The sequence below is a fragment of the Bradyrhizobium arachidis genome, assembly GCF_015291705.1.
Classification (GTDB): Bacteria; Pseudomonadota; Alphaproteobacteria; order Rhizobiales; family Xanthobacteraceae; genus Bradyrhizobium; species Bradyrhizobium arachidis.
The window spans coordinates 1,122,707-1,235,014 of sequence record NZ_CP030050.1 but is presented as its reverse complement, the minus strand read 5'-3'; the positions used below and the strand labels follow the sequence as shown (position 1 = coordinate 1,235,014).

The window sequence follows — 112,308 nt, the reverse complement described above, 5'->3', positions numbered from 1 at the left end:
TCACAACGTCGATGGACAGCTTGCTGCAATCAAACAGCGCTGGGATCTGGCTGCAGACGTAGGTCTTGAATGTCGCCTGCGAACAGGGCGTGCTCACGCCGGATACCGCGCAGGCCGTCACCGTACCGGATTGCGCCTGCCCAGTCAGCAACACGCGGGCGGAACTCTGCGTGACGGTTTCGAGCACCTGGCTTGCGAAGAACATGATTGCCACCTCGATGATGGCGAACAGCAGCGCGAAGAAGACCGGTGCGACCAATGCAAACTCGACGGCTGCGGAGCCGCGGCGGTTGCGGCGAAACCGGCGCAGCGCGGCAAGCAGCGTGAACCTCGTAGGCGCAGGCGATGGCATCGCGTCAAATTCCCCAGCAGCGGACGATCATCTGCCGCCTTCAATAGCGGAAACTGATTGTTTAAGTGTTTCAGGCGATCCGCACCCGCCGGACCGCACCGTTAACGGCGCGTTAACCAAGAGCGGTTCGTGGGGACGAGGCTTGCCACAAGCAACGTTGCGGGCAGGACCAGCGATCCTGCCCGGGTAAATCGTGCCAGTTCGTCTTGCTAGTTGGTCTTGCTAGTTGGTCTTGGCGGGGCCGCCGCCACCACCGCCGGCATTGCCGCTGGCAGTGCTGGCGAGCGAACCGGCCTGGCTCATGGTGTTGTTGAAATAGGCGTCGCTGTCGCCCAGCGTCACGCGGCGCTGGCAAAGCGGCATGCAGCTGTAGGACTCGCGCTCGATCCCACGATAGACGGTGACGAGGCGGTCGCTCGGGCCTTCGACCTGGATTTGGCGGTCGACCAGGATCTCGCCGCCGCGGTCGAGCGCGATGAAATTGGTGGCGCCATAACCCTTCCCGGTCACGACGATCATGCCGCCGGGCTGGAGCGTGACGTCCGCGATCAAGGGATTGCCGACCACGATGGTCGCTACCTTGCCCGGAAGCCGGACCAGCTTGGCCTGGTCGACATTGACCGCGATGGTATCGGCGGTCGGCTCGGCAAGGCCGGCAGAAGGCGATGCCAGCACCGCGGCCGCAACCAGAAGACAGACGCGCGCATGACGGCGCAGCAACTCTTTACGCATGCTCTTACCCCCGGGACGTCACAAACCGGCAGAAGCGAACAGATAACAGCGGAGCCGGTGCCCGACCCCGCTAACCTGCCCTTAATTCGTGAACGTTCCGCAAATTCGCCGACTATTGTTTGAATGGACGGGCATTTTGCGGCGCTCGAAGGCGCCGGCCCCCGCCTCTAACGCCGGAACGGATAGGCGAGCTGGCCGGCGATCTCCTTCGGCATGGTCGCTTCGTCCTTGCCGTAGTCCTTCGGCAGCTCACCCTTCGGCATGCGGAAGGTCCCGAACAGCACGTCCCAGATCGGGAAGGTGCCGGCGAAATTGGTGTCGCCGCCTTCCTCGAGCGACGTGTGGTGCCAGCGGTGGAACACCGGCGTCGCCAGCACGTATCTGAACGGCCCGAAGGTCCAGTTCAGGTTGGCGTGCACGAAGGCCGAATGGAAGGTGGTGAACGGGCCGACCCAGATCATCACGTTCGGCGAGATGCCGGCCATCAGCAGCACGACGTCGACGCCGATCGTGCCGAGCACCAGGTTGACCGGATGAAAGCGCGCCGCCGAGATCCAGCTGATCTCCTCGGAGGAGTGATGGATGGCGTGGTACTTCCAGAACTCGCCACCATGAAACAGCCGGTGCAGCCAGTACAGCATGAAGTCGGCGAGCACCAGGAACAGCACGCCCTGGACCCAGAGCGGCAGTTGCGAGAGCGGGCCGTGACCGTTGTCGTAGAAGGCGATCAGCTCGTCGGCGTCGTGGATGTTGAAGACGATGCCGGCGGTGACGATCAGCAGCCCGATCCGCATGGTGCGGGCGAACACCGGAACGAAGAACCAGTAGCAGATGTCGGTGACGATCTCCCGCTTGCGCCACCACGACGGACCGGGATTGCAGGCCCAGAAATGTTCGAGCACCGTGAAAACCACCGCGAGCGCGAAGGTGACGGGGATCACCTTCTCGATGGTCTCGCCAAGCATCAGGGCGACTTGCATGGGCAGGCTCGACATCGTCGCCTCTCTTCTGAACTCTGGTCCTGCCTAGGCCTACTCCGCGAAATTTAAGGGACGGTGAAGCCGATGCTGCGCTTGCGGCGGGTCCGGAACCGAGGCGAATTGCAGCTTGCGCCTTAAGGCGACATTCACTCTGGCCAAAAGCGCCGTGCAGGACGCGTGTTTACGCGATCGAATTAACTCTACCGAAAGAGCTCGGCTCTCATGTTCGGCGCGTCAACGACAGCGCCGAACGAGGCGAACACACACACCAGATGGAGTTACGTTCATGAAGAATCTGATTGCGCGTTTCGCGAAGGACGAATCCGGCGCCACCGCCATCGAATACGGCCTGATCGCCGCCGGTATCGCGCTGGCCATCATCACTGTCGTCAACAACCTCGGCAGCACGATGAACACCAAGTTCGGCTCGATCAGCTCCTCGCTGAAGTAAGCCCCGCGACACGACGGCAAAAGCCCCGGACCTCCGGGGCCTTTGTTTTTTCGAAGACGGCGAGTTCCAGTGGCGTTGCGCAAGTACACAACCGATGCCGCGGTCGCGGCGAGTGAGGCGGAGGCGGCACAGACCGGCTCGCCGGCCTATTGGGTCTGCCTTGCGCTGCTGCTTGCGACGGTCGCGCTCGCCGCGCGCATTGCCAGCTTCTGGTGAACGCGCTTTCGGCGGGCTTATGCCCTCAGGGCCGCCGCCGTTGTCGGTTTGTTTAGCACTGCCGGCTAGCATCGCGCGACGCCCGATCCCGCGACGAACCCAGGCTCAAGAACAGGCCTCAAGACGCCCATGATCCTCGACCTTGCGCGCCTTCTGCTCTTTCCGGCCCTGATGGCCTTCGCCGCCGCGAGCGATCTCTTCACGATGACGATCTCGAACCGCGTGTCGCTGGCGCTGGTGGCGGGGTTCTTCGTGCTCGCTTTCGCAGGTGGCATGGCACCTTACGAGATGCTCAGCCATGTCGGCGCCGGCGCGCTGCTGCTGGCCGTGGCCTTCACCTGCTTTGCGATGGGCTGGATGGGCGGCGGCGACGCCAAGGTCGCAGCTTCCGTCGCGCTGTGGTTCGGCTTCGCGCCGCTGATGGACTTCCTGCTCTACGCCTCGCTGTTCGGCGGCGCGCTGACGCTGCTTCTGCTCCAGTTCCGGCAATGGCCGCTGCCCTTTGGCCTCGCCGGCCAGGCCTGGCTTGCGCGGCTGCACGACAAGGAAACCGGCATTCCGTACGGCATTGCGCTCACGCTTGGCGCGCTGATGGTCTATCCGGAGACCGAGTGGGTGAAGGCGATCGACCTTACTCACTTCGCACTGCGCTGAACACGCCGGGTAAACCAGGCGTTAAGGCGATTTAGATACGCCTCATTAACCATGCTTTGACGAATAGCTGGTCAACTGCCGATTACGGCGGCGGCAGCGTCGCGGCGTTCTGTTGGAAAGTGAAGCGTATGAATAGGGCACGCATTGTCGTCCTGACGGTTGCCATCTGCGCCGGCGGTGTCGCCGCGTATCTGGCGAGCGGCTCGGACAATTCTGCGCCGACCCAAGTGGCGCAAGCTCCGCAGCTTCCGACTGTCGACGTCCTGGTCGCCAAGAACGACATCGGCCTCGGCCAGACCGTGAAGCCGGACGATGTGCAATGGCAGACCTGGCCGGCCGCGACTGCCAGCTCCACTTTCATTCGCCGCAACGAGCGTCCCGAGGGCGCTTCCCAGGTGACCGGCTCGATCGCGCGCGCGCCTTTCATCCAGGGTGAGCCGATCCGCGACCAGAAGCTGGTCAAGGCCGAGGGCTCCGGCTTCATGGCGGCCATCCTGCCCAGCGGCATGCGGGCGATCTCGACCGAGATCTCGCCGGAGACCGGCGCGGGCGGCTTCATCCTGCCCAACGATCGCGTCGACGTGCTTCTGACCCGCCGCCTGAAGAACCCCGACCAGAGCAGCGGCGCGCCCGATATCGTCACCTCCGAGATCATCCTGTCCAACGTCCGCGTCCTGGCCATCGACCAGGCTCCGAAGGAGAAGGACGGCCAGAACACGGTGGTCGGCAAGACCGTCACGCTCGAGCTCAATCCGGCACAGACCCAGGCGCTGTCCTCGGCCCGTCAGGCCGGAACGCTGTCGCTGGCGCTGCGCAGCATCGCCGACGTCAAGATGAGCGAGATCACGCTCGACGATTCCTTGCAGAAGCGCGATGGCGTTTCGATCATTCGCTACGGTATCCCGAGCTCGACCGCGAAGGCACGATGAGGACTGTCGATATGAAATGCAGGGCAGATTTGGCGACGATGCGAACCTCACTGGTCCGCGCCCTGTCGTTCTCGGCCGCTCTTGCGCTGACGCTGAACCCGGTGCTCACCCCCGTGGTCGCCGCCGACTATCGCCCCGTGACGCCGGTCGCGGCCGACGGCCAGATGAACGCGCGCTTCCTCTCGCTCGGCGTCGGCAAGTCCATCGTGATCGACCTGCCGCGCGACATCAAGGACGTGCTGGTCGCCGACCCCAAGATCGCCAATGCGGTGGTCCGCTCGGCGCAGCGCGCCTACATCATCGGCGCCTCGGTCGGCCAGACCAACATCGTGTTCTTCGATTCCGCCGGCCAGCAGATCGCGGCCTATGACATCGCGGTCAAGCGCGATCTCAATGGCGTGCGCGCCGCGCTGAAGCAGGTCCTGCCGAACGCCGACATCCAGATCGACGGGCTCGGCGACGGTGTCGTGCTGAGCGGCTCGGCGGCGAATCCGCTCGAAGCGCAGCAGGCCAACGATCTCGCCGCGCGCCTCGCCGGCGGCGCCGACAAGGTGGTGAACTCGATCGTGATCCGCGGCCGCGACCAGGTCATGCTGAAGGTGACGGTGGCCGAGGTCCAGCGCAGCATCGTCAAGCAGCTCGGCATCGACCTGACTGCGAACCTGAACTACGGCACCTCGGTGGTGAGCTTCACCAACACCAACCCGTTCACGGCTCTCGGCCACAACCTCGTCGACGGCAACAATCTGACCGCGAAATTCGGCGGGGCCCCGTCGGTGCAGGCCACCCTTCGCGCGATGGAAACCGCGGGCGTGATCCGCACGCTGGCCGAGCCGAACCTCACCGCGATCTCCGGCGAGTCCGCGACCTTCATCGCCGGCGGCGAATTCCCGGTGCCGGCAGGCTATGCGTGCGATCCCACCACGCATGTCTGTACCACCCAGATCAGCTTCAAGAAGTTCGGCATCTCGCTCAACTTCACTCCGGTCGTTCTGAGCGAGGGCAAGATCAGCCTGCGGGTGATGACCGAGGTCTCGGAGCTTTCGAACGAAAATGCGATCACGTTGTCCCAGGCTGTGACCTCGACCTCGGTGAACTCGCTGACGGTGCCCTCGATCAGGACCCGCCGCGCCGAGACCTCGCTGGAAATTCCCTCCGGCGGCGCGATGGCGATGGCCGGCCTGATCCAGCAGCAAACCAGGCAGGCGGTCAGCGGATTGCCGGGCCTGATGCAGCTCCCGATCCTCGGCACGCTGTTCCGCAGCCGCGACTTCGTCAACAACGCGACCGAGCTGGTCGTGATCGTGACGCCCTACGTCGTTCGCGCAACGGCACCAAAGGACCTGTCGCGGCCGGATGACGGCTTCGCAGCGCCCGCCGATCCGCAGGCTGAGCTGATCGGCAACATCAACCGCATCTACGGCGTGCCCGGCCGGACCGAACCGGCCAAGAACTACCGCGGCACCTACGGCTTCATTACCGACTGAGCGGAACGGGGACTTCACGATGATGACTAGACCACCCCAGCTTCGCAAACGCGCCATCCGCCTCGGTGGCGCGCTCGTCGGCATGGCGCTCGCGCTCGGCGGCTGCCAGCACGACGAGGTCACGACCGCCTCGATTCCCGACGACTACAGGCAGCGCCATCCGATCGCGATCGAGGAGCAGAACCGCTCGATCGTCGTCTTCGTCGGCCATGCCCGCGGCGGATTGACCGCCGCCCAGCGCGCCGACGTGATGGGCGTCGCGTCGGCCTGGCTGCATGAAGGCACCGGTGCGATCCGCATCGACGTGCCGTCCGGCACGCCCAATGCGCGCCCGGTCGCGGAGACGATGCGTGAGATCCAGGCCATGCTGGCGGGAGCCGGCATCCCCCCGCGCGGCATCAACGTTCGTCCCTACCAGCCGGACGACAGGCGCTTCCTGCCGCCGATCCGGCTCACTTATTCCAGGATCGCCGCGGTCGCGGGTCCCTGCGGCCTGTGGCCGGAGGACATCGGACCGTCGATGAAGAACAAGAGCTGGTTCGAGAACAAGGACTATTACAACTACGGCTGCGCCTATCAGCGCAATCTGGCGGCGATGGTCGACAATCCGTCGGATCTCGAGCAGCCGCGGCCTGAAACTCCGCCCTACACGGCGCGTCGCATCACGGCCTTCGAGAAATATCGCAAGGGAACGACGACGGCGACGACCTATCCCGAATCCGACAGGGCCAAACTCAGCGACACCGGCAAATGATCAGCTACGCTCGCCAGACCCAAGAAGAGCAGCCGGAGGCCCCGCCGCCGGTCGAGGAGCATATTGCGCCTGCGCCGCGTGTTTCGGTCCAGGCCTTCTGCGAGACCGTGGAGACCGCTGCCGCGGTGCAGTCGGCCGGCGAGGATCGCCGTCTCGGCAAGGCTCATCTGAAGATCCAGATGGGCGGCATGGCGGCCGCGATCGAGGCCTACCGCTCGGCACCGACGCCGAACGTGATCGTGCTCGAGAGCGACGGCCGCAACGACCTCCTGGGCGGGCTCGACCAGCTCGCCACCGTCTGCGACGCCGGCACCCGCGTGGTCGTGATCGGCCGCATCAACGACGTCATGCTCTATCGCGAGCTGGTGCGCCGCGGCGTCAGCGATTACGTGCTCGCGCCGGTCGGCCCGATCGACGTCGTCCGCTCGATCTGCAACCTGTTCTCGGCGCCGGAAGCCAAGGCGGTCGGCCGCATCATCGCCGTGGTCGGCGCCAAGGGCGGCGTCGGAGCCTCCACCATCTCCCACAACGTCGCCTGGGCGATCGCGCGCGACCTCGCGATGGACGCGGTGGTCGCCGATCTCGACCTCGCCTTCGGCACCGCCGGGCTCGACTACAACCAGGACCCGCCGCAGGGCATTGCCGACGCCGTGTTCTCGCCTGATCGCGTCGACACCGCCTTCATCGACCGCCTGCTGTCGAAATGCACCGACCATCTCAGCCTGCTGGCTGCGCCGGCGACGCTCGACCGGGTCTATGATTTCGGCACCGACGCCTTCGATGCCGTGTTCGACACGCTGCGCTCCACCATGCCCTGCATCGTGCTCGACATCCCCCACCAATGGTCGGGCTGGACCAAGCGCGCCTTGATCGGGGCCGACGACATCCTGATCGTCGCGGCGCCCGACCTCGCCAACTTGCGCAACACCAAGAACCTGTTCGACCTGCTGAAGGCCTCGCGCCCCAACGACCGGCCGCCGCTGTACTGCCTTAACCAGGTCGGCGTCCCCAAACGGCCCGAAATCGCCGCGGCGGAGTTCGCCAAGGCGATCGAGAGCCAGCCGGTGGTCTCGATCCCGTTCGAGCCTCAGATCTTCGGCTCGGCGGCCAACAACGGCCAGATGATCGCGGAGATCTCCGCCAACCACAAGTCGATCGAGATGTTCCTTCAGATCGCCCAGCGCCTGACCGGCCGCAGCGAGACGAAGAAACAAAAGTCGTCCCTGCTTTCACCGCTGATTGAGAAGTTGCGGGGAAAATAGGCCGCCGCATGGAGTCGTTAAGTGTTCGGTAAGCGTAGCGGAACAGACACCGACCTTCGGGCCCCCAAGCCCGGTGCCGTGTCGCCAGAGCCGACCCCGGCTCCGGCGCCGACGGTGTCGCGCGCGCCACCTCCGCCGGCGGTCGCCTCGCCGCCGCTCGCCCCGATCAAGGCCCCGCCGCCGCCTCCGATGGAGAGCCGCCGCTCGGACAATTATTACGAGGTCAAGGCCACCATCTTCGGCGCGCTGATCGAGGCCATCGACCTGGCCCAGCTCGCCAAGCTCGATTCCGAATCCGCGCGCGAGGAAATCCGCGACATCGTCAACGAGATCATCGCGATCAAGAACATCGTGATGTCGATCGCCGAGCAGGAAGAGCTGCTCGACGACATCTGCAACGACGTGCTCGGCTACGGCCCGCTCGAGCCCCTGCTGTCGCGCGACGACATCGCCGACATCATGGTGAACGGCGCCAACACCGTCTACATCGAGGTCGGCGGCAAGATCCAGCGCACCGGCATCCGCTTCCGCGACAACCAGCAGCTGCTCAACATCTGCCAGCGCATCGTCAGCCAGGTCGGCCGGCGCGTCGACGAATCCTCGCCGATCTGCGACGCGCGTCTCGCCGACGGCTCCCGCGTCAACGCCATCGTGCCGCCGCTGTCGATCGACGGGCCCGCACTCACCATCCGCAAGTTCAAGAAAGACAAGCTGACGCTGGATCAGCTCGTCAAGTTCGGCGCGATCTCGCCGGAGGGCGCCGAGATCCTCCAGATCATCGGCCGCGTCCGCTGCAACGTGCTGATCTCTGGCGGTACCGGCTCGGGCAAGACTACGCTGCTCAACTGCCTCACCAACTACATCGAGCACGACGAGCGCGTCATCACCTGCGAGGACGCCGCCGAGCTCCAGCTCCAGCAGCCCCATGTGGTGCGGCTGGAAACCCGCCCGCCCAACATCGAGGGCGAGGGCCAGGTCACCATGCGCGAACTGGTGCGTAACTGCCTGCGTATGCGCCCCGAACGCATCATCGTCGGCGAGGTCCGCGGACCCGAGGCGTTCGACCTGCTCCAGGCCATGAACACCGGCCATGACGGCTCGATGGGCACGCTGCACGCCAACAACCCGCGCGAGGCGCTGTCGCGCTGCGAATCCATGATCACGATGGGCGGCTTCTCCCTCCCTTCGCGAACCATTCGCGAGATGATCTGCGCCTCGATCGACGTTATCATCCAGGCCGCGCGTCTTCGCGACGGCTCGCGCCGCATCACCCACATCACCGAGGTGATGGGCATGGAAGGCGACACCATCATCACCCAGGACATCTTCCTCTACGACATGGTCGGCGAGGACGCCAACGGCAAGATCATCGGCCGGCACCGCTCGACCGGCATCGGCCGCCCGAAGTTCTGGGAGCGAGCCCGCTACTATGGCGACGAGAAGCGCCTTGCCGCCGCGCTTGACGCTGCGGAAGTGGCGCCGAAGACGTAAGCAGGTCAGCGCGCCATGAACATGCAGGTCCTCGCCCTCGCCTTCCTCGCCACCGCCGCCGTCGGCGGCATCGCCTGGGTCTTCCTCTATCCGCTGCTGTCGGGGGAACGAAAGGCCGAAAGCCGCCGTGCCTCGATCGCGCGCGCCGAGGCGCCGACCGCGCGCCAGGCCGAGAAAACGCAACGCTCGCGCCGCGAGCAGGTGGAGTCCACGCTCAAGGATCTCGAGGCCCGGCGCCTTCAGGAGAAGAGCGCCTCGCTCAGCGTCCGCCTGTCGCAGGCGGGGCTAGACTGGACACCGCAGAAATTCTGGATCGTCTCCGGCATCGTGGCGGCCGTGTGCTTCGCCGCCGTTATGTTCGGCGGCGGCGGTCTGCTCGGCGCCAGCGGCCTCGCCTTTGCCGCCGGCCTCGGCCTGCCACGCTGGGCGCTTGGCTTCCTGAAGAAGCGCCGCGAAACCAAGTTTCTGCAGGCGTTGCCCGATGCGGTCGACGTCATCGTACGCGGCATCAAGGCGGGCCTGCCGCTATTCGAATCGATCAAGGTCGTCGCCGCCGACTCGCCGGAGCCGCTGCGCAGCGAGTTCCTCGCCATCATCGAGACGCAGGCGATCGGCATGCCGCTTGGCGAGGCCTGCTCGCGGCTCTACGAGCGCATGCCGCTGCCGGAAGCCAATTTCTTCGGCATCGTGGTATCGATCCAGCAGAAGTCGGGCGGCAACCTCTCCGAAGCGCTCGGCAACCTCTCCAAGGTGCTGCGCGACCGCAAGAAGATGAAGGAGAAGATTCAGGCGATGTCGATGGAAGCCAAGGCCTCCGCCGGCATCATCGGCTCGCTGCCGCCGATCGTGATGTTCCTCGTCTATCTCACGACGCCGCAATACATCTCCCTGCTTTGGACCCATCCGACCGGCCAGTTCATGCTGGTCTGCTGCGTCATCTGGATGTCGATCGGCATCATGGTGATGAAGAAGATGATCAATTTCGACTTCTGACGGTGCCCCATGGTCGACTTCCTCATTACGAAACTGCATGACGCGCACTTCATGACCATGCTGCTGGCGGCCATCGCCGCCAGCGCCACCGTGTACACGCTGGTGATGCCGCTGTTCGCCGGCGAGGGCCTCTCCAAGCGCATGAAGGCGGTGGCGAGCGAGCGCGAACGCATCCGGCAGCGCGAGCGCGACCGCCTCAACAAGAACGAAAAGGTCTCGCTGCGCCAGACCCCGAAGCAGATCGTCTCCAAGGTCGTCGAAGACTTCAACCTCACCAAATGGCTCGCGCAGGAAGCCGCGCGCGACAAGCTCATCATGGCGGGCTATCGCGGCCAGGCCCCCTACATCACCTTCCTGTTCGCGCGCATGGTCGCCCCGATCGTGCTGTTCGTCGGCTCGGTGATCTATGTCTTCGTGATCGCGCACATGGAGCAGGCGATGCCGATCAAGATCGGCATCTGCATCGGCGCGGCCTATCTCGGCCTCCAGGCCCCAATGCTGTTTCTCAGGAATGCGATCTCCAAGCGCCAGCTCTCGATCAAGCGCGCCTTTCCCGACGCCCTCGACCTGCTGCTGATCTGCATCGAAGCCGGCATGTCGGTCGAAATGGCGTTCCGCAAGGTCGCCACCGAGATCGTCGGCCAGTCGATCGCGTTGTCGGAGGAGTTCACGCTGACCACGGCCGAGCTGTCCTATTTGCAGGATCGCAAGGCCGCCTATGAGAACCTGGCGCGGCGCACCGGGCTCGAGGGCGTCAAGTCGGTCTGTCTCGCGCTTCAGCAGGCGGAGCGCTACGGCACCCCGCTCGGCCATTCCCTGCGCGTCATGGCGCAGGAAAACCGCGACATGCGCATGAACGAGGCCGAGAAGAAGGCCGCCGCGCTGCCGCCGAAACTGACGGTGCCGATGATCCTGTTCTTCCTGCCGGTGTTGTTCGTGGTCATTCTCGGACCGACCGGCATCAAGATCTCCGAGCTGCACTACTAAATATGTGGGCCGCGCGCGGCCCGCATATCGGCTTCAAATCGCAAAATCGGGTTTGATCAGTCGGCCTGGCTGAGCGAAGCGACCGGCGTGCGCTTCGGTGCGCCGCGCGGCGTATCGCTACGGCTCAGCATGTCCTTCAGATAAGCGACGTTGGCCGCGGCCTGATCCGGCGGCAGGTCCGCCTTCACGATGGTCTCGGCCTCAGTGAAACGGCCTTGAAGACCGACGACAAGGCCGAGGTTCTGCCGCACGCGGCTGCTGGCGCGCGGCGAGGCATAGGCCTGCCGCAGCGCCTCCTCGGCCTTGGGCAAATCCTTCGATAGCATGTAGGACAGGCCGAGATTGGAGAGCACGCCGGGATCGCCCGGAGCGATCTTCAACGCGCTCGCGTAGTAGGAGCGCGCCTCCTCGTGACGGCCCATCTGATCGAGCGCGGTGCCCTGCACCGAGAGCAGGCGCCAGTCCGGATTGTCGGGCGAGTGCGCCTTCGACAGCACGTCGAAGGCCTGCTGGAAATTACCGTTGTCGGCGAGCGCGCGGCCGTACTGGGCGAGCAGCGCCTTGTTGCCGGGATTGGCGATGGTCGCCTGTTCCAGCACGGCAGCGGCCTGGGCGCGTTGGCCGTTGGTGCGCAAGGCCTGACCATAGGCGAGCGCCGCGTCGGGATCCTTGGGATTGGCGCGGTAGCGCTCGCCATAGACCTCGACGGCACGTACGGGATCTGCGGGCGGCGCGGCTTCCGCCTTCGACCCGATCGAGCCGGTGACGTCGGAGAGCTTTGACATTGCCGTGCAGCCGCCGAGGCCGGTCGCCACCATCGCGATGAGCGAGGCAGACGCGAGAAGCCGGGCAGGACTGAACCGTTGACGCATGACGCTTTGACTCTCGAGCCAATTGATCGAGCCGAACGCGTCAGCAATAGACTGTTAACCCTAACGGCCGGTTAACGTCAGCCTCCCTGCCCCTCATGGCGGCGTCTGCGGTGGCGCCTCGCCGCCGAGGTCCAGATCGAGACCAAGATCCAGACCAAGCCGCTTCACTTGTTCGTTCAGGTCCCGCAGGGATTGAACCCTCTGCCGTGCCTCCGCCGCGACATCGATGTCCGTGCCCGGCATCCCCGGCAATTCGCGCTGAAGATCGTCGCGATGGACCAGACGCCTGGCGCGGAGCTCATCGAGCTGATCGTCGTCGATGCCGAGCACGGCGGCGGATTGCGCGATCAGCCGTCGCAGCAGCAGCGTCACCGCTGCCAGCGCATCGACCTCATGCTTACGCCCCGACCTCGCGAATTTGCTCGCGAGGTCGGCCCAGGCATGGGAGGTGACGAGATAGACATAGAGCGCGCTCGCCCACGACGCCTCGCCATCGGCGTAGAAGGCGCGGCGCATCAACAGCCGGCGGACCAGTGCTGCGACCTGGTCCCGCGTCAGCGTCCTGTATGCGCCGATCTCGATCATCGCCTGGACGGCAGGGTCGCGCGAAAAATCCCGCCCTGGCGGCAACCTGATGACGCCATCAGGCAGGTTGGAGTCGAGCGTCCCGAACGCGCCGTCGTTGCGCGGCCGCGAATAGCGGGCGATCGCGAAGCGATACGCCGTCTGGCCCGCATCGGACGACGGGCCGAAATGGACGATGTTGAAGCCGGCATCGTCGCCCGCCTGGCCGGTCGAAGACGGACAGGAGAGCACGTAGATCGTGCGCCAGAGCGCCTCGCCGCTGTCGCTCCGCGTGGCGCGCGGATCGAGGATTGAATACCGCGTCAGTCCCTCGACATGGCGGTGGCCATGCAGAACCAGATTGACGTTGAGCGAGGTCGCAGCTTCAAGGAAGGTCGCGGGCGCAGCCAGATACATCAGCGGCTCGTCGGGTGCCCCGAGAAACCGCTTTCCTTCGCCGGTCGCCTGCGGCAGCGGATGGTGATGCAGCGCCAGCACGCGCACCAGGTTCTCCGCCGGCTCGGCATAATCGGCGCGTCCCCCAGAGCCCATGCTGCCGGCGAGCTCGACGCTCAGCCGGGCTGAATCGGCGACCAGCGCGTGGTAGGCGTTCTCGTCGATATTGCCGCTCGCCAGCTTCGAGAGGCTGGCGCGGTTGGAATCCAGCAGCACCAGATCGAGTCCAGCCTGGCGGTAGTAGACGCTCTTCGATGTCCGCGGCAGATGCAGGTAGTCGTAGACGTCGTGACGACCCGCACGCTGGCTCGGGCGCTTGACGTCGTGATTGCCGGCAACGGCCTGGATGTCCGTGAACAGCCCGGTCTGGCGGAACGAGGCGATGACGGCGAGCGCTTCATCGAGCGCACGCGGCGTCGGATCCTCGACGAGATCGCCAGTGATCAGCAGGATGCGGTCGGGAACGTCAGCGACATCGGCCATCGCTTCGCGAATTGCGGCACTGAGCGTCTCGATCGTCGCCAACAGCCGGCCGGACCCGTCCAGATGCAGGTCGGAGATGTGCGCAATAACGAATGATCTATCCATTTTGCGCCGCTCATTCGCGAATGCTGCGCCGCCTAAATGATCGGAAGAATGCCTTGGACGAAGAGCTCAGGACGAACAGATCAGACCGGGATCGGGCCCGGCAGGGGTGACCCGGGCAGATAACGCGTGCCGCTGCCAGCTTACTCTCAATACGTGCAGAAACATACGGCACAATCTAAAATACTAGTCAATAATGCCACAACCGCGGCGCTAGTAAAGCCCTGCGGCTGCGCCGTCGTGAACGGCAGTTCTCAACACGAGATACGAGAGCTGCCCGACGAACGTTTCGTCGGTCCCGATCAATATTCGATGGCCAGGCGCTTGCGGATTTCGTCGATGCGCTTGTCGAGCGCATCGAACCGCGCGTGGACGGAGCGGTCGTGGAGATAGAAGACGTAACCGCCGGCAAGGAATGCGAAGATCCAGTGATGATGCTCGACATAGCCAAAGATCGCTTCGACGGCCTGGCCGATGAATGTGACCACGCTCCACACAAATTCCATCGCACGTCCTCCCGGCAGGCTTCGTCGTCGGCCGCTGGCGATCCCGGCAGAGCTGGCGGCCGCTCTCCGGAACCTAGCATGGCCCCCTCGCGGCGAGTAGCGGCTCGCTGAACGGTGACAGCAAAGCCGATTGCGGCCACGGCAAAACTCTGCGAAGTCTCGTGCCTTCGCATGACCTGTCGATCTGACGATCCGGACCCGCCAATGCCTTCTGTCTTCGAGACATCGTCCACCGCCATCCCGATCACCTTCGTCACCAAGTCGAGCTGGGATGCGGTGCGCGAAAGCTTGCCGCCGGCACAACGCCAGTTCGCCACTGCCAGCGCTTATGCCGCCAAGCCCGGCGGTTATCTGGCGCTGCCGACGCCCGACGGCGCAATCGCGGAGGTGCTGTTCGGCCTCGATGACGACGGCGCAAGATCGCGCGACCTATTCCGGCCTGGCGCCCTGCCCGGCCTGCTGCCGCCGGGCACCTATCGCTTCGCCAATGCACCGCACGACGCACGGCTGGCGGCGCTCGCTTTCGCGCTGGGATGCTACCGCTTCGCGCGCTACCGCAAGGCCGATCGCCCCGACGTCCGGCTGGTGCCGCCCGATGGTGTCGATGCCGCCGAGATCACCCGCATCGCGGATGCCGCGATGCTGGCGCGCGACCTCATCAACACGCCGTCCAACGACATGGGGCCCGCGGAGCTCGCTGCGGCCGCGCAAGACCTCGCCGCTGAGTTCGGTGCAAGCTTTGCCTGCACCCTCGGCGAGGATCTGGAGAAGGGTTTTCCGCTGATCCACGCCGTCGGCATGGCCTCCAGCCGCGCGCCGCGGCTGATCGACATCGGCTGGGGCGATCCCTCGCATCCCAAAGTGACGCTGGTCGGCAAGGGCGTCTGCTTCGACACCGGCGGGCTCGATCTCAAGCCGTCGAGCGGCATGCTGATCATGAAGAAGGACATGGGCGGCGCCGCCAACGTGCTGGCGCTTGCGCGCATGGTGATGGATGCCAAGCTGAAGGTGCGGCTGCGCGTGCTGATCCCGGCGGTGGAGAACGCGGTCGCCGGCAATGCCTTCCGCCCGCTCGACATCTTCACCTCGCGCAAGGGTATCACGGTCGAGATCGGCAACACCGACGCGGAAGGCCGGCTCGTGCTCGCCGACGCGCTGGCGCTGGCCGACGAGGAGAAGCCGGACCTGCTGATCGACCTGGGCACGCTGACCGGCGCGGCGCGCGTCGCGCTGGGACCGGATTTACCGCCCTTTTACACCAATGATGAGACGCTCGCCGCCGACGTCGCGCGTTGCGCGGTGAAGGAGAACGATCCGTTGTGGCGGATGCCGCTGTGGCCGCCTTACGATGCGTGGCTGGATTCGAAGACCGCCACCATCACCAACGCCCCAGCCGGCGGCTTTGCCGGTTCGATCACCTGCGCGCTGTTCCTGCAACGCTTCGTCGAGCACGCCAAGAGCTGGCTGCATGTCGATATCTACGGCTGGACCCCGTCGGCAAAGCCCGCGCGCCCCGAGGGCGGCGAATGCCAGGCCGCGCGCGCCATCTACAAAGTGCTGAGCGAGCGCTATGCATGATCCGCGATTGACGCCGGCGCGGGGCGACCTCGCCGCGAAATATCTCGAAGGCAAGGTCGAGGCGAAGCGCTTCGTCGCCGGCGAGGAATTCGAGGTGGTCGATCCGATAGCGCCGGTGCGCGAGCAACCGTCATCCGGCGCAATGCTTATGACCGAAGCGCTGCGCGGCGAGCGGGTCACGGTCTACGATCGCAACGGCGAAGGCTGGGCCTGGGGCCAGCTCAATGGCGATGGCTATGTCGGCTGGCTGCCCGATGCGGCGCTGGGCAAGCCATCGGCCGCCCCGACCCATGTGGTCAACGCGCTGCGAACGCTGGCTTTCCCCGGCCCCTCCATCAAGCTGCCGCCATCAGCCACGCTCGTGCTGGGATCGAAGCTCGCAATTGCGCGCGAGGATGGCAGCTTTGCCGTGGCGCATGACGGGACCTTCTTGCCGAAGGCGCATCTCGTCCCGCTCGATCATCGCGAGCCGGATTTCGTCGCAGTCGCGGAACGCTTCGTCGGCACGCCCTATCTCTGGGGCGGCAAGAGCAGTCTTGGCATCGATTGCTCGGGCCTCGTCCAGGTCTCGCTGACATCTGCCGGCATCGGCTGCCCGCGCGACAGCGACATGCAGCAGGCAAGCCTCGGCCGCGCGCTCGAGCCGCACGAGCGGAGCAGCCTGCTGCGCGGTGACCTGATCTTCTGGAAGGGGCATGTCGCGATCGTGCGCGACGGCACTACCATGGTCCACGCCAACGCGTATCACATGGCGACAGTGATCGAGCCGATCGCGCCGGCGCTCGCGCGGATCAGGCAAGCCGGCAGCGACGTCGTCGCGATCAAGCGGCTGTAGGGCCTTTATTCATAGTTCGCCGTGTCCGCTTTACTCGCCGAAGGCGACGTTGAAACCGATACGGCCGCATGTCGGTCTTGAGCCCGAAGCGGATCCGCATCTGATCGATATCAGACATCGCCACGCTGCTTGGGCACATCGCCGGCGCTGGTCTTCGGCTTGGAAATCGGAGGGATGCAGCTGCCGAAACGTGGATCGAGCGGATCGTAACGCGACCTCGTTCTCGCGACGATATACAGCACCGCCAGTGCGAAGGAACCAAGCAGCAGCAATAGCCACGGGGGTGGCCGACTTGCGATCAAAATCACCGTTGCTCCAATCAGGAGCAAGGCAGCAACAGTGCCCGAAGACAGCTTTGAGGCCATCACCGTCTCCGCGCCAAGCTCTCGGGCCGGATGTTACCGCGGATAGCGATATATTCGAGCGAAGCCGACTGCGACACTCCAGCACAGAGGACCGCAAATCTCGTGCGTTCCCCAGGTTCATTTTTCAGGGAACTCATGCAGAATCATTCGAGCAAGTCGGCAATCGAAAGGCATCCCGCCCCCACCTCGCAGCGCAGCTACGGAACAACGTTACAATTGAGAGGTTTGCGGAACGAAACGCGTCGTCAGTCTTTCTCTGGCTTTGGGAGGTGCCCATGAGTTCACAAGCCAGGGAAGGCGCGTGTGCGTTCGCTTGGCGAAACTACTTGCTGATCCATAGCGGTATCAGCGAGAACGACAACAGGCGTTCCGCACTCTACAGCTACATCACCAATCTTCGCGACACCGGCGAAGATGACTTCGATCTCTTGCAAATAGCCGCAGTTGCCTACCTGAAGAAGCTGGATGAATTGCACGACGACCGAGGTGCGCGGCTCGCGGCAGATCAGGTTTTGGCCGAGTGTTTGGAAGCACGCAGTTCACAACCCGGGAGGTGACTTCAGGTCATAACACCAGAGCAAAGGAGCGAACAGCATGGCCGACAAGACCGCTACTGAAGACCGTTTCGCCAACGACCCGCAACGGCGCATCGCCGCAGCGACTGCAATCGGCATGCATGCATTGAAACCGATGATCAACCTTCAGGTCTCAATGTTGAGGATGTGGGCCGACAGTATCGAGAGGTTCGCGGGCAATTACGAAAAGGGTTTGGAAAAAACAGCGAGCACGGTCGAGGAACAATCAGACAAGCAACGCGCCGCGTAGATTAGCGCGATCTGATAGGTGCGGCCCACTTTGGCCGCAGGCAGAAGCGTTCCCTGGGTTCGCGCTAGCGCGCATCCCGGGGATGCGCTACCGCGCACCCCGGGATGACTGGGATCAGGTCGCGACCGACCCGTTCCCCGCCGTTTCCAGCCGGAACGCCGCCGCGAACAGCGCGCGCGTGTAATCGGTCTTCGGATTCTTGAACAGTTCCGCGGCCTGCCCCTCCTCGACCACCTTGCCGCCACGCATCACGATGAGGTGGCTCGCGAGCGAAGCGACGACGCGCAGATCGTGCGAGATGAACATGTAGGTGAGCTCGCGCCTGCGCTGGAGCTCGCGCAACAGATCGACCATCTGCGCTTGGATCAGCATGTCGAGCGCGCTGGTTGGCTCGTCGAGCACGACGAAATCCGGCTCCAGCACCACCGCGCGCGCGATGCTGATGCGCTGACGCTGGCCGCCGGAGAATTCGTGTGGATAGCGGTAGCGCATCTCCGGCTTCAGCCCGACATCCTCCAGCGCCTTGACGACGCGCGCCTCGCGTTCCTCGCGCGACAGCTTCGGCTGATGCACGGAGAGGCCTTCGGCAATGATGTCGGCGACCGACATGCGCGGGCTGAGCGAGCCGAACGGATCCTGGAACACGATCTGCATGTCACGCCGGAACGGGCGCATCTCCTTGAAACGCAGGCCCTGGATGTCCTTGCCGAGGAAGACGATACGGCCGTTCGAGGAGATCAGCCGCAGCAGTGCAAGCCCGAGCGTGGTCTTGCCCGAGCCGGATTCGCCGACGACGCCGAGCGTCTCGCCCTTGCGCACGGCAACGCTGACGCCGTCGACCGCCTTGATGTGACCGACCGTCTTGCGCATCAGGCCGCGCTTGATCGGAAACCAGACCCTGAGATCGTCGGCCGACATCACCACGGGCGCAGCCGGCTGCGGCGGCGCCGGATCGGGCTTCGGCTCGGCCGCGAGCAGGTCACGGGTATAGGGATGCTTCGGGGTCTTGAAGACCTGCTCGACCGGCCCCTGCTCGACGATCAAGCCGCCCTTCATGACGCAGACGGTGTCGGCGATACGGCGCACGATGCCGAGATCGTGTGTGATGAACAGCAGGCTCATGCCGAGCCGCGCGCGGATCTCGGCGAGCAGCGCCAGGATCTGCGCCTGCACCGTGACGTCGAGCGCCGTGGTCGGCTCGTCCGCGATCAACAGGTCAGGCTCGTTGGCGAGGGCCATCGCGATCATGACGCGCTGGCGCTGGCCGCCGGAGAGCTGGTGCGGATAGCTGTTCAGCCGCGTCTCGGGCTCGGGAATGCCGACCTGCGTCAGCAATTCCAGCGTCCGCCTGCGCGCCTCTGCATTGCTGGTCGGATTGTGCAGCTGGATGATCTCGCCGATCTGCGCCTCGATCGTGTGCAGCGGATTGAGCGAGGTCATCGGCTCCTGGAAGATGATGGAGATATCGCTGCCGCGAATCTCCCGCATCTGCTGCTCGCTCTGATCGATCAGCTCCTGCCCCTTGAAGCGGATGCTGCCCGAGGGATGCGAGGCGTTCGGATAAGGCAGCAGCTTCAGGATCGAGAGCGCGCTGACGGACTTGCCGGAGCCGGATTCTCCGACCAGCGCGACGCATTCGCCGCGCTTGATCTGGAACGAGACCTTGTCGACCGCGAGCGTCGTCGCGCCGCCCTGGTGGAAGGCCACCGAGAGGTCGCGCACGCTGAGCAGGGGCTGGTTGATTGCGTCCATGGCCTTACCTGAACGTCTTGCGCGGATCGAAGGCGTCGCGCACGGCTTCGCCGATGAAGATCAACAGCGACAGCATGATCGCGACCGAGAAGAAGCCGGAAAAGCCGAGCCATGGCGCCTGCACATTGGCCTTGGCCTGCGAGAGCAATTCGCCGAGCGAAGGCGATCCCGGCGGCAGACCGAAGCCCAGGAAGTCGAGCGCCGTCAGCGTCATCACCGACGAGGAGACGATGAACGGCAGGAACGTCATGGTCGCGACCATCGCGTTCGGCAGCAAGTGACGGAACATGATGACCGGGTTGGAGACGCCGAGCGCCCGCGCCGCCTGGATGTATTCGAAGTTGCGCCCGCGCAGGAACTCGGCCCGCACCAGACCGACCAGCGAGACCCAGGAGAACAGCAGCAGGATGCCGAGCAGCACGAAGAAGCCCGGCACGAGCACCGAGGACAGGATCAGGAGAAGATAGAGCGAGGGAATCGCCGTCCATATCTCGATGAAGCGCTGGAAGATGAGATCGACCCAGCCGCCGAAATAACCCTGCACCGCGCCTGCGGCAATGCCGATGACGGATGAGACAATGGTGAGGCAAAGGCCGAACAGCACGGAGATGCGGAAGCCGTAGATCAATCGCGCCACCACGTCACGGCCCTGATCGTCGGTGCCGAGCCAGTTATATTCGAGATCGCGGCAGCTCTTCAGTCCCTTCTTCTCGACCACCGGCTTGCACTGCGCTTCCGTCAGCATCCAGGTCGGCGGCGACGGCGCCGGGGTCGGCAGATCGAGATTGTGGGTGTCGTAGGAATAGCGGATCAGCGGCCAGACGATGACGCCGCCCTTGTCCTTGATGAGTTTTTGCAAATAGGGATCGCGATAGTCGGCGGCCGTCTCGAAATCACCGCCGAAGGTGGTTTCCGAATAAGTCACGAAGGCCGGCCAGTACAGACGGCCGTCGAACTTGATCAGGAAGGGCCGATCGTTGGCGATCAGCTCGGCGAACAGCGAGATCACGAACAGCGCGATGAATATCCAGAACGACCAGTAGCCGCGCCGGTTGGCCTTGAAGTTCTGCCATCGCCGCCGGTTGAGCGGCGAAGGGGCGAACGGCTTGCGCGTGATCGGAACGATCTCCCCCAGGGGAGACTGGGTCGTGGTCTCGATCGGCGTCGGTGCAGTGATTGTCATCAGACCTCCCGCGCCTCGAAATCGATCCGGGGGTCGATCCACATATAGGTCAGATCGGAGATCAGGTTGATCACGAGTCCGACCAGCGAAAAGATGTAGAGCGTGCCGAACACCACGGGATAGTCGCGGTTGAGCACGCTCTCGAAGCTGAGCAGCCCGAGCCCGTCCAGCGAGAAGATGGTCTCGATCAGGAGCGAGCCTGAAAAGAAGGCGTGGATGAAGGTTCCGGGAAAGCCCGCGATCACGATCAGCATGGCGTTGCGGAAGACGTGGCCGTAAAGCACGCGGTTCTCACTGCAACCCTTGGCGCGCGCGGTCATGACGTATTGCTTGCGGATCTCGTCCAGGAACGAGTTCTTGGTCAGGAACGTCATGGTGGTGAACGCACCCAGCCCCATGGCGATCAGCGGCAGCGTCAGATGCCAGAAATAATCGATGATCTTCCAGTACCAGGGAAACTGCGACCAGCCATCCGACGTCAGCCCGCGCAGCGGGAACCAGTTGAAGAACGAGCCGCCGGCAAACAGGATGATCAGGAGGATCGCGAACAGGAAGCCAGGAATGGCATAGCCGAGCACGAGCACGGTCGACGTCCAGGTGTCGAACCGCGCGCCGTCGCTCACGGCCTTGCGAATGCCGAGCGGGATCGAGATCAGATAGGTCAGAAGCGTCAGCCACAGGCCAAGCGAGATCGAGACCGGCAGCTTCTCCTTGATGAGCTGAAGCACGCTGACGTCGCGGAAATAGCTCTTGCCGAAATCGAAGCGGGCGAAATTCCACACCATCAGGGCGAAGCGTTCCGGCGCCGGCTTGTCGAAACCGAACTGCACTTCCAGCTTCTTGATGAAATCAGGATCGAGGCCCTGCGCGCCGCGATATTTCGAGTTGATGGCATCGCCGCCTGCACCGAGCTGTCCCGGTGCACGCTGCGCAAAATCGCCCCCGCCCGAAATGCGCGAGGTGCCGCCGGTGTCGGCACCTGAGAGCTGCGCGATGACGCGCTCGACCGGGCCGCCTGGCGCGAACTGCACCACGACGAAGGAGACGAAGAGGATCCCGAGCAGGGTCGGGATCATCAAGAGGATGCGGCGGGCGATATAAGCGCTCATGACTATTTCGCCTGATCGAGCTTGGCCGCCTTGCCGCCGTCATGCCACCAGATGTCGGGGGCGCCGACGCCGTTAGCGTAACGCGGCAGCTTCTGCGGATGACCGAACTGGTCCCAGTAAGCCAGCCGGTGCGTCTTGTTGTACCATTGCGGCACCCAATAGCGGCCGGCCCGGAACAGACGATCGAAGGCGCGGCAGGCGATGGTCAACTCCTCGCGGTTGTCGGCGGCCATGATCTTCTCGACCATGGCGTCGATCGCAGGGCTGGCGACGCCTGCGAGATTGTATGATCCCCTGGTGTTCGCGACCTGCGAGGAGAAGAACGCGCGCATGGCATCGCCGGGCGTCGCCGACATGCTGAAGCGCTGGATCGACATATCGAAATCGAAATCCTCCTGGCGCGCCTTGAATTGCACCGCATCGACGAGACGCACGCTGGCCTCGATGCCGAGCGTCGCGAGATTCTTGAGGTACGGCGCATGGTGCGGCTGGAACGACGGCTCGTCCAGCAGGAACTCGATCTTGAACGGCTCGCCGTTCGGCAGCACCCGCTTGCCATCCTTGATCGGCACGCCAGCCTCGTTCAGCAATTGCTGCGCCTTGCGGAGCAGGCTGCGGTCCTGCCCGGAGCCGTCCGTGACCGGCGGCGTGAATGGCGCAGCAAACACCTCGTCGGGGACCTTGCCGCGGAACGGCTCCAGCAGCTTCAGTTCTTCCGCCGAAGGCGGTCCATCGCCGGCCATGAGATCCGAATTCTGGAACGGCGACACGGTACGGGCATAGGCACCGTACATGATGGTCTTGTTGGTCCACTCGAAGTCGAACGCATTGATCAGAGCCTCGCGCACGCGCGGGTCCTTGAACTTGTCGCGCCGCGTGTTGATGAACCAGCCCTGCGCGCCGGATGGCGTGTCGTCGGGCACGACCTCCATCTTGACGCGACCGTCCTTCACCGCCGGAAAATCATACCGCGTCGCCCAGATGCGGGCGGTGAACTCCTCGCGGTAGAGATAGCTCTTGCCGGTGAAACCCTCGAAGGCGACATCGCGGTCGCGGTAGAATTCGTAGCGCACGACGTCGAAATTGTAGCTGCCGCGGCAAACCGGCAGATCGGCGGCCCACCAGTCCTTGACCCGCTCGAATTCGATGTAGCGATTGACCTCGAACCGGCCGACCTTGTACGGGCCCGAACCGAGCGGAATATCCAGCGTCGATTCATCGAAGGCTCGCGCCGCGTAATACGCCTTCGAGAAGATCGGCAGACCAGCGACATAGAGCGGCACGTCGCGCGCGCGTCCCTTGGCGAAGGTGACGACGAGCGTCGCATCGTCGAGAGCTTCCGCGCTGACCATGTCGCGCATCTGCACGGTGATCAGCGGATGTCCCTTGGTCTTCAGCGCCGTCAACGAAAACGCCGCATCGTGCGCGGTGAGCCTGCTGCCGTCGTGGAATTTCGCCTCGGGCCGCATCGTGAAGCGATAGGTGAGCTTGTCCTGTGATATCTGCACGGATTTGGCGGCCAGCCCGTACATCGCGTCCGGCTCGTCGTTGGCGCGCACCATCAGCGGCGCGAAGGTCATGTCCATGCCTTGCGCGCCGTCGCCCTTCAGGATGTAGGCGTTGAGCGAGTTGAAGGTCTGGAAGGACTGGTTGTAGGCGCGGACCGACGGGATGAGCGAGAACGTGCCGCCCTTCGGCGCGTCCAGATTCACATAATCGAAATGGGGGAAGTCGGCGGGATATTTGAGATCGCCGAAGGCGGAGATGCCATGGGCCTCGGCCGACCCTTCCGACGCCGCCGCGCCGCGCGCCAGCGGTCCGACCAGGAATGCACCCAAGGTGCCGACACCCAGGGCCAGCACGTGGCGGCGTGACATCTGCCTCATGCGGGAAACGTCCTTCACGATTTCTTTGCGATCCGCGCCGCCTTGTCTGCGTCGTACCACCAGATGAACGGGAAGCCGGATTGGCCGTATCTGGGCAATTCCGAGGGCCGGCCGAAGCGGTCCCATCGCGCGGTGCGTATCTTCGTATAGGTCCACTGCGGCACGACGTAGTGATTCCACAGCAGCACGCGGTCGAGCGCCTTGGTTGCCGCGACGAGATCGTCGCGATCCCTGGCGTAGATCAGCCGCTCGATCAGCTTGTCCACGGCCGGATTCTTGATGCCGGCGATGTTGCGGGACCCGGCGATGTCGGCCGTCTTGGACGACCAGAACTCGCGCTGCTCGTTGCCTGGCGACTGCGACTCGCCCCAAGAATTGGTGACGACATCGAAATCCCAATCGCGCGTCCTGTTCTCGTATTGGGTCGGATCGACCGTTCGCACGCTGACGGCAATGCCGAGCCGTTCCAGCGACGGCTTGTAGAACAGCGTGATCCGCTCGAAGCTCGGATCCGAATTCAGCAATTCCAAGCTGAACTGGGCGCCGGTCTTGACGTCGATCAGCTTGCGGTCGCGCACCTCGTAGCCGGCCTCCTTGAACAGGCGCAGCGCCTCGCGGAGATTATCGCGCACGGCTTCCGGACTGCCGCCGACGGGATTTGTATAGGCCGTCGTGAACACTTCGGGCGGGACTTCGGCGCGAACGGTCTCGAGAATCTCGAGCTCCTTTCCTTGCGGCAAGCCGGTCGCCATCAGCTCGTCGATGCCGTCGAAATAGCTGGTGATACGCTTGTACTGACCGTAGAAGATCTGCTTGTTCATCTCCTCGAAGTCGAAGGCGTAGTTGAGCGCACGACGCACGCGAGGATCGCTGAACTTGGCGCGACGTAGGTTCGGCACGAAGGCCTGCATGACGCCCGAGCTGCGATTGGCGAATTCCTCCAGGATCACGCGTTTTTCGGTGACGGCCGGGAAGTCGTAGGCGGTTGCCCAGTTCTTGGCGCTGTTCTCGGTGCGCCAATCGACCTGATCGGCCTTGAACGCTTCGATGGCGACGGTGGCGTCGCGGAAATACTCGTAGCGCAGCTCATCGAAATTGTTTCGGCCGACATTGGCGGCAAGGTCGCGCCCCCAATAATCCTTGACGCGCTCCAGCGCGATCGAGCGACCGGCAACAAATTCCTTGATCTTGTAGGGGCCGGAGCCGAGCGGCACTTCCAGCGTGGTCGCGGAGACGTCGCGCTTGCGGCCCTGCGCGTCGGTGCCCTCCCACCAATGCTTCGGCAACACCGTGAGCTGCCCGACGATCTGCGGCAGCTCGCGGTTGCCCGGCGCGTCGAACACGAACTTCACTTCGCGCTCGCCGACCTTCTCCGCTTTCACCACATGGCTGTAATAGGCCGAGTACATCGGGTGATGCTTCTTGAAGGAATCGAGCGAGAAGATCACGTCATCCGCGGTGACCGGCTTGCCGTCGTGCCATTTGGCCTCCGGCCGCAGCCGGTAGGTGACGAAGGAGAAATCGTCGGGATGGCTCACGGCCTCAGCCAGCGCGCCGTATTCGGTCGAGACCTCGTCGAGCGCGGGCGTCAGAAGCGATTCATAGATGAACGCGACGGCCCCAGCGACCTGCCCCTTCACCCCAGAGACGACGATGTTGAAATTGTCGAATGTGCCGACGGCAATCTGGCGCGCGACGCCGCCTTTGGGCGCTTCCGGATTGACATAGTCGAAACGTTTGAAGTCGGCGGGGTACTTGACCTTTCCGAACAGCGACAGCGCGTGGCGCCAAGCCCCATTTGAAGGTAGCTCACCTGCCGATTGCGCCTCGGCCGCGCCGACGACGGGAATGCCGGCGACCGAGCCGAGAACGGGGAGCGCGGCAGCAGCGGCGCCGGTGAGCAGGAGATCGCGTCGGGTAATGGCCAAATCAATAGTCCTGTCTTGAAGGAGGCTAGTCCTTTAAGGTCCCAATATAGGCGAGGTTTCGACGGAATATGTTGCTTTTTCCTCATGTTGGAAGACCGGACGGCCTCTCGGATGCGGCCAAACGCCCCGATAACGTCATCGCGAGGCCCGGATACAGAAACGGCCAGGCTTTTCAGCCTGGCCGTTTGTTCCAAGTCTGGTTTTTGACGCCTTATTTCGACGCCGTCGGCAGCGGCTGCGGATGCTCCGACAGCGAGTTCAGATAGGCGATGACGTCGGCGCGCTCGGAATCCTTGGGGATACCAGCGAAGCCCATCGCGGTGCCCGGGATGAAGCCCTTCGGGCTGGCAATGAACTTGTTGAGGTCGTCGAAGGTCCAGGTGCCGCCCTTGGCCTTCATGGCAGCCGAGAAGTTGAAGCCGTTGCGGCCCTCACCCCTGGCTTCGCCGACGACGCCGTAGAGGTTGGGACCGACGCGATTCGGGCCGCCCTTCTCGAAGGTGTGGCAGGCGCCGCACTTCTTGGCGGCCGCAGCGCCCTTCTCGACGGAGGCGGTCTGGAGCAGCTTTTCGATCGGTTCGGACGATGCGGCGGCCGCGCCACCTTCCTTGCCGCCGTGGCCGGCATCTTCCTTGACCGCGATCTCGAAGCCCGGCTTTTCCGGCATCTTGGGCGAGAACAGTGCCTGGGCGGTGAAGCTCGTCACCAGCAGGATGAGACAGGTGCCGAGCACGGCACCGAGAATTTTATTGAGTTCGAAAGAGTCCATTTCCGGCCAGGCCCCACACCGCAGTAAGGAAATAGCGGCCGGGCGGCCGCCAGGACGAGCCTCGGGAGAATCAAAAGCGTTCCTTATTGTTTCCCCGAGTTTTGCCATTGAGATATCGGTTTGCCCGGGGTCTGGCAACCCGTATAAGCGACCCGGCTTTCAGCCCGTCCCCACCCCATTTCTCGACGCGGAAAACCTCCCGTTTCCAGGCCCTTGAACAGATGACCGATCCCCGCATCCTGGTGCTGATCCCGGCCCGCATGGCCGCCACCCGCCTGCCCGGCAAGCCGCTCGCCGACATCGCGGGCCTGCCGATGATCGTGCATGTGCTGCGCCGCGCCGAGGCCGCCGGGATCGGCCGAGTCGCGGTCGCAACCGATACGGACGAGATCGCATCCGTCGTGACGGCCCATGGCGGCGAGGCCGTGATGACCCGCTCCACGCACCCCTCCGGCTCCGACCGCATCCACGAGGCCATGCAGAAGCTCGATCCGGACTGCAAGGCCGAGATCGTGATCAATCTCCAGGGCGATTTCCCGACCATCACGCCGCAGACCATCCGCGAGGTGCTGCCGCCTTTTGACGACCCGGCGGTCGACATCGTGACGCTGGCCTCGCAGATCCACACCGAGGAGGAGGACCTCGCGCCGAGCGTCGTGAAGGCGATCGGCTCGCCGATCGGACCGCGGCGGATGCGGGCACTTTATTTCACACGCGCTACCGCCCCCTACGGCAACGGACCGCGATACCACCACATCGGCCTTTATGCCTATCGCCGCGCCGCGCTGGAGCGGTTCGTGTCGTTACCGCCCTCACCGCTCGAAAAACAAGAGAGCCTTGAGCAGCTCCGGGCGGTGGAAGCCGGCATGCGCATCGACATCATGATCGTCGACACCGTGCCTCGCGGGGTGGACACGCCGCCCGATCTCGAAACCGCGCGCAGCATCCTTTCCAAATCCTGAGCCGCTGCTACAAGGCCGAGCATGAGCAAGATGAAGATCGCATTCCAGGGCGAGCCCGGAGCCAATTCCCACATCGCCATCGTCGAGGCCTATCCCGACGCCGAGCCGATGCCCTGCGCCACGTTTGAAGACGCGCTGTCGGCGATTTCGTCGGGCGAGGCCGATCTCGGCATGATCCCGATCGAGAACTCGGTCGCAGGCCGCGTCGCCGACATCCATCATCTCCTGCCGGCCTCCGGCCTGTTCATCATCGGCGAATGGTTTCTCCCGGTCCGCCATCAATTGATGGCGGTGAAGGGAACCAAGCTGTCGGACATCAAGAGCGTCGAGAGCCATGTCCATGCGCTCGGCCAGTGCCGGCGCATCATCCGCAAGCTCGGCATCAAACCGATCGTGCACGCCGACACCGCCGGTAGCGCCCGCGACATCTCCGAGCGCAAAGACAAGACCGTCGCCGCGATCGCCTCGCGCCTCGCCGCCAAGATCTACGGTCTCGATATCCTCGCCGAGGACATCGAGGACGAGGCGCATAACACCACGCGCTTCGTGGTGCTGGCGCGCGAGCCGAAATGGGCCGCGCAGGGCTCGGGCCCACTGGTCACGACTTTTGTATTTCGCGTGCGCAACCTGCCGGCCGCGCTCTACAAGGCGCTCGGCGGCTTTGCCACCAACGGCGTCAACATGACCAAGCTCGAGAGCTACATGGTCGACGGCAATTTCTTCGCCACGCAGTTTTATGCCGACGTCGATGGCCACCCCGAAGACAAGGGCCTTGCGTTTGCGATCGAGGAGCTGAAGTTCTTCTCGCGCGAATTCCGCATCGTCGGCGTCTATCCCGGCCACCCGTTCCGCGCGACGTTCAGCGAGGCCCAGGATTGATGTCGTCGTTCCGGGGCACGCGAAGCGTGAACTATGGTGCGCACTTGCGCACCTGAGAACCTCGAGATTCCGGGTTCGATGCTTCGCATCGCCCCGGAATGACGGTGAGTATCTACGCAGCCTGCTTCGCCAGCCCGAACGCCTCGGCCAGCAGCGAATACGACCTCTTCCGCGCCTCGTGATCGTACACGGCCGTGATCACCATCAGCTCGTCCGGCTTGCTGGCATCGATCAGCGGCTGAAGCTTCTTCTGCACGGTCGCCGGATTGCCGACGAACAGGCGTGAACGGTTGCGGAGGATCGAGGTGCGCTCGACATCCGTATACGGATAAGCCAGCGCCTCCTCGACGCTCGGCAACGGCAAATATTGGCCGCGGTCGCGGCGCAGACGGTTGAGATCGAACGAGGTGGCGAGCTTTTCCGCTTCTTCATCCGTGTCCGCTGCGATGACAGCGACGGCGAGGATCGCACGCGGGCTCGCACTCCAGGCCGAAGGCTGGAAGTGGTTGCGATAGTGCACCATCGCGTCGATCGCATCATGGGATGCGAAATGATGAGCGAAGGCGAAGCCCATGCCGACTTGGGCCGCGAGCTCCGAGGAATAATCGCTGGAGCCGAGCAGCCAGATCGGCGGCAGCGGCGTATCGTCCGGCATCGCGACGACGTTGTTGTAAGGATGTCCCGAAGGGAATTCGCGGGTCTCCCACAGGATCAGCTCGTGCAGCCGCTCCAGGAAATCGTCGCCCTCGCGGCGGTCGAGCCGGCTGCGCAGCGCATAGGCCGTGGCACCGTCGGTGCCGGGCGCGCGGCCAAGGCCAAGATCGATGCGGCCGGGAAACAGCGCCTCCAGCATCTTGAAGCGTTCGGCCACCACCAGCGGCGCGTGGTTGGGCAGCATCACGCCGCCGGAGCCGACGCGGATATGCTTCGTCACCGCCGCGATCTGGCCGATCATCACGTCGGGCGCGGGGCTCGCGACCGAAGCGAGGTTGTGATGCTCGGCGAGCCAATAGCGGACGTAGCCGAGCCCGTCGACATGGCGCGCCAGGTCGATGCTGTTACGCAGCGCCGCAGCGGGCTTTGTGCCTGTGGTGACGACCGAGAGGTCGAGGACTGAAAGCGGGATCATGGCGCGGTAACGTAATGGAGGCCGGCGCAGCAGCAATGGGCAGACTGCGCAGGTCTGGCGTGTGCCGGCCGCGAGCGCCGGCGGCGGGCCGAGCTAGAGCGGTGGGACAGGTTTTAGCTCAACAACATAAGATTCATACTGCCCACCCACGTAAATCGACTACCGCAGCCACTTCCGCCAGACTAATATACTGATATATATGCCAATTATCAGATATCCTGTTTCCCACTTCATTTCTCACGGTTGGCGATAATTCACATAATCGACCGCAAAGTGGGCGATTTCCCATCATCGATGGGCTGTCGAGTGCAACCGCTTTGGCTTATCTTACCCTCTCCCAATCTAGACCCGACCGCCGGCCGCCAAAATCTGGAGTGAGTGGTGCTATGACCGACCTGACGATTCCTGCCCGCAACGAAGGGCAAGACGGGCACCTGAAGCGGCCTGCGATCTCGTTCGAGTTCTTTCCGCCCAAGACGGAAGATATGGAGCGGAATCTCTGGGAGACAATAAACCGCCTGGCGCCGCTCGACCCGAACTTCGTCTCGGTGACCTATGGCGCCGGCGGCTCGACCCGCGAGCGCACGCATTCGACCATCTCCCGCATCCTGAAAGAGACCGCGCTGCTGCCGGCGGCGCATCTGACCTGCGTCGGCGCCTCGCGCGGCGAGATCGACGAGATCGTCGATCGCTATCACGAGGTCGGCGTCCGCCACATCGTTGGCCTCCGCGGCGACCCCGTCGGCGGCATCGGCACGCCCTACTCCAGTCATCCCGAGGGCTATCAGAGCTCGGCCGAGCTCGTCGCGGGGATCAAGAAGCGGCATGCGGATATCGAGGTGTCCGTCTCGGCCTACCCGGAGAAGCATCCCGAGGCGCGCGACTTCGACGCCGACATCGACACGCTTCAGGCCAAGGTCGATGCCGGCGCGACGCGCGCGATCACCCAGGTGTTCTTCGATAACGACCTCTACTTCCGCTATCTCGATCGCGTGCGTGCGCGCGGCATCAGCATTCCGATCGTGCCGGGCATCATGCCCATGCACAATTTCAAGCAGGCCCGTAATTTCGTGACGCGTGCCGGCACCACCGTGCCGGACTGGTTCGCCGCGAAGTTCGAAGGCCTCGATGACGACGCCGAGACCCGCAAGCTGGTCGCCGCGACCGTTGCCGCCGGCCAGGTGCAGAAGCTCGCCAAGCACGGCGTCGACACCTTCCATTTCTACACCATGAACCGCGCCGATCTCGTGTTCGCGATCAGCCATTTGCTCGGCATCCGCGCCAAGAGCGCCCAGAAGGCTGCGTAAGAGAAAATGACCGTACCCGTTTCCGCCAAGCGAACTGCCCTGCTCAACGCCGCGCGCAAGCGCATCCTCGTGCTCGACGGCGCCATGGGCACGATGATCCAGAACCTGCAGCTCGACGAGGCCGCCTTCCGCGGCGAGCGCTTCAAGAATTTCCATCGCGACCTGCGCGGCAACAACGATCTGTTGATCCTGACCCAGCCGCAGGCGATCGAGGACATCCACGCCGCCTATTTGCGTGCCGGGGCCGACATCGTCGCGACCAACACCTTCTCCACCACCTCGATCGCGCAGGCCGATTACGACCTCACCGACATTGTCTACGAGATGGCGCGCGAAGGTGCTCGCCTCGCCGGCAATGCCGCCCGCCGCGTCGCAGCCGAGGACGGCAAGCCGCGCTTCGTTGCAGGTGCCATCGGACCGACCAACCGCACCGCGTCGATCTCGCCTGACGTCGCCAATCCCGGCTACCGTGCCGTCACCTTCGACGACTTGCGCAAATCCTATGGCGAGCAGATCCGCGGCCTGCTCGACGGCGGCGTCGACCTCCTGCTGGTCGAGACCATCTTCGACACGCTCAACGCCAAGGCGGCGCTCTACGCCATCGCCGAGATCACCGAAGAGCTCGGCATCGACATGCCCGTGATGGTGTCGGGCACCATCACCGACAAGTCCGGCCGCCTGCTCTCGGGCCAGATGCCGGAAGCGTTTTGGAATTCGGTGCGGCACGCCAAACCCATCACCATCGGCTTCAACTGCGCGCTCGGCGCCGAAGATTTGCGCGCGCATATCGCCGATATCGGCCGCGTCGCCGACACGCTCGTCTGCGCCTATCCGAATGCCGGTCTGCCCAACGAGTTCGGCCAGTATGATGAGACACCTGAGTATATGGCCCGCCTGGTCGGTGAGTTCGCCCGCGACGGCCTCGTCAACATCGTCGGCGGCTGCTGCGGCACCACGCCGGACCACATCGCGGCAATCGCCGCTGCGGTGGCCCCGCACAAGCCGCGCGTCGTGCCGGAGATCGCACCAAAGCTGCGCCTCTCCGGCCTCGAGCCGTTCGTGCTGACGGATGCGATCCCGTTCGTGAACGTCGGCGAGCGCACCAACGTCACGGGATCGGCCCGCTTCCGCAAGCTGATCACGAACGGCGACTACACCGCCGCGCTGCAGGTCGCGCGCGACCAGGTCGAGAACGGCGCGCAGATCATCGACGTCAACATGGACGAGGGCCTCCTCGACTCTGAAGCCGCGATGGTGACCTTCCTCAACCTCGTCGCCGCCGAGCCCGACATCGCCCGCGTCCCCGTGATGGTCGACTCCTCGAAATTCTCCGTGATCGAAGCCGGCCTGAAATGCGTGCAGGGCAAGCCGGTCGTCAACTCGATCTCGATGAAGGAAGGCGAGGAGAAATTCATCCACGAGGCGAAGATCGCGCGGCGCCATGGCGCCGCCGTCGTGGTGATGGCGTTCGACGAGGTCGGCCAGGCCGACACCTTCGCGCGCAAGACCGAAATCTGCAAGCGCGCCTACGACATCCTCGTGAACAAGGTCGGCTTCCCGCCCGAGGACATCATCTTCGATCCGAACATCTTCGCGATCGCGACCGGCATCGAGGAGCACAACAATTACGGCGTCGACTTCATCGAGGCGACGCGCTGGATCCGGCAGAACCTGCCCGGCGCGCACATCTCGGGCGGCGTGTCCAACCTCTCCTTCTCGTTCCGCGGCAACGAGCCGGTGCGCGAGGCCATGCACTCGGTGTTCCTGTATCACGCCATCAAGGCCGGCATGGACATGGGCATCGTCAATGCCGGGCAGATGATCGTCTATGACGACATCGATCCCGAATTGCGCCAGACCTGCGAGGACGTCGTCCTCAACCGCGACGCGGGCGCCTCCGAGCGCCTGCTGGCGCTCGCGGAGAAATTCCGCGGCAAGAAGACAGAGAGCAAGGAAGCTGATCTTGCCTGGCGTGAATGGCCGGTGGAGAAGCGGCTGTCGCATTCGCTGGTCCACGGGATCACCGAGTTCATCGAGCAGGACACCGAAGAAGCCCGCAAGAATTCCTCGCGGCCACTCGACGTGATCGAGGGACCGCTGATGGCCGGCATGAACGTCGTCGGCGACCTCTTCGGCGACGGCAAGATGTTTTTGCCGCAGGTGGTGAAGTCCGCACGCGTCATGAAGCAGGCCGTTGCCTATCTCATGCCGTTCATGGAGGAGGAGAAGGCCCGCAACCTCGCCAACGGAATCGGCACTGAGGGCTCCTCGTCCGCCGGCAAGATCGTGCTCGCGACCGTCAAGGGCGACGTCCACGACATCGGCAAGAACATCGTCGGCATCGTGCTCCAGTGCAACAACTTCGAAGTCATCGACCTCGGCGTGATGGTGCCGGCCGCCAAGATCGTCGAGACCGTGAAGGCGGAGAAGGCCGACATCGTCGGTCTCTCAGGCCTGATCACGCCCTCGCTCGACGAGATGGCGTTCTTCGCCGGCGAATTGCAGCGCGAAGGCCTGAAGCTGCCGCTGCTGATCGGCGGCGCCACGACGAGCCGCGTGCACACGGCGGTGAAGATCGACCCGAGCTATCGCGCCGGCCCGGTCGTCCATGTCAACGACGCCAGCCGCGCCGTCGGCGTCGCCTCCTCGCTGCTCTCGCCCGAGAAGCGCGAGGCCTATGCTGCCGAGGTGCGGGCCGAATACGCAAAGATCTCGGACGCGCATCTGCGCGCGCAGGCGGACAAGAAGCGGCTGAAGCTCAGCGCCGCTCGCGCCAACCGCGTGCCGGTCGATTTCGCCAAGAGCAAGCCGGTGAAGCCGACCTTCCTGGGCACCAGGAGCTTTGACGAATACGACCTCGCCGAGCTCGTGCCCTATATCGACTGGACGCCGTTCTTCCAGACCTGGGAGCTCGCGGGCCGCTTCCCCGCCATCCTCAAGGACGACAAGGTCGGCGAGGTCGCGCGCTCGCTCTATGACGATGCGCGCAAGATGCTCGATACCATCGTGAAGGAGAAATGGTTCCGGGCGCGTGCCACGATCGGCTTCTGGCCGGCCAACGCTCAGGGCGACGACATCGCGCTCTATGCTGACGAGAGCCGCACCAGGCAGATCGCGACGCTGCACACGCTGCGCCAGCAGCTCGAGAAGCGCGAGGGTCGTTTCAATGCGGCGCTCTCGGACTTCGTCGCGCCCACCGGCGTGCCCGACTATGTCGGCGGCTTCGTTGTCACCGCCGGCATCGGCGAGGATGCGGTCGCCGACCGTTTCAAGATGGCCAACGACGACTACTCCTCGATCCTGTGCAAGGCGCTGGCCGACCGCTTGGCGGAGGCTTTCGCCGAACGCATGCATGCCCGCGTGCGCCGCGAGTTCTGGGCCTATGCCCCGGACGAAGCGCTCTCCAACGACGAGCTGATCCTGGAGAAGTACCAGGGCATCCGCCCCGCGCCCGGCTATCCCGCGCAGCCCGATCACACCGAGAAGGCGACGTTGTTCGAACTGCTCGATGCGGAAGCGACCGCCGGCGTGAAGCTGACCGAGAGCTATGCGATGTGGCCGGGCTCGAGCGTGTCCGGGCTCTATTTCGCAAACCCCGAGAGCTATTATTTCGGCGTCGGCAAGATCGAGCGCGACCAGGTCGAGGACTATGCCGCGCGCAAGGGCATGACGGTGGCGGAGACCGAGCGCTGGCTCGCGCCGGTGCTGAACTACATCCCGCAGCAGCAGGACGCGGACAAGGCGTTTGCTGCGACGCCTGCGAACGACGAGACGTCAAAGGACCTCGCCTCGCATCCGCCGGGCTGCACCTGCGCGGTGCATCTGGTCTGGCAGAAGAAGCGGGCGGGCGCGGGTTAGGCGCGCCCCCGCTTCAGGACATAAAAACCAAAACAACCCCATGCACAGTAGCGATGGGTTGAGAGGCTTGATGCAATTTCGGTCTTGCCGAAAATGACTTGCTCCGTCGGGCAAAACAGCTGTATCAATACAGGATCGGCTGCAGCGCCCGGCTGGTCCTCTCCGCCTCACCCATCGCCGTCATTCCGGGGCGCGCGTAGCGCGAGCCCGGAATCCATTTGTCCGCATCACGCGCTGCACTATGGATTCCGGGCTCGCGCCAAGTGGCGCGCCCCGGAATGACAGAGGGGCCTCACCCCTTTGGTGGCGCCAGTGGCTGCACCATCTCCTTGAACGGCGCCAGCGCTTCGCAACGGTCGGCGTGGGCTGCTAGCGCCGGGTAGCGCGCGGCATCGAACAGCTGCGGATGCGCTTCGCGGGTGAAGCGGGTGACGCAGGCCACCGCCACGTCGGCGTGGCCGATGCGCATCCCGAGCCAGTACGGCGTCGTCACCCTCGCGCGCTCGGCCTCGAGCACGCCGAGCACGTCGGAAATCTGCGCCTGGCAGCGCTCGACCCACAGCGCAAGCTGCTCCTTCCGCAGCACGCGCTCGTAGAGCAGACTCACTGCCTTGTCGCCGAGGCCGCAGGCGAGCGCGCAGATGCGCAAATGCCTGCGCCGGTCGGCGCCGCCGCGCGGCAGCATTGCCTTCGCCTCGCCGACGAGCTCGTCGAGATAATCGAGGATGATGGCGCTCTCGATCAGCGCCTCGCCGTCGTCGAGCACCAGGGTCGGCACGCGGCGCAGCGGATTGTACGGCGCGATCTTGTCGGCATCGCCGAAGGTCGACCACGGCCTGTGCTCGAAGGCGAGCCCGTAGAGCTTCAGCGCAATCGCGACACGGCGGACGAAGGGGGAATCATATTGGCCGATCAGGAACATGGTTCTCGCTCTTCTCGATCGTTGGACACGGCAGGGCCGTGCAGTCTCCGCGAGAAGATCAGCGCGGCGCAAGAAATATCTTGGACATGGAGCATTGCTGCGAGTGCATCGGTGCGCTCGATGGCATCACCGCCACCCACACGCACTGCGCGTTTAGAGACCGTCGCGAATCTCGCGCTTGATGGCGGCGATCGCGGTTTCGTCGCGCTTGTACATCGTCCACTGCTTGATCCGCTTGGCACGCACCAGCTTTGCCGCCGTCAGCACCCGCATGTGCTCGCTCAAGGTCGGCGCGCTGACGCCGAGCTTTTCGGCGATCAGCAATCCGCAGACGCCGTCCTCGACCAGGTCGCCGTCGGCCTGCTCTCGGAAATGCTTTCGCGGATCCCGCAGCCAGTCCAGGATCTGCAGGCGGCGCTCATTGGCCAGCGCGCGCAAGGCGACTGCGAATTTCATTTAGCCATTTTGCTAATTACCTAATTGATGTCAACTCTCCGATGCGGTATGGAGGAGGCCATCATGACAGCGACAATGGACATCAATCGGGAGCGGATCGCGGCGACCGAGGCGGTCATTCGTCCACATATCAGGCGCACGCCGCTCATTCAGGCCGATCTCGCCGATTTCGGCCTGCCGGCGGCGTCCGTGACGTTCAAGCTCGAGATGCTGCAGCATTCCGGATCGTTCAAGGCGCGCGGCGCCTTTGCCAATCTGCTGCTGCGGCAGGTGCCGGCGGCCGGCGTCGTCGCGGCGTCCGGCGGCAATCACGGCGCGGCGGTCGCCTATGCGGCGCAGCGGCTCGGCATTCCCGCCACGATCTTCGTGCCCGACATCACTTCACCGGCCAAGGCCGAGCGCATCAGCGGCTATGGCGCAAAGCTCGTGATCGCCGGCAACCGCTACGCCGATGCGCTTGCCGCCAGCGAAGCGCATGTCGCGCAGACCGGCGCGCTGGCCGTCCACGCCTACGACCAAGCCGAAACCCTGCTTGGCCAGGGCAGCGTCGCCCTGGAGCTGGAGCAGGATGCGCCCGGTATCGACACGCTGCTGGTGGCCGTCGGCGGCGGTGGATTGATCGGCGGCATTGCGGCATGGTGCGCCGGCCGGACGCGCATCGTGGCGGTCGAGCCGGAGCAGTCGCCAACCCTGCATGCCGCCTTCGCGGCCGGCGCTCCGGTCGATGCGCCGGCCGGCGGCATCGCCGCCGACAGTCTCGCGCCGCGGCGCGTCGGCGCATTGATGTTTCCGATCGCGCGCTCCCACGTCGAGCGCGTCGTCCTCGTCAGCGACGACGCGATCCGGCAAGCCCAGGCCGCCCTGTGGTCGCGGCTGCGTCTCGTCACCGAGCCCGGCGGCGCAGCCGCATTTGCCGCGCTGCTGTCCGGCCGCTATCTTCCCTCGGCCGGCGAGCGCATCGCGGTGCTGGTCTGCGGCGCCAACACGACGGCGGTGAATTTCGACAGCTAAAGCGCGATGAGATGGGGATGAATCGTCATCGCGCTTTAGGTCGTTGTTTGAGCATGATCTTTTCGGAAAATCGCTCCGCACTTTTCCGGATCATGCTCTAGTTGGGGGGATTGCATGATCAGGCCGGGCACCGTTTTCCTGATGTCGATCCTGCTTGGATTGCCGCTTGGTCGCGCCCATGCACAAGACCGTCCGATCGGCTTCCTGACGCCGTCGCGAAACATCGTCTGCCAATTCTTTGCCGATAACGGCCAGGAAAATAAACAAGGCCTGCTCCGCTGCGACATCATGGTGACCGACACGCTTCCGCGCCGCCCCTCCGATTGCGAACTCGACTGGGGTCACGCCTTCGAGATGAGCACCAAGGGCAGCGCGGGGCGCATCTGCGCCGGCGACAGCGTGATGGACGCCTCGCTGCCTGTGCTCGCCTATGGCGAGGTGTGGCAGCGCTCGGGCTTCACCTGCCGGTCGGAGCAGACGGGAGTGACGTGCTTCAACGCCATGCAGCACGGATTTTCGCTGGCGCGGGCGGAGCAGAAGGTGTTTTGAGGTCGCAGAGCGAAGTGACATTCGGGAGACGGTTTCCCGCCCTATTCGATGATCGGCACATGCTTCGCGGCATCGCGTGGCGCCATGCCGTCAAGCCGCGGATCGTCCGCAATCTCGATCTGCCGGCGGAAGGGGCGGAAGCCGGAGCGCTGGTAGAACGCGACTGCGGAGGGATGGTCGAAGGTGCAGGTGTGCACCCAGACACGGTACGTCTCGCGCGACCATGCGCGCTCCAGCGCGCGGTTCATCAGGAAGCGCGCGGCGCCGGTGCCGATCAGGCTCCCGGTGACGCCGAAATAGACCAGTTCGCACTGACCGGCTTCGCGAAAGTCCAGCTCCAGCAGACCTTCATCGCGGCCGTCTACAACCAGTGAGTAGACCTCGATATCAGGCGCGTGGATGATTGCGGCGAGTTCGGCGTCGCTCATGCGCGGCCGCGAGAACCACAGCCATTCCTCGCCGACGCGGCGGTAGAGATCGCGATACCAGTCGAGCGCGGGCGCATCGACCTTGCGCAGGGACCAACTGCCGGGTGGATCATCGCGGCGTGCGGGAGGCGCGGTCATCTCCAGATGGGTGACGACCGCCGCGATTTTCCCGGCGGGAACGTCGGAATAACCATCGGGCAGGATCATGGGGCTGGCTCGTTCAGTTTAGGCCAAAGCGGCGGCCATACAATCAGTGTCGTCCCGGCTCCGTGCGCAATTGCGCACTAGGCCGGGGCGACAGCGTGTTTGTGGATGCGTGTCGTTCATCGCGGCGTCAGCGTGATCGCCTCCGCCGTCGCAGCTTCGACCGCCGGGCGGCTGTAGAGCAGCGGGACATACTGTCCCGTCGCCCAGAGCGGCGCGAGGTCGCGGTAATGGCCGCTGAAGGGATCGCCCGACTGGCCCGGCGTGTTGATGGTGCGGCTCGCATCCCAATTGCCGACATCGAGCACCATGCGGAACGAGGCGCCGGAGAGGAGCTGATAGTCCGAGCGGCGATAGGTGGCGGCGCGCGGCACGTTGGCGGCACCGCCGAAGGCGAGCGGGCCGACCGACAATTGCGCCGCGGTGGCCTTGTCGGCGAGCGGCATCAAGGCATGGTCGAATTTTGCGACGTGCAGCCGGCCCCAGCGCCAGGTGGAGGAGTCGGCGCCAAGCTTGCCCGCGACGTCGGCAACCGCGGCGCCAAGGCTCTCGCGCAGCACCTGGTCACGTCCGGCGGCAGGATCGGAGCCGAGCGCGGCATCGGGCGATTCGAGATAGGCGACGACCGCCGAAATGCTGGAGGCCTCGGGCGCGATCAGATCGACCGCCTTGGGCGCGGTGGTCTTCAGCAACACCGGACCAAGATGGTTGGCGATCCAGACCTCGAACACGGCCGCGGCGGCGCTGTCGGCGGCATCGCGGGCGTCCCATGGCTTCAGCAGCTCGAGGCCCTTCTTCACATTGGCGTCGTCCGACGACAAAGGCTGCAGCAGCTTGACCAGCCGCCGCCCCAGCATCGCGGTGTCGTCATTCTGCAGATCCATGGCATCGGCGAGCGTGACCTTGTTGTTCGCACTGAGCACCTCGGTGATGCGCTGCCAGCGCGCACTGTCGGCCCATTCGAAGCCGACCTTGCGTTCGGCCACGGGATAATCCGCCGGAAGATTCATCTGGTTCGCCGTGGCGAGAAAACCCTGCTTCGGCTGATAGGCCTTCGGCAGATCGTCGAGCGAGAGGAAGTCCTTCCATTCGTAACGGCCGTCGCCGGGCACCGGCATCAGGCCGTCATAATTGGCGCGGCGCGGAGTCTTGCCGGCGGCGACCCAGCCGATATTGCCACGGGTGTCGGCATAGACCTGGTTCTCCGACGGCGCGCCCCAGCGGCGCATCGCCGCGAGAAAGCCGTTCCAGTCCTTCGCGGTCATGTAGTCCGACGAGCCGAAATAGGCGGAGGTGCCGGGCTCGAACCAGATCGAGCGAACCGCGAAGGCGCGCTTGCCTGCGTCATCGACGTAGATCACCGGCCCGTGCCGGGTGAATTTCAGCTCGAGGTCGCGATCGGCCTCGCCCTTCACCTGCTCCTTCTCGCGGACGATGCGCATGTCCTCCCAGCCACTGCCGTAGCGATACTGGTTGGGATTCTCGGGATTGAGCCCGTAGACGTAGAGGTCTTCCTGGTCGACATTGAAGATGGTGAGGCCGAAGGCGATGGTGCCGTTGTGGCCAATCGAGATGCCGGGCAGCGCCGGCTCGCCGGCACCGATCACGGAGAGGCCGGGCGCATTGAGCCCGACGATGTAGCGCAGCGAGGGCACGCTGTGCTCGCGATGCGGATCGTTGGCGAGGATCGGGCGACCCGTCGCGGTGCGCGAGGCTGCGATCACCCAATTGTTTGAGCCGATGGTGTCGCGCTGCTGATCGGCCTCGGTGAGAAACTTGTCAGGATCGTGCGCGAGCGCGGCCTTCTGGTCCTTGGGCGCGGCAAAGGCGACCGGACGTGTCGCGAGATCGTAAGGCGCGAGCACGGCCTTCGGCACGGTACAGGGGTCAAGGCCATCAGGAATTTTCGTGGTCCAGGCCGGCTCGAGCTTGACGCGGAAGCGATCGGCCTCGAGGCCTGCGGCGCAGGCGACCAGCGAACGCTTGACCTCGGAGGCGACGTTGCGCGTCAGGCCGTGGCTGCGGATGCGAACGACATCCTCCGCCGTCCATGGATCCGGCATCGTTCCGGCGATCCTGAACTCGATCGGCAGCGGGCGTTTTCCGGCGCGCACGTCGGCCACATAAGCGTTAATGCCGGCGACGAAGGCTTCGGCATAGGTCTTCGCCTTGGGACCGTAGGCCGCCCACTCCGCATTCATGTCGCCGCGATAGAGAAACAACCGCAGCGCCTTGTCCTGCTCGACATAGGCTTGGCCGAAATCCTTGGCGAGCAGCCCGAGCCCGCGCTTGCGCCAGAGGTCGATCTGCCAGAGCCGGTCGCGCGCGGCGTTGAAGCCTTGCAGGAAGAACAGGTCGTGCTCGTTGCCGGCGTAGATGTGCGGGATGCCCCAGACGTCGACCAGGATCTGGGCGGGGGCGTTGAGGCCGGCGACGTCGGTCTTGACCTGCCGCGCGCTCTCGAGCGGGTTCGGCTTCTCGCGCGCGATGGACGTCGAGGTGAGCAGTGCGGCGCAGATCGCCGCGCCGCAGAGCTTTTGCATGACCCGGTTGAAATCCGTGTTCATTGTCGTTCCTCCCATTGTTGTTCTTATTGCCGGTGAAGCCCTGTAGTCCGGACGGAGCGGAGCGCAATCCGGGTGCGCGCCCGCTATTCCCCCTCGTCGCTCGCGAGCACGCCCTTCACCGCGCGCGCCCATCCTGCGAGCTTCCGCTCGCGCGTCGCCTCGCTCATGTTCGGCTTGAAGCGGTGCTCGAGGCGCCAATTGTCGGCGAACTTCGTCGGCTCGGGATAGACGCCGGCATTGAGGCCAGCGAGATAGGCGGCGCCGAGCGCGGTGGTCTCCTGGATCACTGGGCGATCGACCGGTGCGTTGAGGAGGTCGGCGAGGCGCTGCATGGTCCAGTCGGAGGCGGTCATGCCGCCGTCGACGCGGAGCACGACGCTGGCCGTCTCCGAGCTCGGCCAGTCCGCGCGCATCGCGGCCCAGAGGTCGAAGGTCTGGTAGCAGACGCTTTCCAGCGCAGCATGGGCGAGCTCGGCGGGGCCGGTGTTGCGGGTGAGGCCGAACAGCGCGCCGCGCACGCGCGGATTCCAGTAGGGCGCGCCCATGCCGACGAAGGCGGGGACGAGATAGACGCTCTGCATCGAGTCCGACTGATCCGCGAGAGGTCCCGTCTCGGCGGCGTGCTTGATGATGCCGAGGCCGTCGCGCAGCCACTGCACGGCGCTCCCCGCCACGAAGATCGAGCCTTCGAGCGCATAGGTGCGCTTGCCGTCGAGCTGGTAGGCGACGGTGGTCAGCAGCTTGTTCTTGGACACGACCGGCGTGGTGCCGGTGTTGAGCAGCGCAAAGCAGCCGGTGCCGTAGGTGGACTTCATCATGCCCGGGCGGAAGCAGGCCTGGCCAATGGTCGCGGCCTGCTGGTCGCCGGCAATGCCTGAGATGGCGATGGCGCCGCCGAACAGATCCGGCGTGGTCTCGCCGAAGCGGGCCGAGGAATCCTTCACCTCGGGCAGCATCGAGCGCGGCACGCCGATGATCTCCAGCAGCTCGTCGTCCCACTGGCCGGTGTGGATGTTGAACAGCAGCGTGCGCGAGGCGTTGGTGGCGTCGGTGGCGTGCACCTTGCCGCCGGTGAGGCGCCAGAGCAGGTAGCAGTCGATGGTGCCGAACATCAATTCTCCGCGCGCGGCGCGTGCGCGCGCGCCGGGAACGTGGTCGAGGATCCAGGCGATCTTGGTGCCGGAGAAATAGGGATCGATGATCAGGCCGGTCTTCTGCGAGATCACGGGTTCGCGACCGTCGGCCTTTAGTTTCGCGCAGATGTCGGCGGTGCGACGGTCCTGCCAGACGATGGCGCGGTGCACAGCCTGGCCCGTAGCGCGGTCCCACACCACGGTGGTCTCGCGCTGATTGGTGATGCCGATCGCGGCGATGTCCTTTGCGCTGATGCCGACCTGCTCGATCGCCTCGCGGCAGACGATCACGGTCGAGGTCCAGATGTCCTCCGGCTCGTGCTCGACCCAGCCCGAGGCCGGAAAATGCTGCGGAAACTCGGCTTGCGCCTTCGCCGCAATGGAAATATCGCCGCGAAACACGATCGCGCGCGAAGAGGTGGTGCCCTGGTCGATGGCGAGGACGAAAGACATGGCGGCTTACCTTGGCGTTTTCTCGGCGTTATCCCGTGGGGGATCATTGTGTCGCGCCAAAGGGAGCGGATTGGAGGCGGAAGGTCAATATCCCTAAGCGCGCCTCAAGCTCCGCCGTCGTCCCTGCGAAAGCAGGGACCCATAACCCCAGGGAGAAATTAGAGGCCGAGCTGGCAATCAAGTGTCTTCGTCAAACCACTCCCTGTGGTTATGGGTCCCGGATCTGCGCTTCGCTTGTCCGGGACGACGAGCCGAGAGATCGGAGCAAATCCCTACACCGCCGCCGTGGTCACGCCGCCGTCGATGACGATGGTCTGGCCGGTCATGAAGCTCGAGGCGTCGGAGGCGAGGTAGGCGACTGCGCCGGCGATCTCGTCGGGCTCGCCGATGCGGCGAAGCGGCGTGGTGGCGGTGCGGCGCTTGAGCATGGCTTCGTCTTCCCACAATGCGCGGGCGAAATCGGTCTTGACGAGGCCGGGCGCGATGCAGTTGACGCGAACGCCCTTCGGGCCCCATTCGCCGGCGAGCGAGCGGCACAGCGCGAAGTCGGCGGCCTTGGAGATGCCGTAGGCGCCGATCACCGTGGAGCCGCGCAGGCCGCCGATCGAGGAGATGATGACGACCGAGCCATTGCCGCGCTCGGCCATCTGCGGGATCGCGAGCGCAGAAAGCCAGATGTTGCTCTTGACGTTCGAGCCCATGATCTTGTCGAAGGCCTCGTCGGAGATGTCGAGCAGCGGGCCGTAATACGGGTTCACGGCGGCGTTGCAGACGAGGATGTCGATCTTGCCGTAATGCTTGGTGGCGCCGGAGATCAGCGCCTCGACCTCGTTCTTGCGCGCGATGTTGCAGGGGATGACGGTGGCATCGCCGCCGGATGCGTTGATGCCGTCGGCGACTTCCTTGCACGCTTCCGCTTTCCGGGAGGAGACAACGACCTTGGCGCCGAGCTTGGCCAGCAGCTCGGCCGAGGAGCGGCCGATGCCGCGGCTGGAGCCGGTGACGACGGCGACTTTTCCGGTGAGATCGAACGGGGTGTTTTTCATTGTTGTCCCTTCCTGGTCATTCCGGGGCGCGCGAAGCGCGAACCCGGAATCCATTTCACCGCGCGTGACGCCGCCCGATGGATCCCGGGTTCATCGCTGCGCGATGCCCCGGGATGACAGTCATTGTGTGTCGACTAGATCAACCCACCCGCATCCGCGACGCGGCGCTGGTGGTAGTCGGTGTCGCCAAAGGTGTTCTCGATCATGGTGAGGCGCTTGAAGTAGTGGCCGATCTTCGCCTCCATGGTCATGCCGATGCCGCCGTGGAGCTGGATCGCCTGCTGTCCGACGAACTTCAGCGATTTGCCGATCTGCACCTTGGCCGCGGCGATCGCGTTGGAGCGCTCCTTGGCGTCCTCGAAATCACCAGCCATGGTCGCGAACATCGACATCGAGCGCGCCTGCTCGGCGGCGACGAACATGTCGGAGGCGCGGTGCTGCAGCGACTGGAACGAGCCGATCGCGACGCCGAATTGCTTGCGCGTCTTGATGTACTCGACCGTGGTCTTGAGCGACTCGTCCATCAGGCCAACTGCCTCGGCGCAGAGCGCGACGCGGGCTTCGTCCACCACGCGCTCGATCAGCGAGAGCGAGTCGTCGGGATTGCCGATGGCAGCATCCGCGCCCACCTCGACACCCGTAAAAGTGATGTCGGCGGCGTGCAGGCCGTCTTGGGTCGGGTAGGACTTCTTGGTGACGCCCTTGGCGTTCGCGGGAACGAGGAACACGCCGATGCCGGTCTTGTCGCGGCGATCGCCCTTGGTGCGGGCGGTGACGACCAGCGTGTCGGCGTTCTCGCCGTTGAGCACGACGAATTTTTCGCCGTCGATGACCCAGCCGTCGCCCTTCTTCTTTGCCGTCGTCGAGACGTCGAACAGATCGTAGCGGGAGTTCTTCTCGAGCTGGGCGAAAGCCAGCGTCTTGCTGCCGTCGATGATCCCGGGCACATGCGCGGCCTTCTGCGCATCGCTGCCGGCATGGCGCAGGAAGCCACCGCCGATCACGACCGTTGCCAGATACGGCTCGAGCACCAGCGCCTTGCCGAGCGCTTCCATCACGATCATGGTCTCGACACCGCCGCCGCCGAAGCCGCCATCGGCCTCCGCGAAGGGCAGACCGAGCAGGCCCTGCTCGGCGAGCTTGCCCCAGACGGTTTTGCTCCAGCCGCCCTTCTCCTTCATGTACTTCTTGCGCTGCTCGAAATCGTAGGAATCGGTCAGCAGGCCGTCGATGCTTTCCTTGAGAAGCCGCTGCTCCTCGTTCAGGTCAAAATCCATTTCTTTGGTTCCTCGTACCGGACTATTTGGCTTCGTCATTCCGGGATGGCCCGAAGGGCCAGGCCCGGAATCCATAATCCCGATTGGTGGTTATGGATTCCGGGCTCGCGACTTCGTCGCGCCCCGGAATGACGGTGGAAACATGGGCCTCCCCGCCTTCGCGGAGAGGGAGCAGATCACAGCCCCAGCACCGCCTTGGCGATGATGTTGCGCTGGATCTCGTTGGAGCCGCCGTAGATCGAGACCTTGCGGTTGTTGAAGTAGCTCGGCGCGATCTGGGCGGTCCAGTCCATGGCTTCGTTGGAGCCGTCATCGCCGTGGACGTCGTAAGGCGCGGCGAACGGGCCGATCACTTCCATCAAGAGCTCGGTGGTGGTCTGCTGGATCTCGGAGCCCTTGATCTTCAGCACCGAGGAGGCGGGATTGGGCTTGCCCTTGCCGTGCTTGCCTTCATCGGCGACGACGCGGAGCTGCGTCAGCTCGAGCGCCTTCAGCTCGATCTCGCAGGCCGCGAGCTTCTCGCGGAACGCGGCATCCTGGATGACCGGCTTGCCGCCCGACTCGACCTTGCCGGCGAGATCGCGAATGCGGCGCAGCCGCTCCTTGGAGACGCCGACGCGGGCGATGCCGGTGCGCTCATTGCCGAGCAGGAATTTTGCGTAATCCCAGCCTTTGTTCTCCTCACCGATCAGGTTCTCGACGGGCACCTCGACGTCGTCGAAGAAGACCTCATTGACCTCGACGCCGCCGTCGATGGTCTGGATCGGGCGCACGGTGACACCCTTCGACTTCATCGAGAACACGATGAAGGAAATGCCCATCTGCTTCTTCGCATTGTTGTCGGTGCGGCAGAGGCAGAAGATCATGTCGGCGTGCTGGGCGAGCGTGGTCCAGGTCTTCTGGCCATTGATGATCCACTTGTCGCCCTTGCGCTCGGCTTTCGTCTTGAGCGAAGCAAGGTCGGACCCGGAGCCCGGCTCGGAGAAGCCCTGGCACCACCAATCGTCGACATTGGCGATGCGCGGCAGGTACTGCTTCTTCTGCTCCTCGTTGCCGAAGGTGTAGATGACGGGGCCGACCATGCTGACGCCGAAGGCGAGCGGCTGCGGCGCCGGATAGGACTGCAGCTCCTCGTTGAAGATGTAGTGCTGCACGCTCGTCCAGCCGGTGCCGCCATATTGCTTGGGCCAGTGGCTGACGCCCCAGCCCTTCTTGTTGAGGATGCGCCACCACGTCACCATCTCGTCCTTCGAGAGGTGGCGGCCCTCGACCAGCTTGCGCCGCGTATCCGGCGGCACGTTGTCGCGGAAGAACGACCGCACTTCCTCGCGAAACGCCTGCTCTTCTTTCGTGAATGCGAGATCCATCGGATCCTCCTGTGAGCGATTTTATTCTTACCAAACCCGCCGTCATTCCGGGATGTGCCGCAGGCGCAGGCCCGGAATCCATATCCCAGACTGGTGGTTATGGATTCCGGGCTCGCCGCTTCGCGGCGCCCCGGAATGACAGAAACATTTACTGCAACACCTCGAACAATCCCGCCGCACCCATGCCGCCGCCGACGCACATGGTGACGACCGCATACTTGGCCTTGCGGCGGCGGCCTTCGATCAGGGCGTGGCCGGTGAGGCGCGCGCCGGACATGCCGTAGGGATGGCCGACCGAGATCGCGCCGCCATTGACGTTGATCTTCTCGGGGTCGATGCCGAGCTTGTCGCGGCAATACAGCACCTGCACCGCGAAGGCTTCGTTGAGCTCCCAGAGGCCGATGTCGTCGACGGTGAGGCCATGGCGCTTCAGAAGGCGCGGCACCGCGAAGACCGGGCCGATGCCCATCTCGTCCGGCTCGCAGCCGGCGGAGACGAAGCCGCGGAAGATGCCTAGCGGCGCAAGGCCGCGCTTCGCCGCTTCCTTGTCGCTCATGATCACCGAGGCGCTGGCGCCGTCGGAGAGCTGGCTGGCATTGCCGGCGGTGATCGAGAAACCTTCGCCGCGCACCGGCTTGAGGCCGGCAAGGCCCTCGATGGTGGTCTCGGGACGCGGACCTTCGTCCTGCGACAGCGTGACCTCCTTCATCGACACTGCGCCGGTCGCCTTGTCGGTGACCGCCATCTGCGTCGTGATCGGGGCGAGCTCGTCCCTAAACTTGCCGCCCTGCTGCGCGGCGGCGGTGCGACGCTGGCTCTCCAGCGAATATTCGTCCTGCTTCTCGCGCGAGATGCCGTAGCGCTTGGCGACCACTTCCGCCGTGTCGATCATGGGCATGTAGACCTCGCCCTTGATCTTGAGCAGCGCCGGGTCCTGGGCGTGGAAGCCGTTCATCTTGTCGTTCTGCACCAGCGAGATCGACTCGCCGCCGCCGCCGACCGCGATCTCGACGCCGTCGAAGATCACCGAGCGCGCGGCGAGCGCGATGGCCTGCAGGCCCGAGGCGCACTGCCGGTCGATGGTGGTGCCGGCGACAGTCACAGGGAGACCTGCACGGAGCAGCGCCTTGCGCGCGATGTTGCCGCCGGTCGCGCCCTGCTGGAGCGCTGCGCCCATCACGACGTCCTCGACCTCCTTCGGGTCGACCTTGGCGCGGGCGACAGCTTCGCCGATGGCGTGACCGAGCAGGGTTGCACCCTCGGTGGCGTTGAGCATGCCGCGATAGGCCTTGCCGATCGGGGTGCGGGCGGTGGAAACGATGACGGCGTCGGTCAAGAACGACCTCCTGATGCAAGTGGGGTGGATTGTGATGGTTTCTGTTGCTGGCGCAATTCGTGGCGCGACAATTTTCCGACCGGCGTGCGCGGCAGATCGTCGACGAACTCGACCGCGGCCGGCAGTTCGTGCTTGCCGACCTTGCCGGCGAGCTGCGCGCGCAGCTCGTCGAGCGTGAACGGTTTTGCGTCGGGCTTGAGCTTGATGAAGGCCTTTGCAGCCTCGCCCCGGTACTGGTCGGGAATGCCGAGCACGATCACCTCGTGCACGCCCGGAATGGTGTAGATCGCCTGCTCGATCATCTGCGGATAGACGTTGAAGCCGCCGGAGATGATCATGTCCTTCTTGCGGTCGACCAGGAAGAAATAGCCGTCGGAGTCGACATAGCCGATGTCACCGGTGAGGAAGCGGCCATCGACGAAGGCGTCAGTGGATCCCTCCGGCCTGTTCCAGTAGCCCTTGGTGACGTTCGGCCCCTTGATGCGGATCTCGCCGACTTCGCCGGGCGGCAGCACACGTGTCGGGTCGTCCAGCGAAACGACGTCGAGCTCGATGCCGGGCAGCATCAGGCCGATCGAGCCGGGCTTGTCCGGCCCGGTGGGCGGATGGCCGGTGCCGGGCGAGCAGGTCTCGGTCATGCCCCAGCCGCTGCGCAGCTTCTTGCCGACCTTGCGCTCGAAGAAATTCGCGATCTCGACCGGCAGCGGCGCACCGCCGGAGCCGATGGTGGCGAGCGAGGAGAAGTCGCGCTTGTCCAGATCCGGCAGCGCGGCGATCGCGATCCACATGGTCGGAACGCCCGGAAAGTAAGTCGCGCGCTTGACCTCGATATCGCGCATCACGGCTTCGACGTCGAAGCGCTGGTGGATCGAGATCAGATTGCCGCGGCTGAGCGCGGATAGTAGCACGACGGTGAGCGCGTAGATGTGGAATAGCGGCAGCACGCAGATCACGCGCTCGATCACATCGCCGCGCGCGGCACGCGACGGCTTGCCCCAGACGTCGTAGATCGAGACCGCCGAGGTGAGATTGCCATGCGTCAGCATCGCGCCCTTGGGCAGGCCGGTGGTGCCGCCGGTATATTGCAGCAGCGCGACGTCGTCGGCCGTGACGGACGGCCACTCTGCGGGGGCGGTGGCGCCATCGACGAAGGTCTTGAAGGTGACGATGCGGGGATCCCCAGGGATCGCCGCCTGCGGCGTGCCGACCTTGCCCCAATCGTCGTCCTCGCAGACGACGAGGCGATCGACCAGGCCCTTCTCCAGAAACTTCAGCGCGGTCGGCAGCAGCGCGGCGAGGTTGGAGGTCACGAGCACGCGCGAGCCGGAGTCGGAGACCTTGTGCGTCAGCGCGATCTCGCCGTCGAGCGGCGACAGATGCGCAACGCGGGCGCCAGCCTTCAGTGCGCCGAAGAAATTGACAGGATGATCGGGCGTGTTGCCGAGGAACAGCGCGACGGAGCTGTTCTTGCCGATGCCAGCCCGCAGAAACGCCGCCGCGGCGCGCTCGGCCTGAGCTGCGAGCCCGGTATAGGTGATGGGGCGATCGCGGAATTCGAGCGCGGTGCGCGGGCCGTAATCGGCGGCGGCTTTCGACAGCAGGTCAGGCAGCGAGCCCTGGGCGATGGTGTCGTCCCAGTGCACGCCCTCGGGATAAAACTGTTCGCCGGGATGGGTCATGGATTCCTTAAGCCACACAGACCGTCATTCCGGGGCGGCTCGAAGAGCCGAACCCGGAATCTCGAGATTCCGGGTCTGGTCCTTCGGACCATCCCGGAATGACGCCAACCATCAAGCCGCCTTCGACGCCGCGGCCAGCGACGCGAACGTCTTCCCCTCCGCAGCGAGCTTCTTCAGCAGCGGGGCGGGCTCGAGGCTCGGATCGTTGGTCTCCTTGGCGTAGAACGACAGGCGATCGGCGATGTGCTTGAGGCCGACGCTGTCGGCCCAGAACATCGGGCCGCCGCGATAGATCGGCCAGCCATAGCCGTAGAGCCAGACCACGTCGATGTCGGAGGGACGCGCCGCGATGCCCTCTTCGAGGATCTTCGCGCCCTCGTTGATCATCGGGTACATCATGCGCTCGAGGATTTCCTCGTCGCTGACGACGCGCTTCTTGCGGCCGAGACGCAGCAGCGTCTCGTCGATCAGCTTCTCGACATCGGGATCGGGCAGCGGCGCGCGAGAGCCGGCTTCGTACTTGTAGTAGCCCTTGCCGGTCTTCTGGCCGAAGCGGCCGGCTTCGCACAGCGCGTCCGCGATCTCCGACTTGATGCCGCGATCCTTGCGGGAGCGCCAGCCGATGTCGAGGCCGGCGAGGTCGCCCATCGCGAACGGCCCCATCGGCATGCCGAACTTGGTCACGACGGCGTCGACCTGCTGCGGCAGCGCGCCCTCGAACAAGAGCTTCTCCGACTGCTTGCCGCGCTGGGCCAGCATGCGGTTGCCGACAAAGCCGTCGCAGACGCCGACCACGGCCGGCACCTTCGCGATCTTGCGCGCGATGGTGACAGCCGTCACCAGCGCATCCGGCGCGGTCTTGTCGGCGCGCACGATCTCGCACAGCTTCATGACGTTGGCCGGCGAGAAGAAGTGCATGCCCAAAACGTCCTGCGGACGCTTGGTCGACTTCGCGATCTCGTCGATGTTCAGATACGAGGTGTTGGAGGCGAGCACGGCGCCCGGCTTTGCGAACTGGTCGAGCTTGCCGAACACCTCCTTCTTCACCGCCATGGTCTCGAACACGGCCTCGATGACGAGGTCGGCATCGCCGACATTCTCGATACCGACGACGCCGTTGATCAGCGCCATGCGCTTGGCGGGCGCGTCGGCCGGGATGCCGCCGCGCGCGGCGGTCGCTTCCCAGTTCTTCTGCATGATGCCCAGGCCGCGCTTGAGCTGCTCCTCGCCGGTCTCGATCAGGGTGACGGGAACACCAGCGTTCGCAAACGACATCGCGATGCCGCCGCCCATGGTGCCGGCGCCGAGAATGGCAACACGGTTAACGGGCCGCGACTTGGTGCCCTCGGGCACGCCCGCGATCTTGTTGGCCTCGCGCTCGGCGAAGAAGGCGTAACGCTGCGCCTTGGACTGGTCGCTGGCGACGAGCTTGAGGAAACCCTCGCGCTCCTTCTTCAGACCTTCGTCGAACGGCAGGTCGATGGCGTAGCCGACGGCGTCGGCCGCCGCGAACGGCGCTTCCAGGCCGCGCGACTTCTTGGTCATGGCGGCGACCGCGTTGGTGAAGATCGAGCGGTCGGCCTTGGCGGCCGCGATCTTGGAATCGTCATCGCGCAGGCGGCGCAGCGGACGCTTCTCCGCAAGCAACTTGCGCACAAAGGCTTCGCCGCCGGAGGCCGGCCCCTCGATGATCTCCTCGATCAGGCCGTTCTTCAACGCTTCAGCGGCACCGATGGGATCGCCGCCGACGATCATCTTGACTGCGAGCTCGGGCCCGACCGCGCGCGGCAGGCGCTGGGTTCCGCCGGCACCCGGCAAGAGGCCGAGCTTCACCTCGGGCAGGCCGAGCCTGGCTTCTTTCACCGCAACGCGGAAATGACAGGCGAGCGCGACCTCGAGGCCGCCGCCGAGCGCGGTGCCGTGGATCGCGGCAACGACGGGCTTCGGCGAATTCTCGATCTCGGCCAGCACATCGTTGAGCGCCGGCGGCTTCGGCGGCTTGCCGAATTCGGTGATGTCGGCACCGGCAATGAAGGTGCGGCCGGCGCAGGTCAGCACGATGCCCTTGATGGCGGGATCGGCGACGGCGGCCTTGATGCATTCCAGGATGCCGCCGCGGACTGCGGCACTCAGCGCATTGACCGGAGGGCTGTCGACCGTGACGATGCCGACTTCATCATGACGCTCAAGCTTGACCACTTCGCTCACGGTGTCCCTCCTTGGTGGGGATTTACTTTTGTTCGATTTCGCGGTGCGGAATTTAATTCCGCATCTTGACGGCAGGGTTATTTTGAAGCACGTGGCTTGTCAACGACTCCGCGCAAGAAGCAGATCAGGGATGAAGCGTACAGGAAAGAAGACTGCGACCGATCGGAATTTCGTCGTCGCGCTTTCCCGCGGACTGGACGTATTGCGCGCATTCCAACCCAATGACGGTCTGCTCGGCAATCAGGAGATTGCGGCCCGCACCAACCTGCCGAAACCGACGGTTTCGCGCCTGACCTACACGTTGACGAAGCTCGGCTATCTGACGCCGGTTCCCCGTTTCGAGAAGTACCAGCTCGCACCCGCCGCGATGTCGCTCGGCTACGCCGCGCTTGCCAATCTCGGCGTTCGGCATTTGTCCGAACCGTTTCGCGAGGAAGTGATGCGCGCGACCGGCGGCGCCGTGGCCGTCGGGGGCCGCGACCGTCACAGCATGATCTATTTCGGGCAGAGCCGCGGCACCGAGACGGTCGGCGTTCAACTTGACGTCGGCTCCCGCGTGCCGATTGCAACCAGCGCGATGGGCCGCGCCTATTTCTGGGCGCTCGACGACGAGGATCGCGCCGAATTGTCCCGCATGCTGCGCGAACATTACGGCAGCCGCTGGCCCAAGATGCGCGACGGCTTGGAACGCTCCGGCGAGACCGTCGCGAAACACGGCTTCGCGATTTCGGTCGGCGACTGGCACGACGACATCGGAGCCGCCGGCGTCGCGCTCAGGCTCAACGACGGAACCGGACCTTACGCATTCAATTGCGGCGCGCCCGCATTCCGTTTCACGGAAGAGCGTTTGATCAACGACATTGGACCGCGTCTGCTGGCGATGGTAAGGAACATCGAAGCGGCACTCGGGGGACTGATGCCGCAATCCAAAAAAGAAATCAGCAAAAAGCTGAAATCAGGAGGAAAAGTTGCGCGTGTGGCCGAGGGGATCAGATAGCCTTTGTCGTCACCGGGAGCGGTTCGCATCGCCCCATCGCCCACTGAACTCGGTGGGCGAGACGAGATGACGCAGGCACAGCTCGCGCAGGGTACATCGCCCCTGCTCGCAGTTCGCGACGTCAGCGTCGTGTTCGGCGGCATCGTTGCGCTCAACGGCGTGTCGTTCGACATGCACAAGGGCCAGATCCTCGGCTTGATCGGCCCCAACGGCGCCGGCAAGACCACGCTCTTCAACTGTCTCTCGCGGCTCTACCAGCCGTCGTCCGGCGACATTCTGATGGAAGGCGCGAGCATCCTGTCGCGGCCGCCGCACCGCATCGCCGAGATCGGCATCGGCCGCACCTTCCAGAACGTGGCGCTGTTTCCGAACCTCTCGGTGATGGACAACGTCCGCGTCGGCGCCCATTCGAAGACCTCCAGCGACATCATCAGCGACTCCCTTCGGCTCGCCTGGGTCCGGCGCAGCGAGAGCGACGTCAACAAGAAGGTGCACGAGATCCTCGCTTATCTCGACCTCGAGGACGTCGCCCACACCACCGTCTCCGGCCTGCCTTTCGGCACGCAGAAGCGCGTCGAGCTGGCGCGCGCGCTGGCGGCCGACCCGAAGATCCTGCTGCTCGACGAGCCTGCCGGCGGCCTCAACCACGAGGAAGTCTATGTGCTCGGCGACCTCATTCGCCGCATCCGCGACGAGCGCCACATGACCGTGCTGCTGGTCGAGCACCACATGGGCCTCGTGATGTCGATCGCCGACCACGTCGTCGCGCTCAATTTCGGCAAGAAGCTCGCCGAAGGCACCCCTAGCCAGGTGCAGGCGGACCCCGACGTCATCAAGGCCTATCTCGGGAGCAAGGACCAATGACGACACTGCTCAACGTCAAGGACCTGCGCGCCTATTACGGCCAGGTCCAGGCGCTCCATGGCCTGTCCTTCTCGCTCAACGAGGGCTCGCTGACGACGCTGCTCGGGGCCAACGGCGCCGGCAAGACCACCACGCTGCGCGCGATCTGCAACATGGTGCGCTCCACCGGCGGCATCGAGTTCGACGGCAAGCCGCTGAACAACCGCTCCACCGAGAGCATCGTGCGGTTCGGCATCGCCCATGTGCCGCAGGGCCGCGGCACCTTCACCACCATGACGGTGGAGGAGAACCTGCAGCTCGGGGCCATCACCCGCAAGGACAGCGCCGGCATCGTCTCCGACATCGAGCGCATGTATGCGCATTTCCCGGTGCTGAAGCAGCGCCACACCCAGCAGGCCGGCACGCTCTCCGGCGGCGAGCAGCAGATGCTCGCGGTCGCCCGCGCGCTGATGCTGCGGCCGCGCCTGATGCTGCTGGACGAGCCGTCCTTCGGCCTTGCGCCGCTCGTGGTGCGCGACCTGTTCGGCATCCTCGGCAAGATCAACCGCGAGGACAAGGTGTCGATCCTGGTGGTCGAGCAGAACGCCCAGCTCGCGCTCGAGCTCGCCGACCAGGCCTATGTGATCGAGACCGGACGCATCGTGATGTCGGGCAACGCCAAGGACATCGCGAACAACGAAGAAATCCGCAAATCCTATCTGGGTTACTGAGGAGCCGGCACGATGGAGCTTTTCACCAACCAAGTGCTGGCCGGCATTGCCACCGGCGCGATCTATGCCTGCATGGCGCTGGCCGTGGTCATGATCTACCAGGCCATCGATCATCTCAACTTCGCGCAAGGCGAGATGGCGATGTTCTCGACCTTCATCTCCTGGCAGCTGATGCAGTGGGGCGTGTCCTACTGGGCCGCCTTCCTGATCACGCTGGTATTTTCTTTCGTCGCCGGCATCGCGATCGAGCGCATCCTGTTCAAGCCGCTTGCGAAAGCGCCAGTGCTGACCAACGTCGCCGGCTTCATCGCGCTGTATGCGATCATCAACTCCTCGGCCGGCCTGCTCTGGGACTTCACCATCAAGCAGTATCCGACCCCGTTCGGCTCCTCGCCGTTCCTGGGCAGCCAGCTGATCTCGACTCACCAGGCCGGCATGATCGGCGTCACCGTGCTGCTGCTGCTCGGCCTCTACTTCTTCTTCCAGTATACAAGGATTGGCCTTGCGATGCGTGCGGCCGCCTCGGTACCTGAATCGGCCCGCCTCGTCGGCATCAACACGAGCTGGATGATCGCGCTCGGCTGGGGCATGGCGACCGCGATCGGCTCGATCGCCGGCATGCTGATCGCCCCCGTCGTGTTCCTCGAGCCCAACATGATGGGCGGCGTGCTGATCTACGGCTTTGCCGCCGCGGTGCTCGGCGGTCTCACCAGCCCGTTCGGCGCCGTGGTCGGCGGCTTCCTGGTCGGCATCTTCGAGAACCTCGCCGGCACCTACATTCCCGGCGTCGGCAACGAGCTGAAACTCCCGATCGCGCTCGCGCTGATCATCTCCGTCCTGGTCGTCAAACCCGCTGGTCTGTTCGGCCGGCACATCGTCAAGCGAGTTTGATCATGAGCGCAGCAGAAGAAGTCGTCGAAGGCCACGAGGCGGTCGAGGCCGTTCCGAAGCGGGCCATGACGCTGGGCACCGGCACCTCGCTGGTGGTGCTGGCCGCGCTGATCATCGCTCCCGTCTTCGTCAAGAACTTCATCATCTTCCAGATGACGATGCTCCTGATCTATGGGCTCGCGGTGCTGGCGCTCAACATCCTGACCGGCGGAAGCGGCCAGTTCTCGCTCGGCCAGAGCGCATTCTACGCGGTCGGCGCCTACACGACCGCGGTGCTGATGGAGCATTTCAACGTCAACTATGCGCTGACGCTGCCGATTGCCGGCGTGGTCTGCTTCGGCTTCGGCTTCCTGTTCGGCCAGCCGGCGCTGCGGCTAAGCGGCGTCTATCTGGCGCTGGCGACCTTCGCGCTCGCGACCGCGATGCCGCAGCTGCTCAAGCTGAACTTCCTCGAGCACTGGACCGGCGGCGTGCAGGGCCTCGTCGTCACCAAGCCCGACGCGCCGTTCGGCCTGTCGATGTCGCAGGACATGTGGCTGTACTATTTCACGCTCGTGGTCGTGCTGGCGATCTACATCTTCTCGGTGAACCTGTTGCGCTCGCGCTCGGGCCGCGCCTTCATGGCGATCCGCGACAACGAGATCGCGGCCTCCGCCATGGGCATCAACGTCGCACTCTACAAGACGCTGGCGTTCGGCGTCTCCGCCGCCATCACCGGCATCGCCGGCTCGCTCGGCGCCATCGCGGTGCAGTTCGTCGCGCCCGACAGCTACACCATCACGCTCGCGATCTCGCTGTTCCTCGGCATGGTGGTCGGCGGCGTCGGCTGGCTGCCCGGCTCGATCGTCGGCGCCGCCTTCATCATCTTCGTGCCGAACATCGCGGAGGGCATCTCCAAGGGCCTCTCCGGCGCGGTGTTCGGCGTGCTGTTGTTCCTCGTCATCTACCTCGTGCCACACGGCGCAAGGCAGGTCGCGATCCTGGGCCAGCAGCTCGCTGGCAAGCTCAGGAAGAACTGAAGACTCGTTCGTTAAACCAAGGAGACCCGAATTGCTTTTTGAAAGAACACTGCGAGCCGCCGCGCTGGTCACGGCAACGGCAGCCTTTGCTCTCACTTCGGGCGCGGCACTCGCGCAAAAGAAATACGACACCGGCGCTTCCGATACCGAGATCAAGGTCGGCAACATCATGCCGTACAGCGGGCCGGCGTCGGCCTACGGCATCATCGGCAAGACCGAAGAAGCCTATTTCAAGATGATCAACGACAAGGGCGGCATCAACGGCCGCAAGGTCAATTTCGTCACCTATGACGACGCCTATTCGCCGCCGAAGGCGGTCGAGCAGGTCCGCAAGCTGGTCGAGAGCGACGAGGTGCTGGCCGTGTTCAACCCGCTGGGCACGCCCTCGAACACCGCGATCCAGAAATACCTCAACGCCAAGAAGATCCCGCAGCTGTTCGTCGCCACCGGCGCCACCAAGTGGAACGACCCGAAGAACTTCCCCTGGACCATCGGCTGGCAGCCCTCCTACCAGAGCGAAGCGCAGATCTACGCGAAGTGGCTGATGAAGGAGAAGCCGAACGCCAAGGTCGCGATCCTCTATCAGAACGACGATTTCGGCAAAGACTACCTCAAGGGCACCAAGGACGGCCTCGGCGCCAAGGCCTCGTCCATGATCATCCTGGAAGAGAGCTATGAGGTGTCCGAGCCGTCGATCGACGGCCACATCGTCAAGATCAAGGCCGCCAATCCCGACGTGCTGCTGATCTATGCGACGCCGAAATTCGCCGCGCAGACCATCAAGAAGACCGCCGAGCTCAGCTGGAAGCCGCTGCAGATCCTCACCAACGTGTCGATCTCGGTCGGCAGCGTGATGAAGCCGGCGGGCTTCGAGGCCTCGCAGGACGTGCTGTCGGCGGCCTATGCCAAGGACTCCACCGATCCGCAGTGGAACAACGATCCCGGCATGAAGAAGTGGAACGAGTTCGTCGACAAGTACATGCCCGGCGCCGACAAGACCGACACCGGCATGGTCTACGGCTACGGCGCGGCCTCGACGTTGGCCAAGGTCCTGGAAATGTGCGGTGACGATCTCACCCGCGCCAACCTGATGAAGCAGGCGGCCTCGTTGAAGGATTTTGCACCGGACACCCTGCTGCCCGGCGTCAAGATCAACACCAGCGCCACCGACTTCGCCCCGATCGCGCAGCTCCAAATGCAGCGCTTCAAGGGCGAGAAGTGGGAACTCTTCGGCGAGATCATCAGCGGCGACGTCGCCTCCGAGTGACAAGCTGACGCAATAGTCCGAAACAAGAAGCCCCCGCGAACGATCGCGGGGGCTTTTTGTTGACGCCGGGCGCCAATCTTGTTCAATGCGCCGATCCGAGCCCGGGTAGGAGAACAATGACTGCCGTTCGTCTTCAGGTTGCGTCCCTGTGGGTCGCACTCGCGTTGTGCATTGCGATGACTGGCCCTGTGCTGGCGCAAAAGAAATACGACAGCGGCGCTTCCGATACCGAGATCAGAATAGGCAACATCATGCCCTATAGCGGGCCGGCCTCCGCCTATGCCGCGATCGGCAAGGCCGAGGAAGCCTATTTCAACAAGGTCAATGCCGAGGGCGGCATCAACGGCCGCAAGATCAAGTTCATCTCCTATGACGACGCCTATTCGCCGCCGAAGACGGTGGAGCAGGCCCGCAAGCTGGTCGAGAGCGACGGGGTGCTGCTGATCTTCGGCTCGCTTGGCACCTCCACCAACAGCGCGATCCGCAAATACATGAACGAGAAGAAGGTGCCGCAATTGTTCGTGGCGAGCGGCGCCTCGAAGTGGAACGATCCGAAGCAATATCCGTGGACCATGGGCTGGCAGCCGAGCTACGCCAGCGAGGCGCGCATCTACGCCAAGTACATCATGAAGGAGAAGCCGGACGCCAAGATCAGCGTGCTCTATCAGAACGACGATTTCGGCAAGGACTATCTGAAGGGCTTGAAGGACGGCCTCGGCGCGAAGGCGTCGATGATCGTGATGGAGGACGGCTACGACACCTCGGAGCCGGCGATCGACGAGCACGTCGTGAAGCTGAAGGCCTCGGGCGCCGACGTTTTCATCAGCATCACCACGCCGAAATTTGCAGCCCAAGCGATCAAGAAGGCCGCAGAGATCAACTGGCATCCGGTCCACATCATCTCCAACGTCTCGGCCTCAGTCGGCGGCGTGCTCGAGCCGGCGGGCATCGAGATCTCGCAAGGCGTGCTGTCGGCGACCTACACCAAGGACGGCTCCGACCCGCAATGGAACGCCGATGACGGCATGAAGAAGTTCTATAACTTCATCGCGCAGTACGACCCCAAGGCCAACAAGCTCGATGCCGGCGTGGTGTTCGGCTATGCCGCGTCGCAGACCATGGTGAAGGTGCTTCAGATGTGCGGCGACGACCTCACCCGCGAGAACGTCATGAAGCAGGCGGCGAGCTTGAAGGATTTCGAGCCCGACACGCTGCTGCCGGGGATCAAGATCAACACCGCACCCGACAATTTCGCCCCGATCGAGCAACTCCAGATGATGCGCTTCAAGGGCAAGAAGTGGGAGCTGTTCGGCGACATCATCTCGAGCGACCATGGGCATTGAAAGCCGGGCAACTCAAGATCGTTCGTGACTTGTTAAACAACTCCAGACAGCTGCGCCGTCTCGCAAGCGCACACGGGCGCTGACTACTAAAGAAGCAGCCCCGGCGACGCCGTCGCAGGGGCTTTCTGTTGAAGGCACCTGCCAAATCGTATTGAATTACGGCCGCGTCGCCAAGAACAAGCAAGACAAGAAAAGGAAACGCACACACACCAAGAAAATAGGGAGATAGGAATGCCCGCTGTCACCGGCAAACTTGCGGCCGCGTCACTGGCGCTCGCGCTCATTGCGGCCTCGACCTCCACTGCATCGGCCCAGAAGAAATACGATACCGGCGCGACCGACACCGAGATCAAGATCGGCAACATCATGCCCTACAGCGGACCGGCCTCCGCCTACGGCATCATCGGGCGGACCGAAGCCGCCTATTTCAAGAAGATCAACGAAGAGGGCGGCATCAACGGCCGCAAGATCAACTACATCTCCTACGACGACGCCTATTCGCCGCCGAAGACGGTGGAGCAGGCGCGCAAGCTGGTCGAGAGCGACGAGGTGCTGTTCATCTTCAACTCGCTCGGCACGCCGCCGAACTCGGCGATCCAGAAATACATGAACTCGAAGAAGGTGCCGCAGCTGTTCGTCGCCACCGGCGCCACCAAGTGGAACGATCCGCAGAACTTTCCGTGGACCATGGGCTGGCAGCCCAACTACCAGAGCGAGACGCAGATCTACGCGAAGTGGCTTTTGAAGAACAAGCCGGACGCAAAGATCGCCGTGCTTTACCAGAACGACGATTACGGCAAAGACTACCTCAAGGGCCTGAAGGACGGCCTCGGCTCGAAAGCCGCCTCGATGATCGTCATGGAGGAGAGCTATGAGACCTCCGAGCCGACCATCGACAACCACATCGTCAAGCTGAAGTCGACCGGCGCCGACGTGTTCATGAACATCACGACGCCGAAATTCGCCGCGCAGGCGATCAAGAAGAACGCCGAGATCGGCTGGAAGCCGCTGCACTTCCTCAACAACGTCTCGGCCTCGGTCGGCAGCGTGATGAAGCCCGCCGGCTTCGAGAACGGCCAGGACATCATCTCGGCCGACTATCTCAAGGACGTGTCGGATCCGGAGTGGAACAACGATCCCGGCATGAAGGAATTCCTCGCCTTCATGACCAAGTACTTCCCGGAAGGCGACAAGCTCGACAAGGGCACCATCGTCGGCTACGCGGTGGCGCAGACGCTGGTCCAGGTGCTGAAGCAATGCGGTGACAATCTCACCCGCGAGAACATCATGAAGCAGGCCGCCAGCCTGAAGGACTTCCGCACCGAGGCGCTGCTGCCGGGCGTCCAGATCAACACCTCCGCGACCGACTTTGCGCCGATCAGCCAGCTCCGGCTCGAGAGGTTCAAGGGCGAGCGCTGGGAACTGTTCGGCGACGTGATCAGCGCCGACGTCGGCGGCTAGCCGGACGACATACGCGACGCATCAAGCCCCCTGCGAGACGATCGCAGGGGGCTTTTGCTTGCGCGCCGATTATGATCACGCGATTGCACAATCGAATGACGATAAAGCCTGCTTACGCTTTGGCGCCCGATGCGCTAGGCAGGTGACCGGCGACCTCGCCGCCATCGCTTCCGTCCGCCTAAAGCGCGATGAGATTGGGATGAATCGTCATCGCGCTTTAGGTTGTTGTTTACGCATGATCTTTCCGGAAAACCGCTTCGCACTTCTCCGGATCATGCTTTAGGGCTTTTCGTCATGACCGACCGACGTCCCCTGCTCCGCGCGCTCTACGACGCCGCCGTTGCTGCCGCCCATCCGAGCACGATCCTTGCGCCGCATCTGCGGCCCCTGCCCAAGGGGCGCGTGATCTGCCTCGCCGCCGGCAAGGGCGCCGGCGCGATGGCCGCCGCGGCGGAGCGGCATTATCTCGACACGCTCGGGCTCGCGCCGGAGCGCCTCGTCGGCATCGCCACCACCCGCCACGGCTATGGCCTGCCGACGCGCCGCATCCGCGTGGTCGAGGCCGGCCATCCCGTGCCTGACGAAGCTGGCCTCAAGGGCGCGGCCGACACGCTCGCGCTCGCGGGCGAGGCCGGGCCCGATGATCTGCTGCTGGTGCTGCTCACCGGCGGCGGCTCGGCGAACTGGATCGCGCCCGTCGACGGCATCAGCTTTGCGCAGAAGCAGGCGGTCAACAAGGCGCTGCTCCGCTCGGGCGCGCCGATCGGCGAGATGAATACGGTGCGCAAGCATCTGTCGCGGATCAAGGGCGGGCGGCTGGCGCGCGCCGGCAAGAATGCCGCCGAGATCGTCACGCTCGCGATCTCCGACGTGCCGCATGACGATCCCTCCGCGATCGCCTCCGGTCCCACCGTGCCGGATCCGACCACGCTCGCCGATGCGCGCGCGATCGTGGCGAAATACAAGCTCGCCATCGACGATGCCGTGCGCCGCGCGCTGGACGATCCCGCCAATGAAAGCTGCAAGCCTGGCGATGGCGCGTTCGCGCGCGCGACGTTCGAGCTGATCGCGCGTCCCAAGCAATCGCTCGATGCGGCGGTGAAGCTCGCTCAGGAGGCCGGCTATGAGACGATCGATCTCGGCGCCGACCTCGAGGGCGAGGCCCGCGAGGTCGCGGCCGATCACGCCAAGCTCGCGCTTGCAGCCCGCGCGCAAGGCAAGCGCGTCGCGATCCTCTCCGGCGGCGAGCTCACGGTCACCGTGCGCGGCAATGGCCGTGGCGGCCCCAACCAGGAATACGCGCTGGCGCTCGCCGAGCTGCTCAAGGACACGCCTGACATCGCGGCGCTCGCCGGCGATACCGACGGCGCCGATGGCGGCGCCGGCCACCCGACCGATCCCGCCGGCGCGCTGATCGATGCGGCGACGTTTGCGAAGATGAAGGCGCTGGGGCTGCAGCCGCAGGCGTATCTCGACAACAACGACGCGACCACGTTCTTCGAGGCGACGGGGGATCTGCTGCAGCCCGGCCCGACGCTGACCAACGTGAACGATATCCGCGTGATCCTGGTGGATTGATATCTCGCCACACGCTCCGCTGCGTTCCCTCCCCCTTGCGGGGGAGGAGGGAGCGCAGTGTGCCGCGCGGTTAGAACTCGGCAGCCTGGAAGCTCGCGAATCATGCTCCGCGGCCGCCCGACAGCCCGCCTCAAAACTCGTTCGCGATCTTCGCGAGCATCCCGATCAGCGCCTCGCGGTTGGCCTGGCCGAGCAGGTCGTTCAGCCGCGCCTCGTGCTTGGTTGCGACGAGCTTCTTGGCGCGGCTCAGCACGGCCTTGCCCTTGTCGGTCAGGACCAGGATGTGCGAGCGGCGGTCGTTGGTGGAGCGGATCCGCGCGCAGAGGTCGCGGCTCTCCAGATTGTCGAGCATGGCCACGAAGTTCGGGCGGAGGATGCCGAGCGTTGAGGCGATCTCGGTCTGGTTACGGCCGGGGTTCTTCTCCACCAGCAGCAGCACCGAGAACTGCGCTGGCGTCAGCTGGAGCGAGGCCATGCAGCGCAAGAAGTTCTCGAACACCTTGAGCTGCGCCCGCTTCAGGACATAGCCCAGCTGCTCTGAGAGTTCGCCGAGCTGGAGGGCCTCGGCCTGCGGCTCGGCCGCGTCCTTGCGGCCCTTGGCCGCGTCGGCGGCCTTTTCGGAAGACTTTTCAGCGGTTTTGGAAACGGTCATCGCCTCGTGCTCGTAATCCCGCTAAATTCGGGACGGGTCGCTTCCCACCCTTGAGATTATATTTGATAATTGTTATGGACCATATCAAATATCGTCAGCGTTTTTCAATGGCTGTGAGCGGACCGTCCACCGCAATCGCGGAGACCGGTCCGGACTTTTGAGGGGGAGCGTCCGGTCTTGAATACCACCATCATGCTGTTCCTGGTGCAGGACGGCATTACCAATGGCGCGATCTACGCGCTGCTCGGCCTCGCGCTGGTGCTGGTGTTCGCCGTCACCCGCGTGATCCTGATTCCCCAGGGCGAGTTCGTCACCTATGGCGCGCTGACCTATGCCTCGCTGGCCGCCGGCCAGATGCCGGGTACGGCCAAGCTCGCGCTGGCGCTGGGCATCGGCGCCTTCGCCTTCGACCTGTTCGTGGCGCGCAAGGCGCTGCATGGGCGGCTGATCGTGCGCAGCCTCCTCACCAACGTCGTGCTGCCGGCCATCGTGCTGGCACTGACGATTTACTTCACCGCCCAGAAGCCGCCGGTCGCGGTCTGCATCGCGCTGGCGCTGGTGATCGTGGCGATGATCGGCGTCTATCTCTACCGCATCGCGTTCCAGCCGCTGGCGCACACCTCCGTGCTGGTGCTGCTGATTGCATCCGTGGGCGTCCACCTCGCGCTGCAGGGCCTCGGCCTGCTGTTCTTCGGCGCCGAAGGCCAGCGCGGACCTGCGGTGCTCTCGGGCGCCTTCACCGCAGGCGCGCTGCGCTTCACCGGCCAGAGCATCACCGTCTACGCCATCACCATCGCCTTCATCATCGGTCTCTGGCTGTTCTTCGGCCTGACGCTCTACGGCAAGGCGCTGCGCGCCACCGCCGTGAACCGGCTGGGAGCGCGGCTCGCCGGCATCCGCACCACGCTGTCGGGGCAGATCGCGTTCCTGCTGGCCTCCGTGATCGGCGCGCTGTCGGGCATCATGATCGTGCCGATCACGACGCTCTACTATGACAGCGGCTTCCTGATCGGCCTGAAGGGCTTTGTCGCCGCGATCATCGGCGGGCTCGTCAGCTATCCCCTCACTGCCGTCGCGGCGCTGGTCGTCGGCATCGTCGAGGCGTTCTCGTCCTTCTATGCCTCCAACTACAAGGAAGTGATCGTTTTCATGCTGCTGATCCCCGTGCTGCTGCTGCGCTCGCTCGCCGCGCCCGCGGTCGAGGAAGAGAAGGACTGACGAGCATGCAGAGCCGGCTTCCCATCCTCGTCTTTGCGCTGGTCATGGCGGCGATCCCGTTCGTCCCGGGCATGCCGCCGTTCTGGATCGTGCTGCTCGACAATATCGGCCTTGCCGCCCTGGTCGCGATGGGCCTCGTGCTGCTCACCGGCGTTGGCGGCCTCACCTCGTTCGGTCAGGCGGCCTTCGTCGGCTTCGGCGCCTACACCACGGCGGTGCTGACGACGACCTACGGCCTGTCGCCGTGGCTGACGCTACCACTGTCGCTCGTGGTCAGCGGAGCGCTGGCGGTGCTGCTCGGGCTGATCACCGTCCGCCTCTCCGGCCATTATTTGCCGCTCGGCACGCTCGCCTGGGGGCTCGGCCTGTTCTACCTCTTCAGCAAGCTGGAATTCCTCGGGAGAAACGACGGCATCTCGGCGATCCCGCCGCTGTCGGTCGGCGCGTTCAAGATGCTCTCGCCCGGATCGATCTATTACGCGATCTGGGTCGCCGTGATCGTCTCGGCGCTTCTGACCATGAACCTTTTGGACTCCCGCACCGGCCGCGCCATCCGCGCGCTCCGGCGCGGCCATGTCGCGGCGGAAGCATTCGGCGTGCACACGCCGCGCGCCAAGCTTCTGGTGTTCATCCATGCCGCGGTGCTCGCCGGCCTCTCCGGCTGGCTCTACGCCCATCTGCAGCGCGCGGTGAACCCGACACCGTTCGGCGCGCAGGCCGGCATCGAATATCTCTTCATCGCGGTGGTCGGCGGCGCGGGCTATGTCTGGGGCGGCGTGCTGGGCGCGGCGATCGTCGTGGTGCTGAAGGAGGTGCTGCAAAGCTACCTGCCGCTGATCCTGCCGGGCTCCGGCCAGGTCGAGACCATCGTGTTCGGCATCATGCTGGTGGCACTGCTGCAGCTCGCGCCCGGCGGCGTCTGGCCCTGGCTGATGTCGTTCCTGCCCGAGCGCAGTGGCGGCAAGAAGCCTGATACCTCGCTGAAGCTGGAGCATCGCACACGCGCGGCTGGCGAGGCCAGCATCCTGCTTCAGGTCGAGAAAGCGCGAAAGCAATTCGGCGGCGTGGTTGCGGTCAACAACGTCTCCTTCGACGTCCAGGCCCGCGAGATCGTCGCGCTGATCGGCCCGAACGGCGCCGGCAAGAGCACGACCTTCAACCTGATCACGGGCGTGTTGTCGGCGACATCAGGCTCGATCTCGGTGCTCGGCAGGAAGGTCGACAAGGCGCCGCCGCAGGAGATCGTCAAGCTCGGCATCAGCAGGACCTTCCAGCATGTGAAGCTGGTGCCTGACATGACCGTGCTGGAGAACGTCGCGATCGGCGCGCATCTGCGCGGCCATTCCGGCCCGATCTCCTCGATGCTGCGGCTCGACCGCGCCGACGAGGCAAAACTGCTCGCCGAGGCCGCACGGCAGATCGAGCGCGTCGGACTTGCCGACCAGATGCATCAGCTCGCAGGCTCGCTGTCGCTCGGCCAGCAGCGCATCGTCGAGATCGCCCGCGCGCTCTGCGTCGATCCGATGCTGCTGCTGCTCGACGAGCCGGCCGCAGGCCTCCGTCACATGGAGAAGCAGCGGCTCGCGACGCTGTTGCGCGAGCTGCGCGACGGCGGCATGAGCGTGCTCCTGGTCGAGCATGACATGGGCTTTGTGATGAACCTCGCCGACCGCATCGTGGTGCTCGATTTCGGCACCAAGATCGCGGAAGGCACGCCCGCGACGATCAAGACCAATCCCGAAGTCATCAAGGCCTATCTCGGAGTGGCGGCATGAGCGCCCTGTTGTCCGTCACCGACGCGCATGTGTCTTACGGCAAGGTCGAGGCCGTGCGCTCGGTCTCACTCGAGGTCGGTGCCAACCAGATCGTCACCATCGTCGGCGCCAACGGCGCCGGCAAGACCACGCTGCTCTCGGCCATCATGGGCATCCTGCCGCTGAAGGGCCGCGTCGCCTTTGCAGGCCAGGATCTCGCCCGCCTCGACATCGAGGACCGCGTCGCGATGGGCCTCGGCCTCGTCCCCGAGCACCGCGAATTGTTCGTGACCATGAATGTCGAGGACAATCTCGAGCTTGGTGCGTTCCGCATCGAGCGGAGCAAGGCGAAAGCCTCGATGGAGCGCGTCTACACGCTGTTCCCGCGGCTGAAGGAGCGGCGCAAGCAGTTCGCCGGCACGCTCTCCGGCGGCGAGCAGCAGATGCTCGCGATGGGCCGCGCGCTGATGGGCGAGCCGAAGCTGCTGATGCTGGACGAGCCGAGCCTTGGCCTTGCCCCGATCATCGTCGCCGACATCTTCCGCATCGTCACCGAGCTGCGCGCTGCCGGCGTCTCGGTGCTGCTGGTCGAGCAGAACGCGCAGGCCGCGCTGAAGATCGCGGACCACGCCTATGTGATGGAGCTCGGCGAGTTCGTGCTCAGCGGCAAGGCCAGCGACATTGCCGCGAACGAGCGGGTGGCGGCGAGCTATCTCGGCTTCCAGCACGAAAGCGCGAGTGTGATCTGATTTCGCGGCTGACTCTTCTTCCCTTCTCCCCTTGCGGGAGAAGGTGGCGCGAAGCACCGGATGAGGGGTTCTCTCCACTCGCCACTGTGTTCGTGAGGATGGAGACCCCTCACCCGTCCCGTCGCCACGCGACGAGCCACCCTCTCCCGCAAGGGGAGAGGGTGCACCGAGCAAGCCGCTCTAGCTTTCGCTAGCGGATGGACTCGCCTTTCCCTTCAGCGCCGCGACCTCCGCTTCCAGCTCTGCGATGCGCTGGTCCCTTGCCGCGAGTGCGGCCGCTACGTCCGGCGCATCGAACTTCTGCGGAATGTGTTGCGGGCAGTTGGTGTCCCAGGCTGCGATCTTGAACAGGATCACCTGCTCCGGCCGGGCGCGATAGCCCTTCGGCATCAGCGCCATCGTCAGCGCCTCGTCGTCCTCGACCACGCGCGCCTCGCCCCAGATCTTCACACGGCGGCGATGGGCGTAGTCCATCACGAAGATGTAGGCCTTGGGATTCTCGGACAGGTTTCCCTGGGTGATGTATTGCCGGTTGCCGGCGTAATCGGCGAAGGCGAGCGTCTGCTTGTCCAGCACCTTCAAGAACCCCTTAGGGCCGCCGCGATGCTGGATGTAGGGCTGACCGTCCGCCGAAGCCGTCGCAAAGTAGAAGCTGTTGGCATCAGCCAGGAACGCCGCAAGGTTCTCGTCGACCTCGGTGCGCCATCCCCGCTGCTCGGCATGGGCATAGCCCTCGCGCGATCCCTTTCGGGCCTGGATCGATTTCACCGCCCGCGAAAAGGCGACGTCGCTGGCATAGGTGTGAACTGCGGTCATCGGAACATCTCCTGAAATTCCGGCGCATTCTCTGCGTCTTTCGGTCACTAAAATGGACCTTCCGGCGATTAAAACAATGTCGGCGCTTGACACTTCATCATTGCGTAATATGCAATAATGCCATGGACCGCCTTGACGCCATGCACGTCTTCGTCACCGTTGCCGACCTGCGCGGGTTTGCGCCAGCTGCGCGAAAACTGCGGCTGTCGCCCTCGGCGGTGACGCGGATGATCGCGTCCCTGGAGGAGCATCTTGGCGCCCGGCTGCTGCAGCGGACCACGCGCCAGGTGAGATTGACCGACGTCGGCACGCGGTATCTGGAGCGCGCCCGGCGCATCCTCGCCGATGTCGAGGAGGCCGACGGCTCGGCGCGCGAGGAGCGCAACCGGCCGAGCGGGCGGCTGGTGGTGTCGGCGCCGGTCGGCTTCGGCCGGCTGCATGTCGGGCCGGTCATGACCGAATATCTGAAACGTTATCCCGAGGTCGCCTGCGAGCTCAGGCTGTCGGACAACCTCGTCAATCTCGTCGAGGACGCGGTCGACGCCGCGGTGCGCATCGGCCATCTCGCCGATTCCTCGCTGGTTGCGCGCCAGGTCGGCGAGATGCGTCGCATCGTGGTGGCCGCGCCGGCCTATCTCAAGCGCCACGGCGAGCCGAGGACGCCGGAGGCGCTGCCCGACCATCAGACCATCCAGTTCGGCCCGTCAGCCAGCTGGCACTTCGTGCAAGATGGCCGCGAGATCGAGGTGACGCCGACCCCGCGCTTCACCAGCAACAGCGCCGACGCAGCGCTGCAATATGCCGAGGCCGGCGGCGGCGTGACGCGCGTGCTCGCCTATCAGGCCGCAGACGGCCTGAAACGCGGGCGGCTGAAGATCCTGCTGGCGAAATACGAGCAGCCGGCGCTGCCGATCCACATCGTCTACCCGACCTCGCGCCTGCTCTCGGCCAAGGTGCGCGCGTTCATCGATCTCGTGGTGGAGACGGCGGAGTGGCGGTTTGGGTGAGGTCTCGTGTCCCGGACGCGCTGCAACGCGTAGCGTTGCTGCGCAGAGCCGGGACCCAGGAGGCCACGCCGTAAGCTGCGGATGGATGGGCCCCGGCTCTGCAGCGCACCGCTGAAGAAGCGCTGCGCTGCGTCCGGAGCACGAGAGTTACCCCGGCTTCGGCACCACGCGGAACGTGCCGCTGGCGCGCGCGATCACGACGCCGTCGGCCTTGATCAGGCACTGAGCGAAGCAGATCGTCTTGCCGGTCTTGATCACGTCGCTCTCGATCGAACACCACTGGCCGATCTCGGCGGAGCCGACGAAATCGACCGAGAGCGAGACCGTCACGAATGACGTGGTCCAGCCCGTCGCCTGTGCGCAGCTATAGCCCATCGCATTGTCGGCGAGCGCGGTGATGAGGCCGCCATGGATCAGGCCGCGACCATTGGTGTGCGGCTTTGCCAGCCGCAGGCCGATGATGACGGCCTTGTCGGTTTTCTTCGCGTAAAGCGGCTCCCAGGGCTCGGTGAGCGGGCTCTTGCGGAACAGCGGCTCGAAGCCGTCGGGGATGTCGGTGGAGGTCATGACTGTCTCGCGTGTGTTTGGCTGCCGCCATTGAACGCGATGTGGGTGACAGTTTCACCGCCTACAAAGTTTTAAACGGGATTTGCGCGGGTGTTTGAAACGGGCGGCACTGCGAGCACAGATGCCGTAGGGTGGGCAAAGGCGCAAAGCGCCGTGCCCACCACCTCTTTCCAACTGAGACTGCTCGTGGGCACGCTTCGCTTTGCCCACCCTACGGCACCGACTTCGCCGCCCTAGAACGGCAGCCCCACGTAATTCTCCGACAACGACGTCATCGCCGCTTGCGACTGCGTGACGTAATCGAGCTCGGCGAGCTGGATCCGTGCGCCGATGGTGCCGGTGTCCGGGAATTTGTGCAGCATCGAGGTCATCCACCAGGAGAACCGCACCGCCTTCCAGACGCGCGCTAGGGCCGTGGCTGAATAGGCGTCGATGCCGGCGCTGGACTTCTCGTCGTAAAATTCCCGTAGCGCGCTCGACAAATAATGCGCATCGCTGGCAGCTAAGTTCAGGCCCTTGGCGCCGGTCGGCGGCACGATATGAGCGGCATCGCCGCACAGGAACATTTTTCCGAAGCGCATCGGCTCGGCGACGAAGCTGCGCAAGGGCGCGATGCTCTTTTCGATCGACGGGCCCGTGACGAGGCTGTCGGCGGCCTCCTGGTCGAGCCGGCTCTTCAATTCGTCCCAGAAGCGGTCGTCCGGCCACTGGTCGACATGGTCGTCGAGCGAGCACTGCACGTAATAGCGGCTGCGCTTCATGGAGCGCATGGTGCAGAGCGCGAAGCCGCGGGCGTGGTTGGAATAGATCAGCTCGTGGCTGACCGGCGGCGTCTCGGAGAGGATGCCGAGCCAGCCGAACGGATAGACCCGCTCGAACTCCTCGATCGCCGAGGCCGGGATGCTGGCGCGGCTGATGCCGTGAAAACCGTCGCAGCCGGCGATGAAATCGCAATCGAGCGTATGGGTGACACCGTCTTTCACATAGGTTACGCGCGGGTGACTGCCGTCGAAATCATGGGGCTGCACGTCCCTGGCTTCATAGACCGACACGAGACCGGCGGCCTTGCGCGCATTCATCAGGTCGAGCGTGACCTCGGTCTGGCCGTAGATCATGACCGTCTTGCCGGTCGCCGCCTTCATGTCGATGCGGTGACGGCGGCCGGAAAAGGCAAGCTCGATGCCCTCATGCACGAGACCCTCGGCATGTGCCCGCGCGCCGGCGCTGATCTGGTCGAGCAGCGCCACGGTTCCCTCCTCCAGGAGACCGGCGCGGATGCGGCCGAGCACGTAGTCCGGGCTCTGCCGCTCCAGAATGACGTTGTCGATGCCGTACGCATGCAGCAGTTGCCCAAGCAACAATCCAGCCGGACCGGCCCCGATGATTGCGACTTTTGTCCGCAATACTTGCTCCCTCTGATTTTGTAGAGTGCGGCGCGGTCACGCTTGTCGCGTCGATCCGCAGACGATAATTATATCATATAATCGTTGGGAAAAAGGGGAACGCTCGTCGCCGCACCGCGACAAACCCATGCAACATGGCTGACGTAGATGACGCGACAAGGTGCGCGCCAGTTCCGGCTTGAACCCGCCGGCCAATTAGATAACATGTTAACTAACGAGACCGGGCCAGTGAAGCCCGCCGTCAGAAAGAGGGAGAGACGTGTGATGAGGAAAGCCTGTCTGGCTTTGCTGCTGGCAGCAAGCGTGACGCCCGCGTTCGCGCAGGACAAGACCTTCGACCTGAAGGTTTCGCACTGGGTGCCGGCGTCGCACCCGCTGCAGAAGTCCCTGGAGGACTGGGTGGCCGCGGTGAACAAGGATTCCGGCGGCACCATCACGGGCAAGGTGTTCCCGGCCCAGCAGCTCGGCAAGGCCTTCGACCATTACGACATGGCGCGCGACGGCATCGCCGACGTCACCTATGTCAATCCTGGCTACCAGCCCGGCCGCTTCCCGATCATCGGCGCCGGCGAATTGCCGTTCCTGATCTCCGACGCCAAGGGCGGCTCGATGGGCCTGGACGCCTGGTATCGCAAATATGCCGAGAAGGAGATGAAGGACGTCAAATACTGCCTCGCCTTCGTCCACTCGCCCTCCTCCTTCCACTCCAAGACCAAGAAGATCGTCATGCCGGAGGACGTGAAGGGCCTGAAGATCCGCCCGGCGCACGCCACCATGGCGAATTTCGTCACCTCGCTCGGCGGCACCAACGTGCAGTCGTCGGCGCCCGAAGTGCGCGACATCATCGAGCGCGGCGTCGCCGACGGCGTCACCTTCCCCTGGGGCTCCCTGGTGCTGTTCGGCATCGACAAGGTGACCAAGTACGACATGGAGGCGCCGCTCTACACCACGACCTTCGTGTTCGTGATCAACAAGGACAAGTACAATGCGATGTCCGACAAGCAGAAGGCCGCGATCGACAAGAACTGCACGGTCGAGATGGCGGGCGCGGTCGGCGAGCATTGGGGCAAGTTCGAGGATGCCGGCATCGACAAGGTGAAGGCGGAATCCGGTCACGAGGTCTACAAGCTGACACCCGAGCAGACCGCCGCCTGGAAGAAGGCCGCCGAGCCGCTGGTGAAGACCTGGGGCGACGGCGCCAAGAAGGCCGGCGCCGATCCGGATGCCGCGCTGAGCGAGCTGAAGGCCTCGCTGAAGAAGTACAACGCGCTGGCGGAGTGAGGCCGCGACGCGATCGGTCTTTCCTCCCCCTCTCCCCGTCCTTACGGGGAGAGGGTTGGGGTGAGGGGCTGCTTTCTACAAAGACGGTGACAGCGCGCTCGCGGAGAGTCCCCCTCACCCGAATTCGAGCTGCGCTCGAATTCGACCTCTCCCCGCAAGCGGGGCGAGGTGAAGTCCGCGGCGAGACCGAGATCAAACAATGAGCTCACACGACGACACACTTCCCATGAAGCGCTCCTGGATGGACCGCATCATCGACACGATCGAATGGATCGCGGCCGGCTTCGTCGGCATCGTCGCGCTCGACATCTTCCTGTCGGTGCTGCTGCGCAACACGCTGAACTATTCGATCCCCGACAGTTTCGACATCGGCCGCATGCTGCTCGGCATCCTCATCTTCTGGGGCATCGCGGCGACCTCCTATCGCGGCACCCACATCACGGTCGACCTCGTCTGGGGCAATGTCGGGCCGCGCTATCAGCGCTGGATCGACGTGTTCGCAACGCTGGTGCTGCTGTTCGTCGTCACGGTGCAGACCTGGACGCTGTTCGACAAGGTGCGCGGCACCTACAACGACAACGTCCAGACCTTCGACATGCATATGCCGACCTGGCCGTTCTTCGCGATCGCCTGGATCGGCGACGTCTCGGCCGTGCTGCTGATCGCGATCCGCACCTACCGATTGATCTTCCATCCCGAAGAGATGCACGACCCCAAGCTGAAGGCGACGGAGTAATCATGAGCACCGATGCCGTTGCCGTTATCGGCTTCGTTTCCCTCTTCGTCCTGATGCTGCTGCGCGTGCCCGTCGGCATGGCCATGGGCCTCGTCGGCGTGTCCGGTTTCGCCTATCTGGTCAACGGAACGGCGGCGCTGAAGCTGGTCGGCCAGACCTCGATGCGCACGGTCACCGACTACACCTTCGGTGTCATCCCGATGTTCCTGCTGATGGGCTCCTTCGTCAGCCATTCCGGCATGAGCCGCGAGCTGTTCCGCGCCGCCAACGGCTTTGTCGGACACTTGCGCGGCGGGCTCGGCATCGCCACCGTCGGTGCCTGCGGCGGCTTTGCCGCGATCTGCGGCTCGTCGGTGGCGACCGCCGCGACCTTCTCCGCGGTCGCCTATCCCGAGATGCGCCGCTTCGGCTATCCGCAGTCCTTTGCGACCGGCGTGATCGCGGCGGGCGGCACGCTGGGGGCGATGCTGCCGCCCTCCACCGTGCTCGCGGTCTACGGCATCATCACCGAGCAGGACATCGGCAAACTCTTCATCGCCGGCATCATTCCGGGCCTGTTGGCGATGACCATGTACATGATCACGATCTTCCTCATCGGATACTTCCGGCCCGACTTCCTGCCCAAGGGCAAGATGTTGCCGTGGCGCGAGCGCTTTGCCGGATTGAAGGACATCTGGGCACCGGTGCTGCTGTTCGTATTCGTGATCGGCGGCCTCTACGGCCTGCCCTTCCTGCCGCGCTTCACGCCGACGGAAGCCGGCGGCGTCGGCGCGGCCGGCGCGTTCATCATCGGCGTCGTCACAGGACGGCTCGACCGCGAGAAGATCCTGGCCTCGCTGCTCCAGGCGACGCGCACCGCGGCCGCGGTGTTCACCGTGCTGATCGGCGCGCTGATCTTCGGCTATTTCCTCACGGTGACGCAGACGCCGCAGAAGGTGACGGAGTTCCTCACCGGGCTCGGCCTCGGCCCCTACGGCGTGCTGGCGCTGATCATGGTGATGTATCTCGTGCTCGGCTGCCTGATGGACGCCATGGCGATGATCATCCTCACCGTGCCGATCATCTTCCCCGTGATCACCCATCTCGGCTTCGACCCGATCTGGTTCGGCGTCATCATCGTCATGACCGTCGAGCTCGGCCTGATCCATCCGCCTGTCGGCATGAACGTCTTTGTCATCAAGAGCGTGGTGAAGGATGTGTCGTTCTCCACCATCTTCAAGGGCGTGATCCCGTTCGTGGCGACGGACCTGATCCGGCTGTTGATCCTGATCGCGTTCCCGCTGCTGGCAACCTGGCTGCCGACGCGGATGATGGCAAATTGACGAGGTGAAGCGATGGCCACACCCATCCTCGAGACCAAATACGTCTTCACCATCACCGCCCGCATCGGCGACGTCGTCACCGCCGGCGAGACCGGGATCGGCGTTCGCCGCATCATTCCGATCATCGGCGGCGAGGTCACGGGTGCGATCACCGGAAAAGTGCTGCCGTTCGGCGCCGACTTCCAGACCATCCGCCCCAACGAGCTGATCGACCTCGAGGCCAAATACGCGTTCGAGACCGACGACGGCGCGACGGTCTATGTCGAGAACAAGGGCCTGCGCTTCGGCCCTGTGGAGCTGCTGCAAAAGCTCAAGCGCGGCGAGCCGGTCGATCCGAAGCTGATCTATTTCCGCACCATGCCGCGGTTCGAGACGGGGCACGAGAAATATCGCTGGCTTATGGAGCACATCTTTGTCGGCTCAGCGGCACGGCATGCGGACCGTGTGATGATCGACGTGCATCAGGTGGTGTGAGCACACACTCCGCCGTCGTCCCTGCGAACGCAGGGACCCATACCGCGTGATCTATTGATTTTGGACTGTCGGTTGTCGAACTAAGAGGCTTCGCCAAACCGCTCCCTGGGGTCATGGGTCCCTGCGTTCGCAGGGACGACACCGGAATTGGAGCAGAATCTTTGCCCATCTGACCGGTACCATCCGCAACTCCCGGGCCGCCCCACCTTGACTCCCCCAAAATTCGTTATACAACATAACTATTCTGACAAGGACGCAAATGACACAGGGAAACGCCGAGACCGCTGATGCGGGCGCCTCCGGACTACTCCGGATCGAGAGGGCGGACCGGGTTCTGACCGTGGGTCTGAACCGGCCGGCCAAGCGCAATGCGCTCAATGACGGCATCATCCTGGAAATCGGCGAGTGTTTTGCCTCCCTGCCCGAGGACATCGGCGCCGTCGTCATCCACGGCATCGGCGACCATTTCTCTTCAGGCCTCGACCTTTCCGAGCTGACCGAGCATGACGCGACCGGCGGCCTCCTGCATTCGCAGATGTGGCACCGGGTGTTCGACCGCATCCAGTACAGCCGCGTGCCGGTCATCGCCGCGCTGAGGGGCGCCGTGATCGGCGGCGGGCTGGAGCTCGCCTGCGCCGCGCATATCCGCGTCGCCGAGCCCTCGACCTATTTCGCGCTGCCGGAGGGGCAGCGCGGCATCTTCGTCGGCGGCGGCGGCTCGGTGCGGCTGCCGCGGCTGATCGGCGTTGCCCGGATGATGGACATGATGCTGACGGGGCGCGTCTACAGCGCCACCGAAGGCGCCTCCTATGGCTTCGCGCAGTATCTGACCGAGGCCGGCAACGGGCTCGGCAAGGCACTGGAGCTTGCAACCAAGATCGCATCCAACGCGCCGCTGACCAATTTCGCCGTGCTCCAGGCACTGCCGATGATCGCGGAGGCTAACCCTCAAACGGGTCTCTTGATGGAGTCGCTCATGGCGACCGTCGCGCAGAGCGACAAGGAGGCAAAACGCAGGATCCGCGAATTCCTCGAGCACAAGACCGCCAAGGTAAAGCCCAAGTCATGAGCGCGCAGCCGTCCTCTTCGTCCAGCATGGAGCGCGGCGCGAGCACTTCCCCGCTGCGGCCCATTTCGTTCGGCGATCCCGTCGTCAATATCGAGCGGCGCGACGACGGCACGATCTATCTCAGACCCAAGCAGCCGCTCGGTGATTATCCGGTCCGTATCACCGACCGCCTGCATCATTGGGCGGCGACGACGCCGGACCGCGTCTTCATGGCCGAGCGCGACGGCGGCCGCTCCTGGCGCAAGATCACCTATGCCGAGCTGCTTACCGCGAGCCGGCACATCGCATCGAGCCTGATCGCGCGCGGCCTGTCGGCCGAGCGGCCGGTCGTGATTCTCTCCGGCAATTCGATCGACCATGTGCTGCTGGCGTTCGGCGCGTTCTATGCCGGCGTTCCATTCTGCCCGGTGTCCCCGGCCTATTCGCTGGTGTCGAAGGACTACGGCAAGCTGTCTTACCTGATGAAGCTGCTGACGCCCGGCCTCGTCTTCGCCGAGGACGCCGACAAGTTCGCCGATGCGCTGGCGGCCAATGTCTCGCTCGGCACCGAGATCGCCGCGTCCTATGGCCACGTGCCGGGCCGCGACGTCACCCTGCTCGCCGATCTCATGGCGACGCCTGTTCGCAGCGATCTCGACGAGGTTCACGGCAAGATCGGCCCCGATACGATCGCAAAATTCCTGCTGACCTCGGGCTCAACAGGCAATCCCAAGGCCGTCATCAACACCCAGCGCATGATCTGCGCCAACCAGGTGATGCTGCGCGAGACGCTCGCCTTCCTCAAGGACGAGCCGCCCGTCATCATCGACTGGCTGCCCTGGAACCACACCTTTGGCGGCAACCACAATATCGGGCTGACGCTCTACAATGGCGGCTCGATGTATCTGGACGCCGGCAAGCCGGTGCCCGGCGGCATCGAGGAGACCGTGCGCAATCTCCAGGAGATTTCGCCGACGGTCTATTTCAATGTGCCCAAGGGCTATGAATCGCTGCTGCCCTATTTGCGCGACGACCAGGGCCTGCGCGCAAAGTTCTTCGATCGCCTGCACGCGATGTTCTTCTCCGGCGCGGCGCTGTCGCCGTTCATCTGGAACAGCCTCGACGAGCTCGCGGTGAAGGAGAAGGGCTATCGCGTGCCGATGCTGACGGGGCTCGGCGCAACCGAGACCGCGCCGTTCTTCATGTCGGTCAATCCGCGCACCAGCCGCTCCGGCCATGTCGGCCTGCCGGTCTCCGGCAACGACGCAAAGCTGGTGCCGAACAACGGCAAGCTGGAGGTGCGCGCCAAGGGGCCGAACGTGATGCCCGGCTACTGGCGCCAGGCCGACATCACCGCAAAATCCTTCGACGAGGAAGGATTTTACAGGATGGGCGATGCGCTCAAACCGTCCGACCCTGATGATCTCAACGCCGGCTTCGATTTCGACGGCCGCGTCAGCGAGGACTTCAAGCTCGCCAGCGGCACGTGGGTCAGCGTCGGCCCGCTGCGCGCGCGCCTCACCGCGGCCTGCGCGCCGCTGGTGCGCGACGTCGTCATCGCCGGCATCAACCGCGATGAGATATCCGCGCTGGTCGTGCTCGATCTCGACGGCTGCCGCCTGGTCAATCCGACGCTGCCGGCGGACGATCTCGTGGTCGCAACACGCGACCGGCTGGTGCGCGAGGCTTTTCGCGAGCGCCTGACGCGCTTCCTCAGCCAGGCCACGGGATCCTCGACCCGGATCACGCGCGCGATCCTGATGGACACGCCGCTCTCGATCGACAAGGGCGAGGTCACCGACAAGGGCTCGATCAACCAGCGCGCGGTGCTGGAGCATCGCACCGCGCTGATCGATGAGCTCTACGCTGCCAATCCGTCTGACCGTGTGATATCGGTCGGCTAGAAAATCATCGCCAAAGGAGAACGCCATGTTGTTGAAGGATCAGGCAGCCATCGTCACCGGCGGCGCATCGGGGCTTGGCGCTGCCACCGCGCGAAAACTGGCGGCGCAGGGCGCCAAGGTTGCGGTGTGCGATCTCAATGCCAAGCTCGCTGAAGCCGTTGCCGCCGAGATCAAGGGCGTCGCCGTGACCTGCGACGTCTCCGATGCGGCTTCCGCTGAAGCTGCGATCGCGCAGGCGACCAAGGCCCATGGCCCGGCGCGCGTGCTGGTCAACTGCGCCGGCATTGGCGTTGCAAAACGCGTCGTCGGCCGCGACGGCCCGATGGCGCTCGCCGATTTCGACAAGGTCATCAAGGTCAATTTGATCGGCACCTTCAACATGCTGCGCCTTGCCGCGACCGAGATGTCCAAGCTCGAGCCGCAGGCGTCGGGCGAACGCGGCGTCATCATCAACACGGCGTCGGTCGCCGCCTATGACGGCCAGATCGGCCAGTCCGCCTATTCGGCCTCCAAGGGCGGCATCGTCGGCATGACGCTGCCGATCGCACGCGAGCTCGCGCAGTTCGGCGTCCGCGTGCTGACGATCGCGCCCGGCCTGTTCCTGACGCCGCTGCTCGCGAACCTGCCGCAGGAAGCGCAGGACTCGCTCGCCGCCGCGATCCCCTTCCCGCGCCGGCTCGGCCAGGCCGACGAGTTCGCCGCGCTCGCGCTACACATGGTCGAGAACGCGTATCTCAACGGCGAAGTGGTGCGCCTCGACGGCTCGCTGCGCATGGCGCCGAAATAAGGCGCGTCAGATGTTCGTGAACCGGCGCGAGGTCCAGATTCAGTGGGGCGATTGCGACCCCGCCAACATCGTCTACTACCCGCGCTATTTCGCGATGTTCGACGATTCGACCTCGACCCTGTTCGAGGTCGCCGGCTTCTCCAAGCAGGATCTGGTCCGCAAATACGGCCTGGTGGGAATCCCCATGGTCGACACGCGGGCCAAGTTCTACATCCCCTCGACCTATGGCGACTGGATCACCATCGAGACGAAGATCGAAAGCATCAAGCGCTCGAGCTTCGAGGTGAAGCACAACGTCTACAAGGGCGAGGCGCTGGCGATCGAGGGGTTCGAGACCCGCGTCCTCGTCGGCCGCGATCCCGTTAACCCCGACAAGCTGAAATCAGCACCGTTTCCGCCGGAGATGGTCGCCAAATTCACGGGAAGCTAAATCGCCGCATCACCAAAAGAGGGGGCTGAATTACCCCCCGATTTCTGCTTTCAAGGAAACACGTCAAGGGAGGAATAGATGAAACGCTTTTACCTGACCGCCGCGATTGCCGCGGCGACGCTCGCCTTGCCGGCGCTGCCAGCGCTGGCCCAGACCGCCGAGATCACCATCGGCATCACCACCACCACGACCGGCCCGGGCGCAGCGCTCGGCATCCCCGAGCGCAATGCGCTGGAGTTCGTGCCGAAGGAAATCGGCGGCGTGCCGCTGAAGGTGATCGTGCTCGACGACGGCGGCGATCCTACCACGGCAACGACCAACGCCCGCCGCTTCGTGACGGAATCCAAGGCCGACATCATCATGGGCTCGGCGCTAACGCCGCCGACCATCGCGGTCTCCAACGTCGCCAATGAAGCCGGCATTCCGCATTTTGGCCTGGCGCCGTTCCCGATCACGCCGGAGCGCATGAAGTGGTCGGTGGCGATGCCGCAGCCGATTCCGATCGTCGGCAAGGTGCTGTACGACCACATGAAGTCAAAGGGCGTGAAGACCCTCGGCTATATCGGCTATTCCGACTCCTATGGCGACCTCTGGTTCAACGACCTGAAGGCGCAGGCCGTGCCGATGGGCATGACCATCGTCGACGAGGAGCGCTTCGCCCGTCCCGACACCTCGGTGACCGGACAGGTGCTCAAGCTCGTCGCCGCCAATCCCGACGCGATCCTGGTCGGCGCCTCCGGCACCGCAGCCGCGCTGCCGCAGACCGAGCTGCGCGAGCGCGGCTATCAGGGCCTGATCTACCAGACCCATGGCGCCGCCAGCATGGACTTCATCCGCATCGCCGGCAAAGCGGCCGAAGGCGTGCTGATGGCCTCCGGTCCCGTCATGGACCCCGAAGACCAGCCGGACGAAGCCGCCACCAAGCGGCCGGGCCTCGCGCTGAACTCGGCCTATGAGGCCAAGTACGGCCCGAACAGCCGCAGCCAGTTCGCCGGCCATTCCTACGATGCGTTCGAGATCCTGAAGCGGATCATCCCGGTGGCGTTGAAGACGGCCAAGCCCGGCACGCCGGAATTCCGCGAAGCGATCCGCCAGGCCCTGCTGTCGGAGAAGGAGCTCGCGGCGAGCCAGGGCGTCTACAACTTCACCGAAAAGGACCGCTACGGCGTCGACGAGCGCGCCCGCATCCTGCTCACGGTGAAGAACGGCAAGTACTCGCTGGTGAAGTAGGCGTAACGACAGTTTGAGACGACGAGAGCCGGCCCGATGGGCCGGCTCTTTTTTGGCAGCTGATCGCAAGCCGCTGTCACGGTGTCGCCGCGCCCCCTCTCCCGCAGGCGGGGGAGAGGTTGCAGCGAGCTTGCGGATGCTCCGAGCCTCACGCCGCCTGCCGCAGCGGGGTCCAGGCGAACTCGGGATAATAACTGTCCATCATGCGGTCGACATAAGCGGTGAGATTCGGAAATCCCTCGGCCCGCTGGCGCAACCCTGACTCGAAGAACGGCGTCAAAATCCCGGCGAGCGCGCCGAAGGCGGTGGCGTCGACGCCGCAGGGCTTGTTGCCCATCAGATAGGCCTTGTCGCCGAGCTGCACCGAGAGCGCGAACAGCGAGCGCACGGCAAGATCGACGTCGTCGTCGGGCGCGTGGCGGCCGAGGCCGGAGAGCAGATAGTTCTCGGCGACCCGGAATTGCGCGTCCTCGCGCAGCTTCTCGCGGTTATGTTCCGGCGCGCCGTCGAAGAAGTGCGACGGGCCCTTGGCGAAGTTGACCGGATCGACCCAGCGCGCGCCGACCAGCGCCCAATAGACGTGGTGCTCGATCATGCGCTCGAACGCCCAGGCCTGCGCACGCTCGGGCAGCGACAGGCCGGCGTCGAAATCGAAGCCGTAGCGGCGCTCGATATGGGCGCGGATGAAGGTGGAATCGGCCACCGCCTCGCCGCCATCGTCGATGAAGGGCAGCTGCCCCTTCGGGGACGCGGGCGGCATGGCGCGCTCCTTCCGGTAGGGCAGCCCAGCCATCTTGAGTTGCACCTCGGTCTTGGTGACGAAGGGGCTGATTTCCGGCAGGCCGAAGCCGGTGCCAAAGCCATAAAGCGTGATCATGCGCGTTCTCCTGGTCTACCGAAAACTTGACGGAACCTAGTGCCGGGCTGCTGCCACCATGGTGGCAGCAGCCGTGATATCTTCTGCGAAACGGGCCCCCCGCCAGGCGCGGGCCATGACGTGGCGGACCAGCGCGTCCGCAGCCTGGGTCAGCGAGCGTGCCACCACGCTCGCGAGGGCAAACCGGAGGTCGACGGCCATGAGATCGAGCGAAACGAGGCGGCCGAATGCCGATGCGGACCACGCCTGTGCCCGCAGCATCGGAAGTGCCGGGCCGAAATGGGTTGGAATGATCATGGACAAATCCTCTTCAGTCGATGTGTTGTCCCGGTATAGAACCCCCCTGCTGCCAACATCCTGTCAGCAGCAGCGCGCCGCTTTCTGATCCGATCCCGATGAGAGAATTGTCATGAGACGCGCCGACCGGCTGTTTCAGATCATCCAGGTGCTGAGGCGCACGCGTAAGCCGCTGACGGCGGACGCGATCGCGGCCGAGCTCGAGACCTCCAAGCGCACGATCTATCGCGACATCGCGACGCTGATCGGCCAGCGCGTGCCGATCCGCGGCGAAGCCGGCATGGGCTACATCCTGGAAAAGGGCTTTGACCTGCCGCCTCTCATGCTGACACCCGACGAGATCGAGGCCGCGGTGCTGGGCGCGCAATGGGTTGCGGGCCATGCCGATTCCGCGCTGGCGCGCGCGGCCGAAGACCTGATGGCCAAGATCGCCGACACCGTGCCTGAGCGCCTGCGTCCCTTCGTGCTGGAGCCGGCAAGCCGCGCGCGGCCGAGCTGGAACAGGGAGCCGGATCGCCTCGACATGGTGCGCACGCGCACCCAGATCCACGAAGGCAAGAAGATCATGCTACGCTATCGCGACGAGCAGGGCCGCCCCAGCGAGCGCATGATCTGGCCGATCTCGGTCGGCTATCTCGAAGCCGTGCGCCTGCTCGCGGCGTGGTGCGAGCTGCGCAGCGACTTCCGTAGCTTCCGCACCGATCGCGTCGTCGAGGCAACCTATCTCGACGAGAAATATCCTGAAAGGCGCGACGTGCTGCGCGCGAGATGGCGGCAGAGCCTGGTCTGGGGCCCGCCAAAGGACACGTGAGGACGATGGAAGAAATCGATCTGTCGAGCTGCTGCCAGAGCTGCGGCGCCTGCTGCGGCTATTCGGAGAACTGGCCGCGCTTCTCGATCGAGAACGACGAGGAGCTTGCAGCGATCCCCGAAGCGCTCGTCAATGCGCATCAATCCGGCATGCGTTGCGAGGGTGATCGCTGCTCGGCCTTGCAGGGAGAGATCGGCAAGGCGACGGCGTGCGGCATCTATACGGTGCGGCCTGAGGTGTGCCGCACCTGCATGCCGGGCGATGCCGAATGCGCGATGGCGCGGCGGAAGTTCGGGCTTCCGGCGATCGAACCAACTTAAGCCGGAACGGCCTCGTCGATCTCGTCGTCGTCGAGCTCGTCGTCCAGCGGTGCGAGCACCGAGAGCGGCTTGGTCGACAGCGTAATCGGCTTGCGGCCGCCCGACAGCGACGGCGACGATTTGGCCGAGCTCGCACGTGACAGCGCGTAGAGCGTCGAGCCGACGCGACCGCCGTTGTCGATCAGATCGCGCTCGCTGCAGCTTGCAGCGATGGCGACCGCCAGCGAGTGCAGATGGCTGCGGCGATAGCAGAACAGCGCCAGGCGGGCGCGTGCCTCAGGGGAAACACTCTCAACCAGCCTCGGCAGGCCACTCTCGCTGGCGCGATACATCTCGCCAAGGAGCTCGTCGCGAACCGGGCAGAAATCGCTTTCAAAAGCGTCACGGCTTGAAAACATTGCAGTTCTCCCTCGTAGTGCGGAAGATGCAGCGCAATTCTCTAATGAAAGGTTAACCACGCTGCCCGGTAGTCACCCGGGGTCCTTGCGCGTGGGCCGCGAATCAGAGGGCGCCGCGGGACTTGGCGGCTTGCCGTCATTCCGGGGCTCGCGAAGCGAGAACCCGGAATCTCGAGATTCCGGGTTCGGTCCTGCGGACCGCCCCGGAATGACGGTGTGAGCAGTCAGTTCGCCGCCATGAAGATGGAGAGGCCGAAGCCGGTGAGATGGTGCAGCGCCTGGTCGACACCGATCAGGGTCCAGAACCAGGGATGATGCAGGTCGACACCCAGATTGGCCGAGACGAATCCCTTGGCGCGATCGATGGTGATGTGGATCACGAAGTCGATGAAGGCGACGAACCAGAATCGCGGCGCCACGATCAGGATCAGCGGCAGCGCAACCGCAAGGTGAATCAGGCAGTGCACCAGAAGCGGCAGGGCCCAGCCGTGTTTCTGGTCCTTGCCCTGCGCCATCCAGGCGGTCTGGAGCACGAAATCGGCGATGATGTGCTTGAAGGTGAGCAGCAACATCCAGCCAATGAGCGCTTCGACCGGAACCGCCGATGACATGGGTGGAAACGACAAAGCTGACGCCCTCATTGACGTGACAAGAAAGATTGGAGCGTTCAGCGCAACTTCTTCTTGGACCGGTCAAAGCGCCGGGACCTCCAATTTATGACATCTCCCGCGGCAGAATGCAGCCGGGGGGAACCGGAAAATCGCCAACTGTGGCTAACTGGTGATAGGATGACCAATAGCCGCGGTCGGGAGGAGTAAGGTTACCTTCGGCTCGAAATTTGCATTCCGGTAGCGGCGCGCTATCCTCGAAGTCAAAGAATTTCGTTCTTTTTTCAGTTGCTTAGAATTGCACGGCGCGCGCCGCAGATCACATCCGCGAGCCGCCTGCCGCCCAGGAATAAGGCCAGCGTGCTGCCATGAGTGCTGAGCATGAGTACTGAAGGCCCCGCCTCGTCACCATCGGAGCCGCAGCCGCGGCGTCCCAAGGTGATCAAGACCAATCAGCAGCAGGTCTTTCTCTACGTCGTGCTGACCCTGCTGCTGTCGCTCGCCACCGTCTGGGGCGGCCGCGCCATGCTGCACAATTCGGAGACGCTGACCTTTGCCGTCGGTGCCCCCAACAGCGACGAGGCCCTGTTCGCGGCCAAGCTCGCCGCGGTACTGAAGAACAACGCCTCGCGTTTCCGGATCAAGATCGTCAACAACCCTGACAATACCAAGGCGCTCGCGCAGTTCGACCGCAAGCAGGCCGACCTCGCCGTGCTGCGCACCGATGCCAAGGTGCCGCTGCGGGCGCGCACACTCGCGGTCCTCGAACACGATCTCGTGCTTCTGCTCGGGCCCGGCAACAAGAAGATCAAGTCGCTCGCCGAGCTGAAGAAGAAGAAGGTCGCCATCCTCGCCGAGAACGATTCCTCGCTCGCCTTCGTGCGCAGCATCCTCGATATTCCCGACGGGCCGGACGCCGCGAAGATCCAGATGGCGCCGCAGGGCGCAACGCTCGACAAGCTGTTTGCGCCGGCGAACGGATACGGCGCGGTGATCGCCGTCGTCCACGCCTCGAAGGCGGTGCGTGACAAAGCCTATGAGCAGGTCGCCAAGCGCGGCGGCTTCACGCTGAATGCGATCGACGAGACCAAGGCGCTCGCCCGCAAATTCCCCGGCATTTCCGACGAGACGCTGACCGCAGGCACGCTGTCGGCCTCGCCCGAGATTCCCGACGACGACCTCGAGACGATCGGGCTGGAATGGCTGCTGGTCGCGCAATCCAGGATGTCGGCGACCACGGCTGGCGATCTCGCGCGCATCGTCTACGAGAACAAGTCGGCGCTCGGGCTCGACAACGGCTTCGCCAGCAAGATCGAGCCGGCCTCGGTCGAGAAGGACGCCTACGTGATGGCGCATCAGGGCGCGGCCGATTACATCAACGACGACACCAAGTCGTTCATGGATAAGTACAGCGACATGATGTATCTGGGCGCCGCCGCGCTCAGCGTCATCGGCTCGATCTTCGCCGCGATCTACGCCAAGATCACCCGCATCGCGCCGGAGAAGGCCAGCGAGCTCTCCACTGCCATTCTCGACATCGGCGAGCGCATCGAGCATGCCCATTCGCTGGATCAGCTCGAATGTCTCCAGGACGAGCTGGAAGGCATCCTGCGCGGCGCGGTGGTCGGCCTCAGAGACGGCACCATCAGCACCGACGGGCTCGACACCTTCAAGCTCGGCTACGAATTCGTCCGCGACGAGATCGGCATGCGCCGCGACTATCTCAAGCGCCATTGCGGCGAGACCGACACGGTCGCGGGCCCTGCCGCCCTCCCGCCACCTGAAGATAGCAATGTCGTGGTGGTGAAGACCGCGCAGAGCGCCTGATTCGAGGGCCGCGGCACTCCCACTCTCGCGTCCCGGACAAGCTGCAATGCCAAAGGCATTGCGGCGCCGAGCCGGCAACTGTTATGTTGGGTTGGCTTTCAGGTACGGCTTTCTGTCACGCATCATGGCATTGAGGACCGTTAGCAGCTTCCTGGCGACGGCAATGAGGGCGAGCTTGGCTGGTTTGCCGGCCCGTCGCAGCCGTGCGTAGAAGGCCTTGAACGGATCGGCCCTGCGAACCGCGTTGAGCGCAGCCATGTAGAGGGCGTCACGGACGCGCTTTCGGCCGCCGGCAATCTTGCGTTTGCCGCGGAAGGCTCCGCTGTCGACGTTGAAGGGAGCCAGGCCGGCGAGCGCCGCGATCTGCTTGGCTCCCACATGTCCGAGTTCCGGCATCTTCGCGATGAGTTGCATGCAAGCCACGGGACCCACGCCAGGCAGTGAGCGCATCAATCGCGCATCGTCCGCAATCTCTCGCTCGGCTTTGATTAGTCCCCTGATGTCGGCCTCGATCTCGGCGATCTCGCCGTCGAGGACTTCAATGAGGCGACCGATGCGCTCGGCCATGGCACGGTCGTCGGTCTCGCTGCGCCGGTTCTTCTCCTGCGCGCGCATGCGAACCAGCTGATCTCGCCGTTTTGCAAGTCCCGCCAAGGCGTTGCGGGCGGGATTGGCAGTCGGCTCGGTTGCTGGCTGCATGGCCCGCGCAAAGGCTGCCAGCATTCGCGCGTCGATCGGGTCGGTCTTGGCGAGCTGCCCGCTGGCGCGCGCGAAGTCACGAGCCCGGGCCGGGTTGATCCGGGCGAAACGGATGCCGGCCTCGCTCAGCGCTTCGCGAAGCTCGAGGTCATAAACACCCGTGGCCTCGAAGACGACCAGCACATCGCATCGCCAACGCGCCGCGATCTGGGTGATGGCCTGCGTCGCGTTGGCGATGCGCTCCGGCACGCCCAGGCCTTCATCGAAGATATCGAGATATTGTTTGGAGACGTCGATTCCGACGCAACGAAGGGGTATGATCACGGTGCCTGTCCCTGTGATGCGAGGTCTGTTGGCGCAGCCTCGTGCAACTGTTCAGGTTGGTAATGGAACGGGCGGGAGACCGAGCCGGCTCACGGCGTCAAGCGCCAAGGACCCAACGGCTTCCCGCCCAACCCATCCTGACAGACTTCCAAGACACAGGGACCCAGCAAGCCGCGCCGTCCGCTGCCGCATGGGCCCCGGCTCTGCAGCGCATCACACCGGACGATGCTGAGCATCGCCGGGAGTGCTGCGCTGCGTCCGGGGCACGAGACAGGATGGCCGGAACTCCGGGAACCGTCTCCTCCCGCAACCGTTGGCTCCCGGTTACAACCGGAGAACGCACCATGCGTACACTCCTCATCATCTTCCTTCTGGGAATGCTGGCGGCGGTTGGTTATTTCGCTTATTCCGCGATGGCGGTCGAAGGGGACCCGATCCCGACCGAAGGCTATGTCGCCCTGGCGCTGGGGGCCGGATTTTCCGTCATCGTCGGCATCGGCCTGATGATCCTGCTGTTTTTCAGCAGCCGCCGCGGCTACGACGAGCCGCCGCACTTCAGGTAACCCCCGCCTCCGTTCCCTCATTGGCGACGCCGAGCCCATCGTTGACGGCCCCGGCCCGGGCGGGCACTTTGGCGCTGTGATCCCAGCCGGGACCGCAAAAGCCAAACCGAGCCGCCCTCCCGCATGTCCAAGCCGCTGATCTCCGCTCTGGCCCAGTTCGCGGCCGCCACGGCCGGCCGCAACATGACCAAGGCGGCCTATGTGGCCGTGGGCGTCGGCGTGCTCAGCATGGTGCTGCTGACAATTGGCCCGGCCTATGAGGCATCGCATCACTGGGTCGACGCTCTGCTGTGGACCTGCCTCGCCTATTTCGTGTTCGAATGGGTGGTCCGCCTGCGCCACATGGCGCGGACTGGGCGCCTGTCGCTGTATTTGTCCTCCTCCGCCGGCATCGTCGATGCGATCGGCGCGCTGGCCGTTCCCCTCGCGCTGACGCTTGGCGTCGAGCCGAAGACGGCCTGGCTGCTCAGCGTGCTCTGGGTGCTGAAGGTGGTGCCGGGCATTCCCGGCCTGCGCCAGCTTCGCCGCGTGCTGGTGCTGGAATCCGGGCCGCTGCTCAGCGTGCTCGTGATCTTCCTGATGGTGGTGTTCCTCGCCTCGGTCGCCGAATACTTCCTCGAGCGGGACGTGCAGCCGCAGACCTTCGGCAGCGTGCCGGCCGCGCTGTGGTGGGCGGTCGTCACGCTGACCACGACAGGTTATGGCGACGTCGTGCCGGTGACGCCGCTCGGGCGCATGGTGGCGGCGCTGGTGATGATCTCCGGCCTCGGCGTGTTCGGCCTCTGGACCGGTATTCTTGCGACCGGCTTTGCCGCCGAGACGAGGCGCGACAATTTCCTCAAGACCTGGGAATCCGTCAGCAAGGTGCCGTTCTTTGCCGCGCTGGGACCAGCAGCGATCGCCGACGTCACCCACATGCTGCGCACCATGGAGCTGCCGGCGCGCACCATGATCATCCGCAAGGGCGCGCAGGGCGACTGCATGTATTTCATCGCCGCCGGCGAGGTCGAGGTCGACCTGCCCGGCAAGAAGGTGCAGCTCGGCGAGGGCGCCTTCTTCGGCGAGATGGCGCTGCTCGGCAACAACATGCGCGGCGCCAATGTCTCGACCACGAAGGTGTCGCGGCTCTTGGTGCTCGACCTCGTCGACTTCCGCGTACTGATGGCACGGCATCCCGATCTCGCCGAGACCATCGACGCCGAAGCAAAGCGCCGCGCGCTGGAAAATAAATAAGAGGAGACAAGAATGTCGGACCAGGCCGACGCGGCTTCCAGCCCCGTGCTTGAAATCGATGGCGCACGCGCCACCATCCGCCTCAATCGTCCAAAACATCTCAACCGGCTCCAGGCGGAAGACCTCGGCGAATTGCTCAAGCTGTTCGACGCTGTCGAGGCCGATCCTGCGATCCGCGTGCTGGTGCTGACCGGCACCGGGCGCGCCTTCTCGGCCGGTTATGACCTCAACTCGGTCGCGGAGCGCGCGGTCAGCGCGACCGAGCAGCAGAGCGCGGGCTCGGCGTTCGAGATGGTCGTCAATCGGCTGGAGGATCTCGGCGTGCCGACGATCTGCCGGCTCAACGGCGGCGTCTATGGCGGCTCGACCGACCTTGCGCTGGCCTGCGATTTCCGCATCGGCGTCGACACGGCCGAGATGTTCATGCCGGCGGCGCGGCTCGGGCTGCATTACTACCGGAGCGGCATCAAACGCTATGTGACGCGGCTCGGCGTCGACAATGCCAAGAAGCTGTTTTTGACCGCGCAGAAGATCAGCGCGCCGGAGATGCTGCGGATCGGCTATCTCACCGCGATGGTGCCGGAGGAGACGCTCGATGAGGAGGTCGACAAGCTCGCCACTATCCTCGCCGGCAACGCGCCGCAGGCGATGGCTGGCATGAAGCGCGCCATCAACGAATTCGCCCGCGGCGAGCTGGATGAGGCGGCCGCCGACCAGCGCCACCGCGACAGCATGCGCGGCGACGAGATCAAGGAAGGGATCAAGGCCTTTGCGGAGAAGCGGGCGCCGAGGTTTTGAGGGGAATACTCCGCTGTCGTCCCGGGGCATCGCGAAGCGATGAGCCCGGGACCCATAACCACAGGCAGTGGTTATGAGGCAAAGCTGGTAACTCCGAATCTTCGCAAAACTCCTCCCTGTGGTTATGGGTCCCGGGTTCGCGCTTTGCGCGCCCCGGGACGACGGCGGAGTGTTGAGGCGCCGCCTCAGCCCCCAACCGCCTTGGCATGCTCCGCCGCCATCTCGTCATCGGCCGCAGTGATGCGCTGGAACGCCGGCCGCGAGGTCATGCGCTCGGCGTAGCGCACGAACACGTCCTTCTTCGGCACGATACCAAACATCATGGTCCAGCTGAACGCGACGCCCCACAGCACATCGGCGGCGGTCATGCGCTCGCCGAGCAGATACGGCCCCTTCGCAAGCTGCGCCTCGAGCGCGCCCAGCATGGTGTCGTAATCGGCATAGGGCGATTGCGTGATCGGCGCGGGCTCGCGCTGCATGAACTTGTCGATCAGGGCCGGCTCGAACGAGGCGCCGTAATAGGCGATCCAGCGCAAATACGGACCGCGTAGCGGATCGTTCAGCGCGGGCGTGAGGCCCGCCTGCGGAAACAGATCGGCGAGATAGATGGTGATCGCGACCTGCTCGGTCACGAGCTCCCCGCGGTGATGGATCGCCGGTACCTTGCCGAGCGGATTGATAGCGAGATAGGCCGGCTGCCGCTGCTCGCCGACCTTCATGTTGAAGACGTGAAGATCGTAGGGCGCGCCGAGCTCGTCCAGCAGAACCCGCGTGCCGGTGGCGCGGCTCTGCGGCGAATAATACAGCGTGATGCGATTGGAATCGGTCATGGCAGGTCTCCATCTGGCCGGCTGGCGATGGCGCATCTTGTAAGGGAGGATACCTGACATCCTGTGTCAGGTATGGTTTAAGGGGTCATGCGCGCGAGCCGGATGCTGTCGATCCTCACCACCCTCCAGGCCAGGGGGCAGGTCACTGCGCCCGAGCTTGCCGAGGCCTGCGAGGTCTCGGTGCGCACGATCTATCGCGACATCGACGCGCTCGCGGCCTCCGGCGTGCCTGTCTATGCCGACCGCGGCGCTGAGGGCGGCTATCGCCTCCTCGACGGCTATCGGGTGCGGCTGAACGGGTTGTCGCAGAGCGAAGCGGGCGCGCTGTTCCTCGCGGGGCTCCCCGGCCCTGCCGCGGCGCTCGGGCTCGATGCGGCAATGATCGCCGCGCAGAACAAGCTGATGGCCGCGCTGCCTGCCAATCTGCGCGAGGACGCCGGCCGGATGCAGGAGCGCTTTCACCTGGACGCACCCGGCTGGTTCGGCGAGGCAGAAGAGCCGAAGCATCTGCGCGCGATTGCCGGTGCGGCCCTGCGTGGCACCTTGATCAAGATCCGCTACCAGAGCTGGCGCGCGGAGAAGCAGCGCTGCGTTGCGCCGCTCGGCCTCGTGTTGAAGGGCGGCAGCTGGTATCTCGCGGGGCAAGTCGACCGCAGCGTGCGCACCTATCGCGTCGCGCGCGTGCTCGACTGCACTGAACTCGACGACCGCTTCGATCGTCCCGCCGATTTCGATCTCGCCGCCTATTGGCGAGACGCGACGCTCCGCCTCGAAGCCGAGATGCATCCCAACGTCGCGGTCGTGCGGCTGTCGCCGTTCGGCGTGAAACTGCTCGACGCGCTGAGCCAGCCTTACGTCAAGGCGCGCACGCAGCTCGAGGACACCACCGATGCCGATGGCTGGCGCATCGCGCGCGTGCCGACCGGCAAGACCTCATGGCACGCCGCGTCCGAATTGCTGCGGCTCGGGTCCGAGGCCGAGGTGCTGGAGCCCGCCGATCTCCGCGAGAAGATGGCCGAGATGACGCAGGCGATGGCCGCGCGCTATCGCGCGGCGCGCAAAGCCTGACATCGGCGCACCTCGCCGCAGCCCACGAAACATTCCTGAAACACGATTCTCCTCATCCCCTGTGAACGCATTCCCATTTCGACCCGACGGAGATGCAGGGACACAACAACGGCCTTAGCGCCACTGGAGAATGAAAATGTTTCGTAAGCTTGCTCTTGGTCTGATCGCTGCCGGCTCGCTCGGTGCTGCCGCTCTCGCGCCCACCGCCGCTTCGGCTCACGGCTTCCATCACCACTGGGGTCCCGGCTGGGGCTTTGGCTATGGCGGCCTCTATGTCAACACCGGCATCAACAACTGCTACCAGGAGCGCGTCGTCCAGACCCGCCACGGCCTGCGCGTTCGCGTCGTGAATGTCTGCGCCTACGGGATCTACTGATATCTCGTCTCTTCGACAAAGCTCCGGTCGCGCTGCGGCCGGAGTTTTGCTTTGAGCTAGATGCCCTGCCGATGCCGGCGAAACCAGGCCCAGGTCTCGCGCGTCGTCTGGATGTAGCCGCGGCCGCGATGGACGATTTCGCCGTCGACGATCTCGTTCAGCTTCGGCAGCGCGTGAAAGGGAATTGAGGGATAGGCGTGGTGCTCGACATGGTAGGGCATGTTCCACGCGATCCATTTGACGACCGCGCCGGTATAGGTGGTGCGGGTGTTCTGGAAGGCGCTGCGCGTCCGCTCGCAGCCGGTGTGCTCGGCGTAGAGATAGGGCCGTAGGAAGAACTGCCCGATGACGAGCGGCACGAGCCAGACCCAGAGCAGCAGCGCTGAGGAGACCCACAGCGAGGCCACGAGCAGCAGTGCATAGAGCGCGACATAGGCGCGCGCTTCGGTGACTATGACGGCGCGCTTGTTCTCGGGAATCCAGGGCACCACGACGCTGCCGGTGACGGCGTGGCCGAGCATCAGCCGCAGGCGGCCGGCGACCTGGAGCAGGCCGCTATAGGCGATCGCGAGCTGCGTGTCGGATCTCGGCTTCACGCCGACGATCAGCTCAGGGTCCTTCTCGGGATCCTGGGTGTAGCGGTGATGGTCCCAGTGGAACAGGCAGTAATATTCGTACGGCAATCCGATGATGAAAGCGGAGAGATAGCCGACCGCGAGGTTGAGGCCGCGGCTCCTGAACGCGGTCTTGTGCGCGGTCTCGTGCACCGCCATGAACAGGAAGGCGACGAGATAGCCCTGCGCCGCCATCAGCGGCAGCGCCCAGAGCACGCCGTAGCGCGAGGTGACCATCCAGATCAGCGCGCCGACCAGCACGATCATACTGTAATGACCAAGAGTCTGCGCCGCGCCCCTGAGGTTCGAGCGCACCGACAATTCGCGCAGCATCGCCGGGCTGAGCGGCTTCAGGCGATGGCCGGGCTCGGAAACGGTCGCGTCAGTCATGGTGGACCCTACTTGCTGAGCAGCGCCGCGACCTCGGCCTTGAGAAAGGCCGTGTCGCGCGGATTGTTGACGGGATTGCCGGCGCGATGGCCGTGCTGCGAGGGGATCGGATGCAGCACGGCGGATTTCGCGTTGACGAGCTTGGGAAGCTCGTCCTCGTTGTCGCGGAAGTCGAAGTAGCGATCGGTCGCGCCCGGCATCAGCAGCACATGCGCCTTGATTGCCGCCAGCGCACGATCGAGATCGCCGCCGAACGCCGCGCATGCGCCGATATTGCCGCGCTGCCAGATGCCGGCCTGCGCCAGCAGGTCGTTGGCGTCGCGGCGAGCGAAGGTCGTGTCCCAGTTGCGGGCGAGATAATCCTCGAGCGAGATGAAGCCGGCCTCGCGCCAGAGCTCGTCGCGATAGAAGCCGTGCGACATCGCCCAGCCGGCATAGACGCGCCCCATGGCGCGATAGCCGGCAACCGGCCTCTCGACGAAGCGGCCGCCGCGGAAGGCCGGATCGCCAGTCAGCGCCGCCTTGACGCCTTCGAGGAAGACATAATTGTAAGGCGCGCAGCGCGCGCTGCCGCAGACCACTGCGGCGCGCGCGACCATGTCAGGATGCAGTGCCGCCCAGTGATAGGTCTGCATGCCGCCCATCGACCAGCCATAGACCAGCGCGAGCTTTGAGATGCCGAAGCGCTCGGTGAGGAGGCGGTGCTGGACCGCGATCGCATCGTGATAGGTGATCTCAGGATGGGGCCCTGCGGTGTTCGACGGCGAGGACGACAGGCCGTTGCCGAACAGGTTCGGAATGATGATGAAGTAGCGCGTGGGATCGAGCACACCGTCGGGCCCGATCAGCCATTCGGTGTCGAAGTGCTGCGCACTGAACGAGGTCGGATAGAAGATGACGTTATCCTTGGCCGCGTTGAGCGTGCCGTAGGTCTTGTAGGCGAGCTTCATCGCGGGGAAGACCGCGCCGGATTGAAGCGTGACGTCGCCAGCCTCAAAGATCTCGTAGTCGCGCTGCCCGGTCATGGACCAACTCCCTCGCGCGGCCGCAGAACCCGCCCGCCGGGACAACGATGCATCGATCGTGCCGGACCGGCAAACGCATCGTTGCGCCTCGCTCAATAACTGTACTTGTAGTACATTTATTTGAGGGAGGCAACGCGGATTTCGGCCGTCGCGCAGCTCAGGCGATAGCGGCGATGTACCGCTGCACCGAGGCTTCAAAGGCGGCCTTGGCGCCCACCGCGATGTTGCGGCCCCACCAGGCGCCATAGATGCGGTCGAAGGCGAGCGGCGCGACGGCGGCCACAATGCGCCGCACCGCGGCGGCACCGAGCGGCATGTAGTTGGGATAGGAATACATGAAGCTGACGAAGCGACGGTCCATCGTCACCTGCGCGATGTCGCCGGTCAGCAGCGCGCCCTTGCCGTCGGCACCGCGTCCGTAGTGCAGCATGGTGGCGCCGGCGAAATGACCGCCGGTGTGCAGCAGCAGCACATCGTCGGAAATGCGATGCTGATCGCCGGTCCAGTGCACGATGGAGGGATGCGGACGCGTCACCCATTGCCGATCGTCGGCGTGCAGATAGACCGGCACGCCGCCGAAGGCCTCGCTCCAGTCGGCAACCGCGCCATAGTAATGCGGATGGGAGATCGCGATCGCCTTCAGGCCGCCGAGCGACCGCACCTGCGCGACCGCCTCCGGCGTCGCCAACGGGATACAGTCCCACATCACGCAGCCATCGCCCAGTGGCACAAGCAGCGCGCGTTGGGCGATGGCAAAGCTCGGCTCGAGCGCGAGGCCTGTGAGGCCGAGATCGTCGCGCCAAACCAGGCGATGGCCGTCAGCCAGTGCTTCGCGCGTGAGAAAGGTCTGCCCTTTCCAGTTCACGAACTGCCGCTCGTCCTCGCAAATCGGACAGGACGCAGGCGGCTTTTCGCTGGCCGGAAATTGCGCGCCGCAGGTTTCGCAGGTCCAGAGAGGCATGGCCAGGATCCAGAAAGGGACATCGTCCCGCATTCGCAAGCGCGAGGAACCAACGCTGTCAACGCAGGTTACGTTCTCATCCATGCCGGCGCAATCGGCCGGTCATCACGATCAGCTTTGAACGAGACCTCACTCGCCGGCAGGAACATTTTCAGCGTCTCGATGACATCGCGCTCCTCACCACCCCGCATCTGGCCGCTGTTTGCAGTCAATTTCTTCATGGCCGACATGCAGTCGGGCATCGGGCCGTTCGTCGGCGTGTTCCTGCAGGAGCGCGGCTGGGCGACCGGGCTGATCGGCACCGCGCTGACGATCGGCAATGTCGCGGGCATGCTGGTCACGACGCCGATCGGCGGCTTCATCGATTCCAGCCGCAACAAGCGGCTATGGGTCGTCATTCCCGGCATCTGCGTGGTGCTCGCCTCCGCCATCATCCTGCTCTCGCAGAACTTCTGGGCGGTGACGTTCTCGCAAGTGGCGCAATCGCTGGCGAGTGCCGCGATCGTGCCGGCGGTGACCGGCATCACGCTCGGCATCGCCAAGCAAAAAGGCTTCAACGCGCTGAACGGCCGCAACCAGGCTTTCAACCACGCCGGCAACATGGTCGGCGCCGCGTTGTCGGGCTATCTCGGCTACAGGTACGGCTATGTCGCCGTGTTCGTGCTGGCGGCGGTGTTCGGCGCGATCGCGATCGCCTGCGTGCTGATGATTCCCGCCAAGGCCATCGACGATCGCCAGGCCCGTGGCAGCAAGGAGGACGAGAGCAAGAATCCACCGGATGCCATGTCCGTTCTCCTCAAGCACAAGCCGCTCCTGGTGCTGGCGCTCGCGCTTGCCATCTTCCATCTCGGCAATGCGGCGATCGTCCCGCTCTATGGCCTTGCGGCCGTGGCCGAGGGACAGGCCAATGGCCCGAGCTTCGTGGCGACCACCGTCGTCATTGCGCAGGGCGTCATGGTCGTCACGTCGCTGGTCGGCATGCAGGTCGCGGGCAAGCGCAACTATTGGCCGGTGATCCTGGTGTCGTTCATGTTTCTGCCTATCCGCGGCGTGCTCGCCTTCTTCGTCACGGGGTGGTGGGGCGTCGTGCCGATGCAGGTGCTCGACGGCATCGGCACCGGGCTTCAGACTGTCGCCGTCCCCGGCATGGTGGCCCGCTCGCTCGACGGCACCGGTCGCATCAATCTCGGCCAAGGCGCCGTGATCACCGTGCAAGGCGTCGGTGCAAGCCTCAGCCCCGCACTCGGCGGCTGGATCGCGCAATGGATCGGCTACGGCCCGACCTTCCTGCTGCTCGGCAGCTTCGGCCTCGCATCGACGGCGCTGTGGCTGGCGTTCGGAACGCACGTGAAGAAATATTGAGACCGATCGTCGCGGGAAATCCCGGCACAATCTGCGCGGCAATGCGTGCGAACAGCAGACTGCGGCACCAGGTCGCGGTCTCAGCACGTCATCGCGAGTGGCTTATCACGCAACTCCGCGCTTTTGCCGTTGCGGCGAATCCGTCTGACGATACAACCTGCCGCAACTGGCCAATCAACATGCCCATCCCGATCGATGATCCAGCCTCAACTCTCATTCGACGGCGACCCGAATGGCCCGGCCTATGAAAGATGGCGCGAGCAGTTTTGCCGTCAGGTCGCGGACGTCGATTTCGTTCCGATCGGGGAAGGACGCGTTCATCGGACCATTGCGCCGGCGTTGCTTCCTCGTCTCAGGCTGTCCGCCTCGTTCGGCACGCCGATGTCGTTCGTGTCGCTGGGGACAAACGACGAATTGGTGATCACGATGTCGCCCAATTCGGCGCTGAGCGGCACCATGGGACGGCGCCCGCTGGAGGTTGCCGCCGGCGACATCACCATCGGCGATCCCTCGATCAAGGGCGCCTACATCACCCAGACGGCGCACGGCAATTTCCAGACCGCGCTGCTGCCGCGCAAAGCGCTGCTGCGCGCGTGCCCGAATGCCGAGGACCTGATTGCGCAGTCGATCCCCGGAGCCAATCCGATCACGTCGATGTTCCTGCGCTATTACGACCTCGCGCATGTGTATGCCGACAAGCTCGCGCCCGCGGAGCTCGACGCGGTCTCGCAGCATCTGTTCGACCTCGCCGTGCTGATGATCGGCGCGCGCGGCGATGTCGCCGAGGAAGCGCGCATGCGCGGCCTTGCGGCGGCGCGCCTCGAAACCCTCAAATCCGACATCCTCGCGCAGCTGGACAATCCCGCGCTGTCGCTCACCGTGCTTTCAGCTGCGCACCGGGTCAGCCCGCGCACGATCCAGCTGCTGTTCGAGCAGGCCGGCATCACCTATAGCGGCTTCGTGCTGGAGCAGCGGTTGCTGCGCGCCGAGGGGCTGCTCCGCAATCCCAACCTGCGCACCCGCAAGATCATCGAGATCGCGCATCTCGCCGGCTTTCACGACGTTTCCTACTTCCATCGCGCATTCCGCCGCCGCTTCGGACGGACGCCGGACGACGTCAGGAAGTTGGCCGGAGAGGCCAATTAGGCGAACTCGATCACGATCTTGCCGAAATGTCCGCCCTGCTGCATCAAACGCAGCGCATCCGGCACGGCATCAAAACCGAACACGCGATCGATCACCGGCTTCATGCCGTTGTGGCCGATCGCGGCGGTCATTCCCTCGAACATGCGGCGGCTGCCGACGGACAGGCCGATGACGTGCAGGTTCTTGGAGAACAGGCTCGGGATCGCGATCTGCTGCGAGAAGCCGGAGAGCACCCCGATCACCAGAATGGTGCCGCCGACACGCGCCGTCTCCAGCGACTGCGCAAACGTATCCTTGCCGCCGACCTCGACGACATGGTCGACGCCGCCGCCGGTCCACTCCGAAGCCGCCTTGCCCCACTCAGGCACCGACCGATAGTTGATGGTGTAGTCGGCGCCGAGCGCCCTGGCGCGTTCGAGCTTCTCGTCGCTCGACGACGTCACGATCACGCTGGCACCGGCGAGCTTTGCGAATTGCAGCGCGAAGATCGACACACCACCGGTGCCTTGCACCAGCACGGTGTCGCCGGGCTGCACCTTTGCTTCCTCGAAAAGCGCGCGCCAGGCGGTGAGCCCGGCGCAGGGCAGCGTCGCCGCCTCCTGGAATGAGAGGTGCGAAGGGATCCGGCTCACGCCTTCGGCGTCGAGCACCATCACCTCCTGCAACACGCCTGGCCGCGTGCCGCCGAGCGCATAACGGCGGCTGGTCGCCGAGACCTTCCCGTCGATCCAGGACTGGAAGAACATCGGGCAGACCCGATCGCCGACTGCGACGCGTGTAACGCCCTCGCCGGCGGCAAGGACTTCACCGGCACCATCCGAGAACGGGATCAGCGGCAATCTGCTGACGCCGCCCTTGCCCTGGATCGTGAGCAAATCGCGATAGTTCAGCGACGCCGCCTTTATCCGCACCGCGACCTGGCCCGGGCCTGGCGTCGGCTCGGGCAGATCAACCAGTTCCATCCCCTCGATCGACCAGTCGCGCGCGACCTGCCAGGCTTTCATGGGACGCGCTCCGCCTCAGGCGCCAAAACTCTTCTGGACGGCCTTGTCGAGGGTCTCGCCGCCGACGAAGCGCTGGCGCAGCTCGCGCTTGAGCAGCTTGCCGCTCGGATTTTTCGGCAAGGCATCCACGAAGATCACGCGCTTGGGCACCTTGAAATGCGCCATCTGGCCGGCACAGTGCTTGATGACGGACTCTTCATCCAGCGTCTCGCCGGCCTTGACCACGACGATGGCGGTGACGGCCTCGATCCAGCGCGGATCGGGCAGGCCGACGACGGCGACCTCGGAGACCTCAGGGATGCGATAGACCATCTCCTCGACCTCGCGGCTCGCGACATTCTCACCACCGGTCTTGATCATGTCCTTGACGCGATCGACCACGGTGATGTGGCCCTCGTCATCGACGGTGGCGAGATCGCCGGAGTGAAACCAGCCGCCGCTGAACGCCGCCGCGGTCTTGACGGGATCGTTGTAATAGCCGGAGAGCAGATGCGGCGAGCGGTGCACGATCTCGCCGACTTCGCCGACCTTGACGTCCTCCATCGCCGTGTTGACGACGCGCGTCTCGACGTTGAGCACGGGCTTGCCGGCCGAGCCCGCCTTGCGGAGCTGGTCCTCCGGCCGCAGCACGGTTGCGAGCGGCGCGATCTCGGTCTGGCCGTAGAAATTCCAGAACTTGACGTTGGGCAGGCGGCGCTGGAGCTCGAGCAGCACTTCCACCGGCATGATCGAGGCGCCGTAGTATCCCTTCTGCAGCGTCGACAGATCGGTCTTGTCGAAATTCGACGAGCGCAGCATCGCGATCCAGATCGTCGGCGGCGCGAAGAAGGAGGTGATCTTGTGGGCCTCGATCAGCGCCAGGATGTTGTCGGCGGTCGGCTTGCCCGTGATGACGCCGGAAGCGCCGAGATAGATTTGCGGCCCGAGGAACACGTCGAGCTGGGCGCAATGATAGAGCGGCAGCGCGTGCAGGAACTTGTCGTCCACGCTCATGCCGCCATCGATGATGCAGCTGACATACTGCCACATGACCGCTTCATGGGTCAGCATCGCGCCCTTGGGCAGCGACTCCGTGCCGCTGGTGTAGACGATCTGCGCGAGATCGCGGCTGTCGACTGACGCCTCCAGGAACGAGCCGTCGGCATCGAGAAGATCGTCGAAGGTGGTGAGGCCGGCGGGCGCCGTGGCGGGATCCTCGCCCGGCAGCCAGATCATCTTCTCGACCGCGCAATCCTTCGCGCTTGCGGCCTTCGCGGGCTCGACGAAGTCAGGGCCGGTGGCGAGCAGCTTGGCGCCGGAGCTCTTGAGGATGAAGTTGATCTCGTCCGGATTGAGCATGAAGTTGATCGGCACCAGGACGGCACCGATCCGCGCCACGGCGAAGCGCAGCGCAGCAAAGGCATGCGAGTTGCGCGAGAGCACCGCGAGACGGTCGCCCTTCTTGACGCCGAGCCCGAGCAGGCCGCGACCGAGCCGGTTGCAGATCGCGTCCATCTCGGCGAAGGTCCAGCTCACGCTGCCGCAGCTCACTGCGAGCTTGTCCGGCTCGCGGCCCGCCGAGCGGCGCAAGAGATCGCCAATGGAATGCTCGCGCGCTTTCGCGATGGTGGCTGTGGTGTCGCCGGTCATGTGTCCCTCCGTATGATGACTTTATCTTTTGGATTTCTTGTCTGAAATCTTGCGTCTTCTTTTTTGCGCATGATCTTGTCGGAAAACCGCTTCACACTTTTCCGGATCATGCGGCGCTACCTGCGCCGGGCCGCCTGCGCGTGCTCCATATACATGTGCTCGACGGACCGATCGAGCGAGGCGATCTTCTCGAAGCCTCGGCGCCAGTCCTGCAAATGCCGGCGCGTCCACAGCACGCCGGCCTCGCGGTCGCGGCGGCGGATGGCGTCGATGAGATGGCGGTGCGCGGCGACGAGGCGCGGGCCGCCTTCGGCCACACCCGTCACGATCATCTCGGTGGTCGGATAGAACAATTGCGCCGCCGGCTCGCGCGCGAGCTGGAGCACGCGGTTCTGCGAGGCCTTTGCGACTAGCACGTGGAATTCCGCATCGCATTCGGCCAGCGTCGCGGGATTGCCGACCACCGCCTCGCTGCGCGCGAGGTTGTCGTCAAGCTCGGCGAGGTTCTCTTCCGTCGCACGCTCCACCGCGCCTTCAATGCTCGCCACCTCCAGCGTCATCGAGGCCTCGTAGAGCTCGCGAAAGGTGACCTCGTGCAAAACCAGCGCGCGGCTGAGGCGGCTTGCGAGCTTGCTGTAACGCGGCAGGCAGGCATGCAGGCGGCGCGAAGAATCGCGCCGGATCAGCCCGCCCTCCTCCAGCACGCGGATGCCCTCGCGGATGGTCGAGCGGTTGACGCCGAACTGCCGCACGAGGTCGTGCTCGGTGCCGATGGGATCGCCCGGCTTGATGCGGCCATTGACGATCTCGCGCTCGATGGCGTCGGCGACCTTCTGGTAGGCCGGCGCGACATCGATCGGACGGAAGAGCGGCGCGAGAGGCAATTTGGGCTCCAATGGCGATTGTCCGACAAACTATAGGACTGAACTCCGAAGCGCGTCAAACTGCGGCATTGCTGCCGCATGTGCCGCAAATTGACTCCTCGAGAACCCCGCTCTAACTTTGTCGGACAAAGGGACAGAATAGTCCCGCACAAGAGGAAACGGACCCATGAGACCCATCGCAGCCCTCGTGTCTGCGGCCGGCTTGCTGTCGGCTGCCCTGATCGCTCCCGCCTCCGCCCAGCAGACGCCGCTCAAGATCGGCGTACTCTCCGACTTCTCCTCGGTCTATTCCGACATCGGTGGCCAGGGGAACGTCGAAGCCACCAAGATGGCGATCGAGGATTTCGGTGGGCAGATGTTCGGCAAGCCGATCGACATGATCTCGGCCGACGTGCTCAACAAGCCCGACGTCGCCTCCACCATCGCGCGCAAATGGTGGGAGACCGAGGGCGTCGACATGATCATCGACATGCCCACATCCGCCACCGCGCTCGCGGTGATGGAGCTGTCGAAGCAATACGAGAAGGTTCTGATCGTCACCGACGCGGCGAGCTCCGACATCACCGGAAAGTCCTGCTCGCCCTACACCGCGCACTGGACCTATGACACCTACTCCAACGCCCACACCGTCGGCAGCGCCATCGTCAAGAACGGCGGCGACACCTGGTTCTTCCTCACCGCGGACTACGTGTTCGGCCATTCGATCGAGCGCGATACCGGCGACGTCGTGAAGGCGGCCGGCGGCAAGGTGCTCGGCAGCGTCAAGCACCCGCTCAACACAGCGGACTTCTCCTCCTTCCTGCTCCAGGCCCAGGCTTCCAAGGCCAAGATCATCGGGCTTGCCAACGGCGGCGGCGATACCATCAACGCGATCAAGCAGGCCGGCGAGTTCGGCATCGTCGCCGGCGGCCAGAACCTCGCTGCAATCGTGATGTTCATCTCCGACGTCCACAGCCTGGGGCTCAAGCTCGCGCAGGGCCTGATCATCACCGAGGCCTATTACTGGGATCTCAACGACAAGACCCGCGCCTTCGGCAAGCGCTTTCTCGAGCGCGTCAAGCGGATGCCGACCATGAACCAGGCCTCGACCTACAGCGCGACGCTGCATTACCTCAAGGCCGTGCAGGCCGCCGGCACCAAGGACACCAAGACGGTGATGGCCAAGATGCGCGAGCTGCCGGTGAAGGATGCTTTCACCGACAACGGCATCCTGCGCGAGGACGGCCGCATGGTGCACAGCATGTTCCTGTTCCAGGTGAAGAAGCCCGAGGAGTCGAAGGGCCCGTGGGACTATTACAAGCTGCTCGCCGAGGTGCCGGCCGACCAGGCCTTCCGGCCGCTGAAGGACGGCGGCTGCCCGCTGGTGAAGTGAGACAGGCGGGCGCGTAACATCCTCGCGCGCGCCCCTCCCGCATTCAGAGCTTGTGGCCCTTCTGGCGCAGCGCCTCGATCAGGCGCTGCTTCAGCTCATCGGCGGCCTTCTGGCTGACGTCCTGGCTGACTTGGGCGCTCGCCTGCGCCAGTGCATCCGACTTCTCCAGAAATTTTTGGCCGGCAGGCTGGGCGTAGAAGGCTTCGATCTGGCGCAGTTCGTCCACCGTGAAACTTTGCGCGTAGAGCGCTGCGATCTGGTCGATCATCGACGCAACGAACGGAGCATAGATCTCCGAGCCCGGCGCCGTCAGCGCGTCGTAGTCGCGCTCGATCTCTGGCCTGTCCTGGGCGACCACGGGGCGGAGCTTGAGCAGCAGCTGCGGCAGCTGCGCGCGATACTGATCCGCGATCCTCAAGGTGACCACGAGCTTGCGCGCCGCGCTCATCGCCTCCGGCGAGGGCGCTTGCGCGAAGGCACCGCAGGCCAGCAGCAGGAGGGCGCCGGCGATCGTCAACACAGGTCTGAACATGGCCCTCTCCACGAGAATACGGGCTGGCGATTGCATCAACGGGCTGCGGGCGTCGCGGCCGACGCGCTGTCCAGGGCGGTGTCGGCCTCCTCGACCTCCGTCACCTTCACGAACAGGTTGGGCACCCGCTCGGCGCGGTCGAGCAGCCAGGCCACGCCGACCATGATGACGATGCCGACGACGGAAACGGCGAGCTGCTCCCAGACGCCCTTGGTGTACTGGGTCAGGATCCAGTGCGCGGAGAACGACAGGAACACGCCCAGGCAGAAGATCGGCAGCGAGTGCTGGCCGCAGAGGATCACCGGGCGCAGCCAGGGCGTACGCAGCGCCCGCCATTTGCGCGAGATGAAATGCGTCACCCAGATCGCCAGCGCCAGGAAATGGGTGAAGCGCAGCATGTCGAGGTCGGTCTTGTCGATCGGGTAGATCAGCTTGATCATCCATTTCGGGACCATCGCCTCGAGCGCCGGGATGTGCCAGGTCATCACGATCATCAGTGCGAACAGCAGCCAGGCCGCGGCCAGCGCCATCGCCGCCTTCGACCACACCAGGGTCGCGATCCTCTCGATCCGCCCGATGCCGCACCAGGCCGCGAACACGAACATCAGCTGCCAGCAGAACGGGTTGAAGTACCAGGTCGTGCCGGGCGGATAGGAGGCGACGTTCCAGTCGAACCAGCGCGACAGCAGATAGAGCACGACGGAGGCGGCGAGCGTCAGGTTCGGCCGGCGCACCAGGCACCAGACGATGAAGGGCGAGGCGAACACCAGCGTGATGTAGAGCGGCAGCACGTCGAGATTGACCGGCTTGTACTTGAGCAGGATCGCCTGCCCGATCAGCTCGTCCGGATGGGCGAGGAAATTGAACACGTTGAACTCGTGCTCGTACATCGGATTGTCGAAGCGCCGCGCGGTGCGGGCGATCTGCGCCGTGAACAACAGGAACAGCATGATGTGCGCGACGTACATCTCGGCCGCGCGCCGCCACAGCCGCTTGACCGCTGCGAGAAACCAGCCGCCGGCGACGATCGGCCCGTAGATCCAGCCGACGAGGTAACCCGAGATGAAGACGAAGAACTCGGCGGCGTCGCTGAAGCCGTAATTGCGCAAGGTCAGCCACGCCACGACGTCGTGCGGAATGTGGTCGAGGAAGATCATCCACAACCCGATGCCGCGAAACAGGTCGAGCCGCAGGTCGCGCTCGACCGGCGCCAACAGAGCTGACTGGTCCCGTGCGATCATGGCCCCGCCTCGTTTGCTGGGCGTCGCGCCAATGCGGCGCCGAAAAATCGGATGCTAAAAAATCGTGATCAAAACGTCACCTAACCCTGCGGCTAGCGCACCAACGGTAGCCGACCTTGACGCCCGCGCAAGGGATTTTGTGGGGCGCGGCCCGCGGCCGTCACGGCGGCCTCCGCCTTGCGCCGCACAAGCGGCGGCCGCCGCCACGATGCCGGCCAGCCCCGGAGCGGGGTCGGTCGAGGCGCGGCAGGAGACCTCCGGGACGTAGCCACGTTTCGACGGCATCATTCTCGACCTGGCGCGGGCCGGCACTTTGCCGGCCCGAGTTTTGTTGCGCCTCTGGCAAAGGCAATGACTGCGCGCTGCGCGCCACAACGTGTCGCGCCTGTCCTATCCGCCGTCACGGGCCTGTCGCACGAAGATGATCCGCTATCTCTGATTGCGCACGAGTCGCCGTGTCGAAGCGGCCGACGCGCTCGTTGGGAGGAGCGGCCGATGCCCGTTGGACTGCTGGAAGTCGAAGGCACCATCGATGTCAGCCAGTTCTGGCCGGAGGGCCGGTCGGACGCCGACACCACAAAGGTGATCGTGAACGTCGCGCCCGACGCGATCCGCTTCCGCAAGAGCGACACGGCGCCATTCCATCCGACCCACGTCTTCGACAACGCCAAGGTCAAGGGCCGCACCTCGACACCCCCGATCAAGAACGGCAAGCTCACGATTCGCCTGCAGGGCATCGATGCGCCCGAGCTGCACTATATGCCGTCACCGCTCTCGACCGCCGAGAAGAAGGGGCTCACCGATGCCAAGAAGCAGGCCTATCACGAGGTCACCCATTCCTACCGGCAATTCCTCGGCGCCACCGCGAGCAAGGCGCTGCATGATTTCCTCAGCGGTCCCGGCGAATCGGCGCTGGCCTGCCGGGTGTTCACCCATGTGGATGCGCCGAACGAGGTGTTCGACACCTATGGCCGGCTGGTCGGCGACATCGAGGTGACGGTCGGCGGCAACAAGGTCGACATCAACCACTGGCTGGTCGAGCAGGGTTTTGCCTATCCGACTTTTTACTCGTCGATGAACGACGACGAGATCAAGGCCTTCCTGGCGCTGGCCAAGACCGCGCGAGCAAAGAAGCTGCTGGTGTGGAAACATCTCGCCAAGACGATCGGCGCCTTCGACTTCGACCTGCGCGAGCCCAAGAAGGGCGAGATCGATGTGCTCGCAACCGACAAAGGCCCGGTAATCCTGCCAAAGCTCTACCGCCGCTACACCAACTGGTCGGCCCGCAAGAAGGCCAAGGTGACGAGCCAGAATTTCCAGAAATTCCTGAGCAAAGGATCCGGCGGCAAGCCCGACACCTGCTACGAGACCACCGACTTCCTGGACAATGGCGTGCACTCGGCGACGCCGCGTAATTTCGCCGACTTCGTCGAGGGCGGCAAGACGATCAAGTTTCAGCCTGATAGCCTGGTGTTCGGCGAGGCGCCGTCGACGCTGGTCGGCGCGGACGGGAAGCCGATTACGAAGTTCTGAGCGGTGGGGGCCTCCAGCGCGGCATGTTGCCCGGCGTCCCGCACCTTGCGCCAGCCCAACTTCTCAGGGCTGCAAGACATGCGTCTCCGCACGCGTGACGGAGCCGCCGAGCAGACAGCCGACGGGCCTGTCGCCGGCGAAGCCGAGGCGCACCCCGATCTCGGACAGGGCACCCATCGCCCGTCCCTGCATGATGGTGATCCGCGCGCTGTTGCGCTCCACAAGGCCGTTCCTGAGCAGTCCGAACGCGAGCGCGGCCGCGGCGATCCCCGTGGCCGCATCTTCCGGGTAGCCCGACGATTTCGGGAATTGCCGCGCCTCGAAACGTCGTTCGCCCTGCTGCTCGATGGCATAGGGATAAAGGCCGGTGGACCCAATCCGGCCGCAGCACGCCTCGATCTGCGCAGGCGCCGGCACCAGCGCGTTGAGCTCGCGGACGCCTTTCATCGGGATCAACGTCTTCACGCGCGACGTGACGGCGTTCTGGATGGGCAGGTCGAGCAGATCGCTGCGTGACAGCTTGAGCGCCGACAGAACGTCCTCCTCGTCGGCACGCGAGAGATCGACGACCTTGCCGGCCGGCTGGCTGATCTCGACAGATGGCTCGCCCGAGCCGGCGCGATCGACATAGCCCGTCACCGGCCCGCTGCGCGTCTCGATGCGAACCTGCTCGCCGGGCAAGCGCCCCTTGGTCGCAAGCACCCACAGCGCCCCGATCGTCGCGTGGCCGCACATCTCCATCTCGTGCCGCGGCACCCAGAACCGGAAGACATAGTCGAATTCGGGTCCCGCCGCCGGCAGGACGAAGCCCGACTCATGGCCGAAGTGCCGCGCCACCGCCTGCATGCCCTCACCTGCAAGATGCGACGCATCGATCACGATGGGGCATGGGTTGCCACCGGCGCCTAAGTGGGTGAACACGTTGACAAGCTCGATCTCGATCATGGGATCACTCACGTCATGGAATGGCGCGACGGCGGCGGTCGCGGGTCCGGGGCATTAAAATGCAAAAGCCCTCGAAATCGAAACGATTTCGAGGACTTATTGCGTCCTTGGTTGCGGGGGCCCGCAGCGGACGTCACGCAGACCTTCTCCGATTGTGATCTCACGGGCGTTATAGTGACTTAGGCGCTGACCTCTGCTCTTTCCTCGCTAGCCGAAGTCGCGTCCAGCTGGGACGACGTAGCCCAGGGGCCACTAACCGACGATCGCCGCGCTCGTCTCTACTTCAGCACAAATCCAATCCTTGAACGCCGAGATTCCAGAATCGTTCTCGGCTCTTGGCCGATGGACAAGGTAGTAGGCAAGCTCGCAGTCCAATGCCTCTCCGAAGGGACGTATCAAACGCCCCGCCGCCAAATCCAGAGCCACCAACGTAGTGCGGCCCAAAGCGACACCACTGCCATTCATTGCTGCCTGATAGGCTGCTGCCGAGTCGTTGATTTGCAGCCCCCGCTCACAATTGATGTCGGAACAACCTGCCGCCTGCAGCCATGTGCGCCAAGTCGGAAATGCGCTTTCAAACGCCATCGAGCGATCATGAATCAGGGTGTGATGCTTGAGATCCTCCGGGCCTTGCAGGGGATGGAGCCCTTTGACCAAGGCAGGGCTGCATACGGGAAAGAAAGCGTCCCGTAACAAGAATATGGATTTGAGGCCGGGCCAACTGCCACCACCATAACGGATACCGACATCCATCCGCTCGGCGGTAAAATCGACGAGGCGGCCGCTGGTATCGATAAGCAAATCGTAGAGCGGATGATTGGCCGCAAAACGCTCGACGCGCGGCAACAGCCACTTGTCGGCAAAGGCGGGCGGCACGGTGAGGCTGATGGTGATCTGGCCGCGCGATGCTTTCAGGCGCTCATACGCCACCGTCAGATGATCGAACCCGGCCTGCAGATCCGGCAGCGCGGCGCGGCCGGCCTCGGTCAACTCCAGTCGTGCGGGGCCCGCCTGCGAACGATGAAAAAGCTCAACTCCGACGGCGGCTTCCAGACCGCGGACAAGGCTGCCAACCGCGGCCGGCGTCACGTTCAGCTCATCGGCGGCGGCGACATAGCTGAGGTGGCGTGCTGCCGCCTCAAAAGCACGAAGTGCGTTTAAGTGATTGGGCGCTCTCATGAATTTCCGGACAAGGTTTTCTATGCCGCCAACGCAGATCATCTCTGTTGTGACAGGGAAGGTCAACAATCATGGTGCTGCTCACGGATCGCGCGCTCCGGTTACGACCCTCAACAAAACCTTCGGACCAGGAGAAGATCATGAAACTGTCAAATAAAATCGCCCTCGTCACGGGCGGCACCTCGGGTATCGGCCTCGAAGCTGCGAAGCTGTTTCGCCAGGAAGGCGCCAACGTCATCATCGTCGGGACAAATCAGGTCCGGCTCGAAGCGGCAGCAGGTCAGATCGGCGACGGCGTCACAGCACTACGTGCCGACGTGACCAAGTCTGGGGATGTCGAAAGCGTTGTCAGTCAGATCCGCGAAAAGTTCGGCCGCATTGACGTCGTGTTCGCCAATGCCGGTATGGGCCTGGCGGCGCCGCTCGAAGCCGTCACTGAAGAGCAGATTGACACTCAGTTCGACGTGAACTTCAAGGGTGTGTTCTTCACCGTTCAAAAGGCAGCGCCGCTGCTCGCCAAGGGTGGCAGCATTGTCGTGACGACGTCGTTCCTGAACGAGGTCGGCACACCCGGCCTGTCGATCCTGTCGGCTACGAAGGCAGCTCTGCGCTCGCTGGTTCGATCGTTGGGTGCTGAGCTTGCGCCACAGGGCATTCGCGTGAACGCTGTTAGCCCCGGACCGATCAGCACGCCATTTCACAGCAAGCTTGGACTTTCCAGCAAGCAACTCGATGAAACTGCCTCGGCGATCGAAGAACAGGTCCCTCTTCATCGCTTCGGCGAACCCGTAGAAATAGCCAGGGCGGCACTGTTCCTCGCGAGCGATGATTCCGCATTCACGACGGGATCGGAGCTGGTCGTCGACGGTGGCATGTCTCAGCTTTAATTTCACGAGGAAGCGGCGCCTGCTAGGGATCACAAGCCGAAGATGGGATGGCTGGAGTCCAAAGGAATTGCGGTGACAGGGCACTCAACTGGCTACCGGATCACCGCTCGCTCAACCGCCTGATCGGTAGTTTGCAGCCGGACACCTGCTCGGACGCGACAGCAGTGTGCCAGCTGGCTCAACACACAACGCCAAAACAAAAATGGCCCGCATCAAGCGGGCCATTTCGTATCGGATCCGGTAAAATCCAAATTTGGTTGCGGGGAGACGCAACTACCGATACCAACATTCAATTGAAGTTGCGATCTGATCGAGGCTGCCTACTGCGTCCCGACGAAAAGATCAATAAAAACAATGAAGTTTGCTCGCGATTGACCACCTTTCGGTGGTCAGCTTATCTGATGAGAGGCGCATCTAGGCCCGACGTTTCCGGATCCTGCGCATCAGGAGAGCGTTCCCTTCACACGGGAGAGGTCCAAGGTTCGATCCCTTGTGCGCCCACCATTAAAACCCCTGAAAACGCAGCGCTTTCTGAAAATTCGCCCTCGGGCCTTTTCGGCAGTTACAGGCACGAAATAGCAGAACTAAGCAGCAACAGGCGGGGAAAGAGCGGGGAATTTGTTCGCCTCACGTTCCTCGCTACAGCAGCCTCGTCCCAGCTTCTTCGTCCCATTCGAGCTCGCACAGCACCTCCGCTTCTACGGAGATGTCGCTATAGAAGTGCTTTGCCTGCTCCGCGAGCATTCGCCGAGCGGCGTCTTCTGCCTCCGCCATGGAGTTATGCCGCTCGTGGAAGGAAGCCGCCGTTTCTGCCGTCCTGCGAGACGCGTCCCACTTCAGCAATTGCACGATCGCGTACCAAACGCCGCGACCCGTTCGCCGCCGGACAAGTATTTCGCGGCAACGATCGGCCGCTTCGGCAACACCTAGCCACATTGCCGCGTCGGCCTCGACCTTCGCGTTCTCGCGCGCTTTGAAAGCAACGCCCTTCAGCGCTGGCTCAGTAAGCCATCTGAGTTTGTTGTCGATGGTCATGAGATTTTTGCCGATCTCTCGGAGGGCATCCTCGGCCTCCCACGTCAATTTAGGGGGCCGGGGAGCCGCTCCTTTGGCCCGCTCGACCTTGGGCTGCCCGGCGCGCTTACGCCGCCAAATGTCGTCCGCAATGGCCTCCAGATCCTCTTTGGAAAGCGTCCACCGGTTCTCGCGCTCCCACTTCTCGCGATTGAGCTTGGGGGTGAGATCAACAATCTTTGTCTGCGGCTTCTTCAGAGCCTCTTCGAGCGCCATTCCAGTCTCTAGCGCTGCGAAACCCGAGGCCACGAGGTCCTTGTGCACCTGTCCGTTCTCGTCGAAGGTCAGATAGCTACCCTGCACCCTCTCGATGCGAACTGGTTTCTTTCCCTCGTTCTCCAGGATTACGTCAGCGACCTTCTGCTTTGTCCCGGCGTACTGCGGCATAGCGTCTTTGCCGCGGATTAAGCTCGTCATTACTCGCTGCGAGATGCTCTTAAGGCCGTCTTCGGCGAAAAGGTAAAAGCGAATTGAAAGGGCCATGTTCGTTGTCTGAGATTAAGGCCGGCATGCTTTCGCATGTTGGCAAACTAAGCAACGGCGAAGGGATAGGATATTTCCGCCAATAGGCTACCCCGACGCTGTGCCCCGATGATCCTCGCTACATTCAATCCTGGATAAAGCAATTCGACGAGCAGAACGGCATTAGGCCCAAAGCGCCTCCAAAGCGAGGTGCTGCTCCACGTACGAAAACCGTGTCCCTCGCCCGGACCAACGCCGTACTTAACTTGGTTTATCGCCAGCGACCGGGCGCAGATGCATGCTTACCCTGGGCTGGCGGATAGCCTTCCTGCTGGCCCTGTGCTTTCGGCCTCAACTTTGCCTGCGATGGGTTGGGGCCGTTTTTTCCGACGACGCCGTGCGCCTGGTCATCGTGGGCTGGAAGATCGGCCGGCTGCCGATCGCTCGCATTGGCGGGCACGGTCTGCTCGTCGGCTGACGCGGCGATCTGCATTGACGCACGTCTGGCCGAATTCCATAATTGCGAGAACTTCCCGACAATGGAGCCGGAGCAAGTTGGATGATGCTGTCCGACCGCGTAAAGTCGAATATGGAGTTTGTGCTGGAGGAGACCTGCCGCGAGCTTCCACACGGCGGCGATCATGAAAGCCGACGCTTGATCGCCGAACAACTCTTGCAGGCGGCGGAAGCAGGCCAAGGGAGTTTAGGCGAGCTTCGTGCTGTTGCACTCCAAGCATTCGTAAACGCGACCAAGATCACACGGCAATAAGCATAGAGGGGCGTAGGGGAGCAAAGCCGTTGGCTTCGATATTGTTAGTGGAAGATGAAGCCCTCATCCGCATGATGGTTGCTGACATGTTGGCCGACCTTGGCCACACCGTCGCAGCCGAAGCCAACGATGTGGCATCGGCGATGAAGCACGCCAGCGACTCGGCCTTTGACATGGCCCTGCTCGACGTGTCGCTGGGGAGCTGCAGCGTCGAACCGGTGGCCCAGGTCCTTGCCAAACGTAACGTCCCGTTCGCATTCGCCAGCGGCTACGGCTCCGACGGCGTCCCGGAAGCCTACCGTCAGCGCCCGATGCTCAGAAAGCCGTTTCGGATAGACCAACTCGAACGCTGCATCACGGAATTGCTGGGCAAGGCTTGACGCGGAACCGATCCAAACTTGGCGGCGTTACTGCCGCATTGCCATTTTCTATATCGCACGCCGAAGATGCCGCGCTACTTCTTCCATGTTTTTTACGGTCATACCGCCACCGATCACGTCGGCGAGGATTTGGCTGACCGAGACGCCGCCTGGAAGGAGGCCACGGTGATGGCCGGTCAGATTTGCAGGGCATTGACGGCGATCTGGTGCCCGGTCGCGAATGGCGGCTGGAGGTCACCGACGAATTCTCAAATACTTTATTTGTCCTGCGCGTTCTCGCAGAGAGCCGATAGCGCGAGAGTCCCCCTTAAAGCCCCGGCTGTGCCATCCTTTCCTGGTTTGATGGGTTGTTCCGACCGTCCGCTCGACAGTAGGCTCCGCTCATGCGCCGTTCAGCGCACGGCACGCTTGACCAAGCACTGGCAATGCGCGCAGCGGCGCATCTACGGCTAGCGGCTTGCTTCCGGACCCTTCCGGCGGAATTAATCTGCAATGAGCACGAAGTCGCGCGAATACCTGTTCGGGACAACCGTGCGCGTTCTGGCCGAACGCGCGCGCGACGCCCGCAAGGACGCGGACATCCTCGCCTGCCAGGCCTGGAATGCCCGCATGCTCGGTTCCGAGGCCCTGCTCAGCCCTCCCCCACCCTCGGGGAGGCCCTCAATGCCGGCTACCGCTATCTGGAGGTGAAGTGCCTCGGCTGCGACACCCACCAGACGGTCGCGCTGGACATCGTCAGGCGCGCGAAGACCACCCCGATCCACGAGCTGGAACGGTACATGCGCTGCCGGCAGTGCTCCGAGCGCCAAGGACGGCCATTCAAGCGCAGTCATTTAATCGCCTTGCGGACCACACGAATCTCAGCCACTAACCCGCCATCTGTCTGGTGGCCGGGGAAGCGCTGAGCGATCACAGTTTCTGCCCTGCGTGCGGCGTCAAGATTGACTGAGGCGCGCGTCGGCTTTGAGCCTGCGCATTGGCCGCCCTACATGCTCATCGAAACAATGGCTATCAAGCCTGCAGCAGCTGTGCCCCACGCGAGCGCATGCAACATCCACGGTCGCATGGTCATGGTCGCCTCCCGTCAGGATGGGAGGATGCACGCCGATTGCGTGCGCTATTTGAGATAGATCAAAGGCTGAAGATGAGCGCCGTTGCGGCGGCGACGGTGAAAACGCCGGCGCCGATGGCAAGCACACGCACGAGGAGTTCTTTGCCCATGCCCAGTCTTAACTTAAGTTAGATCAGGCTGGCTATGCTGTTTGTGCCAAAGCTTCGATAGGGAAAACCCAGCGACGATCGGGACTTCGCTATGAGAACGCGCCGGACCCGCTAGGAGAAGGGCCCCCGTCTGAGCGGGAGAGCGCTTGGTACGCCCGTTCTGCCTGCTCCTTCGTCAGATTGGCCGCCCAGTCAGTTCCGATCAGCGCCGGTCCCTTGCGCTCCCGATCGTAAACCATCCAACCAGCGCCCCCCATCCGAACAACAAACCTGCTCGCTCTCGCCCCTCTCTCGCTCGCCATGGTGCCTCGGCCATTCGCTCCGCGTAGTGCGAGTAGGCCGCGTCCTTTTCATCAGTTGCATTAGTCTATGTGAATCGGCGGCAATATTGGGCAAGAAATCTGTCCTAACCTCATCGGCGACCTTCATGTTCGCGGCCTCTTCTTGCTCAATCGCGCTTTCCAGCACGGAGGCGAGGACCTTGTAGTGCGCGGCCGCCCGATCAAAGGCTGCGTGCTCAATCTGCGACTTGGCCGCATCTCTCAATTGTTCGCACCTTACAATCTGCTCGCGCAACATCGCGAGAGTACAAAAGTGAACTTAACGCCAAGGGAGACGGACGGCACCGCTTAATGCTCGTGAGAGGTTTGCCTCTGTGCCTTCTGCGCCATCGCCATCCACTCTTCGGCCAACTTTAGCCATGCCGCCTTATCGGCAGCCCGAGTGGCCTTCTGTGCGTCATCGAGGCAAGCCTTCGCTTGGCGGAGGTATCTAGCGGCGTCATCTTCCATAAGCTGGAAAATGCGGAGGCGGCCCAAAAGTGCCCAAAACAAGCCGCAGGCGCTGGTCTGGAACAGCTAGGCCTGCGCCGCGTCGGTCCTACACCCGGGATTCGAAGTTAGGACAGGAACGTTTGGGCGATTGCCAGGTTTTCCCGATACCCTTCCCGGAGGGTGACCCCAAGTCGGCCCCAGCTCCATCGCCCCCTTGCGAGCTGGGGCCCTTTTTTTGCGAACCTGCAGAGGTGGAAGAACTGCCCCTCAAGCGTATCGCCAGTGGTGACGTGGACGACGGCATGCTTGAGCCGCCTAAGAAATTGTGAAGCGTCAGAGGAAGCGGCTGGGCATCGACCCTGCGGGGAGCTTATCGGCAAGCTGCTTCTCGAGCCATTGCCTTTGGAGACTCACCGCCAAATTGATCAGCACACTGTACATTTGTAGACGGTCGAGCTGAATTTAGCAGCTGAGGATATCTGCGGCGCATCTACTTGAATGGTTCGCTCGCGATCCCGGGGGCCTCCTCCTCCAGCCCCGGGAGGCCTTCGGGACCGCAGTTCGTCGAACGGGAAGAGCAAGGAACAGCGGCTCCGGCCGCGGGGCACTTGAGGGAGGTTGCAAGGAGCCGGAGCCGCGTTCCGCCTGAGCGCGGATAAGCCACTCTGCCGATCTTACTGAGCCGGGCATTAAAGCAGATCAATTGATTCGCGTTTGCCGGTTCGTGCTCCTATCTCTGCTCCCAGGTCACTGGAGTTTTCGCGTATGGCCTCGCCGTCAATCAATCCTGAGCGATCGCCTCGACAAAGATTTCTATTTGGTCCTGGAGGAGTTCCGGGATGGCGCAGCCTTTCGCGAGACGGACGATGGCGCCACCTATTCCATCCTGATCGGCGAACTGCTCGCCGGACAATACGATCAGGTGCTTCGGGTCGTCGCGTTCAATCCGGTCGAGGGATGGTCGCGAGTCGCCTCCGATGAAGGAAGTCCGATAGGACGTGCGCGCGCTGCGATGGCACGCACTGGGTTTGCGAGAACCACCCCGAGCGCGCGTGGGAAGGGCCGACGGCCTGCGGCTGCGGCGGCGCGGGTGCGCCTTGCCCGGCCTGCAACGTC

106 protein-coding genes and 1 pseudogene (1 of these 107 running past the window's edge) are annotated in these 112,308 nt (G+C 64.3%); 60 read left to right on the top strand and 47 right to left on the bottom strand.

The genetic code is table 11. From position 1 onward, the window contains the following. From WN72_RS06105 to WN72_RS06095, 3 genes are all read right to left on the bottom strand, one after another. A protein-coding gene (locus WN72_RS06105) for a TadE/TadG family type IV pilus assembly protein (RefSeq protein ID WP_027561200.1) crosses the window boundary here: on the bottom strand, positions 1 to 352 show its 5' portion. The gene continues 221 nt to the left of window position 1, outside the view; only the first 352 of its 573 coding nucleotides appear in the window; it begins with the start codon at positions 350 to 352; its stop codon lies off the left edge, out of view. A 222-nt stretch (positions 353 to 574) separates the two neighbouring features. Beyond that, positions 575 to 1,084, bottom strand: a complete 510-nt coding sequence (locus tag WN72_RS06100; RefSeq protein ID WP_092216596.1) for a pilus assembly protein N-terminal domain-containing protein — start codon at positions 1,082 to 1,084, stop codon at positions 575 to 577. A 167-nt stretch (positions 1,085 to 1,251) separates the two neighbouring features. Further along, positions 1,252 to 2,079, bottom strand: a complete 828-nt coding sequence (locus tag WN72_RS06095) for a sterol desaturase family protein (RefSeq protein WP_027561202.1) — start codon at positions 2,077 to 2,079, stop codon at positions 1,252 to 1,254. A 271-nt stretch (positions 2,080 to 2,350) separates the two neighbouring features. On the opposite strand from WN72_RS06095, the gene WN72_RS06090 reads away from it, so the two are divergent. From WN72_RS06090 to WN72_RS06045, 10 genes are all read left to right on the top strand, one after another. After that, the gene (locus tag WN72_RS06090) at positions 2,351 to 2,515 is read left to right on the top strand and encodes a Flp family type IVb pilin (protein ID WP_008546920.1); all 165 of its coding nucleotides are present in this window, start codon (positions 2,351 to 2,353) and stop codon (positions 2,513 to 2,515) included. 75 nt (positions 2,516 to 2,590) lie between these two features. Further along, complete coding sequence (locus WN72_RS06085) at positions 2,591 to 2,731, top strand: hypothetical protein (RefSeq protein ID WP_167380855.1); 141 nt, start codon at positions 2,591 to 2,593, stop codon at positions 2,729 to 2,731. 129 nt (positions 2,732 to 2,860) lie between these two features. Next, complete coding sequence (locus tag WN72_RS06080; RefSeq protein WP_027561203.1) at positions 2,861 to 3,385, top strand: A24 family peptidase; 525 nt, start codon at positions 2,861 to 2,863, stop codon at positions 3,383 to 3,385. Between the two features lie 128 nt (positions 3,386 to 3,513). Then, entirely contained in the window at positions 3,514 to 4,314 is an 801-nt protein-coding gene (cpaB, locus tag WN72_RS06075; RefSeq protein ID WP_167380862.1) for a Flp pilus assembly protein CpaB, read from the top strand. Between the two features lie 11 nt (positions 4,315 to 4,325). Next, positions 4,326 to 5,801, top strand: a complete 1,476-nt coding sequence (locus WN72_RS06070; protein ID WP_027561205.1) for a type II and III secretion system protein family protein — start codon at positions 4,326 to 4,328, stop codon at positions 5,799 to 5,801. Positions 5,802 to 5,820: 19 nt separating this feature from the next. Continuing rightward, entirely contained in the window at positions 5,821 to 6,555 is a 735-nt protein-coding gene (locus tag WN72_RS06065) for a CpaD family pilus assembly protein (protein ID WP_027561206.1), read from the top strand. Beyond that, positions 6,552 to 7,817 (top strand): CpaE/TadZ family protein, encoded by a 1,266-nt coding sequence (locus WN72_RS06060; protein WP_027561207.1) that lies wholly within the window; start codon positions 6,552 to 6,554, stop codon positions 7,815 to 7,817. The genes WN72_RS06065 and WN72_RS06060 overlap by 4 nt, the downstream gene beginning before the upstream one ends. A gap of 21 nt (positions 7,818 to 7,838) precedes the next feature. Beyond that, positions 7,839 to 9,308 (top strand): TadA family conjugal transfer-associated ATPase, encoded by a 1,470-nt coding sequence (locus tag WN72_RS06055; protein ID WP_027561208.1) that lies wholly within the window; start codon positions 7,839 to 7,841, stop codon positions 9,306 to 9,308. Positions 9,309 to 9,323: 15 nt separating this feature from the next. After that, positions 9,324 to 10,301, top strand: coding sequence for a type II secretion system F family protein (locus WN72_RS06050; RefSeq protein WP_027561209.1), 978 nt, complete (start codon positions 9,324 to 9,326; stop codon positions 10,299 to 10,301). A gap of 9 nt (positions 10,302 to 10,310) precedes the next feature. Then, complete coding sequence (locus tag WN72_RS06045) at positions 10,311 to 11,288, top strand: type II secretion system F family protein (RefSeq protein WP_027561210.1); 978 nt, start codon at positions 10,311 to 10,313, stop codon at positions 11,286 to 11,288. 56 nt (positions 11,289 to 11,344) lie between these two features. Here WN72_RS06045 and WN72_RS06040 read toward each other — a convergent pair whose 3' ends face one another. The 3 genes from WN72_RS06040 to WN72_RS06030 form a co-directional block, all read right to left on the bottom strand. Then, complete coding sequence (locus tag WN72_RS06040) at positions 11,345 to 12,160, bottom strand: tetratricopeptide repeat protein (RefSeq protein ID WP_092216598.1); 816 nt, start codon at positions 12,158 to 12,160, stop codon at positions 11,345 to 11,347. A 93-nt stretch (positions 12,161 to 12,253) separates the two neighbouring features. Then, the gene (locus tag WN72_RS06035; protein WP_092216599.1) at positions 12,254 to 13,768 is read right to left on the bottom strand and encodes a metallophosphoesterase family protein; all 1,515 of its coding nucleotides are present in this window, start codon (positions 13,766 to 13,768) and stop codon (positions 12,254 to 12,256) included. A gap of 299 nt (positions 13,769 to 14,067) precedes the next feature. Continuing rightward, positions 14,068 to 14,271, bottom strand: a complete 204-nt coding sequence (locus WN72_RS06030; protein ID WP_018454690.1) for a hypothetical protein — start codon at positions 14,269 to 14,271, stop codon at positions 14,068 to 14,070. A gap of 204 nt (positions 14,272 to 14,475) precedes the next feature. Here WN72_RS06030 and WN72_RS06025 point away from each other — a divergent pair, with 204 nt between their 5' ends. Both WN72_RS06025 and WN72_RS06020 read left to right on the top strand, forming a co-directional pair. Continuing rightward, the gene (locus WN72_RS06025; RefSeq protein WP_092216600.1) at positions 14,476 to 15,849 is read left to right on the top strand and encodes a leucyl aminopeptidase family protein; all 1,374 of its coding nucleotides are present in this window, start codon (positions 14,476 to 14,478) and stop codon (positions 15,847 to 15,849) included. Further along, the gene (locus WN72_RS06020; RefSeq protein ID WP_027561214.1) at positions 15,842 to 16,684 is read left to right on the top strand and encodes a C40 family peptidase; all 843 of its coding nucleotides are present in this window, start codon (positions 15,842 to 15,844) and stop codon (positions 16,682 to 16,684) included. Before WN72_RS06025 ends, WN72_RS06020 begins: the two co-directional genes overlap by 8 nt. 110 nt (positions 16,685 to 16,794) lie before the next feature. Here the strand turns inward: WN72_RS06020 and WN72_RS06015 are convergent, their stop codons facing one another. Continuing rightward, positions 16,795 to 17,049, bottom strand: a complete 255-nt coding sequence (locus WN72_RS06015) for a hypothetical protein (RefSeq protein WP_141263098.1) — start codon at positions 17,047 to 17,049, stop codon at positions 16,795 to 16,797. A 275-nt stretch (positions 17,050 to 17,324) separates the two neighbouring features. On the opposite strand from WN72_RS06015, the gene WN72_RS06010 reads away from it, so the two are divergent. Further along, positions 17,325 to 17,606 (top strand): hypothetical protein, encoded by a 282-nt coding sequence (locus tag WN72_RS06010; RefSeq protein ID WP_027561215.1) that lies wholly within the window; start codon positions 17,325 to 17,327, stop codon positions 17,604 to 17,606. 37 nt (positions 17,607 to 17,643) lie between these two features. After that, complete coding sequence (locus tag WN72_RS06005; RefSeq protein WP_027561216.1) at positions 17,644 to 17,874, top strand: hypothetical protein; 231 nt, start codon at positions 17,644 to 17,646, stop codon at positions 17,872 to 17,874. A gap of 114 nt (positions 17,875 to 17,988) precedes the next feature. Here WN72_RS06005 and WN72_RS06000 read toward each other — a convergent pair whose 3' ends face one another. From WN72_RS06000 to WN72_RS05975, 6 genes are all read right to left on the bottom strand, one after another. Beyond that, positions 17,989 to 19,626, bottom strand: a complete 1,638-nt coding sequence (locus WN72_RS06000; RefSeq protein WP_027561217.1) for an ABC transporter ATP-binding protein — start codon at positions 19,624 to 19,626, stop codon at positions 17,989 to 17,991. Between the two features lie 4 nt (positions 19,627 to 19,630). Next, the gene (locus WN72_RS05995; protein WP_027561218.1) at positions 19,631 to 20,809 is read right to left on the bottom strand and encodes an ABC transporter permease; all 1,179 of its coding nucleotides are present in this window, start codon (positions 20,807 to 20,809) and stop codon (positions 19,631 to 19,633) included. Then, positions 20,809 to 21,918 (bottom strand): microcin C ABC transporter permease YejB, encoded by a 1,110-nt coding sequence (locus WN72_RS05990; RefSeq protein WP_027561219.1) that lies wholly within the window; start codon positions 21,916 to 21,918, stop codon positions 20,809 to 20,811. Before WN72_RS05990 ends, WN72_RS05995 begins: the two co-directional genes overlap by 1 nt. A gap of 2 nt (positions 21,919 to 21,920) precedes the next feature. After that, entirely contained in the window at positions 21,921 to 23,804 is a 1,884-nt protein-coding gene (locus WN72_RS05985) for an extracellular solute-binding protein (protein WP_092216601.1), read from the bottom strand. A 14-nt stretch (positions 23,805 to 23,818) separates the two neighbouring features. Further along, a complete protein-coding gene (locus WN72_RS05980; protein ID WP_027561221.1) occupies positions 23,819 to 25,732 on the bottom strand; it encodes an extracellular solute-binding protein in 1,914 nt (637 codons plus the stop codon). 211 nt (positions 25,733 to 25,943) lie between these two features. Further along, positions 25,944 to 26,501, bottom strand: a complete 558-nt coding sequence (locus WN72_RS05975; RefSeq protein WP_027561222.1) for a c-type cytochrome — start codon at positions 26,499 to 26,501, stop codon at positions 25,944 to 25,946. Positions 26,502 to 26,722: 221 nt separating this feature from the next. Between WN72_RS05975 and WN72_RS05970 the strand changes: the two genes are divergently transcribed. Then, the gene (locus WN72_RS05970; RefSeq protein ID WP_027561223.1) at positions 26,723 to 27,463 is read left to right on the top strand and encodes a 3-deoxy-manno-octulosonate cytidylyltransferase; all 741 of its coding nucleotides are present in this window, start codon (positions 26,723 to 26,725) and stop codon (positions 27,461 to 27,463) included. Between the two features lie 21 nt (positions 27,464 to 27,484). Then, positions 27,485 to 28,342, top strand: a complete 858-nt coding sequence (locus tag WN72_RS05965) for a prephenate dehydratase (protein ID WP_092216602.1) — start codon at positions 27,485 to 27,487, stop codon at positions 28,340 to 28,342. A 112-nt stretch (positions 28,343 to 28,454) separates the two neighbouring features. Here WN72_RS05965 and WN72_RS05960 read toward each other — a convergent pair whose 3' ends face one another. Continuing rightward, positions 28,455 to 29,471: an LLM class flavin-dependent oxidoreductase gene (locus WN72_RS05960; protein ID WP_092216603.1), complete on the bottom strand. Its 1,017-nt coding sequence runs from the start codon at positions 29,469 to 29,471 to the stop codon at positions 28,455 to 28,457. 386 nt (positions 29,472 to 29,857) lie between these two features. Between WN72_RS05960 and metF the strand changes: the two genes are divergently transcribed. Both metF and metH read left to right on the top strand, forming a co-directional pair. Then, positions 29,858 to 30,778, top strand: a complete 921-nt coding sequence (metF, locus tag WN72_RS05955) for a methylenetetrahydrofolate reductase [NAD(P)H] (RefSeq protein WP_167380863.1) — start codon at positions 29,858 to 29,860, stop codon at positions 30,776 to 30,778. Positions 30,779 to 30,784: 6 nt separating this feature from the next. After that, the gene (gene metH, locus WN72_RS05950) at positions 30,785 to 34,636 is read left to right on the top strand and encodes a methionine synthase (RefSeq protein WP_092216605.1); all 3,852 of its coding nucleotides are present in this window, start codon (positions 30,785 to 30,787) and stop codon (positions 34,634 to 34,636) included. A gap of 292 nt (positions 34,637 to 34,928) precedes the next feature. On the opposite strand, the gene WN72_RS05945 is transcribed toward metH, so the two are convergent. Both WN72_RS05945 and WN72_RS05940 read right to left on the bottom strand, forming a co-directional pair. Continuing rightward, a complete protein-coding gene (locus WN72_RS05945; RefSeq protein WP_092216606.1) occupies positions 34,929 to 35,558 on the bottom strand; it encodes a glutathione S-transferase family protein in 630 nt (209 codons plus the stop codon). A 153-nt stretch (positions 35,559 to 35,711) separates the two neighbouring features. Next, entirely contained in the window at positions 35,712 to 36,014 is a 303-nt protein-coding gene (locus WN72_RS05940) for an ArsR/SmtB family transcription factor (protein WP_027561229.1), read from the bottom strand. Positions 36,015 to 36,041: 27 nt separating this feature from the next. Here WN72_RS05940 and WN72_RS05935 point away from each other — a divergent pair, with 27 nt between their 5' ends. Both WN72_RS05935 and WN72_RS05930 read left to right on the top strand, forming a co-directional pair. After that, positions 36,042 to 37,025 carry a threonine/serine dehydratase gene (locus WN72_RS05935; RefSeq protein ID WP_092216607.1) on the top strand — a complete coding sequence of 328 codons (984 nt, stop codon included), beginning with the start codon at positions 36,042 to 36,044 and terminating at the stop codon, positions 37,023 to 37,025. A 114-nt stretch (positions 37,026 to 37,139) separates the two neighbouring features. Beyond that, a complete protein-coding gene (locus tag WN72_RS05930; protein WP_092216608.1) occupies positions 37,140 to 37,574 on the top strand; it encodes a DUF6636 domain-containing protein in 435 nt (144 codons plus the stop codon). A 41-nt stretch (positions 37,575 to 37,615) separates the two neighbouring features. On the opposite strand, the gene WN72_RS05925 is transcribed toward WN72_RS05930, so the two are convergent. From WN72_RS05925 to WN72_RS05885, 9 genes are all read right to left on the bottom strand, one after another. Next, positions 37,616 to 38,209, bottom strand: coding sequence for a GNAT family N-acetyltransferase (locus tag WN72_RS05925; RefSeq protein ID WP_027561231.1), 594 nt, complete (start codon positions 38,207 to 38,209; stop codon positions 37,616 to 37,618). A 116-nt stretch (positions 38,210 to 38,325) separates the two neighbouring features. Further along, positions 38,326 to 40,773 carry a penicillin acylase family protein gene (locus tag WN72_RS05920; RefSeq protein ID WP_092216609.1) on the bottom strand — a complete coding sequence of 816 codons (2,448 nt, stop codon included), beginning with the start codon at positions 40,771 to 40,773 and terminating at the stop codon, positions 38,326 to 38,328. 83 nt (positions 40,774 to 40,856) lie between these two features. Continuing rightward, complete coding sequence (gene glpK / locus WN72_RS05915; protein WP_092216610.1) at positions 40,857 to 42,359, bottom strand: glycerol kinase GlpK; 1,503 nt, start codon at positions 42,357 to 42,359, stop codon at positions 40,857 to 40,859. Positions 42,360 to 42,631: 272 nt separating this feature from the next. After that, positions 42,632 to 43,405 carry an SDR family NAD(P)-dependent oxidoreductase gene (locus WN72_RS05910; protein ID WP_092216611.1) on the bottom strand — a complete coding sequence of 258 codons (774 nt, stop codon included), beginning with the start codon at positions 43,403 to 43,405 and terminating at the stop codon, positions 42,632 to 42,634. A 134-nt stretch (positions 43,406 to 43,539) separates the two neighbouring features. Further along, entirely contained in the window at positions 43,540 to 44,682 is a 1,143-nt protein-coding gene (pimD, locus tag WN72_RS05905; RefSeq protein WP_027561235.1) for a pimeloyl-CoA dehydrogenase small subunit, read from the bottom strand. 176 nt (positions 44,683 to 44,858) lie between these two features. Then, entirely contained in the window at positions 44,859 to 46,049 is a 1,191-nt protein-coding gene (pimC, locus tag WN72_RS05900) for a pimeloyl-CoA dehydrogenase large subunit (RefSeq protein ID WP_092216612.1), read from the bottom strand. Between the two features lie 148 nt (positions 46,050 to 46,197). Beyond that, positions 46,198 to 47,385, bottom strand: coding sequence for an acetyl-CoA C-acyltransferase (locus WN72_RS05895; protein ID WP_092216613.1), 1,188 nt, complete (start codon positions 47,383 to 47,385; stop codon positions 46,198 to 46,200). After that, positions 47,382 to 49,064, bottom strand: a complete 1,683-nt coding sequence (gene pimA, locus WN72_RS05890; RefSeq protein WP_092216614.1) for a dicarboxylate--CoA ligase PimA — start codon at positions 49,062 to 49,064, stop codon at positions 47,382 to 47,384. The genes WN72_RS05895 and pimA overlap by 4 nt, the downstream gene beginning before the upstream one ends. Positions 49,065 to 49,175: 111 nt before the next feature. Next, positions 49,176 to 51,272, bottom strand: coding sequence for a 3-hydroxyacyl-CoA dehydrogenase NAD-binding domain-containing protein (locus WN72_RS05885; RefSeq protein ID WP_092216615.1), 2,097 nt, complete (start codon positions 51,270 to 51,272; stop codon positions 49,176 to 49,178). 130 nt (positions 51,273 to 51,402) lie between these two features. Here WN72_RS05885 and WN72_RS05880 point away from each other — a divergent pair, with 130 nt between their 5' ends. From WN72_RS05880 to WN72_RS05840, 9 genes are all read left to right on the top strand, one after another. Beyond that, a complete protein-coding gene (locus WN72_RS05880) occupies positions 51,403 to 52,269 on the top strand; it encodes an IclR family transcriptional regulator (RefSeq protein ID WP_027561240.1) in 867 nt (288 codons plus the stop codon). Positions 52,270 to 52,335: 66 nt separating this feature from the next. Next, the gene (locus WN72_RS05875; protein ID WP_092216616.1) at positions 52,336 to 53,133 is read left to right on the top strand and encodes an ABC transporter ATP-binding protein; all 798 of its coding nucleotides are present in this window, start codon (positions 52,336 to 52,338) and stop codon (positions 53,131 to 53,133) included. Then, entirely contained in the window at positions 53,130 to 53,843 is a 714-nt protein-coding gene (locus WN72_RS05870; RefSeq protein WP_008135694.1) for an ABC transporter ATP-binding protein, read from the top strand. The genes WN72_RS05875 and WN72_RS05870 overlap by 4 nt, the downstream gene beginning before the upstream one ends. 12 nt (positions 53,844 to 53,855) lie before the next feature. After that, complete coding sequence (locus WN72_RS05865) at positions 53,856 to 54,734, top strand: branched-chain amino acid ABC transporter permease (protein ID WP_027561242.1); 879 nt, start codon at positions 53,856 to 53,858, stop codon at positions 54,732 to 54,734. 2 nt (positions 54,735 to 54,736) lie between these two features. Beyond that, the gene (locus WN72_RS05860; RefSeq protein WP_027561243.1) at positions 54,737 to 55,753 is read left to right on the top strand and encodes a branched-chain amino acid ABC transporter permease; all 1,017 of its coding nucleotides are present in this window, start codon (positions 54,737 to 54,739) and stop codon (positions 55,751 to 55,753) included. Positions 55,754 to 55,784: 31 nt separating this feature from the next. After that, complete coding sequence (locus WN72_RS05855; RefSeq protein ID WP_027561244.1) at positions 55,785 to 57,020, top strand: ABC transporter substrate-binding protein; 1,236 nt, start codon at positions 55,785 to 55,787, stop codon at positions 57,018 to 57,020. A 116-nt stretch (positions 57,021 to 57,136) separates the two neighbouring features. Beyond that, positions 57,137 to 58,363: an ABC transporter substrate-binding protein gene (locus tag WN72_RS05850; protein WP_027561245.1), complete on the top strand. Its 1,227-nt coding sequence runs from the start codon at positions 57,137 to 57,139 to the stop codon at positions 58,361 to 58,363. Positions 58,364 to 58,594: 231 nt separating this feature from the next. Beyond that, complete coding sequence (locus tag WN72_RS05845; protein WP_027561246.1) at positions 58,595 to 59,824, top strand: ABC transporter substrate-binding protein; 1,230 nt, start codon at positions 58,595 to 58,597, stop codon at positions 59,822 to 59,824. 294 nt (positions 59,825 to 60,118) lie between these two features. Next, positions 60,119 to 61,402 (top strand): glycerate kinase type-2 family protein, encoded by a 1,284-nt coding sequence (locus WN72_RS05840; RefSeq protein WP_092216618.1) that lies wholly within the window; start codon positions 60,119 to 60,121, stop codon positions 61,400 to 61,402. Positions 61,403 to 61,532: 130 nt separating this feature from the next. Here WN72_RS05840 and WN72_RS05835 read toward each other — a convergent pair whose 3' ends face one another. Continuing rightward, positions 61,533 to 62,054 (bottom strand): MarR family winged helix-turn-helix transcriptional regulator, encoded by a 522-nt coding sequence (locus tag WN72_RS05835; RefSeq protein WP_027561248.1) that lies wholly within the window; start codon positions 62,052 to 62,054, stop codon positions 61,533 to 61,535. Between the two features lie 177 nt (positions 62,055 to 62,231). On the opposite strand from WN72_RS05835, the gene WN72_RS05830 reads away from it, so the two are divergent. Genes WN72_RS05830 through WN72_RS05820 form a run of 3 tightly spaced genes read left to right on the top strand, consistent with a single transcriptional unit; the run spans position 62,232 to position 65,775 of the window. Next, positions 62,232 to 63,272: a branched-chain amino acid ABC transporter permease gene (locus WN72_RS05830; protein WP_027561249.1), complete on the top strand. Its 1,041-nt coding sequence runs from the start codon at positions 62,232 to 62,234 to the stop codon at positions 63,270 to 63,272. A 5-nt stretch (positions 63,273 to 63,277) separates the two neighbouring features. Beyond that, entirely contained in the window at positions 63,278 to 65,047 is a 1,770-nt protein-coding gene (locus tag WN72_RS05825; protein ID WP_092216619.1) for a branched-chain amino acid ABC transporter ATP-binding protein/permease, read from the top strand. Then, positions 65,044 to 65,775 carry an ABC transporter ATP-binding protein gene (locus tag WN72_RS05820; RefSeq protein WP_092216620.1) on the top strand — a complete coding sequence of 244 codons (732 nt, stop codon included), beginning with the start codon at positions 65,044 to 65,046 and terminating at the stop codon, positions 65,773 to 65,775. Before WN72_RS05825 ends, WN72_RS05820 begins: the two co-directional genes overlap by 4 nt. Before the next feature lie 180 nt (positions 65,776 to 65,955). On the opposite strand, the gene WN72_RS05815 is transcribed toward WN72_RS05820, so the two are convergent. After that, positions 65,956 to 66,591, bottom strand: coding sequence for a pyridoxamine 5'-phosphate oxidase family protein (locus WN72_RS05815; RefSeq protein ID WP_092216621.1), 636 nt, complete (start codon positions 66,589 to 66,591; stop codon positions 65,956 to 65,958). A gap of 122 nt (positions 66,592 to 66,713) precedes the next feature. On the opposite strand from WN72_RS05815, the gene WN72_RS05810 reads away from it, so the two are divergent. After that, positions 66,714 to 67,598, top strand: a complete 885-nt coding sequence (locus tag WN72_RS05810; protein WP_027561252.1) for a LysR family transcriptional regulator — start codon at positions 66,714 to 66,716, stop codon at positions 67,596 to 67,598. 147 nt (positions 67,599 to 67,745) lie between these two features. Here the strand turns inward: WN72_RS05810 and WN72_RS05805 are convergent, their stop codons facing one another. Then, positions 67,746 to 68,165 (bottom strand): PaaI family thioesterase, encoded by a 420-nt coding sequence (locus WN72_RS05805; protein ID WP_027565041.1) that lies wholly within the window; start codon positions 68,163 to 68,165, stop codon positions 67,746 to 67,748. A 233-nt stretch (positions 68,166 to 68,398) separates the two neighbouring features. After that, the gene (pobA, locus tag WN72_RS05800; protein WP_027565042.1) at positions 68,399 to 69,568 is read right to left on the bottom strand and encodes a 4-hydroxybenzoate 3-monooxygenase; all 1,170 of its coding nucleotides are present in this window, start codon (positions 69,566 to 69,568) and stop codon (positions 68,399 to 68,401) included. A gap of 264 nt (positions 69,569 to 69,832) precedes the next feature. Between pobA and WN72_RS05795 the strand changes: the two genes are divergently transcribed. The 9 genes from WN72_RS05795 to WN72_RS05755 all read left to right on the top strand — a co-directional run bounded on the left by WN72_RS05795 (position 69,833) and on the right by WN72_RS05755 (position 78,780). Beyond that, positions 69,833 to 70,849 (top strand): TRAP transporter substrate-binding protein, encoded by a 1,017-nt coding sequence (locus tag WN72_RS05795; RefSeq protein WP_027565043.1) that lies wholly within the window; start codon positions 69,833 to 69,835, stop codon positions 70,847 to 70,849. A 226-nt stretch (positions 70,850 to 71,075) separates the two neighbouring features. Further along, on the top strand, positions 71,076 to 71,585 hold the full coding sequence (locus WN72_RS05790) for a TRAP transporter small permease (RefSeq protein ID WP_027565044.1): 510 nt from the start codon (positions 71,076 to 71,078) through the stop codon (positions 71,583 to 71,585). A 2-nt stretch (positions 71,586 to 71,587) separates the two neighbouring features. Next, a complete protein-coding gene (locus WN72_RS05785) occupies positions 71,588 to 72,907 on the top strand; it encodes a TRAP transporter large permease (RefSeq protein WP_027565045.1) in 1,320 nt (439 codons plus the stop codon). Between the two features lie 12 nt (positions 72,908 to 72,919). Next, a complete protein-coding gene (locus WN72_RS05780; protein ID WP_092216622.1) occupies positions 72,920 to 73,381 on the top strand; it encodes a DUF3237 domain-containing protein in 462 nt (153 codons plus the stop codon). A gap of 259 nt (positions 73,382 to 73,640) precedes the next feature. Next, positions 73,641 to 74,450 (top strand): crotonase/enoyl-CoA hydratase family protein, encoded by an 810-nt coding sequence (locus tag WN72_RS05775; RefSeq protein WP_011090568.1) that lies wholly within the window; start codon positions 73,641 to 73,643, stop codon positions 74,448 to 74,450. Next, positions 74,447 to 76,333 carry a feruloyl-CoA synthase gene (locus WN72_RS05770; protein WP_092216623.1) on the top strand — a complete coding sequence of 629 codons (1,887 nt, stop codon included), beginning with the start codon at positions 74,447 to 74,449 and terminating at the stop codon, positions 76,331 to 76,333. Before WN72_RS05775 ends, WN72_RS05770 begins: the two co-directional genes overlap by 4 nt. 25 nt (positions 76,334 to 76,358) lie before the next feature. Then, positions 76,359 to 77,120 carry an SDR family NAD(P)-dependent oxidoreductase gene (locus WN72_RS05765; RefSeq protein WP_092216624.1) on the top strand — a complete coding sequence of 254 codons (762 nt, stop codon included), beginning with the start codon at positions 76,359 to 76,361 and terminating at the stop codon, positions 77,118 to 77,120. 10 nt (positions 77,121 to 77,130) lie between these two features. Then, the gene (locus WN72_RS05760) at positions 77,131 to 77,550 is read left to right on the top strand and encodes an acyl-CoA thioesterase (RefSeq protein ID WP_027565049.1); all 420 of its coding nucleotides are present in this window, start codon (positions 77,131 to 77,133) and stop codon (positions 77,548 to 77,550) included. 78 nt (positions 77,551 to 77,628) lie between these two features. After that, positions 77,629 to 78,780 carry an ABC transporter substrate-binding protein gene (locus WN72_RS05755; protein ID WP_027565050.1) on the top strand — a complete coding sequence of 384 codons (1,152 nt, stop codon included), beginning with the start codon at positions 77,629 to 77,631 and terminating at the stop codon, positions 78,778 to 78,780. Between the two features lie 148 nt (positions 78,781 to 78,928). Here WN72_RS05755 and WN72_RS05750 read toward each other — a convergent pair whose 3' ends face one another. Together WN72_RS05750 and WN72_RS05745 are read right to left on the bottom strand one after the other, a co-directional pair. Next, entirely contained in the window at positions 78,929 to 79,657 is a 729-nt protein-coding gene (locus WN72_RS05750; RefSeq protein WP_092216625.1) for a glutathione S-transferase family protein, read from the bottom strand. A gap of 36 nt (positions 79,658 to 79,693) precedes the next feature. Further along, positions 79,694 to 79,954, bottom strand: a complete 261-nt coding sequence (locus WN72_RS05745) for a hypothetical protein (RefSeq protein WP_027565052.1) — start codon at positions 79,952 to 79,954, stop codon at positions 79,694 to 79,696. 112 nt (positions 79,955 to 80,066) lie between these two features. On the opposite strand from WN72_RS05745, the gene WN72_RS05740 reads away from it, so the two are divergent. After that, positions 80,067 to 80,765, top strand: coding sequence for a helix-turn-helix transcriptional regulator (locus WN72_RS05740; RefSeq protein WP_027565053.1), 699 nt, complete (start codon positions 80,067 to 80,069; stop codon positions 80,763 to 80,765). A gap of 5 nt (positions 80,766 to 80,770) precedes the next feature. Continuing rightward, a complete protein-coding gene (locus tag WN72_RS05735; RefSeq protein ID WP_167380864.1) occupies positions 80,771 to 81,085 on the top strand; it encodes a YkgJ family cysteine cluster protein in 315 nt (104 codons plus the stop codon). Here the strand turns inward: WN72_RS05735 and WN72_RS05730 are convergent. Further along, the gene (locus WN72_RS05730) at positions 81,082 to 81,483 is read right to left on the bottom strand and encodes a hypothetical protein (RefSeq protein WP_027565055.1); all 402 of its coding nucleotides are present in this window, start codon (positions 81,481 to 81,483) and stop codon (positions 81,082 to 81,084) included. The two genes, WN72_RS05735 and WN72_RS05730, sit on opposite strands and share 4 nt — an antisense overlap. Before the next feature lie 224 nt (positions 81,484 to 81,707). After that, a complete protein-coding gene (locus WN72_RS05725; RefSeq protein WP_051378573.1) occupies positions 81,708 to 82,055 on the bottom strand; it encodes a DUF3307 domain-containing protein in 348 nt (115 codons plus the stop codon). Between the two features lie 417 nt (positions 82,056 to 82,472). On the opposite strand from WN72_RS05725, the gene WN72_RS05720 reads away from it, so the two are divergent. Continuing rightward, positions 82,473 to 83,918 (top strand): TAXI family TRAP transporter solute-binding subunit, encoded by a 1,446-nt coding sequence (locus tag WN72_RS05720; RefSeq protein WP_092216628.1) that lies wholly within the window; start codon positions 82,473 to 82,475, stop codon positions 83,916 to 83,918. A gap of 81 nt (positions 83,919 to 83,999) precedes the next feature. On the opposite strand, the gene WN72_RS05715 is transcribed toward WN72_RS05720, so the two are convergent. Then, positions 84,000 to 84,941: an IS110 family RNA-guided transposase gene (locus WN72_RS05715; RefSeq protein ID WP_028146463.1), complete on the bottom strand. Its 942-nt coding sequence runs from the start codon at positions 84,939 to 84,941 to the stop codon at positions 84,000 to 84,002. Between the two features lie 344 nt (positions 84,942 to 85,285). Here WN72_RS05715 and WN72_RS05710 point away from each other — a divergent pair, with 344 nt between their 5' ends. The 3 genes from WN72_RS05710 (at position 85,286) to WN72_RS05700 (ending at position 87,535) form a co-directional block, all read left to right on the top strand. Further along, a complete protein-coding gene (locus WN72_RS05710) occupies positions 85,286 to 85,504 on the top strand; it encodes a hypothetical protein (protein ID WP_092220713.1) in 219 nt (72 codons plus the stop codon). Positions 85,505 to 85,627: 123 nt separating this feature from the next. Then, positions 85,628 to 86,737: a cyclic nucleotide-gated ion channel gene (locus WN72_RS05705; RefSeq protein ID WP_092220711.1), complete on the top strand. Its 1,110-nt coding sequence runs from the start codon at positions 85,628 to 85,630 to the stop codon at positions 86,735 to 86,737. Between the two features lie 12 nt (positions 86,738 to 86,749). Next, positions 86,750 to 87,535: an enoyl-CoA hydratase/isomerase family protein gene (locus WN72_RS05700; protein WP_092220708.1), complete on the top strand. Its 786-nt coding sequence runs from the start codon at positions 86,750 to 86,752 to the stop codon at positions 87,533 to 87,535. A gap of 185 nt (positions 87,536 to 87,720) precedes the next feature. On the opposite strand, the gene WN72_RS05695 is transcribed toward WN72_RS05700, so the two are convergent. Continuing rightward, positions 87,721 to 88,365 carry a glutathione S-transferase family protein gene (locus tag WN72_RS05695; protein WP_092220705.1) on the bottom strand — a complete coding sequence of 215 codons (645 nt, stop codon included), beginning with the start codon at positions 88,363 to 88,365 and terminating at the stop codon, positions 87,721 to 87,723. 87 nt (positions 88,366 to 88,452) lie between these two features. On the opposite strand from WN72_RS05695, the gene WN72_RS05690 reads away from it, so the two are divergent. Both WN72_RS05690 and WN72_RS05685 read left to right on the top strand, forming a co-directional pair. Then, positions 88,453 to 89,433, top strand: coding sequence for a helix-turn-helix transcriptional regulator (locus WN72_RS05690; protein ID WP_092220701.1), 981 nt, complete (start codon positions 88,453 to 88,455; stop codon positions 89,431 to 89,433). A 136-nt stretch (positions 89,434 to 89,569) separates the two neighbouring features. Beyond that, positions 89,570 to 89,809 (top strand): hypothetical protein, encoded by a 240-nt coding sequence (locus WN72_RS05685; RefSeq protein ID WP_027565063.1) that lies wholly within the window; start codon positions 89,570 to 89,572, stop codon positions 89,807 to 89,809. 56 nt (positions 89,810 to 89,865) lie between these two features. Here the strand turns inward: WN72_RS05685 and WN72_RS05680 are convergent, their stop codons facing one another. The 4 genes from WN72_RS05680 to WN72_RS05665 form a co-directional block, all read right to left on the bottom strand. Beyond that, positions 89,866 to 90,813, bottom strand: coding sequence for a fatty acid desaturase (locus WN72_RS05680; protein WP_092220699.1), 948 nt, complete (start codon positions 90,811 to 90,813; stop codon positions 89,866 to 89,868). Positions 90,814 to 90,821: 8 nt separating this feature from the next. Next, the gene (locus WN72_RS05675) at positions 90,822 to 91,838 is read right to left on the bottom strand and encodes an alpha/beta fold hydrolase (protein ID WP_092220697.1); all 1,017 of its coding nucleotides are present in this window, start codon (positions 91,836 to 91,838) and stop codon (positions 90,822 to 90,824) included. Between the two features lie 157 nt (positions 91,839 to 91,995). Further along, entirely contained in the window at positions 91,996 to 92,799 is an 804-nt protein-coding gene (locus tag WN72_RS05670) for an MBL fold metallo-hydrolase (protein WP_092220717.1), read from the bottom strand. A 68-nt stretch (positions 92,800 to 92,867) separates the two neighbouring features. After that, the gene (locus tag WN72_RS05665; RefSeq protein ID WP_167336470.1) at positions 92,868 to 93,020 is read right to left on the bottom strand and encodes a hypothetical protein; all 153 of its coding nucleotides are present in this window, start codon (positions 93,018 to 93,020) and stop codon (positions 92,868 to 92,870) included. Between WN72_RS05665 and WN72_RS05660 the strand changes: the two genes are divergently transcribed. Together WN72_RS05660 and WN72_RS05655 are read left to right on the top strand one after the other, a co-directional pair. Beyond that, entirely contained in the window at positions 92,962 to 94,161 is a 1,200-nt protein-coding gene (locus WN72_RS05660; RefSeq protein ID WP_027565067.1) for an MFS transporter, read from the top strand. The genes WN72_RS05665 and WN72_RS05660 overlap by 59 nt on opposite strands. A 195-nt stretch (positions 94,162 to 94,356) precedes the next feature. Next, positions 94,357 to 95,307 (top strand): helix-turn-helix transcriptional regulator, encoded by a 951-nt coding sequence (locus WN72_RS05655; protein ID WP_092220695.1) that lies wholly within the window; start codon positions 94,357 to 94,359, stop codon positions 95,305 to 95,307. On the opposite strand, the gene WN72_RS05650 is transcribed toward WN72_RS05655, so the two are convergent. From WN72_RS05650 to WN72_RS05640, 3 genes are all read right to left on the bottom strand, one after another. Continuing rightward, a complete protein-coding gene (locus WN72_RS05650; RefSeq protein ID WP_092220693.1) occupies positions 95,304 to 96,311 on the bottom strand; it encodes a zinc-dependent alcohol dehydrogenase family protein in 1,008 nt (335 codons plus the stop codon). The two genes, WN72_RS05655 and WN72_RS05650, sit on opposite strands and share 4 nt — an antisense overlap. 15 nt (positions 96,312 to 96,326) lie before the next feature. Beyond that, on the bottom strand, positions 96,327 to 97,940 hold the full coding sequence (locus tag WN72_RS05645; RefSeq protein WP_092220691.1) for an acyl-CoA synthetase: 1,614 nt from the start codon (positions 97,938 to 97,940) through the stop codon (positions 96,327 to 96,329). Positions 97,941 to 98,056: 116 nt separating this feature from the next. Next, a complete protein-coding gene (locus tag WN72_RS05640) occupies positions 98,057 to 98,824 on the bottom strand; it encodes a FadR/GntR family transcriptional regulator (RefSeq protein ID WP_035731838.1) in 768 nt (255 codons plus the stop codon). A gap of 166 nt (positions 98,825 to 98,990) precedes the next feature. Here WN72_RS05640 and WN72_RS05635 point away from each other — a divergent pair, with 166 nt between their 5' ends. Continuing rightward, positions 98,991 to 100,196 carry an ABC transporter substrate-binding protein gene (locus WN72_RS05635; RefSeq protein WP_027565072.1) on the top strand — a complete coding sequence of 402 codons (1,206 nt, stop codon included), beginning with the start codon at positions 98,991 to 98,993 and terminating at the stop codon, positions 100,194 to 100,196. A 43-nt stretch (positions 100,197 to 100,239) separates the two neighbouring features. Here the strand turns inward: WN72_RS05635 and WN72_RS05630 are convergent, their stop codons facing one another. Both WN72_RS05630 and WN72_RS05625 read right to left on the bottom strand, forming a co-directional pair. Continuing rightward, positions 100,240 to 100,728: a DUF2059 domain-containing protein gene (locus tag WN72_RS05630; RefSeq protein WP_167381193.1), complete on the bottom strand. Its 489-nt coding sequence runs from the start codon at positions 100,726 to 100,728 to the stop codon at positions 100,240 to 100,242. A gap of 35 nt (positions 100,729 to 100,763) precedes the next feature. Continuing rightward, positions 100,764 to 101,969 (bottom strand): OpgC domain-containing protein, encoded by a 1,206-nt coding sequence (locus WN72_RS05625; RefSeq protein WP_092220687.1) that lies wholly within the window; start codon positions 101,967 to 101,969, stop codon positions 100,764 to 100,766. Positions 101,970 to 102,464: 495 nt separating this feature from the next. Between WN72_RS05625 and WN72_RS05620 the strand changes: the two genes are divergently transcribed. Further along, entirely contained in the window at positions 102,465 to 103,502 is a 1,038-nt protein-coding gene (locus WN72_RS05620) for a thermonuclease family protein (protein ID WP_092220685.1), read from the top strand. A 63-nt stretch (positions 103,503 to 103,565) separates the two neighbouring features. On the opposite strand, the gene WN72_RS05615 is transcribed toward WN72_RS05620, so the two are convergent. Both WN72_RS05615 and gcvA read right to left on the bottom strand, forming a co-directional pair. After that, complete coding sequence (locus WN72_RS05615) at positions 103,566 to 104,447, bottom strand: PhzF family phenazine biosynthesis protein (protein WP_092220681.1); 882 nt, start codon at positions 104,445 to 104,447, stop codon at positions 103,566 to 103,568. Between the two features lie 252 nt (positions 104,448 to 104,699). Then, entirely contained in the window at positions 104,700 to 105,692 is a 993-nt protein-coding gene (gene gcvA / locus WN72_RS05610; RefSeq protein ID WP_244554014.1) for a transcriptional regulator GcvA, read from the bottom strand. Positions 105,693 to 105,766: 74 nt separating this feature from the next. On the opposite strand from gcvA, the gene WN72_RS05605 reads away from it, so the two are divergent. Continuing rightward, the gene (locus tag WN72_RS05605; protein WP_027565078.1) at positions 105,767 to 106,513 is read left to right on the top strand and encodes an SDR family oxidoreductase; all 747 of its coding nucleotides are present in this window, start codon (positions 105,767 to 105,769) and stop codon (positions 106,511 to 106,513) included. A 639-nt stretch (positions 106,514 to 107,152) separates the two neighbouring features. On the opposite strand, the gene WN72_RS05600 is transcribed toward WN72_RS05605, so the two are convergent. Next, positions 107,153 to 108,070, bottom strand: coding sequence for a hypothetical protein (locus WN72_RS05600; RefSeq protein WP_092220679.1), 918 nt, complete (start codon positions 108,068 to 108,070; stop codon positions 107,153 to 107,155). A 277-nt stretch (positions 108,071 to 108,347) separates the two neighbouring features. On the opposite strand from WN72_RS05600, the gene WN72_RS05595 reads away from it, so the two are divergent. From WN72_RS05595 to WN72_RS05580, 5 genes and pseudogenes are all read left to right on the top strand, one after another. Next, on the top strand, positions 108,348 to 108,527 hold the full coding sequence (locus WN72_RS05595; protein WP_092218034.1) for a hypothetical protein: 180 nt from the start codon (positions 108,348 to 108,350) through the stop codon (positions 108,525 to 108,527). A gap of 81 nt (positions 108,528 to 108,608) precedes the next feature. Next, positions 108,609 to 108,818 carry a hypothetical protein gene (locus WN72_RS05590; RefSeq protein ID WP_092218033.1) on the top strand — a complete coding sequence of 70 codons (210 nt, stop codon included), beginning with the start codon at positions 108,609 to 108,611 and terminating at the stop codon, positions 108,816 to 108,818. Between the two features lie 29 nt (positions 108,819 to 108,847). Further along, positions 108,848 to 109,198 (top strand): response regulator, encoded by a 351-nt coding sequence (locus WN72_RS05585; RefSeq protein WP_092221009.1) that lies wholly within the window; start codon positions 108,848 to 108,850, stop codon positions 109,196 to 109,198. 66 nt (positions 109,199 to 109,264) lie between these two features. Beyond that, positions 109,265 to 109,651 (top strand): DUF6894 family protein, encoded by a 387-nt coding sequence (locus WN72_RS47715; RefSeq protein WP_430640417.1) that lies wholly within the window; start codon positions 109,265 to 109,267, stop codon positions 109,649 to 109,651. A 39-nt stretch (positions 109,652 to 109,690) separates the two neighbouring features. Next, positions 109,691 to 110,103, top strand: a pseudogene (locus WN72_RS05580) (hypothetical protein). Positions 110,104 to 112,308: the final 2,205 nt, after the last annotated feature.

What these genes read in the sequence shown, in the direction of transcription:
- WN72_RS06100 (WP_092216596.1), bottom strand. Translation starts at nt 1,084, where the DNA reads ATGCGTAAAGAGTTGCTGCGCCGTCATGCGCGCGTCTGTCTTCTGGTT.
- WN72_RS06095 (WP_027561202.1), bottom strand. Translation starts at nt 2,079, where the DNA reads ATGTCGAGCCTGCCCATGCAAGTCGCCCTGATGCTTGGCGAGACCATC.
- WN72_RS06090 (WP_008546920.1), top strand. Translation starts at nt 2,351, where the DNA reads ATGAAGAATCTGATTGCGCGTTTCGCGAAGGACGAATCCGGCGCCACC.
- WN72_RS06080 (WP_027561203.1), top strand. Translation starts at nt 2,861, where the DNA reads ATGATCCTCGACCTTGCGCGCCTTCTGCTCTTTCCGGCCCTGATGGCC.
- cpaB (WP_167380862.1), top strand. Translation starts at nt 3,514, where the DNA reads ATGAATAGGGCACGCATTGTCGTCCTGACGGTTGCCATCTGCGCCGGC.
- WN72_RS06070 (WP_027561205.1), top strand. Translation starts at nt 4,326, where the DNA reads ATGAAATGCAGGGCAGATTTGGCGACGATGCGAACCTCACTGGTCCGC.
- WN72_RS06065 (WP_027561206.1), top strand. Translation starts at nt 5,821, where the DNA reads ATGATGACTAGACCACCCCAGCTTCGCAAACGCGCCATCCGCCTCGGT.
- WN72_RS06060 (WP_027561207.1), top strand. Translation starts at nt 6,552, where the DNA reads ATGATCAGCTACGCTCGCCAGACCCAAGAAGAGCAGCCGGAGGCCCCG.
- WN72_RS06050 (WP_027561209.1), top strand. Translation starts at nt 9,324, where the DNA reads ATGAACATGCAGGTCCTCGCCCTCGCCTTCCTCGCCACCGCCGCCGTC.
- WN72_RS06045 (WP_027561210.1), top strand. Translation starts at nt 10,311, where the DNA reads ATGGTCGACTTCCTCATTACGAAACTGCATGACGCGCACTTCATGACC.
- WN72_RS06040 (WP_092216598.1), bottom strand. Translation starts at nt 12,160, where the DNA reads ATGCGTCAACGGTTCAGTCCTGCCCGGCTTCTCGCGTCTGCCTCGCTC.
- WN72_RS06035 (WP_092216599.1), bottom strand. Translation starts at nt 13,768, where the DNA reads ATGGATAGATCATTCGTTATTGCGCACATCTCCGACCTGCATCTGGAC.
- WN72_RS06030 (WP_018454690.1), bottom strand. Translation starts at nt 14,271, where the DNA reads ATGGAATTTGTGTGGAGCGTGGTCACATTCATCGGCCAGGCCGTCGAA.
- WN72_RS06025 (WP_092216600.1), top strand. Translation starts at nt 14,476, where the DNA reads ATGCCTTCTGTCTTCGAGACATCGTCCACCGCCATCCCGATCACCTTC.
- WN72_RS06020 (WP_027561214.1), top strand. Translation starts at nt 15,842, where the DNA reads ATGCATGATCCGCGATTGACGCCGGCGCGGGGCGACCTCGCCGCGAAA.
- WN72_RS06015 (WP_141263098.1), bottom strand. Translation starts at nt 17,049, where the DNA reads ATGGCCTCAAAGCTGTCTTCGGGCACTGTTGCTGCCTTGCTCCTGATT.
- WN72_RS06010 (WP_027561215.1), top strand. Translation starts at nt 17,325, where the DNA reads ATGAGTTCACAAGCCAGGGAAGGCGCGTGTGCGTTCGCTTGGCGAAAC.
- WN72_RS06005 (WP_027561216.1), top strand. Translation starts at nt 17,644, where the DNA reads ATGGCCGACAAGACCGCTACTGAAGACCGTTTCGCCAACGACCCGCAA.
- WN72_RS06000 (WP_027561217.1), bottom strand. Translation starts at nt 19,626, where the DNA reads ATGGACGCAATCAACCAGCCCCTGCTCAGCGTGCGCGACCTCTCGGTG.
- WN72_RS05995 (WP_027561218.1), bottom strand. Translation starts at nt 20,809, where the DNA reads ATGACAATCACTGCACCGACGCCGATCGAGACCACGACCCAGTCTCCC.
- WN72_RS05990 (WP_027561219.1), bottom strand. Translation starts at nt 21,918, where the DNA reads ATGAGCGCTTATATCGCCCGCCGCATCCTCTTGATGATCCCGACCCTG.
- WN72_RS05985 (WP_092216601.1), bottom strand. Translation starts at nt 23,804, where the DNA reads ATGAGGCAGATGTCACGCCGCCACGTGCTGGCCCTGGGTGTCGGCACC.
- WN72_RS05975 (WP_027561222.1), bottom strand. Translation starts at nt 26,501, where the DNA reads ATGGACTCTTTCGAACTCAATAAAATTCTCGGTGCCGTGCTCGGCACC.
- WN72_RS05970 (WP_027561223.1), top strand. Translation starts at nt 26,723, where the DNA reads ATGACCGATCCCCGCATCCTGGTGCTGATCCCGGCCCGCATGGCCGCC.
- WN72_RS05965 (WP_092216602.1), top strand. Translation starts at nt 27,485, where the DNA reads ATGAGCAAGATGAAGATCGCATTCCAGGGCGAGCCCGGAGCCAATTCC.
- WN72_RS05960 (WP_092216603.1), bottom strand. Translation starts at nt 29,471, where the DNA reads ATGATCCCGCTTTCAGTCCTCGACCTCTCGGTCGTCACCACAGGCACA.
- metF (WP_167380863.1), top strand. Translation starts at nt 29,858, where the DNA reads ATGACCGACCTGACGATTCCTGCCCGCAACGAAGGGCAAGACGGGCAC.
- metH (WP_092216605.1), top strand. Translation starts at nt 30,785, where the DNA reads ATGACCGTACCCGTTTCCGCCAAGCGAACTGCCCTGCTCAACGCCGCG.
- WN72_RS05945 (WP_092216606.1), bottom strand. Translation starts at nt 35,558, where the DNA reads ATGTTCCTGATCGGCCAATATGATTCCCCCTTCGTCCGCCGTGTCGCG.
- WN72_RS05940 (WP_027561229.1), bottom strand. Translation starts at nt 36,014, where the DNA reads ATGAAATTCGCAGTCGCCTTGCGCGCGCTGGCCAATGAGCGCCGCCTG.
- WN72_RS05935 (WP_092216607.1), top strand. Translation starts at nt 36,042, where the DNA reads ATGTCAACTCTCCGATGCGGTATGGAGGAGGCCATCATGACAGCGACA.
- WN72_RS05930 (WP_092216608.1), top strand. Translation starts at nt 37,140, where the DNA reads ATGATCAGGCCGGGCACCGTTTTCCTGATGTCGATCCTGCTTGGATTG.
- WN72_RS05925 (WP_027561231.1), bottom strand. Translation starts at nt 38,209, where the DNA reads ATGATCCTGCCCGATGGTTATTCCGACGTTCCCGCCGGGAAAATCGCG.
- WN72_RS05920 (WP_092216609.1), bottom strand. Translation starts at nt 40,773, where the DNA reads ATGAACACGGATTTCAACCGGGTCATGCAAAAGCTCTGCGGCGCGGCG.
- glpK (WP_092216610.1), bottom strand. Translation starts at nt 42,359, where the DNA reads ATGTCTTTCGTCCTCGCCATCGACCAGGGCACCACCTCTTCGCGCGCG.
- WN72_RS05910 (WP_092216611.1), bottom strand. Translation starts at nt 43,405, where the DNA reads ATGAAAAACACCCCGTTCGATCTCACCGGAAAAGTCGCCGTCGTCACC.
- pimD (WP_027561235.1), bottom strand. Translation starts at nt 44,682, where the DNA reads ATGGATTTTGACCTGAACGAGGAGCAGCGGCTTCTCAAGGAAAGCATC.
- pimC (WP_092216612.1), bottom strand. Translation starts at nt 46,049, where the DNA reads ATGGATCTCGCATTCACGAAAGAAGAGCAGGCGTTTCGCGAGGAAGTG.
- pimA (WP_092216614.1), bottom strand. Translation starts at nt 49,064, where the DNA reads ATGACCCATCCCGGCGAACAGTTTTATCCCGAGGGCGTGCACTGGGAC.
- WN72_RS05880 (WP_027561240.1), top strand. Translation starts at nt 51,403, where the DNA reads ATGAAGCGTACAGGAAAGAAGACTGCGACCGATCGGAATTTCGTCGTC.
- WN72_RS05875 (WP_092216616.1), top strand. Translation starts at nt 52,336, where the DNA reads ATGACGCAGGCACAGCTCGCGCAGGGTACATCGCCCCTGCTCGCAGTT.
- WN72_RS05870 (WP_008135694.1), top strand. Translation starts at nt 53,130, where the DNA reads ATGACGACACTGCTCAACGTCAAGGACCTGCGCGCCTATTACGGCCAG.
- WN72_RS05865 (WP_027561242.1), top strand. Translation starts at nt 53,856, where the DNA reads ATGGAGCTTTTCACCAACCAAGTGCTGGCCGGCATTGCCACCGGCGCG.
- WN72_RS05860 (WP_027561243.1), top strand. Translation starts at nt 54,737, where the DNA reads ATGAGCGCAGCAGAAGAAGTCGTCGAAGGCCACGAGGCGGTCGAGGCC.
- WN72_RS05850 (WP_027561245.1), top strand. Translation starts at nt 57,137, where the DNA reads ATGACTGCCGTTCGTCTTCAGGTTGCGTCCCTGTGGGTCGCACTCGCG.
- WN72_RS05845 (WP_027561246.1), top strand. Translation starts at nt 58,595, where the DNA reads ATGCCCGCTGTCACCGGCAAACTTGCGGCCGCGTCACTGGCGCTCGCG.
- WN72_RS05840 (WP_092216618.1), top strand. Translation starts at nt 60,119, where the DNA reads ATGACCGACCGACGTCCCCTGCTCCGCGCGCTCTACGACGCCGCCGTT.
- WN72_RS05835 (WP_027561248.1), bottom strand. Translation starts at nt 62,054, where the DNA reads ATGACCGTTTCCAAAACCGCTGAAAAGTCTTCCGAAAAGGCCGCCGAC.
- WN72_RS05825 (WP_092216619.1), top strand. Translation starts at nt 63,278, where the DNA reads ATGCAGAGCCGGCTTCCCATCCTCGTCTTTGCGCTGGTCATGGCGGCG.
- WN72_RS05820 (WP_092216620.1), top strand. Translation starts at nt 65,044, where the DNA reads ATGAGCGCCCTGTTGTCCGTCACCGACGCGCATGTGTCTTACGGCAAG.
- WN72_RS05815 (WP_092216621.1), bottom strand. Translation starts at nt 66,591, where the DNA reads ATGACCGCAGTTCACACCTATGCCAGCGACGTCGCCTTTTCGCGGGCG.
- WN72_RS05810 (WP_027561252.1), top strand. Translation starts at nt 66,714, where the DNA reads ATGGACCGCCTTGACGCCATGCACGTCTTCGTCACCGTTGCCGACCTG.
- WN72_RS05805 (WP_027565041.1), bottom strand. Translation starts at nt 68,165, where the DNA reads ATGACCTCCACCGACATCCCCGACGGCTTCGAGCCGCTGTTCCGCAAG.
- WN72_RS05795 (WP_027565043.1), top strand. Translation starts at nt 69,833, where the DNA reads ATGAGGAAAGCCTGTCTGGCTTTGCTGCTGGCAGCAAGCGTGACGCCC.
- WN72_RS05790 (WP_027565044.1), top strand. Translation starts at nt 71,076, where the DNA reads ATGAAGCGCTCCTGGATGGACCGCATCATCGACACGATCGAATGGATC.
- WN72_RS05785 (WP_027565045.1), top strand. Translation starts at nt 71,588, where the DNA reads ATGAGCACCGATGCCGTTGCCGTTATCGGCTTCGTTTCCCTCTTCGTC.
- WN72_RS05780 (WP_092216622.1), top strand. Translation starts at nt 72,920, where the DNA reads ATGGCCACACCCATCCTCGAGACCAAATACGTCTTCACCATCACCGCC.
- WN72_RS05775 (WP_011090568.1), top strand. Translation starts at nt 73,641, where the DNA reads ATGACACAGGGAAACGCCGAGACCGCTGATGCGGGCGCCTCCGGACTA.
- WN72_RS05770 (WP_092216623.1), top strand. Translation starts at nt 74,447, where the DNA reads ATGAGCGCGCAGCCGTCCTCTTCGTCCAGCATGGAGCGCGGCGCGAGC.
- WN72_RS05765 (WP_092216624.1), top strand. Translation starts at nt 76,359, where the DNA reads ATGTTGTTGAAGGATCAGGCAGCCATCGTCACCGGCGGCGCATCGGGG.
- WN72_RS05760 (WP_027565049.1), top strand. Translation starts at nt 77,131, where the DNA reads ATGTTCGTGAACCGGCGCGAGGTCCAGATTCAGTGGGGCGATTGCGAC.
- WN72_RS05755 (WP_027565050.1), top strand. Translation starts at nt 77,629, where the DNA reads ATGAAACGCTTTTACCTGACCGCCGCGATTGCCGCGGCGACGCTCGCC.
- WN72_RS05750 (WP_092216625.1), bottom strand. Translation starts at nt 79,657, where the DNA reads ATGATCACGCTTTATGGCTTTGGCACCGGCTTCGGCCTGCCGGAAATC.
- WN72_RS05745 (WP_027565052.1), bottom strand. Translation starts at nt 79,954, where the DNA reads ATGATCATTCCAACCCATTTCGGCCCGGCACTTCCGATGCTGCGGGCA.
- WN72_RS05740 (WP_027565053.1), top strand. Translation starts at nt 80,067, where the DNA reads ATGAGACGCGCCGACCGGCTGTTTCAGATCATCCAGGTGCTGAGGCGC.
- WN72_RS05735 (WP_167380864.1), top strand. Translation starts at nt 80,771, where the DNA reads ATGGAAGAAATCGATCTGTCGAGCTGCTGCCAGAGCTGCGGCGCCTGC.
- WN72_RS05730 (WP_027565055.1), bottom strand. Translation starts at nt 81,483, where the DNA reads ATGTTTTCAAGCCGTGACGCTTTTGAAAGCGATTTCTGCCCGGTTCGC.
- WN72_RS05725 (WP_051378573.1), bottom strand. Translation starts at nt 82,055, where the DNA reads ATGTTGCTGCTCACCTTCAAGCACATCATCGCCGATTTCGTGCTCCAG.
- WN72_RS05720 (WP_092216628.1), top strand. Translation starts at nt 82,473, where the DNA reads ATGAGTACTGAAGGCCCCGCCTCGTCACCATCGGAGCCGCAGCCGCGG.
- WN72_RS05710 (WP_092220713.1), top strand. Translation starts at nt 85,286, where the DNA reads ATGCGTACACTCCTCATCATCTTCCTTCTGGGAATGCTGGCGGCGGTT.
- WN72_RS05705 (WP_092220711.1), top strand. Translation starts at nt 85,628, where the DNA reads ATGTCCAAGCCGCTGATCTCCGCTCTGGCCCAGTTCGCGGCCGCCACG.
- WN72_RS05700 (WP_092220708.1), top strand. Translation starts at nt 86,750, where the DNA reads ATGTCGGACCAGGCCGACGCGGCTTCCAGCCCCGTGCTTGAAATCGAT.
- WN72_RS05695 (WP_092220705.1), bottom strand. Translation starts at nt 88,365, where the DNA reads ATGACCGATTCCAATCGCATCACGCTGTATTATTCGCCGCAGAGCCGC.
- WN72_RS05690 (WP_092220701.1), top strand. Translation starts at nt 88,453, where the DNA reads ATGCGCGCGAGCCGGATGCTGTCGATCCTCACCACCCTCCAGGCCAGG.
- WN72_RS05685 (WP_027565063.1), top strand. Translation starts at nt 89,570, where the DNA reads ATGTTTCGTAAGCTTGCTCTTGGTCTGATCGCTGCCGGCTCGCTCGGT.
- WN72_RS05680 (WP_092220699.1), bottom strand. Translation starts at nt 90,813, where the DNA reads ATGACTGACGCGACCGTTTCCGAGCCCGGCCATCGCCTGAAGCCGCTC.
- WN72_RS05675 (WP_092220697.1), bottom strand. Translation starts at nt 91,838, where the DNA reads ATGACCGGGCAGCGCGACTACGAGATCTTTGAGGCTGGCGACGTCACG.
- WN72_RS05670 (WP_092220717.1), bottom strand. Translation starts at nt 92,799, where the DNA reads ATGCCTCTCTGGACCTGCGAAACCTGCGGCGCGCAATTTCCGGCCAGC.
- WN72_RS05660 (WP_027565067.1), top strand. Translation starts at nt 92,962, where the DNA reads ATGACATCGCGCTCCTCACCACCCCGCATCTGGCCGCTGTTTGCAGTC.
- WN72_RS05665 (WP_167336470.1), bottom strand. Translation starts at nt 93,020, where the DNA reads ATGAAGAAATTGACTGCAAACAGCGGCCAGATGCGGGGTGGTGAGGAG.
- WN72_RS05655 (WP_092220695.1), top strand. Translation starts at nt 94,357, where the DNA reads ATGATCCAGCCTCAACTCTCATTCGACGGCGACCCGAATGGCCCGGCC.
- WN72_RS05650 (WP_092220693.1), bottom strand. Translation starts at nt 96,311, where the DNA reads ATGAAAGCCTGGCAGGTCGCGCGCGACTGGTCGATCGAGGGGATGGAA.
- WN72_RS05645 (WP_092220691.1), bottom strand. Translation starts at nt 97,940, where the DNA reads ATGACCGGCGACACCACAGCCACCATCGCGAAAGCGCGCGAGCATTCC.
- WN72_RS05635 (WP_027565072.1), top strand. Translation starts at nt 98,991, where the DNA reads ATGAGACCCATCGCAGCCCTCGTGTCTGCGGCCGGCTTGCTGTCGGCT.
- WN72_RS05630 (WP_167381193.1), bottom strand. Translation starts at nt 100,728, where the DNA reads ATGTTCAGACCTGTGTTGACGATCGCCGGCGCCCTCCTGCTGCTGGCC.
- WN72_RS05625 (WP_092220687.1), bottom strand. Translation starts at nt 101,969, where the DNA reads ATGATCGCACGGGACCAGTCAGCTCTGTTGGCGCCGGTCGAGCGCGAC.
- WN72_RS05620 (WP_092220685.1), top strand. Translation starts at nt 102,465, where the DNA reads ATGCCCGTTGGACTGCTGGAAGTCGAAGGCACCATCGATGTCAGCCAG.
- WN72_RS05615 (WP_092220681.1), bottom strand. Translation starts at nt 104,447, where the DNA reads ATGATCGAGATCGAGCTTGTCAACGTGTTCACCCACTTAGGCGCCGGT.
- WN72_RS05605 (WP_027565078.1), top strand. Translation starts at nt 105,767, where the DNA reads ATGAAACTGTCAAATAAAATCGCCCTCGTCACGGGCGGCACCTCGGGT.
- WN72_RS05600 (WP_092220679.1), bottom strand. Translation starts at nt 108,070, where the DNA reads ATGGCCCTTTCAATTCGCTTTTACCTTTTCGCCGAAGACGGCCTTAAG.
- WN72_RS05595 (WP_092218034.1), top strand. Translation starts at nt 108,348, where the DNA reads ATGCTTACCCTGGGCTGGCGGATAGCCTTCCTGCTGGCCCTGTGCTTT.
- WN72_RS05590 (WP_092218033.1), top strand. Translation starts at nt 108,609, where the DNA reads ATGATGCTGTCCGACCGCGTAAAGTCGAATATGGAGTTTGTGCTGGAG.
- WN72_RS47715 (WP_430640417.1), top strand. Translation starts at nt 109,265, where the DNA reads ATGCCGCGCTACTTCTTCCATGTTTTTTACGGTCATACCGCCACCGAT.